Source organism: Verrucomicrobia bacterium CG1_02_43_26, assembly GCA_001872735.1.
Taxonomy (GTDB): domain Bacteria; phylum Verrucomicrobiota; class Verrucomicrobiia; order Opitutales; family CG1-02-43-26; genus CG1-02-43-26.
In genome coordinates, this window is the sequence record MNWT01000024.1 from 1 (window position 1) to 115,343 (window position 115,343).

At 42.6% G+C, this 115,343-nt stretch carries 108 protein-coding genes, 5 tRNA genes, 1 other RNA gene and 1 pseudogene; 64 read left to right on the forward strand and 51 right to left on the reverse strand.

The genetic code is table 11. The features are described from left to right. A pseudogene (locus AUJ82_07825) lies at positions 1-367 on the reverse strand (hypothetical protein). An 81-nt stretch (positions 368-448) separates the two neighbouring features. Then, positions 449-1,840: a hypothetical protein gene (locus AUJ82_07830; GenBank protein ID OIO58618.1), complete on the reverse strand. Its 1,392-nt coding sequence runs from the start codon at positions 1,838-1,840 to the stop codon at positions 449-451. 71 nt (positions 1,841-1,911) lie between these two features. Between AUJ82_07830 and AUJ82_07835 the strand changes: the two genes are divergently transcribed. From AUJ82_07835 to AUJ82_07865, 7 genes are all read left to right on the forward strand, one after another. Then, positions 1,912-3,309, forward strand: a complete 1,398-nt coding sequence (locus AUJ82_07835; protein OIO58619.1) for a hypothetical protein — start codon at positions 1,912-1,914, stop codon at positions 3,307-3,309. Between the two features lie 42 nt (positions 3,310-3,351). After that, positions 3,352-4,038 (forward strand): hypothetical protein, encoded by a 687-nt coding sequence (locus AUJ82_07840; protein ID OIO58620.1) that lies wholly within the window; start codon positions 3,352-3,354, stop codon positions 4,036-4,038. Between the two features lie 71 nt (positions 4,039-4,109). Beyond that, positions 4,110-4,430: a hypothetical protein gene (locus AUJ82_07845; protein ID OIO58621.1), complete on the forward strand. Its 321-nt coding sequence runs from the start codon at positions 4,110-4,112 to the stop codon at positions 4,428-4,430. 39 nt (positions 4,431-4,469) lie between these two features. Continuing rightward, positions 4,470-4,898, forward strand: a complete 429-nt coding sequence (locus AUJ82_07850; GenBank protein OIO58622.1) for a flagellar export chaperone FliS — start codon at positions 4,470-4,472, stop codon at positions 4,896-4,898. A 10-nt stretch (positions 4,899-4,908) separates the two neighbouring features. Continuing rightward, positions 4,909-5,298: a hypothetical protein gene (locus AUJ82_07855; GenBank protein OIO58623.1), complete on the forward strand. Its 390-nt coding sequence runs from the start codon at positions 4,909-4,911 to the stop codon at positions 5,296-5,298. 55 nt (positions 5,299-5,353) lie between these two features. Next, positions 5,354-6,229, forward strand: a complete 876-nt coding sequence (locus AUJ82_07860) for a hypothetical protein (protein ID OIO58624.1) — start codon at positions 5,354-5,356, stop codon at positions 6,227-6,229. 71 nt (positions 6,230-6,300) lie between these two features. Beyond that, positions 6,301-6,675 carry a hypothetical protein gene (locus AUJ82_07865; GenBank protein ID OIO58625.1) on the forward strand — a complete coding sequence of 125 codons (375 nt, stop codon included), beginning with the start codon at positions 6,301-6,303 and terminating at the stop codon, positions 6,673-6,675. A 1-nt stretch (position 6,676) separates the two neighbouring features. Here the strand turns inward: AUJ82_07865 and AUJ82_07870 are convergent, their stop codons facing one another. Both AUJ82_07870 and AUJ82_07875 read right to left on the reverse strand, forming a co-directional pair. Then, positions 6,677-7,189 (reverse strand): hypothetical protein, encoded by a 513-nt coding sequence (locus AUJ82_07870; protein ID OIO58626.1) that lies wholly within the window; start codon positions 7,187-7,189, stop codon positions 6,677-6,679. Positions 7,190-7,256: 67 nt separating this feature from the next. Then, positions 7,257-9,557 (reverse strand): hypothetical protein, encoded by a 2,301-nt coding sequence (locus AUJ82_07875; protein ID OIO58627.1) that lies wholly within the window; start codon positions 9,555-9,557, stop codon positions 7,257-7,259. Positions 9,558-9,725: 168 nt separating this feature from the next. On the opposite strand from AUJ82_07875, the gene AUJ82_07880 reads away from it, so the two are divergent. From AUJ82_07880 to AUJ82_07945, 14 genes are all read left to right on the forward strand, one after another. Further along, positions 9,726-11,735, forward strand: a complete 2,010-nt coding sequence (locus AUJ82_07880; protein ID OIO58628.1) for a transketolase — start codon at positions 9,726-9,728, stop codon at positions 11,733-11,735. A gap of 72 nt (positions 11,736-11,807) precedes the next feature. After that, positions 11,808-11,883 (forward strand) — tRNA-Thr (locus AUJ82_07885). 46 nt (positions 11,884-11,929) lie between these two features. Continuing rightward, positions 11,930-13,057: a hypothetical protein gene (locus tag AUJ82_07890; GenBank protein OIO58629.1), complete on the forward strand. Its 1,128-nt coding sequence runs from the start codon at positions 11,930-11,932 to the stop codon at positions 13,055-13,057. A gap of 100 nt (positions 13,058-13,157) precedes the next feature. Beyond that, positions 13,158-14,318 carry a UDP-4-amino-4,6-dideoxy-N-acetyl-beta-L-altrosamine transaminase gene (locus AUJ82_07895; protein OIO58630.1) on the forward strand — a complete coding sequence of 387 codons (1,161 nt, stop codon included), beginning with the start codon at positions 13,158-13,160 and terminating at the stop codon, positions 14,316-14,318. 620 nt (positions 14,319-14,938) lie between these two features. Beyond that, complete coding sequence (locus tag AUJ82_07900) at positions 14,939-15,844, forward strand: hypothetical protein (protein OIO58730.1); 906 nt, start codon at positions 14,939-14,941, stop codon at positions 15,842-15,844. 50 nt (positions 15,845-15,894) lie between these two features. Next, positions 15,895-16,257: a hypothetical protein gene (locus tag AUJ82_07905; protein OIO58631.1), complete on the forward strand. Its 363-nt coding sequence runs from the start codon at positions 15,895-15,897 to the stop codon at positions 16,255-16,257. A 115-nt stretch (positions 16,258-16,372) separates the two neighbouring features. Next, positions 16,373-17,359 carry a hypothetical protein gene (locus AUJ82_07910; protein OIO58632.1) on the forward strand — a complete coding sequence of 329 codons (987 nt, stop codon included), beginning with the start codon at positions 16,373-16,375 and terminating at the stop codon, positions 17,357-17,359. A gap of 324 nt (positions 17,360-17,683) precedes the next feature. Beyond that, positions 17,684-18,412 carry a hypothetical protein gene (locus AUJ82_07915; GenBank protein OIO58731.1) on the forward strand — a complete coding sequence of 243 codons (729 nt, stop codon included), beginning with the start codon at positions 17,684-17,686 and terminating at the stop codon, positions 18,410-18,412. A gap of 18 nt (positions 18,413-18,430) precedes the next feature. Beyond that, positions 18,431-19,894, forward strand: a complete 1,464-nt coding sequence (locus AUJ82_07920; protein ID OIO58633.1) for an RNA polymerase sigma-54 factor — start codon at positions 18,431-18,433, stop codon at positions 19,892-19,894. A 125-nt stretch (positions 19,895-20,019) separates the two neighbouring features. Next, complete coding sequence (locus tag AUJ82_07925) at positions 20,020-20,463, forward strand: hypothetical protein (GenBank protein OIO58634.1); 444 nt, start codon at positions 20,020-20,022, stop codon at positions 20,461-20,463. Beyond that, entirely contained in the window at positions 20,447-21,097 is a 651-nt protein-coding gene (locus AUJ82_07930) for a lipoyl(octanoyl) transferase (protein OIO58635.1), read from the forward strand. The genes AUJ82_07925 and AUJ82_07930 overlap by 17 nt, the downstream gene beginning before the upstream one ends. Positions 21,098-21,161: 64 nt before the next feature. Then, positions 21,162-22,049: a hypothetical protein gene (locus tag AUJ82_07935; protein ID OIO58636.1), complete on the forward strand. Its 888-nt coding sequence runs from the start codon at positions 21,162-21,164 to the stop codon at positions 22,047-22,049. A 9-nt stretch (positions 22,050-22,058) separates the two neighbouring features. Further along, a complete protein-coding gene (locus AUJ82_07940; protein ID OIO58637.1) occupies positions 22,059-23,003 on the forward strand; it encodes a hypothetical protein in 945 nt (314 codons plus the stop codon). Further along, a complete protein-coding gene (locus AUJ82_07945) occupies positions 23,000-23,437 on the forward strand; it encodes a tRNA (adenosine(37)-N6)-threonylcarbamoyltransferase complex ATPase subunit type 1 TsaE (GenBank protein OIO58638.1) in 438 nt (145 codons plus the stop codon). Before AUJ82_07940 ends, AUJ82_07945 begins: the two co-directional genes overlap by 4 nt. Before the next feature lie 4 nt (positions 23,438-23,441). Here AUJ82_07945 and AUJ82_07950 read toward each other — a convergent pair whose 3' ends face one another. From AUJ82_07950 to AUJ82_07960, 3 genes are all read right to left on the reverse strand, one after another. Continuing rightward, entirely contained in the window at positions 23,442-25,025 is a 1,584-nt protein-coding gene (locus tag AUJ82_07950) for a hypothetical protein (GenBank protein ID OIO58639.1), read from the reverse strand. Between the two features lie 704 nt (positions 25,026-25,729). Next, positions 25,730-25,822: transfer RNA gene (locus AUJ82_07955), tRNA-Ser, on the reverse strand. Between the two features lie 123 nt (positions 25,823-25,945). Next, complete coding sequence (locus AUJ82_07960; GenBank protein ID OIO58640.1) at positions 25,946-26,746, reverse strand: hypothetical protein; 801 nt, start codon at positions 26,744-26,746, stop codon at positions 25,946-25,948. 50 nt (positions 26,747-26,796) lie between these two features. On the opposite strand from AUJ82_07960, the gene AUJ82_07965 reads away from it, so the two are divergent. Next, positions 26,797-28,233, forward strand: coding sequence for a hypothetical protein (locus AUJ82_07965; protein ID OIO58641.1), 1,437 nt, complete (start codon positions 26,797-26,799; stop codon positions 28,231-28,233). 71 nt (positions 28,234-28,304) lie between these two features. Next, positions 28,305-28,763, forward strand: a complete 459-nt coding sequence (locus AUJ82_07970) for an acetolactate synthase (GenBank protein ID OIO58642.1) — start codon at positions 28,305-28,307, stop codon at positions 28,761-28,763. A gap of 23 nt (positions 28,764-28,786) precedes the next feature. Here AUJ82_07970 and AUJ82_07975 read toward each other — a convergent pair whose 3' ends face one another. After that, positions 28,787-30,898 carry a hypothetical protein gene (locus AUJ82_07975; GenBank protein ID OIO58643.1) on the reverse strand — a complete coding sequence of 704 codons (2,112 nt, stop codon included), beginning with the start codon at positions 30,896-30,898 and terminating at the stop codon, positions 28,787-28,789. 228 nt (positions 30,899-31,126) lie between these two features. Here AUJ82_07975 and AUJ82_07980 point away from each other — a divergent pair, with 228 nt between their 5' ends. From AUJ82_07980 to AUJ82_07990, 3 genes are all read left to right on the forward strand, one after another. Next, on the forward strand, positions 31,127-33,340 hold the full coding sequence (locus tag AUJ82_07980; protein OIO58644.1) for a hypothetical protein: 2,214 nt from the start codon (positions 31,127-31,129) through the stop codon (positions 33,338-33,340). Positions 33,341-33,411: 71 nt separating this feature from the next. Beyond that, a complete protein-coding gene (locus AUJ82_07985) occupies positions 33,412-33,987 on the forward strand; it encodes a hypothetical protein (GenBank protein OIO58645.1) in 576 nt (191 codons plus the stop codon). A gap of 7 nt (positions 33,988-33,994) precedes the next feature. Continuing rightward, positions 33,995-34,924 (forward strand): hypothetical protein, encoded by a 930-nt coding sequence (locus tag AUJ82_07990; GenBank protein ID OIO58646.1) that lies wholly within the window; start codon positions 33,995-33,997, stop codon positions 34,922-34,924. 15 nt (positions 34,925-34,939) lie between these two features. Here AUJ82_07990 and AUJ82_07995 read toward each other — a convergent pair whose 3' ends face one another. Next, a complete protein-coding gene (locus AUJ82_07995) occupies positions 34,940-35,314 on the reverse strand; it encodes a hypothetical protein (protein OIO58647.1) in 375 nt (124 codons plus the stop codon). A gap of 330 nt (positions 35,315-35,644) precedes the next feature. On the opposite strand from AUJ82_07995, the gene AUJ82_08000 reads away from it, so the two are divergent. The 3 genes from AUJ82_08000 (at position 35,645) to AUJ82_08010 (ending at position 39,625) form a co-directional block, all read left to right on the forward strand. Then, positions 35,645-37,540, forward strand: a complete 1,896-nt coding sequence (locus tag AUJ82_08000) for a molecular chaperone DnaK (GenBank protein OIO58732.1) — start codon at positions 35,645-35,647, stop codon at positions 37,538-37,540. Between the two features lie 85 nt (positions 37,541-37,625). After that, positions 37,626-37,937 carry a co-chaperone GroES gene (locus AUJ82_08005; protein OIO58648.1) on the forward strand — a complete coding sequence of 104 codons (312 nt, stop codon included), beginning with the start codon at positions 37,626-37,628 and terminating at the stop codon, positions 37,935-37,937. A 32-nt stretch (positions 37,938-37,969) separates the two neighbouring features. Continuing rightward, entirely contained in the window at positions 37,970-39,625 is a 1,656-nt protein-coding gene (locus tag AUJ82_08010; protein ID OIO58649.1) for a chaperonin GroL, read from the forward strand. 88 nt (positions 39,626-39,713) lie between these two features. Here the strand turns inward: AUJ82_08010 and AUJ82_08015 are convergent, their stop codons facing one another. The 4 genes from AUJ82_08015 to ssrS all read right to left on the reverse strand — a co-directional run bounded on the left by AUJ82_08015 (position 39,714) and on the right by ssrS (position 41,882). After that, on the reverse strand, positions 39,714-40,313 hold the full coding sequence (locus tag AUJ82_08015) for a hypothetical protein (protein OIO58650.1): 600 nt from the start codon (positions 40,311-40,313) through the stop codon (positions 39,714-39,716). A gap of 60 nt (positions 40,314-40,373) precedes the next feature. After that, on the reverse strand, positions 40,374-41,450 hold the full coding sequence (locus AUJ82_08020; GenBank protein OIO58651.1) for a tRNA 2-thiouridine(34) synthase MnmA: 1,077 nt from the start codon (positions 41,448-41,450) through the stop codon (positions 40,374-40,376). A gap of 18 nt (positions 41,451-41,468) precedes the next feature. Continuing rightward, positions 41,469-41,543 (reverse strand) — tRNA-Cys (locus AUJ82_08025). Between the two features lie 152 nt (positions 41,544-41,695). After that, positions 41,696-41,882, reverse strand: a non-coding RNA gene (ssrS, locus tag AUJ82_08030) — 6S RNA. Positions 41,883-42,551: 669 nt separating this feature from the next. On the opposite strand from ssrS, the gene AUJ82_08035 reads away from it, so the two are divergent. Then, the gene (locus AUJ82_08035) at positions 42,552-43,433 is read left to right on the forward strand and encodes a hypothetical protein (GenBank protein ID OIO58652.1); all 882 of its coding nucleotides are present in this window, start codon (positions 42,552-42,554) and stop codon (positions 43,431-43,433) included. A 61-nt stretch (positions 43,434-43,494) separates the two neighbouring features. Here the strand turns inward: AUJ82_08035 and AUJ82_08040 are convergent, their stop codons facing one another. Then, complete coding sequence (locus tag AUJ82_08040) at positions 43,495-44,421, reverse strand: hypothetical protein (protein OIO58653.1); 927 nt, start codon at positions 44,419-44,421, stop codon at positions 43,495-43,497. 116 nt (positions 44,422-44,537) lie between these two features. Between AUJ82_08040 and AUJ82_08045 the strand changes: the two genes are divergently transcribed. The 6 genes from AUJ82_08045 to AUJ82_08070 all read left to right on the forward strand — a co-directional run bounded on the left by AUJ82_08045 (position 44,538) and on the right by AUJ82_08070 (position 48,788). Further along, on the forward strand, positions 44,538-45,047 hold the full coding sequence (locus AUJ82_08045; GenBank protein OIO58654.1) for a hypothetical protein: 510 nt from the start codon (positions 44,538-44,540) through the stop codon (positions 45,045-45,047). Next, a complete protein-coding gene (locus AUJ82_08050; protein ID OIO58655.1) occupies positions 45,044-45,499 on the forward strand; it encodes a ribose 5-phosphate isomerase B in 456 nt (151 codons plus the stop codon). The genes AUJ82_08045 and AUJ82_08050 overlap by 4 nt, the downstream gene beginning before the upstream one ends. Before the next feature lie 13 nt (positions 45,500-45,512). After that, positions 45,513-46,763, forward strand: a complete 1,251-nt coding sequence (locus AUJ82_08055) for a serine hydroxymethyltransferase (protein ID OIO58656.1) — start codon at positions 45,513-45,515, stop codon at positions 46,761-46,763. Positions 46,764-46,827: 64 nt separating this feature from the next. Next, on the forward strand, positions 46,828-47,988 hold the full coding sequence (locus tag AUJ82_08060; GenBank protein OIO58657.1) for a hypothetical protein: 1,161 nt from the start codon (positions 46,828-46,830) through the stop codon (positions 47,986-47,988). Between the two features lie 24 nt (positions 47,989-48,012). After that, positions 48,013-48,660 (forward strand): hypothetical protein, encoded by a 648-nt coding sequence (locus tag AUJ82_08065; protein ID OIO58658.1) that lies wholly within the window; start codon positions 48,013-48,015, stop codon positions 48,658-48,660. Between the two features lie 45 nt (positions 48,661-48,705). After that, positions 48,706-48,788: transfer RNA gene (locus AUJ82_08070), tRNA-Leu, on the forward strand. Positions 48,789-48,790: 2 nt separating this feature from the next. Here the strand turns inward: AUJ82_08070 and AUJ82_08075 are convergent. Then, positions 48,791-50,998 (reverse strand): hypothetical protein, encoded by a 2,208-nt coding sequence (locus AUJ82_08075; protein OIO58659.1) that lies wholly within the window; start codon positions 50,996-50,998, stop codon positions 48,791-48,793. A gap of 213 nt (positions 50,999-51,211) precedes the next feature. Between AUJ82_08075 and AUJ82_08080 the strand changes: the two genes are divergently transcribed. From AUJ82_08080 to AUJ82_08110, 7 genes are all read left to right on the forward strand, one after another. Beyond that, positions 51,212-52,249 carry a hypothetical protein gene (locus AUJ82_08080; protein OIO58660.1) on the forward strand — a complete coding sequence of 346 codons (1,038 nt, stop codon included), beginning with the start codon at positions 51,212-51,214 and terminating at the stop codon, positions 52,247-52,249. A gap of 140 nt (positions 52,250-52,389) precedes the next feature. Beyond that, complete coding sequence (locus AUJ82_08085; protein OIO58661.1) at positions 52,390-54,159, forward strand: hypothetical protein; 1,770 nt, start codon at positions 52,390-52,392, stop codon at positions 54,157-54,159. Further along, a complete protein-coding gene (locus AUJ82_08090; protein OIO58662.1) occupies positions 54,152-55,123 on the forward strand; it encodes an ABC transporter substrate-binding protein in 972 nt (323 codons plus the stop codon). The genes AUJ82_08085 and AUJ82_08090 overlap by 8 nt, the downstream gene beginning before the upstream one ends. Before the next feature lie 100 nt (positions 55,124-55,223). Then, the gene (locus AUJ82_08095) at positions 55,224-55,706 is read left to right on the forward strand and encodes a glyoxalase (protein ID OIO58663.1); all 483 of its coding nucleotides are present in this window, start codon (positions 55,224-55,226) and stop codon (positions 55,704-55,706) included. Positions 55,707-55,775: 69 nt separating this feature from the next. After that, positions 55,776-56,828: an ABC transporter permease gene (locus tag AUJ82_08100; GenBank protein ID OIO58664.1), complete on the forward strand. Its 1,053-nt coding sequence runs from the start codon at positions 55,776-55,778 to the stop codon at positions 56,826-56,828. A gap of 103 nt (positions 56,829-56,931) precedes the next feature. Beyond that, positions 56,932-57,369 carry a hypothetical protein gene (locus AUJ82_08105; protein ID OIO58665.1) on the forward strand — a complete coding sequence of 146 codons (438 nt, stop codon included), beginning with the start codon at positions 56,932-56,934 and terminating at the stop codon, positions 57,367-57,369. Positions 57,370-57,577: 208 nt separating this feature from the next. Next, complete coding sequence (locus tag AUJ82_08110) at positions 57,578-58,462, forward strand: 4-hydroxy-3-methylbut-2-enyl diphosphate reductase (GenBank protein OIO58666.1); 885 nt, start codon at positions 57,578-57,580, stop codon at positions 58,460-58,462. A gap of 3 nt (positions 58,463-58,465) precedes the next feature. Here the strand turns inward: AUJ82_08110 and AUJ82_08115 are convergent, their stop codons facing one another. Both AUJ82_08115 and AUJ82_08120 read right to left on the reverse strand, forming a co-directional pair. Continuing rightward, the gene (locus AUJ82_08115; protein ID OIO58667.1) at positions 58,466-59,095 is read right to left on the reverse strand and encodes a non-canonical purine NTP pyrophosphatase, RdgB/HAM1 family; all 630 of its coding nucleotides are present in this window, start codon (positions 59,093-59,095) and stop codon (positions 58,466-58,468) included. 21 nt (positions 59,096-59,116) lie between these two features. After that, positions 59,117-59,749 carry a hypothetical protein gene (locus tag AUJ82_08120; protein OIO58668.1) on the reverse strand — a complete coding sequence of 211 codons (633 nt, stop codon included), beginning with the start codon at positions 59,747-59,749 and terminating at the stop codon, positions 59,117-59,119. A gap of 295 nt (positions 59,750-60,044) precedes the next feature. On the opposite strand from AUJ82_08120, the gene AUJ82_08125 reads away from it, so the two are divergent. Beyond that, positions 60,045-62,831 carry a hypothetical protein gene (locus AUJ82_08125; GenBank protein OIO58669.1) on the forward strand — a complete coding sequence of 929 codons (2,787 nt, stop codon included), beginning with the start codon at positions 60,045-60,047 and terminating at the stop codon, positions 62,829-62,831. Positions 62,832-62,845: 14 nt separating this feature from the next. Here AUJ82_08125 and AUJ82_08130 read toward each other — a convergent pair. Continuing rightward, a tRNA-Met gene (locus AUJ82_08130) sits at positions 62,846-62,920 on the reverse strand. Positions 62,921-63,043: 123 nt separating this feature from the next. Between AUJ82_08130 and AUJ82_08135 the strand changes: the two genes are divergently transcribed. Beyond that, positions 63,044-63,766 carry a hypothetical protein gene (locus tag AUJ82_08135; protein ID OIO58670.1) on the forward strand — a complete coding sequence of 241 codons (723 nt, stop codon included), beginning with the start codon at positions 63,044-63,046 and terminating at the stop codon, positions 63,764-63,766. A gap of 7 nt (positions 63,767-63,773) precedes the next feature. Here the strand turns inward: AUJ82_08135 and AUJ82_08140 are convergent, their stop codons facing one another. Next, positions 63,774-64,649 (reverse strand): hypothetical protein, encoded by an 876-nt coding sequence (locus tag AUJ82_08140; protein ID OIO58671.1) that lies wholly within the window; start codon positions 64,647-64,649, stop codon positions 63,774-63,776. A 63-nt stretch (positions 64,650-64,712) separates the two neighbouring features. Further along, a complete protein-coding gene (locus tag AUJ82_08145) occupies positions 64,713-65,846 on the reverse strand; it encodes a hypothetical protein (protein ID OIO58672.1) in 1,134 nt (377 codons plus the stop codon). Here AUJ82_08145 and AUJ82_08150 point away from each other — a divergent pair. Continuing rightward, positions 65,845-66,789: a hypothetical protein gene (locus AUJ82_08150; protein OIO58673.1), complete on the forward strand. Its 945-nt coding sequence runs from the start codon at positions 65,845-65,847 to the stop codon at positions 66,787-66,789. The two genes, AUJ82_08145 and AUJ82_08150, sit on opposite strands and share 2 nt — an antisense overlap. Positions 66,790-66,803: 14 nt before the next feature. On the opposite strand, the gene AUJ82_08155 is transcribed toward AUJ82_08150, so the two are convergent. Genes AUJ82_08155 through AUJ82_08170 form a run of 4 tightly spaced genes read right to left on the reverse strand, consistent with a single transcriptional unit; the run spans position 66,804 to position 71,403 of the window. Continuing rightward, on the reverse strand, positions 66,804-67,760 hold the full coding sequence (locus tag AUJ82_08155) for a hypothetical protein (protein OIO58674.1): 957 nt from the start codon (positions 67,758-67,760) through the stop codon (positions 66,804-66,806). Positions 67,761-67,815: 55 nt separating this feature from the next. Next, the gene (locus AUJ82_08160; GenBank protein OIO58675.1) at positions 67,816-70,197 is read right to left on the reverse strand and encodes a hypothetical protein; all 2,382 of its coding nucleotides are present in this window, start codon (positions 70,195-70,197) and stop codon (positions 67,816-67,818) included. After that, entirely contained in the window at positions 70,194-70,850 is a 657-nt protein-coding gene (locus tag AUJ82_08165) for a hypothetical protein (protein OIO58676.1), read from the reverse strand. The genes AUJ82_08160 and AUJ82_08165 overlap by 4 nt, the downstream gene beginning before the upstream one ends. 7 nt (positions 70,851-70,857) lie before the next feature. Then, positions 70,858-71,403 (reverse strand): hypothetical protein, encoded by a 546-nt coding sequence (locus AUJ82_08170; protein ID OIO58677.1) that lies wholly within the window; start codon positions 71,401-71,403, stop codon positions 70,858-70,860. Between the two features lie 113 nt (positions 71,404-71,516). On the opposite strand from AUJ82_08170, the gene AUJ82_08175 reads away from it, so the two are divergent. Together AUJ82_08175 and AUJ82_08180 are read left to right on the forward strand one after the other, a co-directional pair. Beyond that, positions 71,517-72,386 carry a hypothetical protein gene (locus AUJ82_08175; GenBank protein ID OIO58678.1) on the forward strand — a complete coding sequence of 290 codons (870 nt, stop codon included), beginning with the start codon at positions 71,517-71,519 and terminating at the stop codon, positions 72,384-72,386. Further along, a complete protein-coding gene (locus AUJ82_08180) occupies positions 72,386-73,186 on the forward strand; it encodes a peptide ABC transporter ATP-binding protein (GenBank protein ID OIO58679.1) in 801 nt (266 codons plus the stop codon). Before AUJ82_08175 ends, AUJ82_08180 begins: the two co-directional genes overlap by 1 nt. A 6-nt stretch (positions 73,187-73,192) precedes the next feature. On the opposite strand, the gene AUJ82_08185 is transcribed toward AUJ82_08180, so the two are convergent. From AUJ82_08185 to AUJ82_08200, 4 genes are all read right to left on the reverse strand, one after another. Further along, entirely contained in the window at positions 73,193-73,696 is a 504-nt protein-coding gene (locus AUJ82_08185; protein ID OIO58680.1) for a hypothetical protein, read from the reverse strand. A gap of 78 nt (positions 73,697-73,774) precedes the next feature. Then, positions 73,775-74,974, reverse strand: coding sequence for a hypothetical protein (locus AUJ82_08190; GenBank protein ID OIO58681.1), 1,200 nt, complete (start codon positions 74,972-74,974; stop codon positions 73,775-73,777). A 616-nt stretch (positions 74,975-75,590) separates the two neighbouring features. Beyond that, complete coding sequence (locus tag AUJ82_08195; protein ID OIO58682.1) at positions 75,591-76,304, reverse strand: hypothetical protein; 714 nt, start codon at positions 76,302-76,304, stop codon at positions 75,591-75,593. 59 nt (positions 76,305-76,363) lie between these two features. Further along, entirely contained in the window at positions 76,364-76,582 is a 219-nt protein-coding gene (locus tag AUJ82_08200; GenBank protein ID OIO58683.1) for a hypothetical protein, read from the reverse strand. A 30-nt stretch (positions 76,583-76,612) separates the two neighbouring features. Between AUJ82_08200 and AUJ82_08205 the strand changes: the two genes are divergently transcribed. After that, on the forward strand, positions 76,613-76,906 hold the full coding sequence (locus AUJ82_08205; protein OIO58684.1) for a translation initiation factor IF-1: 294 nt from the start codon (positions 76,613-76,615) through the stop codon (positions 76,904-76,906). Positions 76,907-76,921: 15 nt separating this feature from the next. Here the strand turns inward: AUJ82_08205 and AUJ82_08210 are convergent, their stop codons facing one another. Next, positions 76,922-79,888 (reverse strand): hypothetical protein, encoded by a 2,967-nt coding sequence (locus AUJ82_08210; protein ID OIO58685.1) that lies wholly within the window; start codon positions 79,886-79,888, stop codon positions 76,922-76,924. Positions 79,889-80,058: 170 nt separating this feature from the next. Between AUJ82_08210 and AUJ82_08215 the strand changes: the two genes are divergently transcribed. Then, positions 80,059-80,592 (forward strand): hypothetical protein, encoded by a 534-nt coding sequence (locus tag AUJ82_08215; GenBank protein OIO58686.1) that lies wholly within the window; start codon positions 80,059-80,061, stop codon positions 80,590-80,592. Positions 80,593-80,918: 326 nt separating this feature from the next. Here the strand turns inward: AUJ82_08215 and AUJ82_08220 are convergent, their stop codons facing one another. Next, on the reverse strand, positions 80,919-81,617 hold the full coding sequence (locus AUJ82_08220) for a hypothetical protein (protein ID OIO58687.1): 699 nt from the start codon (positions 81,615-81,617) through the stop codon (positions 80,919-80,921). 139 nt (positions 81,618-81,756) lie between these two features. On the opposite strand from AUJ82_08220, the gene AUJ82_08225 reads away from it, so the two are divergent. The 8 genes from AUJ82_08225 to AUJ82_08260 all read left to right on the forward strand — a co-directional run bounded on the left by AUJ82_08225 (position 81,757) and on the right by AUJ82_08260 (position 89,356). Beyond that, on the forward strand, positions 81,757-82,857 hold the full coding sequence (locus AUJ82_08225) for a type III secretion protein (GenBank protein OIO58688.1): 1,101 nt from the start codon (positions 81,757-81,759) through the stop codon (positions 82,855-82,857). Continuing rightward, positions 82,858-85,065 (forward strand): flagellar biosynthesis protein FlhA, encoded by a 2,208-nt coding sequence (locus tag AUJ82_08230; protein ID OIO58689.1) that lies wholly within the window; start codon positions 82,858-82,860, stop codon positions 85,063-85,065. It begins immediately after the preceding gene. 10 nt (positions 85,066-85,075) lie between these two features. After that, the gene (locus AUJ82_08235) at positions 85,076-86,275 is read left to right on the forward strand and encodes a hypothetical protein (GenBank protein OIO58690.1); all 1,200 of its coding nucleotides are present in this window, start codon (positions 85,076-85,078) and stop codon (positions 86,273-86,275) included. Between the two features lie 9 nt (positions 86,276-86,284). After that, on the forward strand, positions 86,285-86,617 hold the full coding sequence (locus AUJ82_08240; GenBank protein OIO58691.1) for a hypothetical protein: 333 nt from the start codon (positions 86,285-86,287) through the stop codon (positions 86,615-86,617). Between the two features lie 89 nt (positions 86,618-86,706). After that, positions 86,707-87,462, forward strand: coding sequence for a hypothetical protein (locus tag AUJ82_08245; protein ID OIO58733.1), 756 nt, complete (start codon positions 86,707-86,709; stop codon positions 87,460-87,462). A 6-nt stretch (positions 87,463-87,468) separates the two neighbouring features. After that, on the forward strand, positions 87,469-88,320 hold the full coding sequence (locus AUJ82_08250) for a flagellar motor protein MotA (GenBank protein ID OIO58692.1): 852 nt from the start codon (positions 87,469-87,471) through the stop codon (positions 88,318-88,320). A gap of 3 nt (positions 88,321-88,323) precedes the next feature. Next, on the forward strand, positions 88,324-89,028 hold the full coding sequence (locus tag AUJ82_08255; GenBank protein OIO58693.1) for a hypothetical protein: 705 nt from the start codon (positions 88,324-88,326) through the stop codon (positions 89,026-89,028). A 13-nt stretch (positions 89,029-89,041) separates the two neighbouring features. Beyond that, positions 89,042-89,356, forward strand: a complete 315-nt coding sequence (locus AUJ82_08260) for a hypothetical protein (GenBank protein OIO58694.1) — start codon at positions 89,042-89,044, stop codon at positions 89,354-89,356. A 10-nt stretch (positions 89,357-89,366) separates the two neighbouring features. On the opposite strand, the gene AUJ82_08265 is transcribed toward AUJ82_08260, so the two are convergent. The 6 genes from AUJ82_08265 to AUJ82_08290 all read right to left on the reverse strand — a co-directional run bounded on the left by AUJ82_08265 (position 89,367) and on the right by AUJ82_08290 (position 95,190). Then, complete coding sequence (locus tag AUJ82_08265) at positions 89,367-89,867, reverse strand: peptidylprolyl isomerase (protein ID OIO58695.1); 501 nt, start codon at positions 89,865-89,867, stop codon at positions 89,367-89,369. Between the two features lie 74 nt (positions 89,868-89,941). Next, positions 89,942-90,388: a hypothetical protein gene (locus AUJ82_08270; GenBank protein OIO58696.1), complete on the reverse strand. Its 447-nt coding sequence runs from the start codon at positions 90,386-90,388 to the stop codon at positions 89,942-89,944. A 138-nt stretch (positions 90,389-90,526) separates the two neighbouring features. Further along, entirely contained in the window at positions 90,527-91,555 is a 1,029-nt protein-coding gene (locus tag AUJ82_08275; GenBank protein OIO58697.1) for a hypothetical protein, read from the reverse strand. Between the two features lie 102 nt (positions 91,556-91,657). Continuing rightward, entirely contained in the window at positions 91,658-92,863 is a 1,206-nt protein-coding gene (locus AUJ82_08280; GenBank protein OIO58698.1) for a hypothetical protein, read from the reverse strand. Positions 92,864-92,886: 23 nt separating this feature from the next. After that, positions 92,887-94,083 carry a hypothetical protein gene (locus tag AUJ82_08285; GenBank protein ID OIO58699.1) on the reverse strand — a complete coding sequence of 399 codons (1,197 nt, stop codon included), beginning with the start codon at positions 94,081-94,083 and terminating at the stop codon, positions 92,887-92,889. Between the two features lie 15 nt (positions 94,084-94,098). Then, positions 94,099-95,190 carry a type IV pili twitching motility protein PilT gene (locus tag AUJ82_08290; protein OIO58700.1) on the reverse strand — a complete coding sequence of 364 codons (1,092 nt, stop codon included), beginning with the start codon at positions 95,188-95,190 and terminating at the stop codon, positions 94,099-94,101. 158 nt (positions 95,191-95,348) lie between these two features. Between AUJ82_08290 and AUJ82_08295 the strand changes: the two genes are divergently transcribed. Then, positions 95,349-95,870 carry a hypothetical protein gene (locus AUJ82_08295; protein ID OIO58734.1) on the forward strand — a complete coding sequence of 174 codons (522 nt, stop codon included), beginning with the start codon at positions 95,349-95,351 and terminating at the stop codon, positions 95,868-95,870. Between the two features lie 23 nt (positions 95,871-95,893). Then, positions 95,894-96,388 (forward strand): hypothetical protein, encoded by a 495-nt coding sequence (locus AUJ82_08300; GenBank protein OIO58701.1) that lies wholly within the window; start codon positions 95,894-95,896, stop codon positions 96,386-96,388. A 4-nt stretch (positions 96,389-96,392) separates the two neighbouring features. Here AUJ82_08300 and AUJ82_08305 read toward each other — a convergent pair whose 3' ends face one another. After that, a complete protein-coding gene (locus AUJ82_08305) occupies positions 96,393-97,547 on the reverse strand; it encodes a hypothetical protein (protein OIO58702.1) in 1,155 nt (384 codons plus the stop codon). Positions 97,548-97,711: 164 nt separating this feature from the next. Here AUJ82_08305 and AUJ82_08310 point away from each other — a divergent pair, with 164 nt between their 5' ends. Together AUJ82_08310 and AUJ82_08315 are read left to right on the forward strand one after the other, a co-directional pair. Then, the gene (locus AUJ82_08310; GenBank protein OIO58703.1) at positions 97,712-98,656 is read left to right on the forward strand and encodes a hypothetical protein; all 945 of its coding nucleotides are present in this window, start codon (positions 97,712-97,714) and stop codon (positions 98,654-98,656) included. A gap of 58 nt (positions 98,657-98,714) precedes the next feature. Further along, positions 98,715-99,551, forward strand: coding sequence for a hypothetical protein (locus AUJ82_08315; GenBank protein OIO58704.1), 837 nt, complete (start codon positions 98,715-98,717; stop codon positions 99,549-99,551). Here the strand turns inward: AUJ82_08315 and AUJ82_08320 are convergent. Next, positions 99,543-100,820 (reverse strand): phosphoribosylamine--glycine ligase, encoded by a 1,278-nt coding sequence (locus AUJ82_08320; GenBank protein ID OIO58705.1) that lies wholly within the window; start codon positions 100,818-100,820, stop codon positions 99,543-99,545. The genes AUJ82_08315 and AUJ82_08320 overlap by 9 nt on opposite strands. Positions 100,821-100,915: 95 nt before the next feature. On the opposite strand from AUJ82_08320, the gene AUJ82_08325 reads away from it, so the two are divergent. Then, positions 100,916-101,452, forward strand: coding sequence for a tRNA-specific adenosine deaminase (locus tag AUJ82_08325; protein OIO58706.1), 537 nt, complete (start codon positions 100,916-100,918; stop codon positions 101,450-101,452). 68 nt (positions 101,453-101,520) lie between these two features. After that, a complete protein-coding gene (locus tag AUJ82_08330; GenBank protein ID OIO58707.1) occupies positions 101,521-101,910 on the forward strand; it encodes a hypothetical protein in 390 nt (129 codons plus the stop codon). Positions 101,911-101,924: 14 nt separating this feature from the next. On the opposite strand, the gene AUJ82_08335 is transcribed toward AUJ82_08330, so the two are convergent. The 13 genes from AUJ82_08335 to AUJ82_08395 form a co-directional block, all read right to left on the reverse strand. Beyond that, positions 101,925-104,099 (reverse strand): hypothetical protein, encoded by a 2,175-nt coding sequence (locus tag AUJ82_08335; protein OIO58708.1) that lies wholly within the window; start codon positions 104,097-104,099, stop codon positions 101,925-101,927. Between the two features lie 80 nt (positions 104,100-104,179). Then, the gene (locus AUJ82_08340) at positions 104,180-104,935 is read right to left on the reverse strand and encodes a hypothetical protein (protein OIO58709.1); all 756 of its coding nucleotides are present in this window, start codon (positions 104,933-104,935) and stop codon (positions 104,180-104,182) included. A 9-nt stretch (positions 104,936-104,944) separates the two neighbouring features. Continuing rightward, positions 104,945-105,358 carry a hypothetical protein gene (locus tag AUJ82_08345; GenBank protein OIO58710.1) on the reverse strand — a complete coding sequence of 138 codons (414 nt, stop codon included), beginning with the start codon at positions 105,356-105,358 and terminating at the stop codon, positions 104,945-104,947. 7 nt (positions 105,359-105,365) lie between these two features. After that, the gene (locus tag AUJ82_08350; protein OIO58735.1) at positions 105,366-106,028 is read right to left on the reverse strand and encodes a hypothetical protein; all 663 of its coding nucleotides are present in this window, start codon (positions 106,026-106,028) and stop codon (positions 105,366-105,368) included. Positions 106,029-106,178: 150 nt separating this feature from the next. Continuing rightward, positions 106,179-106,733: a hypothetical protein gene (locus AUJ82_08355; GenBank protein ID OIO58711.1), complete on the reverse strand. Its 555-nt coding sequence runs from the start codon at positions 106,731-106,733 to the stop codon at positions 106,179-106,181. Continuing rightward, positions 106,730-107,593: a hypothetical protein gene (locus AUJ82_08360; protein ID OIO58712.1), complete on the reverse strand. Its 864-nt coding sequence runs from the start codon at positions 107,591-107,593 to the stop codon at positions 106,730-106,732. Before AUJ82_08360 ends, AUJ82_08355 begins: the two co-directional genes overlap by 4 nt. Before the next feature lie 12 nt (positions 107,594-107,605). Continuing rightward, a complete protein-coding gene (locus tag AUJ82_08365) occupies positions 107,606-108,610 on the reverse strand; it encodes a hypothetical protein (protein ID OIO58713.1) in 1,005 nt (334 codons plus the stop codon). Further along, positions 108,610-108,969: a ribosome-binding factor A gene (locus AUJ82_08370; protein OIO58714.1), complete on the reverse strand. Its 360-nt coding sequence runs from the start codon at positions 108,967-108,969 to the stop codon at positions 108,610-108,612. The genes AUJ82_08365 and AUJ82_08370 overlap by 1 nt, the downstream gene beginning before the upstream one ends. An 8-nt stretch (positions 108,970-108,977) precedes the next feature. Next, the gene (locus AUJ82_08375) at positions 108,978-111,356 is read right to left on the reverse strand and encodes a translation initiation factor IF-2 (protein OIO58715.1); all 2,379 of its coding nucleotides are present in this window, start codon (positions 111,354-111,356) and stop codon (positions 108,978-108,980) included. 49 nt (positions 111,357-111,405) lie between these two features. Then, complete coding sequence (locus AUJ82_08380; GenBank protein ID OIO58736.1) at positions 111,406-112,659, reverse strand: transcription termination factor NusA; 1,254 nt, start codon at positions 112,657-112,659, stop codon at positions 111,406-111,408. A 133-nt stretch (positions 112,660-112,792) separates the two neighbouring features. Continuing rightward, positions 112,793-114,025, reverse strand: coding sequence for a hypothetical protein (locus tag AUJ82_08385; protein ID OIO58716.1), 1,233 nt, complete (start codon positions 114,023-114,025; stop codon positions 112,793-112,795). Further along, positions 113,986-114,498, reverse strand: coding sequence for a hypothetical protein (locus tag AUJ82_08390; GenBank protein ID OIO58717.1), 513 nt, complete (start codon positions 114,496-114,498; stop codon positions 113,986-113,988). Before AUJ82_08390 ends, AUJ82_08385 begins: the two co-directional genes overlap by 40 nt. A 13-nt stretch (positions 114,499-114,511) precedes the next feature. Further along, entirely contained in the window at positions 114,512-115,288 is a 777-nt protein-coding gene (locus tag AUJ82_08395; GenBank protein ID OIO58718.1) for a hypothetical protein, read from the reverse strand. Positions 115,289-115,343 lie beyond the last annotated feature (55 nt).

The window sequence follows — 115,343 nt, forward strand, 5'->3', positions numbered from 1 at the left end:
GTAGTATGGGGTGGGCATCCATACCCGTATCAAAAATGAACGCTTCAGGAGAAGCGGGATCCCATACAACATAGGCGTTTACGAAAGCGCCATAGTAGGGGGAAGGGATTTGCTTTAAACCGTTAAGGCTTACCTGTTCCGGAAGCCAACCATCTGCTAGGGCGATGAGCCCGCTTTCATTAAGTTGTAGAGCCTGTGCAATCTTCTTTAAATCGTTGTGAGAGGTGTTTTTATGGAGTTTCTTGACGGCTGCGAGCTCACCGGAACTGATGTTGGCGAGTGATTCGAGCTCCAAGTCGCTTATATTAAGCCCCCTTTGGGCTTTAGCGATAACATCGGGGACGAGGTCTTCTGTTTCGGTGTACATCTAAGACTATCTTAGATTCTAGAAAAGAAGATTAGCAACAGGAAAAGAGAGAGCCAGCCGTGAGTTTTCAATCGTACTGGTCTAATAATAAACCACATCGCTGCAGTTATTTACAATTTCATAGTAGTATTCGTTTATTAGCGCTATGATTTCTTGTTCCGTATAGTGTAGGATACAACGAAGAATGGTGAAAGCCGCTTCGTTCGAAAATATTGTTAAGACGAGAGATTTGTGCGTTTCTTTACCAACCTTGCCGAGCAAGTCCTTTATACTGAAGGAGGGGCAAATTTTGTTTATACAGTCGATCCTATCTAGATCAGGTTCACTTAGAATATCTTCTAGAAGTTGCAAAAAGCGTTGTTGTTGCATAAGTGCTTCAAACGAATACTTTTCTTTTTCTAATCTATTTTGCTGATATCGCTGCCAGGCTTGGTATTCATTTTTTATGTAGTCGAGAAAGTGAGAAAGCATTTTATTAGCAACCCTATATTCAGGATTTCTGAGTATCTCGTTGACGTGTATCTTTAATTCACACCCTCCGGTAAAGCTATTGAGCTCTGTTAAGGTTGCCTCATGATAGTGCTCCAGTGCCAGTTTATAGTGATCACTTTGTTTAAAAGCAGTGGGGGTAATTTCTCCCTTTAGCCCTGCTCTTTTCCACCTTATATAGTACTCCTTGACGGATTCCTTTAATTCTTTTGTATTTCCATAATACACAGCATGGTCTTGCATAATGTGAAAAATGAATTTCAGATCGCTCTTATGTTCGTAGGATCTTTCATTAAATTCCGTCCTGAAATATTGAATTACTTCTGAGCCTTTTGGGTGTCCTGCCTCAAAGAGGAGTACGTTGCCTACGAATTCAGTATCCTGGCAGTGATAGAGTAAGGTTAACGGTGTTTCGCCAAAATGGTTAGTTTGCGTGAGTAGCGCATTGTTTTGAGGGTCATCAATAATCTCATTTATGGCCCTCCAGGCGTCAATGGATTTTAGCTTAATGATCCAATGAAAAAGATTGTTTTCTTGTGCGTCGTTGGTTGCGAGAGATACAAACGTACTAAAATGCTTGATGAAGCAATTGATTAAGACTTCATTATCTATAATACCTGTTTGATGTTCAAAGTGGATCAGTAATTTATATAAATCGAAGTCAGATATGCGCTTATTTGAAGTGATATCAGCGATAACGCTTTCTAAGTCCCAATTGTGATTCTTCCAGGTGTTTACGTTTCGGTTGATTAAAGCGATTTCATTGATGGGAAGATTTATATCTTTAGAAACAGAAACCCTGCCGGTGGGTGACTCGGATTTAGCGATAACCGGTTTATCGTTATTCGAATTATGATGATTCGTGTAAACGCTATTATTATTACTATTATTACTATTATTACTTAAGTTATTGTTGGTATTCATGATATTGTGTGATAATAATATACTTTCCTGTTTTAATGTCAAATTATTTATACGTTTCATTTTAGTTGATTCTGGTTGAATAATTTAAACAAAACCCTCAGGAGAGCTGATTTATAGCTATTGACAGCTCGTTGGGCGGCGGTAAACTGGAGGTTGATTCAGAACACCTCAACTATCCCGATTCCGAGCCAGTGGCCATTGTTAAAGTAAGAGAGCATTTTAGGGAGCTATATGGCAATCAAGTCGTCCGCGGGACTTTTTGGACGCTGTTTGGCTACGGTGTGAGCCAAGTATTGCGGTTGGGAGGGAATTTGATCTTAACGCGACTCCTCTTCCCTGAAGCCTTTGGCTTAATGGCACTGATTAGCATGTTTATGATTGCGGCCGAGATGTTTTCCGATGTAGGGATAGGGCCGAGTATTATCCAAAATAAGCGAGGGAACGATCCTGTTTTTTTGAATACGGCGTGGACGATACAAAGCATACGGGGATTTTTTTTGTGGATGGCATTGTGTATCCTGGCATGGCCCATGTCACAATTTTACGAGGAGAAGCTGATTGCGGTGATGCTGCCCGTTGTGGGCTTCAATATGCTATTAGGAGGATTGAATACGACAGCGTTTTTCACCCTCAACAGAAGGTTAGAATTGGCCAGGATAACGCTGGTAGATCTCGGTTGCCAGATAGGCGGGCTCGTTGCGATGGTTTTATGGGCATGGATATACCCAACAGTCTGGGCACTTGTTTTCGGAGGTGTATTTGCAACGACATTGAAGTTAATGGCGGGCCATATATTTTTACCGGCACTGACGAAACACCGTTTTCATTTTGATCGCGAGTGCATGCGCTCCCTCTTTCGTTTTGGCAGGTGGATATTTTTGAGCACTATATTTGGCTTTTTCGCGGGGCAAGGAGACAGAGTGATCCTGGGAAAAGTGTTAACACTGGCGCAATTGGGAGTATATTCTATTGCCAGTATGTTAGCCGATGGGGTGATCAGCGCATTAGAAAGCTTAGCCAGCAAGGTGCTTTTCCCCCTTTATTCGCGTTTGGCGGAAGGAGATCCTGCTGAAATGCGGCACAAAATAGGGAAGTTACGCTTGAAGTTACTGCTAGCTACGCTGCTACCGATTTGCCTGATTATTGCGGGGGGAGACCACTTGATTGCGTTTATGTATGACCACCGCTATCATAACGCCGGCTGGATGTTACAAATATTGAGTATTGGTGCCTTGGCAGCTTCTGTAAATATTATGATTGCCCCGATCGTGATTTCGCACGGGGATTCCTTCGGGTTTATGATAACGGTTTTCTTAAGTGCATTCACTCTATTACTATGTATGTTCATAGGGGGATTTCTATGGGGATCCTTTGGGCTTGTGTTGGGTATAACCGTATCCTCGTTTGCTTATTACCCGGTGATGGCTTATTTCGCTTATCGATACAGGATATGGACACCGGTGATGGACTTTACGTATATAGCGGGTGGGGGAATACTATCCTTAACCGGCTGGATCTTGCTGCATTAAAAGAATTTACATCTATTATTAACTATGTTACGAACGAGAAGTATGAAAGTCCCCTCCCTTGCCCCGTTTACGAGAAGAATTTTAGCGCTCCTGGGTCTATTGGGGTTAGCTGTTGCGCTGGTTGGTTGTGGTGCGCGACAACGAGCAGATATAAAAGAACGTTCTTACACACCCTTTGAGGCATCAAATATTTATTCCGCTAATACATTACCGGACGACTTAAAGCGAGTAGCCATGTTGCCCATGTATGATACACAAATATCTGATGAGCAATTGGAGATGATGGACCAAACCTTTTTAGGAGAACTCAATAAGCAGAACCTCTTTGAAGTAGTCTATATTAGCCGGGATGATTTAGAGTATTTGTTTAAACAGAGGCAGTTTAACTCTGCGGAAGCCCTGCCGGCTAATTTCTTCAAAGTGATTCAGCAAACGTATGCCACCAATGGGGTTATATTTCTTGATTTAACTCATTATCAACCCTACCGACCTATATCTATAGGGGTACGCAGCAAATTGGTAGATATATCTAATGGCAGTATTTTATGGGCATTTGATACGGTATTTGACTCTGGAAACCCGCATGTGGCATCAGCAGCGAGGCAATTTCAGATGAACTATAACAAGGCTTCGTATCCATTAGATACCGGAGGCGTGATTTTGAAGAGCCCACGTATTTTTTCTAAATATGTTGCCTATGAGATGTTTAGCACCATTCCGAGGCGTTAATATGAGAAAAAAATAAAAAATTGTAATTTTTACTAAAGAAATCGAATTTTTGACCGACTTGAAGGATAGCCATGGATATACACCCTACAAAATCAAATGAATCTACGCATAGCTTGGATAAAACACATCATTCCAGAAAATCATCGGGAAAGGGATCCATTCCCGCAAAAGGAGGAAGCCACTCTCATGGAGATGAAGCGAGCTCAACAGCTCCTGTGGATAAGTTAAGAGTTTTTGCTACAGAAGTAGAAAAAATTGACGATATAAGAATGGACAAAGTTGAGGATGCTAAGAAGAAGATAAATGATCCGAACTATTTTAGTGAGGAGAAGTATGGGCAACTGGCGGATTCAATATTGTCTCAACTAAAAACCATGAGAGAAGAATTGTAGTCAAGCACAGAAACTTGTTACCCAACCCCAGACGAGACCATGAGTTATAAAAAGTTCGCAAAAACATACAAAACAACGGCAATGGAAACGGCATCCCCTGGAAAGATTATCTTAATGTTGTTCGATGGTGCCTTGAAGTTCATAGCTACGGCAAAAGTTGGCTTTGGAGAGGCAGATGCCCGAATTCGTAACGAGACGATTAATAACAACGTTGTCAAGGCGAGGAATATAGTACTGGAGTTACAAGCGAGCTTGGATCGCTCTGTGGGCGGTGAATTTGCACAAAAGATGTTTGAGTTGTATGATTACATGTATGCCAAGTTAAATGAGGCAAATGTGAAGAAAGAGCTCAACCCGTTGGAAGATGTGGAATCGAAATTGATGGTGATAAGGGACGCGTGGAATGAAATGCTAACAAAGGGGGAAACGACAGAAGTTGAATCCAACAGCATTTCTTGCAGCGCGTAAGGGATAATTTATGGGAGAGAAATCAGAAGCTGCGTTGTGGAGGTTATTGGAAGACCTGGAAGACCTTATTGAGCAAGAAGCCTTTGTTATCAAACAGTATAGTTTTGATGAACTAGGCAAAGTGCTAGAGAAGAAAGAAACCGTTATTCAAGGCTTGGTTAAAGCAAGCCAAGAGAGCGGGATTAACCGCAAGACGAACGAGGAGTTTGGAAGGCGTATGGATAGGGTGTTGGGTTCGCAGCGAGATAATTCCGATGAATTGTTACACAATATGGAGTTGGTGAAGCAAGAGCTTCAGAACAACGCCCGTGCTAAAGGAAAGTTGCGGGGGATAAAAGGCACGTACGGCAGCATGTCTGCCGTAGTGAGTAGTGGCCAGCAAGCAAAGCATAGCGTTTAGCTACCAATATTTGATTAGCTTTGACAGTGTTGTGGTGTTTTGCCATTGTTTTGGCATGATAAATTTGACTCTGTTGAAACGTTCGAAAGTGTTATTTTTGGGGATATGTGCCCTTTCTGCTCCTCTTTTAGCAGTGGGCTGCGAGGGATGCAAGCCACTCGAATTAGAGCGGGAGCCAGCCGCAAGCGCAGGCTATATGGATAGCAGCGTAGAGGCCAATACGCTTTTTAATGAGACATGGGCTGCGCTGGCCAGTAAGCAAGGCGGCGAGGAGAATATACATTTTCCTAAAAAAATCTTGTGGTTAACCGGTGCACCAGGAGCGGGAAAGGGCTATCATTCTCCAGCAATCATGGAGTATTCAGGGATCACCTCAGAACCGATTGTGACAAGTGATCTGTTAAGAAAACCTGAGTTTATGGAGCGCATCAATTCCGGGTTGCTGATTAATGACAGAGTCGTTGTTGAAGAACTGTTTAATACACTTATGGAGCCCGGCTATCAAGCAGGCTGTATCATTGATGGTTTTCCACGGACAATGGTTCAAGCAGAGATAGTGACATTGATGTATGAAAAACTAAAAGACAGCGGCGTGGCCTTTTATGTGATTTTATTGGATGTGAACGAAGATTTGAGCGTGGAGAGGCAGTTATCACGAGGCCGAAAGGCAGTGGAGCATAATAAGCGCGTCCAGGAAACCGGAGTTGGGGAACTTATAACGGTTCGCGCCACGGATGTGGATGAAACTTATGCACGCAAGCGTTTTGAAATCTTTTTAGAACAAAGCTACTCTGCCTTTGAAGTCATGAGAAAGCAGTTTCCGTTTAATGACATTGATGCCAGTGCGCCTGAGGCTGAAATAAAAGAAGCAATTCGTAAGGAAGTTCTTTGGCAAGAAGGCTTAAACGCGGGTTACGCGGCGAGGAATTAGAGGTTAGTTTAGGGTTGTTCGATCACCCTTAATTTGTTTGAATCGGGGTAGTTCACTGGTGCTACCCCGATATGCTTAAAGAAGTTGAGAATGTTCATCAGTCGCAAGGCCCTGGTTTTAGACGTTGGTTTACGGATGATTTGCTGGAGCTAATTGTTTGGTATGATGATGACAATTATTTAGAAGGCTTTCAGCTTTGCTATTATGATGAGGAAGACCCTTGTGCGTTAACGTGGCGCAGTGACAGCAGTGTGATTTATAGCCATATAGACGTAGGTGATGAGAATCCGCTGGTGAATCAGACCCCCATTTTGCATCCAAGGCAGCATTATTCCGTTGCTATGCTGAAGCAGCTTTTTGCGGAAAGGTGCCCGGATATAGACAAAAGCTTAAGCATACATATTTTAAATGTATTGGAGAAGGAGCACTTGAAGGGATCCTTTTAGGTTAAGCGGAATCTTCTTGCAGGAGCTTTTTGTAGATACGGTTTTGTGTACGCGGGAGCTTTTTGACATCGTAGGCACATTGCTCAAGGCGTTTTAAGCCGAAACGGTAGGCCGCAGATAGTTTAGCATAGGAGAACTGGCCTTTATTTTCGAGTTCCTGTTTACAAAATGAGAGGTAGCGTATGCCGTTGTGGACATTGCTCTTCCAATCCCAGGCCTTAGTGTAGGGCTCGTCTGTAACTGTTTTCCAAGCCGGTAGACTCATTTGCATGATTCCGCGAGCGAATTTGCTTTGGGCAACAGGGTTGAGATTACTTTCCGCAAGCGCTATATTGTAGACGAACTCAGGGTCTAAGTCGTACTGAGGGGCAACCATGGCAATCTCGTCCACAATACTATCGTTTGAGAGACGTATGGCGGCCTGAGTCTTATATGTCCATATGAGACCCTGGATGGTAATGACCACAATGGTGAGGGCGACTAAGTGGTTTGGCCTTAAATTGATACGAGACATGATAACGTTTACGTAATTTTATTAAGCGATTGTTCTCGATAAATGGCAATAGGAAATTGAATAGCTGTTAACCCGCGATTTGCTCTCGGAACTTTTCTATACGAAGCGGGTTACCTACGACCATGAGGACATCGTCCGCCTTTACCGTTTCTTCCGGTAGAGGCGCGGTGATTTGATCTTCTCCTCGCTGGATACCGATGACGTTTATGCCATGTTCGCGACGTAAATTAGCATCAGCCAGAGTGCTGCCATCGAGTAGAGAATCCTTTTGGACAAAGATTTGTTCGATCTCGAAAGAGTGGCTACGAGCGACCTCATGTTCACGAGATTGCTCATTAAAGATATCCATTGCCTGGTTTTTTTGATCCTCATTACCGAGGAGAATGATGTGGTCTCCCGGGAACAGAGGTGCATCAGGTGAGGGATCGTAGATGGTATATTTACCGCGATTAAGCCCGATGATAGAGGCACCTGTTTTATGACGTAAATTAAGCTCGGCGATGCTCTTACCACTCACACTGGAACCTTCCGGAAGAATGATATCATACAACGTGACCGGCCAGGGATATTTTTCTTTAATTTCCTTTAACGTAGAATCCCGACGATCCTCTGATGTGGATTGAATTTCGGTATTGAAGCTTTCGATAAAGAGGTATTCCAGGCGACTGTTAATCTTTATGATATGCCTCCAGAAGAAGAGACTCATTGCAATAACAAGGCCTACGAAAACCGCTAAGGCAACGCCCGAAGGTAAATAAGCGGCGGCAACGGATAAATAGAGTCCGCCGAAGGTGATTAAGACAATGCATAGAATACCAGAGCTCAGGACGTTAACCAACCTGCCTTGAGTAAATTGCTTACGGGTGTTTATGCTAAATACTGCCTGAATGATGAGCATTAAGACGAAATCCAGGTTGCGTATAATCGCAATTAGAAACGGTAAGCATCCTAGTGCGGCGGCAAGCCAAATGAGATTTTTGATTAAAATTTCGTAGTTGGCTAAATTTTCGCTATTCTCAACGTACTGAGAACTTAAGAACGCGATAACAATAACGCCGTTGAAAAGAAGGAAGTAGCTGATGATTTGTGCCGCGGGTCGAGACAGGAGCCTAAGGAAAGAGTTTCGGCTAAGACGATTTTTAACGATCGTTAAGAACGTGTTGTAAAACTCCGCCGCACTGCGTAACGGCTTCGGCGTAACATCTGCTAATGTATTGTAAATAGGAATAGAATGCTTAACTAATATCGGAACGACAATGATACTGCCTAAGGAAACGCCCACGGCAAGCGTCATAAGAGCAGGCTCGGTAACGTTGTATTGTATCCCCAACGCGGCAATAACGAAGCTGAATTCCCCGATTTGGGCTTTGCAGAGGGCGGCTCGAAAACCGGTTTTTGGTTTTTCACCCGTGAGGAAGAGCCCCCACCAGATACTAATTGTTTTACCAACCACGACGCAGCCGGTAAGGAAAACGATTGTGCCCCAGTATTCCAGGAGAAGCTTAGGGTCTATAAGCATTCCAACGGTGACGAAGAAGACGGCAGTGAAGAGGTTTCGTAGCGGCTCAATTGCGTGCTCGATCTCAATCGCAAGCGGCTGTTGGGATATAATGGAACCTGCTAGAAAGGCACCCAAAGCGATTGAGAAGTTGTAGTGGTCTGCTAACTCTCCCACGCCTAATACGACCGCAATCGTGACGATGGTTAAGACCTCCGGGCTTTCAAATTTCTTTAGTAAGTTCAGGAGCTTAGGCGCGATCAGTTTACCGATAAAGTAAACCATGACAACGAATATGCCTACAAGGAAGATGACTTTACCAACGGCTCCCCAAGCGAAGTGGCCGCTGATACCCACACCGGTTAGGACAACGAGGACGATAATGGCCAAGATGTCTTCCAATACCAGAATACCGATGGCGACTTGGGCGAAATTTGCCTTCAGGGATTTTTGCTCACGAAGGATGGGTATAGTGATCATAGTCGAGCTGATTGCTAACAAACAGCCAAGAAAGAGACCGTTTATGCTAGACCAGCCAAGCAGAGGAGCCACCATGATCCCAATAAAGACCATAAGGGTTGTCTGAAAAGCCACGGCAATGACAGCTGGGCCCATGATCCGTTTGAGCTTTGCGAGATCGAACTCCAATCCTATATAAAACATCAAGAAAATGACACCAAGCTCACTTAAGCTACGGATTGCCTCGAGGTCATGTATCGGTGACTGCGGTAAGAAATTAGGACCCACGAGAAGGCCGCTAATGAGGTAGCCCAGAAGTAACGGGAGCTTGAGCAACCGAAAGATGAAAGTAACGATTCCCGCGCAAATAATTACGATGGCTAGATCATGTAAAATATTACCTTCTACCAATGGAGTGACCCTTTCTTAATGTTTTGTGTTGTTTTTTTGTGGATACAATGAAAGGCTAGTGTAGGATAGGAGGCTTTTCAATATTGTTTTTTGGGTTTCTTGTTTTTTACCCCCGAAATATGCTTTTTCCCTTTCTTACAATGTGCTAATGTCTTGCATTAATTTACTATGACTATTGATAAAACCATTCTTAAAAAAGCTGCAAACGAAGCCAGAGGGTTGGCGATGGATGCTGTTGCAAAATGTAAATCCGGTCACTTAGGGTTGCCATTAGGCGCGGCGGAAATCGGATCGGCATTGTTTAGCCATTTACTGGAATTTAATCCGAGCGACCCAAAATGGATCAATCGAGATCGCTTTGTGCTTTCCGCTGGCCATGGGAGTATGTTTCTTTACTCATGGCTGCATTTATCCGGCTTTCCTGTTTCAATTGAAGACATAGAAGCCTTTCGGGTTTTAAATAGCCACACCCCTGGCCACCCTGAGTATGGAGACACCCCGGGTGTAGAGTGTACTACAGGGCCGTTAGGGCAAGGTATTGGAAATTCCGTAGGTATGGCATTAGCGTCTAAGCGAGCTGAAGCTATGTTTAATACCGATAAGCATAAAGTTTTTAATAACCATATAGTAACGCTATGCGGGGATGGTTGCCTACAAGAAGGTGTTGCAAATGAAGCCATTGCTCTGGCTGGCCTTTGGGGTTTAGATAACTGGATTCTGATTTATGACTCAAATGATGTTACGCTTGATGCGGTTGCGCATAAGACTCAGTCCGGTGACGTCGTAAAACGCTTTGAATCTTACGGCTTTGAGACGCATGTGGTAGACGGCCATGATATTGATGCTTTTACCCGAGCCTTTCAAAAGGCGAAGTCTAACAAAGACAATCGTCCGAAGATCATTATCTGTAAAACCATTATTGGTAAAGGGATACCTGAAGTTGAGCGCACGCATAACGCGCACGGCGAGGCCGGTGTGCCTTATGTGGAAACTGCTCGTAAGAATTTGGGATTACCGGAAGAACGGTTTTTTGTTTCAGATGAAATAAAAACGTTTTTCAAACAAAGAAAAGAGGAACGTGTAGCCGCATACAATGAATGGAAAGTCCTTTTCGAAGATTGGCAGCGCGAAAACCCAGAGTTAGCTAAGCTCCTTAAGAACGGAGTTGCCCATAAAGCCTCTATTGATTTGATGAAAGATATCCCGGCGTTTGCTGAGGATAAGAAAATAGCTACTCGGGAAGCCGGTGGTGTTGCGTTAAACGCTTTAGCCAAAAAGGATCCGCTAATCATCAGTGGTAGTGCAGACCTTCATGGTTCTACCAAGAATTATATTAAAGAAGGCGGTGAGTTTAACAAAGATAACCATAATGCCCAGAATGTACTCTTTGGTATACGAGAGCATGCTATGGGTGCGATTGTAAACGGTATAGGTTATTACGGTTTGTTTAGGGCCTCAGGAGCAACATTCTTGGTTTTTTCAGACTATATGCGCCCGTCGATCCGGTTAGCTGCGTTGGCGAAGTTACCTATATTCCATATTTTTACGCACGATTCTGTAGCTGTCGGAGAAGACGGCCCGACACATGAGCCGGTAGAAACGGTAAGCTCCTTGAGGTTGATTCCAGGCCTGGATGTTATAAGACCAGCAGATCCTGAAGAAACTGCAGGTGCTTTTGCAGCAGCTTATACGCATACGGAAGGCCCAACAGCCCTTATTTTAACACGCCAAGCTGTCCCTATGCTCAATGAAGCAAGTGTACAAGATCGCAGAGAAGGCGTTCAAAAAGGTGGCTATATTATTCGTAAAGAAAAAGGCGAGCTTGGGCTCATCATTATGGCAACAGGTAGCGAGCTGCAACTTGCTTTAAAAGCAGCAGACGAGATTGGTGACCAGGTGAGAGTTGTTTCCATGCCCTGTTTTGAACGATTTGAGCGTCAGACAAGCGAATATAAAGCATCTATTTTGTCTAAAAGTTGCCGTAATCGCATTGCGATTGAAGCCGGTACGACAGGCCTTTGGTATAAGTATGTCGGACTGGATGGTAGAGTAGTCGGTATAGACCGATTTGGTTTGAGCGCTCCTGGAGCGATTGTCTTAAACGAATTAGGTATTAATACAGACAGTATCATGAAGGCGTACCAAGAAATTTCTAGCCAGGAAACGGTAAAAGCATAATCCGTGATAATTTCCTCTTGAAACTTATTGGTTTTAAAATAGACTAAAATTCCGATTCTTAATTGAATGGATGCCGAGATAGCTCAGATGGTAGAGCGACGCACTCGTAATGCGTAGGTCGTGGGTTCGATTCCCATTCTCGGCTCCACCTTTTATTATCCTACCTAAATTCAACTATAAAAAAAGAGAGTATTATGAAAAAGACACTCATGGGCCTATCGGTCTTAATATTATCCGGATGCGCGACTGTCGGGCCTTCTGCGGTAAAACAGGCTCATCGCCCCTATAACGAAGCTTTGGTTCAAAGCTGGAAAGAGCAAATGTTATTAAACATAGTTCGCTTAAAGTATCGTGATAATCCTTATTTTCTGGATGTTACGGGCATTAATACATCCTATGTGTTGAACGCAAATGTAAGAAGTGAGCTCAAGGTTTTGCCTAAGGCATCTGACGCAAACACGATTACCCCTTCCGCGGGCGTAAGTTATGAGGAAAAACCAACTATTACTTATAATCCGGTACAAGGTAAGGATTTTGTAAAGCAAATGCTTTCCCCAATGTCTAGTTCTTCAATGCTTAAGTTAGCTGAAGCTGGTTGGAGTATGGAACGTGTATTTAGTGTGTGTGTGGAGCGTGTAAATCAATTACAAAACGCACCTTCAGCTTCTGGCCCAACGCCTGATTATGTTCCGGAATATGAAAAGTTTGCTCAATGGGTAGCTTCCTTAAGAAAGCTTCAAATAGCAGGCTTGATTGATATCGGTAAGGAACCCGATGCAGGAGACTCAGAGAGGCGTGCAAAGTTAAAAGAACTTGGCTTTAGCCCTAGCGACCAAGACAGTATCGTAATGAAAATTCGTCGTGATCCCAATTATGCTACTACTATTGATGAGTTTTATAGCATCCTCGGTGCTTCCAAGAGCTCGGAAATGCTTAAATTTAACAGCAATTTCGTAAAACAATCTGAAAGCAAGGTAACGATGCGTACCCGTTCTCTTATGGGAATGCTTTTCTACATGTCCCAAGGAATCGAAGTGCCTGAAGAACATATTAATAAAGGTCTTGTTACGGTAACTCGTTACGAAGACGGCGAAGTCTTTAACTGGAATAAACTTTCCGGAAAAGTTATGCAAATTCGTAGCCAAAAGGATAAGCCAAAGGATTGTGCGTTAAGAGTCTACTATCGTGGATATTGGTTCTTCATTGCTGATAATGATTTGGCTTCAAAATCAACCTTCTTGTTGTTGACAAAATTGTTCAACCTGCAAGCAGCTTCTGGTGGCGGCGCTTCTCCCGTGCTCACCCTTCCAGTAGGCGGTTGATTTTATTAAGCCAATTTAGTCTATTTCAAGCCAACCGTAAAATTACGGTTGGCTTTTTTTTCTATTTGCGTGGTTAGATGGGAGTTGATTACCTAGAGATATGCCCCAAAGCGTGATCCCTTATTCTTGCCAGACAATTGATGACAGTGACATCGAGTCTGTTATCAATGTCTTAAAATCGAATTTTTTAACACAAGGGCCCGCGTGCGCGCAGTTTGAAGAAGCGCTTAAAACGGTTACCGGTGCCGAGCATGCGATTGCAGTGAGTAACGGCACAGCAGCCTTGCATCTTGCGTGTCTTGCCATGGGGGCAGACTCCAATTTCGTGGGCATAACATCCCCCATCACTTTTGCGGCCTCTGCAAATTGTTTATTGTATGCGGGATCAGAAGTAGTTTTTTGCGATGTTGACCCGATTAACGGGCTCATGGATTTAACATCATTAGCCGACACAGTTGCCAGAATAGATAGCAGAGGAGCCATAATACCCGTAAACATAAACGGTAAGTGTTGTGATTTACCCGAAATTAATAAGATTGCGCTCGAGAAAGGATGGCAGGTCCTGGAAGATGCAGCTCATAGTCTTGGCGGAAGTTATGCTGATACAACCGGCAAACGTTACCAAAGTGGGAGTTGTTCTCATTCAACAGCTTCGATCTTAAGTTTTCACCCAGTAAAACATATTTGCACGGGGGAGGGAGGTGCGGTTTTGACTAATGACAAATCTGTTGCAGAGCATATTCGCTTGCTGCGATCACATGGCATTCATCGCCCTGGGCTACCCGAGCAACCAGCATGGTTTTATGAGCAAATAGAGCTTGGCTGGAATTATCGTTTAACAGAAATGCAAGCTGCTTTGGGCGTTTCTCAGTTAAAGCGATTGCCTCAATTTATTACTCGTAGACGGCAAATCGCTCAGCGTTATTACGAAGAATTGAATAAAGCGCCGTTTGACCACGTTTTTAGCCTCCCTGTAGACGATCCTGGCCACGTTTACCATTTGTTTGCCATTCAGTGCAAAGCATCAACTGTGCGGGACGATCTGCATAGGTTTTTAAAAGAGAAAAATATAATGACGCAGATCCATTATATTCCTGTCTACAAGCACCCCTATTATGAAAGGCGCTTTGGTAAAATTCGTTTACCCGGTGCGGAGGCTTATTTTAAAGGCTGCCTGAGTATTCCCATTTACCCGAAGATGACAGAGGCGGATCAAGACAGAGTCATAGCGGCATTAACAACTTTTTGCACACAAGGATGAGTTACGTTTTACTAGAAGGCCATACGTTAAGAAATGAAACCTATGAGATCGTCTCGCTTCGGGAGCAGGATATCATGTCCATTAAAGAATGGAGAAATGCCCAGATTGATGTGCTACGCCAGAAAACACCTCTTACTGATGAAGATCAACGAAAGTATTTTTTACAGGTTATTCAGCCGACTTTTATTGAGAAGGAACCCCGGCAAATTTTAGTCAGTATTTTGTTAAACGGAGAATTGATCGGTTACGGCGGGCTTGTTCACATGGACTGGGAAGCCAGGCGCGCGGAAGTTTCATTTCTCGTGGCAACGGAAAGGGCAAACCATGAAGCCACGCAGCGAGCTGATTTTTCTCATTATTTACAACTCATTAAACAATTAGCCTTTGATGTCCTTCACTTGAACCGCCTGACTGCTGAGACGTTTAATATTCGCCCGATGCATATACAGGTGCTTGAAGAAAACGGGTTTTTGTTGGAAGGTATATTGAAACAGCATGCTGTTGTGAGAGGAGAGCTTGTGGATTCTATTTGCCACGGTCTCTTGCGAGATCGGTTTGAGGCCGAAAAAGGTAATCTGGGTAATGTTCTTGTTACAAGCTTGTCTGGAAAATTTTCTCTTATTGAAGCGGTTAAGAAGGCAGCTTATCAGCTAGGCATAAAAAAAATATTTGGAGGTGATGCGAGTGCGCACTGTCTGGCCAAGAGCAGAGTAGGGGAGTTCTGGCAGATGCCTCGATTGGAAGCGTTGCCCGTAAATGCCCTGGTTGAATATTGCCAACAGCACAACATCATGTTTATCATACCCACAAGAGATGGGGAGTTGGCGTACTTTGCGGAACACAAAAAAGAGCTCGCAAAGAAAAATATATTTGTGATGGTTTCGAATCCTACGGCAGTACAGCACTGCCTCGATAAAGTAGCGTTTTATGATGCGCTGAAGACGGACGGTTTGACTGTGGTAGAAACCGCTTTAAAGATGTATGAACTAAAGGACGTGAATAGCTATGTTATAAAAGAGCGTAATGGAGCGGGATCGCGAGGATTACTGTTAAACGCTAGTAAAGCCGAAGCGATGACGTTTGCGAAGGATCTTAATCAGCCTATTTTTCAACCGTTTATAGAGGGTAAAGAGTTTAGCGCGGATGTTTATGTGACTAAAAACAAGGAGGTCAAAGGCGTAGTACTTCGTTGGCGAGAAGTTGTCGTAAACGGAGAATCAAAAAAAACGACCACATTTCAAAACAAAGAAATTGAAAACACGATCTCCCAAGCCGCTCTATCATTAGGCCTCTACGGGCACGCTGTCTTACAAGGCATTGTAGATAAAAACAAAAGAGTTTATTTAATAGAAGCAAATTGCCGTTTTGGGGGAGCTTCAACACTAAGTTTAGCTGCGGGACTGAACAGTTTTGTATGGTTTATTGCAGAGTCCGTGGGCGGTGATATCAATCAATTTAAGTTCGTACACCCACAACGCCCATTGACGATGATCAAAGGCGAGATGGATATAGTGTTTGTTGACTGAAAGAACGTTACGCTCTTGACGGTTAAGATTACACGACATAATTTCATGTTATGAGGAAGCTAGCGCCAGAAATTTACCGCCAACGTTTGTTGATTGAGGGTTATTACACTGAAACCGTTACCCGTGAGTTTTTAGACCAATATTTAAGAGATCTTGCCGGCTTCCTGAACTTACGCCTCTACGCAGACCCTATTATCTTTTCCCCGGCAACGGGAATGGGCAAAGAAGATAACGAAGGCTTTGATGCGTTTGTACCCTTGATTGATTCCGGCATATCGGTTTATGTTTGGTCGAAAGCCAAATTTTTCTCTATCGTGATTTACACCTGCAAAGGATTTGATGAAGAAACAGCTACCGAATTTACAAAATCCTTCTTTAAGGCACAGCCAGGCGTTGAATCTATGTCCTTTTAATGTCGTAGCATAACGATTTCGAGAAAAGCGTAAATTATTGACAATTTGGGTGAAAAATGGGATGATTATCATAAGTCCCTAGACCTTTTTTACTCTTATAATTTGCCGCTATTCTATGAATATTTATTTTTGGGGCACACGAGGATCCCTACCTGCATCATTAACTGCGGAAGCGGTTCGCAGGAAAATAAGAAAGACACTCCAGACGGCAGTGTTAGAAGGGCTTCCGGGATCCGATGAAATTGAAGACTGGATAGATAAATATCTCCCCTTTTCTGTAGCAGGCACCTACGGTACAAATACTCCCTGTGTTCAGATTAAAGATGACTCTTTATCCAATGAATATATTTTATGTGATGCCGGCACCGGGCTACGAGATTTTGCCGTAAAATTCATGGCTTCCCCAGAAGCGTCCAAGCCCGCTACATTTCATATTTTTATGTCTCATCTTCATTGGGACCATGTACAAGGCTTCCCTTTTTTCCTGCCGATTTACTCCCCAAAAAATCGTATTATTTTTCACGGTTACCACAAAGAGACTAAACGGGTTTTGTGCGAGCAAATGCAATCACCTGTGTTCCCTTATGATTTTGAAGATCTGCCCTCAACGATTGAATTTGATATCAAAGAGCCCTGTGAGCCATTTGATGTGGGTGGTTTTCATGTGAAAACAATTACGCAAGTGCATCCGGGGATTTCCTACGGTTACCGGTTTGAAAAGGACGGCAGAACGGTCGTTTATTCCACAGATTCCGAGCATAAAGAAATTGCGAATATGGAGCATTACCCCTTTATTGACTTCTTTGCTGATGCGGATTTGCTGATCGCTGATGCCCAATATTCCCTTCTGGATGCGACTTACTTTAAAGAGGACTGGGGGCACTCTAGTAACATCATGGCGGTAGAGCTCGCTGCTCGGGCACGCGTGCAGCGTTTGGTGCTCTTCCATATGGAGCCCACAAGCTCAGATGAGCATTTGGATGATTTTATTTTTGATACAAAGGTGTATTGCAATATTTATGAAAATGAATTCAAGAATAAAGGGTTACCCTTCCCCTCAGATATTGCTATTGCTTACGACGGGTTAGAAATTGAGCTGTGAGTTGACAATTTTAAGAATGAATACGATGATTTTAACTATTACGCGAGGAACGACACTGTGAAAGATAAAAAAATATTCTCCGAGTGCACTTATGAGCTCACCCGAACGATTGCCGAAGGCGGCATGGGCGCGGTTCATGAAGCATTGCAGCACGGCACGGACGACTTCGCAAAGAAGGTTGCCATAAAGGTTATTCGGGAGGAATACTCCAATATTCCGGAGTTTCGCGCTAACTTTGTAGGAGAGGCGCGTTTGGTAGCTGACTTAATCCATACAAACATCGTCCAAACCTACCACTTAGGCCAGGTCAAAGGCCAATATTATATGGTGATGGAGTACGTTAATGGTATTAACCTGGAAGACTTCATCATCAGACATCTGGAGATTAACCAACTTATTCCGGTAGACTTGGCCGTATTTTTAATTTCCAGAGTGTGCCGTGGGCTAGCCTACGCGCATCAAAAGAGAGATGACCGCGGGCGCTTGTTGGGCATTGTTCACAGAGACGTTAATCCCAAAAATATCATGATTTCCTTTGAAGGCGATGTTAAGTTGACCGACTTCGGAATAGCTAAAGCGCTGGATCTCATGTATAATGTGGAGGGCGAAGTCATTGCCGGTAAGGATGAGTATCTATCTCCGGAACAAGCTAAGCGCGAAGTCACAGACCACAGGGCAGACCTTTTTTCATGCGGTGTTGTGATGGCCGAATTACTTTTAGGCTATAATATTTTTGAAGCGGATGATCCTGAGGAAACCCACCTTAATATTAAGGAAGGTGAGCTCCCTGATTTTACAACGTTAGATGAACGTATAGATCCAGCCCTCAGCAAGATCATCAAAAAAGCCTTAGAACGGCCTCGAGAGGATCGCTATCAGACCGCGTATGAGATGTTAACTGCCTTGGAGATTTATCTCTATAGCGATGGTTATGGTCCTACAAATGAAAAAATGGCGCTATATGTAAAAGATTTGTATGCCCAAAACGATTCTACGGCAATTAAGCGTTGGAAAGACAAAGACACAAGAGGTTTCACTAAAGCAGATTTTTAATAAAGGAAATAGAATTGAATGAATTCGGGGTATAATCAGTCACAAAGACAAACACAATCTCAGGTACAGTATATTGCCCCGCAGTTACGTCAATCCCTTAAAATACTACAATCGTCTGCCCTGGAGCTTCGTAAGGCTATCTTGGAGGAATTGCAGACTAATCCGACTCTTGAAGAGCTTCCGCTAGAAGATATCAGTCTTGAAGAAAAGGAGGATGCTTCAGCTTCTGATGAAGATCGCCTGGATAACGATCATTCTTCAAATGCCGAAGAACTGGATTTTGGGGAAGATTATGCTATCCTCAAAAAAATGGAGGAGGACTGGCGTGATAATTATTCTGAAAATGCCACGCTACAAAAGTATACTTCGGAGGATGAAAAGCGCAGACAGTATTTTTTTGATTCGCTAGTCAGCGAAACCTCCCTTCAAGAATACTTAATGGAGCAAGCGGTATTATCCGAATGTAATCCAGATGTGCTCAAGGCGCTTCGCTATCTCATTGGTAGTTTAGATGATCATGGTTTTCTGACTACTTCGATGGACGAGCTTGCCAATGCTTCCGGTTATCCGAAGGAAGACTTGGAAACGGGTGTGGCTTTGTTAAAAACTTTTGATCCTATGGGTATTGGCTGTTCTTCCGTACAGGATTGCCTCATCTACCAATTAGAATCACGCGAAGATGTTTGCCCTGTTGCCATTAAAATTCTAAAAGAGCACTATGCTTTGTTTTTAAGAAGGAGAGTGCAGGAACTGGCGCACAAGATTGGTGTGACCGTGCAGCAAATCGAGAAAGCACTCGAAGTGATCACCTCATTGGATCCGGATCCAGGTGGACGTTTTCGTGAAGATACAAACCGTTCCGTTGCTCCGGATGCCACGATCGATAAGCAAGGTGAGGACTGGGTTGTATCGCTTAACTCCGATTACATCCCTCGATTAAGGATTAATCAGACATACAAATCGCTCATTGCGAAGGGTACCTTGAAGGACAAGGAAAAGGAATATTTGCGAGATAAAATCAAATCCAGTAAGTTTCTCATCAGCGCCATAGAACAGCGCCAACAAACATTAGAGAAGATTTCTTGGGAAATATTTAACGCGCAGTTAGATTTTTTCGAAAGGGGTATTGCTCACCTCAAGCCGCTGACAATGCATGAGATTGCAGATAAAATGGGGGTTCATGAGACTACCATCAGCCGAGCAATCGCAAACAAATTTATCAAAACACCTTATGGTGTCTACGATATGAAGTATTTTTTCACCTCAGGTTTTACCGCGGAGGATGGTAGTACTATTTCAAACACAACTATTAAGGATAAGATCGCCCACATAATAACGATGGAAGATCCCGTAAAACCCTACAGTGATCAAAAAATTGTGGAAATGCTCAAACTTGAGAACATCAGCGTGGCTCGCAGAACCGTTGCTAAATACAGGGACGAATTGGGGATCGCGCCTACAAGCATGCGCAGACGTTTTTAGCCTTTTTGTTTAAAAACATCCTAGATGCCTCGTGTACTGCATAAATCCCCAATGTTGAAATTGTAGAAAATAATGATTGCATTTTTGGGGATTGTTTTTCATCATAGTGCTCATTTCAATCTATTATGAATCAAGCTAAGCATCTCATTAATTCATTTTTTTATATATTATTTTTACTATTTTTTACTATTTTAGTACAGGCATCGGTACCTAACATTAATTGTGGGGACGTAGAGGCAAACACTTCTCTCTGCGAAAAGGAGCTGGATATAGAATTTTATCGTATAGAAAGTGAATATACTCTTATTAAATATAAAGTAATCGAAAACATTTGGGATTACAATGAATGTAAGTCGTCTATTTTTTTGGCCAATAAAAGGCTTACTGAATTTAAAGCAATCATAAATACTGTTGATGGCCTGAATCCTGAAAAACTTAACGTTTGGAATGACACCATTGATAAGATGGGGCATAGCTTGCACGGCATCCTCAACTTTCTCGAAACTAATGTCATTGCCTTCTTAAACGGCACGCGACATTCTGGTGCTTCTAATGAGTACATTATGTAAGTTGGCTATTGTAGACTGGGGTAACACGTCTTACGCTGAGGCTTTTAATCGCCAAATTCAGCTTGTAGAGCAAAGGCTTGCAGGTGTAGTACCCGATACTCTCGTCTTCACAGAACACAATCCGGTCTATACGATTGGCAAACGAAAGGATGCCGCTCAGAATTTGTTATTAAATAACGAACAGCTTGCCAAACAAGGTATCGAGGTTTTCCAAACGAATAGAGGAGGGGATATCACTTACCACGGGCCTGGGCAATGCGTGGGTTACCCGATCATAGACCTGAATAGCAAACGCGACTTGCATAGGTATCTAAGGGACTTGGAAGAAGTCATTATACGAACATTGAAACGTTTTGGATTAAACGCGACTCGCCGAGAGGGAAAGACCGGTATCTGGATAGAGGATCGCAAAATAGCGGCTATCGGCGTTGCGGTGAAACGTTGGGTAACTTATCACGGGTTTGCATTGAATGTGAATAATGATTTAACCCCTTTCTCGGGCATTATTCCCTGTGGAATTCCTATTACAGAGGGGAAAGTCACTTCTTTGAAGCAAGAGACAAGCCAAGCGCACGATATGGAAGCGGTTAAGACGCTCTTGGAAAGTGAGTTTGCTAAAACGTTTGTAGATTAACTCCGGTAACGAGCAGGCCTGAGATTGACTTTAGTAGCGCTTTTATTGTACCTTGGAACACTCCATGTTTGATAAATCTCTAACTGTCAGTACAACCCTTATTGTCTACGCGACAATTGTTTGCCTAACCGCCTTGTTCTGCTTTTTTTATGATATCAAGAGATTATTTAGGGTAAAACCGAGACTGGCTCCTACATGGTACGGCGATTGGTATCATTTTGGGTTCTTTATATGGGGTATCATCCTTATCTTTCTCTTTGCCCAGCGGGGTACGATTGATCTTTTAATCCGGTATAATCTGGTTTCCGGCCCCTATTGGGCTCCGATTATAGCAGGTGCTGTCACACAAGTTTTAATGTTTGCTTTTATAGTATTGTGTTATAAAAAACTGCCGGATTTATATCCCAAGAATATTAACAGCGAAGATACCTGCCACGGGAAAGCTTTTTTGCAGGGAATATTTGATTGTTTTGCGGCGCTTCCCGTTATTTGGCTTGTGGGCCTTGCTTGGGGCAGTTTTCTTACCTTTTTGAAGAAGATGGGGCTGCCGATTGAAATTAAGCCTCAATTTATCGTTGAAATTTTTTCAAAAGCAGAGTCACCCGCATTGATCACAACGATCTTCATCATGGCTGCCTGTTTGGCTCCCATGGTTGAAGAGCTTATTTTTCGTGGGGGGATGTACCGTTTCTTAAAGTCAAAATACTCGATGCCTATGGCTTTTGGCGCGAGTGCGTTATTCTTCGCACTCCTGCATTTTAGTTTAATATCTAGCTTGCCGCTCTTTGTCATGGGCCTCTTCTTGGCAAAAGCTTACGAACGTACGGGAAACATACTCACGCCCATGGCACTTCATGCCACCTTTAATTTAAACACACTCGTGCTCTTATTAATTGAGCCGGATTTAACTCTCATGCAACAATCTGGCTTTTTGTTAAATAGTTTGTTTTAATAAAAAATTGTGTTCACAGACGATCTTAAACAATCCGTACAATTCTTGGGAGAAAGCGAACTTTTAGTAAAAATTCGCCAATGGATTCTTCCCGTCTCAAAACCTTTCCCAGAGGGCCCAGGGGATGATTGCGCGGTAATCGACACTTACCCTGAGAGAAAGATTTTGGTGACAACTGATGGCGTGGTTCTCAACCGTCACTTTACTGAAGCGACTGATCCAAAAGCAGTGGGGAGTAAATTGGTTAAACGCAATCTCAGTGATATTGCAGCGATGGGAGGTGTGCCAAAAAATATGGTCATGGCTACCATGCTTCCTGCGAATTTAAGCATCTCCTGGTTTGAAGCTTTCTTAAAAGGAGCAGTTGAGGAATGCCTTAAATATAGTGTTGTGCTAAACGGCGGCGATATCACTCAGTTCCCTAATAATTATTTTGCCGCCTATGTTACGCTTATGGGGTCAGCAGACAAAGTCATTACACGTAAAGGGGGAAAGGTAGGGGATCTTATTGTAACAACAGGTGCCTTGGGCGGAAGTATTCATGGCAAGCACTTAAGCTTTTCCCCCCGTTTACGTGAAGGACAATGGCTTGCTACGCGCAAGGAAGTCAAGGGAATGATCGATATCACTGATGGCCTCACTAAAGATTTGCCTGAACTCTTGCCCGAAAATACACAGGCTCGTATAGATCTTTCTGCTATCCCATTAAATGATACCGCAACTTCCCTGCTATCTGCTTTTAGTGATGGTGAGGATTACGAGCTTCTTTTTACCCTAGATGCTGATTGCGACTGGGACAATTTTTATTCTGATTGGAAAAAGCAATTTACGCTTCCGTTAACCTGTATTGGTAAAATAAATACAAAAGCAGCACAACACCCATCCGCGCTCTTTATTAACGATCTAACAAACGAGCCCATTGAAGCTGCTCCAGGCTACCAACACTTACTATGACCTTTTTAGAAAAATGGCAAACGGGCATCTTGAGCCACTCAGCGGAAGAAACAGAACAGCTGGCTGCCGAGCTCGCTAACGAGATTCCTGAAGATTGGGTGCTGGCGCTGCATGGCACACTAGGTGTCGGGAAAACCACTTTTGTGCGTGGGCTAGCGCGAGCTTGGGGGATTACTGGTACTATAACAAGCCCTACATACACGTTATTTAATATTTATAAAGGAAAGCGTAACCTTGTGCATCTAGACGCTTATAGAATTGAAAGCCAAGCCGAGATGGAAAACTTGCTTCTGGAAGAATTTTTAGTCCCCCCGTTTTGCCTTGCTGTAGAATGGCCTCGCAACGAGCTTCTTGTAGACTGGAATGAAAAATGCTGGCATCTTTACCTTTCTATAAAAGGCGAGAACCAGCATTTTATACAATTAAAATTCTAAAAGCTTACTGTTTTTCAGAGGAATCGGCTTCACTTTCAAGTGTAGCTTCATCAGCAGGTATTACAGTTTCTTTGGCTTCAGAATCTTCTAATGCTTTTTCCAAAGGCATTTTTTCTTCGGCAACATCTTTAGCTGAAATAGGTGGCTTTGTGCCCTTTTGAACAGGGGGAGCATATAAATGACCGTCCCCGTATTCTGTCACATATCCTTCTGTTACAAGCCAACGCAGATCCAACATCAAACGACGAACCTTTTCTTCATCCTCAGGAGACAGCTCTATCTTTTCAGAAGTAGGTTGCTCTGTACTTGCTTCCTCGCCCTCAACCGTGGCTGTAACCGGTTCCACTTGTTTAGTGGTCTCAACACCCAAGTAAGCCTTAGGGAGATCCATAGCGGTTAGATTCACATTCTTTTCAATGAAATCAATTAATTTTGCAAGATTTTCAGCAAGCACAGTATCTTCTGCTCGGAATCTCCGCTTAACCGCAGAGACATAAGAAACACCATGGCTGCCCTTCTTGTAGATAACGAAATTCATATGGCGCAATACACCACGTAGGGAGTTGGCTGTATCCAAAGGAAAACGTTTTTGATGCTCCAATGCTCCGAAAACCGCGCGTTTAATGTTACCTGAAGGAATTTCTTCAATAACCTTGCCGGGCAAGCGAATAGAATTCACTTCCTGAACGATCTGGTCTTTACAATTTTTTATGAAGTAATTACGTACCGCTTCGATAGAATTCAAAGTGAGTGGCTCTTGGCCTTCCTTGATATTCTTTAGGTTGTAGCTGTGTTGTTTGGACATTTTTTCCAACCAAGTCTTTACCTGCTCTTCATCCCGAATCGTTTCTATCTTGGAGATAAACTTTTCATACGGAAGATGAGAGAAATGCGAAATATAATGCTCTTTGAGAAGATCCGGGTAACGGTGATAATTTGGTGGCCCAAGCAGCTCCCCTGTAATGCCACATTTATTGATAACTTGGAAATTCCCTTTCGGTGCTTCAACAGTGACTTCTTCAACATCAAAGAACTTATCCAAATGGTTCTTCAAAACATGGCCGATGGCATCAGCTTCACTTTCGAAAGGCATGCCGTCTGGCACAGAAATATACAGCTTTTTTTCTTCGAGTACTTTACCTTCTTTGTCCTTTTTAGGAAGCGGTTTTATTGAAACCACAAAACGTTCCGGTTTTTGCAAAATGAGCTGGGAAATTTCAAACAGTTCATAGGTGCGGCAAGAACTACGAATAACCTTTCCTAATGACTGAAAGGGCGCTTCTTCCGGATAAAATTTTACATCTACCGTGGGGATGAAGATTGGCCGAGTACTCCCTCTCTGCTGGCGAACGGGATCAGTAAAAGCACTGTGTCTCGGCTTGTTGCTGCGGGGGAAATCTTTTTGTTCTCTTTCTCGTTTACGATGGGGTGGCTTTGATCGCTTCTGCCTATCTGAGTGATCCTGTTTTCTGGGCGGTGAAGCATGCCACTTTGGTTGCAGGCAAATATCTTTCAATTCGCTTAAATCAATACTATCTCTATTTTGATCAAAATTCTTTTCGTTTGGATCGTTCGGTATCGTAGACATCTATTTCTTATAAGTTATGTTGTTTTAGTAAAAAACCTATTTTAGGACATATTTTCAGAGAAAGCCAATGAAAATCTCAAGCAGAATACACGTTTCTGGGCGTTTTTTAGCAAAATAACTGCTTTATAAAGGGGTTATTTGTTATTTTTGCTCACCGCATCCGATTAATGACGCCCTTTCAATAGCCATAATGTGACACGTTGTAACGCCATCAAACGCTTCCCTAACGAATTTAAAACCCGCTTTTTCATAACACCGAATAGCTCGCTTGTTTGTTTTTGCAGGATCAATCAATAGGGTTTTTGCATTAAAATGCTCGAAAATATGGATTAGAAAGGTCTTAACCATTTGTGTTCCATACCCTTTATCTAAGAAGTTTTCCTCTCCTATAAACAAATCCATACAAAACGTTCCCGGTTCTTCATGGGTAAACAATCCTTTTGGTTCAGGGCAAAGCGTGCGGTAGGCATACAAATCACAGCACTGGATATAACCTATAGGCTTATTGTCTAAAAAGGTCATATAAGGGAAATCATACCCATTACCTTTGATTTTTTCATAAATATAATCGGCAGTCTCATACCCATCCATGAACCAAAGCGCCTTAATATAAGGTTTGGCAATCCAAGTCTGCCAAACGGGAACATCAGCGTCCTGCATGGGCTTAAAGATTATTTTATGGAGCGTTTGCATGCTTACCAAAATGGCGGAGAGAGAGGGATTTGAACCCTCGAGACCCGTTTTATAGGTCTACCTTCTTAGCAGGAAGGCGCTTTCGGCCACTCAGCCATCTCTCCAATTAAAAAATCGATGTCTAAAATCATCACAAATCCCATACAAGGTCAAGCTTCTACTTTAATTAAATTGTAACCTGCAGCACAAAACTGGGTTAGCGCAAGATCTTTTGCGTTTTGCTTCACTTATTCGACTTCAAACTCAAGCAATACCGGCAAATGGTCCGATAGATAGGTCTTTATTACCCGGCAATCAATTAATTTATAGCACTTGGGTAGGAATACAAAGTCTAGGCCTTTGTAAGGCAAAAAAGCGGGGTAGGTGTACTTCTTTACAGGAAAGAGATTATAATCCGCGTGGTTTTTCTGCATGTGATCAAACAGATGGTTAACGGCATCATTTGTCTTTTTAGATTTGCTGTTAAAGTCCCCGCAAATAATAGGGGCAATGGGCTCATTTAGGCTTTCTGGGTGCTTTTGCTGGCAAATAAAGTCTATAAAATGTTCTATCTGTGTGATGCGCTTGCGTCTTGAGCGAAAATCCAGGTGCATGTTGACAATCGGTATAATACGTTTTCCAATTGCGAGTTCTACATACATAAATCCCTTTTCCCCAAGCGTTGCTTCGCCAAAGGGATTGGATTCCCAATACTGAATTGGGTAATGAGAAAGAAGCGCATTCCCGTAAACAAGGCGCTTGGGAGCTTCTCGCACATTAGTGATGCCATGCGCGGCGTAAGGGTAATCCGCCCCTTTTTGCAGTATTTCCAGTAGATCTAAATATTTGTTCCAATGCGAGTCTTGGTCTACTTCTTGCATCGTCACAATGTTTGCGCCGGTACTTTTTAATAAGTCGCTAATTTTGTACAGCACCTTGCGTAGCCTTTTTTCCGAGCTGAATCCCTGGTATAGAGAGAGCCCTCGACCGTGCGCAATGTTGAAATTAAGTAATTTAAGCTTCAAAACCTTCTCGCTTTCACTTCCCATATATAATAAAATTACCTTATTCTGAAAAGCTTTTAGATACTATCTCCTAAATGGAAACAAATCCTCTATATCTCTGGGCTCACGAGCACGATTCTGTTTGGAACTTTTTGAGCACGGTCGTAGTGGCTCATTTGATCACCTTGGTTGGTTTTCTTTTTGCGTTGCTCATCGTAGGGCGCATGTTCAATGAGAAACGTAACCCAAGCAATATATTCGCTTGGACGCTTGCTATCTTCTTTGTTCCCTATGTCAGTGTTCCGCTCTATTTTCTGTTCGGCGGGTTCAAAAGCCAGCGATTAGTGAAAAATAAAAAGCATGTTATCGGTTTAGCTGCCGAGGTTGCAGGTGTCACTAATATTAGTGAGTGGATGGATCGCCAATGGTCCGGTAATTCTTTCGAGCTCTTGGGGGATGGTGAAGTTGCCTACGATGCGTTTTGCCGCGAAATAAAAAATGCTACTAAGAATATCGCGATCATGACCTACATCATTACAAATGATCCCATTGGCCAAAAGATTCTCGAGCTACTTATTCAAAAAACAAAGGAGGGTGTTGATGTTAAACTTTTAGTAGATGCTTTTGGTTCTCTGGGAAGCGCGGGTAAGTTCTTGCAGCCATTGAGGGATGCCGGTGGCCAGGCGGTTCGTTTCATGCCGATGATTCCTGTACACACAAAAACATCAGCAAACCTGCGTAACCACCGCAAAATGGCCATCTTCGATGAAAAGCGCGTTATCATTGGTGGACAAAACATTGATGAGCGTTTTCTGGGTAAGCTGGGTAACCCAAAGTTGTTTCATGATTTTAGTGTACTTATCGAAGGGCCGGCTGTTGATGCCATGCAGCGTATTTTTATTAGCGATTGGTGCTTCACAACGGGCGAAAATCCGGAAAAATTTAGAGACCTTATGGCTTGTACGGCTCAGCCTGCCGGCGATGTCCCTATAGGTGTCGTTGCAAGCGGTCCGGATAGCGATAATGGCGATACGCTTTGGGAGAAATTGATTAAACTTATTCAGGATTCTAAAGAGCATATTGACATAGTGACACCTTACTTTGCACCGGATGAGGTTCTGTTCCAGTCCTTACTCGTCAAGGCAAAGGCGGGGCACAGCATCCGCCTCATTATTCCGGAAAAGTCTAACCAGACGCTTGTAGATTTCGCCCGTCACTACTATTTACGCAAACTCTACAAAGCGGGTGTCAATATCTTGCTTTATAAACCGGGTATGCTCCACGCAAAGCTTTTTATTGTGGATAAAAAGGTGGGGATGCTTGGTTCTGCCAATATGGATATACGCAGTATGTTCGTGAACTTTGAGATCAGTATTTTTGTAAGTACCAAGGAACCGATCGACATTCTGCAGGCTTGGTTAGATAAGTTACTTCCGCTGTGTACCCCTTATGGAGAGTCTAAGCAGGCTTCCGCAGGCGAGAACCGCCGCATTATGGAGGATTTTGCTCACTTGCTCGTTCCGCTTCTCTAATAGTAAGTATACTAAATTCTGTCTTCTTTTTTGTTTCCCTTTATTAAAAAACCTTATTAAATTATTCTTATATGAACTATGAGACAAAAAGACGCCCAAGACATACCCCAATAATGCAATTATCTGTTTTCTCAGAAAACAAGGTCGGTCGTTTAAATGAGCTAATAGGTGTCTTAGCTTCCAATAACATCCACATCATGGGTGTCTGCAGTGTTGATACAACAGATAGTTCTGTTATCAGAATCCTTGTAGACTATATCGAACAAGCCCGCGCACTCCTCGAGGAAAACAATTTTACCTATGCGGAAAACGAAGTCATTGTTGTCGAAATTAATGATGAATCTAGTATCAAAAAAGTGACTTGTTCCCTCGTGGAAGCAGAGATCAATATTCACTATATCTACTCCTTGTTAATGCGCCCACATGGTCGCACTGGCTTAGTGATTCGTTTGGAGGATAACGAGCTCGCCAAAGATGTTCTGAATAGGCATAACGTCTACGTGTTATCCCAAGAGGATATCGCTCGGTAGAATAGAGACGGGGTGATTTCGGTTTACCTCACCAGTAATTCAAATTTCACCTGAAAGCGAAAGTCGTTTTCTCGTGTCGTCCTTATACGATAACCCACAACATACTCAACCGCCCAAGCATTCCCGATGCGTGTTCGGTAACCATATGATTGCTCTGTTAACTGTTTTAAGCGTGCATTATATCGCCATTGCGCTCTGAACTGAGATTTCGCGTTTAAGCGGTACTTCACTTTTAAGAAATACTGATCAGTCCTTCGAATCAAGTTATCAGACAGAAAGTCAACTTGCCACACATTACCATCGAGTAATCTGGTACGCGTGCGTAATTCCTGTAGTTCTCCTTTATTGAAGTCGACTCTGCTAAAGGTAGATAACTGAAGCCAATTCCAGGGGCTGAGCATCAACTCCGTAAAAAAGCTGGAAAATCGGTCTTGCCCGGAATAGCGCTTGAAACGAATATCTTGGTACACATTAAGACCCACCAAATCTCGTCCACCGTATTCTTGGGTTCTTGTTTGTAAAATATTTTCGACTCCCAGGCGCATTGTATTGATGGTTGTCGTCTCGTCAATATTGCGCTTATCTCCTAAATCGAGCGGTCTTAGGTTAGTGTTGAAACCATCAACATCAATGGGCGCGGGTCCGCCTGATCCGTAAGATGCTCTCGGAATATACCTATACTGCACAATCGGTCTCACTAAATGCCTCAGCCCATCAATTTTCCATCGTTTGTTTTGATAATCCCATTGGCCATAGGCATGCCCTTGCAGATCAAAGCCAAATTGCCCACGCAGCACGCGATAATTACTGCCCGAAGTGCTTGAATCAAAATATTCATTAACACGGGTGCCTGCCACAGGAACAATGGTTAACCAGTCAGTGGCATCAAGCGGGTAGGAGAGGTTGTAAAAGAGATCGGCGCGGGTGCTTGATAATTTCGGATTACCCTTCACACGTGGTTGCTCGAGTCGAGCAATGCTGGCAAAGCCGCGCTGGTAAAGATTAGATTCCCCAATGGGCGAAGTCAGGTAATCAAAGCGCACTTCGGGTAGTCGTTCCTGTACGACTTGAAAATCATTCGCTCTCACCCGCAAAAAGAGGGATATGTAATAGTTGTCACCAGGGTAAATGAGTTCCGCAAATGAATCTGGCTGTTGGTTTTTTCTAAACAATGAGGGCCTAAAATCACGCTCTACATCAGAGTCACTCCAATAACTAATCGAACTAGTCATCGTTAGCCCATTATCTAGCCACTGTTGGTTGCGCCACTCAATAAAACCTCTATCCCTTGAAATCTTGTTTCCATTAATATCGGGCTTACGCTTTCCGCGATCATATATATACCCGGATTTTAAATTCCCATGTAATTCGCTCATGGGGCTGAGCGTATTCTTGTACTCCAATGCGGGGCCAAACAAAGGTCCTCGTTTGCTATAACCATCAAGCAATGCGCCCACCTTTAGCTGTTCATTGAGGCGTATAAAAGAGGTCGTCTGAAGGTAAGAACCCAAAAAGTCAGTATGGCCTGCCTTTGCTTTGAAGCGAACGGGGGATTGATACAAGTTCTGCTTATAATGCGGCAAAGAGAAAAAGGAAATCTTCCCCAACCGAAACTTTGCCCGTTCACAGAGCATTGTATCGGGTCGTGTCGATTCTTTCTTATCCTTTTGTAGGGTAATTTCATCCGCGTCCACATGAATCGCAAACGGATCAGGTTCTCCGAAATAGACGGAACTGTTGCGCATGGTAACTTCTTTTTTCCCGCCTGTTAAAGAGTCCCCTTCGGCATATACTGGGTAACGGCCAAGGCGGAATTCTTTTGTGTCTACAATTTGAGTCTCAGTATTCAACGTTGCTTCGTTTGCTAAAAATCTCGTTTTTTTCCGAGTTGCTTGCACATCCCCAATGGCCTCAAGCTCATGCTCCTTTTGTGAATAGCTAATCTCATCTGCTCGCACAAAAAGGCCGTTCTGTTCTAGCGTTGCATTACCACGAGCAATCATCTTTTGCTGATCCTGGTCAAATACAATTGGTTCATCCGCGCTCAATTCAGGTAACTTGTCTTCAGCAAGTAACCCGAAGCTGGCAACAGCTAGCAACAGTCCTGTTAATAATAGATTTCTTGTCCCCGGCACGCTTCAAAATCATATATAGCTATCATCGAAGGACAAGACAATATTCACGCTATCAAGGATCGCTATGTTTCAATGGGCAAAAATGGTTAGATGCCCTACGTAAATCTTATTTTATCATTCATTTACCCTTGGAGTTTGAAATTAGGCAGTTTTGAATTGACAATTTAAGGTTTTGATCACATAATTATATTATTAAATAATGTCAATAATTAGATTGTTTATACCTATATGGGTAGTGTTTCTTTTAAATTAAATAACAATAATAGTAGTCAGAAGAATAATAGTAGGCTTTCAGTCAAATTATACGAATTGCCTTTCTATAAAAATAACGACTATTATCTCGGGAGTGTTAAATGGATGATAGGGAACTTGCCTTATCTCGGAAATTTAAAGGACGAGTTAGTAGAGGATTTTTATTCACGAGCGGAAAGTTATATTGACCAGAACTTTCCCGAAGTGAAGAACCTCGATCAGAAGCTGAAGAAGCGCCTGGTGGATTATTCGGTGAAGCAAGTGGGATCCGGTAAATGGGAAAATATTTCACCTAAAAATAAAGATCTTTGTAATCTGGTTGAATCCTATAAAGAGATAAAGAACTTATCTGATTTCAAGCTTGGGGAAAAGCATACCGATGGAACAGAAGAGTCGAGAGGCAGACCTATAAAAACTTTTGCCACTGACGAAAAAACAGGTGAGCAATGGATTATTACCGAAAAGCATTTTTCTGATAACGAAATACGTTCTTACCTTGGTAATCTCTACCAGCCTTTTTGCAATGTTAAGGAAGGGAACGAAGAGATCAAATGTGCTCCGGATATGAGGATTATCTACGATGCAAAAGAAGATAAATTTCTATTAGGGTCACGGTTTTTGGATAAAGGTTTCAAGACGATTCATGAGTATCGAGTGAATGAACTGAACGACACTGAGATTAAGTATAATCGTCAAGTAACATATAATCATTTGTTGGGAAAACAGAATAGTAAGGACGAGAATTCTTATGCCGTATTAGCGAGTTTGTTGTTTTTGACAGAAGCGGATCCCCACCTAGGGAATATAATGATTAAAAAGGATAAAAATAAACATTACTTAGGCAAGATTGACCACGATGGCAGTTTCATGGACATGTATAGTAAGCAATGGATAGACTTAGTAGATGTAGTATTTCGCGATTACGCATTTAAAAAAGACAGCCTTGACTTGAACAAGCTTGTAGCAGAGCTTGAAAAAATAGAAAACCTTTCAGACGAAAAGATCATTGAGCAAGTAGATAAGCACGTTCATTTTTTGAAGTCACTTGGGTTGGATCAATGGAACAATACGAATCTAAAGCTACCTGTAATACCCGATTTCGTTTGGTTTTCAGGGAGAATTGTTACATTTTTACCGAAGCAACCCAAGGAATTGGGGAAATTGTTGCTAGAGCGAAAGAAATTACTGAAGGAGATGACATCCCGGTTACATATTGAATCATGTCTTCAGAACGATGATATTGATCGTTTCAAACAATTGGAAAAGGAAAGCGGGATCTCTAAAACAGCAGATTTTTGGTTTTACAATACAACGGAGAAAAGTACTCTATTGTGCGCAGCCACTCATTACAATGCATCCAATGTAATCAAATATATTGGGGGCTCCAGACAAGAAGTTATTAACGCTGCCAGCATTGCGATTAAAGAGAAGAAAGTTGAATCTTTTTCGGCTTTACTATCGTTGGTGGACGAAGAAGCGGACAAAGTAACCCTGCTTCGGCAATGCATTTTAAAAGACTGGCGAGATGGTTACAAGGAATTGACACAGAATTCCGAGTTTCATAAACAAAAAAAATACCAGTTTGCGCTCTTAAATGCATATTGCGACTCCAGTTGCCCTGCTAAAGATAAATTATTTAAAAATGAATTGCGTCAACTGTTTGTCGGTTTTGCGAAAGATGAATTTTCGCAAGATAAAGACGAAACCAAGCTAGACTTAGACCGCGTTATTCAATTTCTTGAATCTCATAAGAATCCGCATAATAGTGGGTTAAAACGCCTAATTAATATTTTAGAAGAAGCTTTTCCTCAAGAACTCGATTCCAAAAAGAGCTATGAGTTTACTATAAAGTTGTTCGCCTTATGGTATGAAAAAGAGATTCATCCTCGTGAGCCTGAATGGACGAATTTATGGACGAACGATTTTTTCGGATTAACGTCTTTAGTTGCAAAAATTACGGATCAATCTGACTTACAAGAATTGGCCTTAGTCGTTGCTAAGTATATGAAGGCTCCAAGATCTGGATCAAGTCATGTTCGCGAAAGTTTCGGCTGGATGGAAGATATGGTTGATAGGATTGAAGACAAGGCATTTATTGAGGAAAAACTATTACCTGAACTTCAATACGATTACGACCAACGATCTTTTTATCAGTACGTTAAAGAGTTAGTTGAAAAGAACAAGAAATAGGCTTTCGCAACAGATCTCTTCTTGGCTTCAAGCATTATGGATAACGCTTTTTGTATTCCTGTGTACATGAAATGCCGTTAATCAGGGAGCGTGCGTTTTTTCCTTTCAGGTGGGCCGATGCCCCTGGGCCTTTCCGTTTCAGATCTATTAAGACCTTGACCTTTTCTTTCCCTTGGTTCAAAAATAGTCTAAACCTCTTTTACATCATGACAGAAGACGCATCAACCCCTACACATCACCCCTTAACAGAGTTAGAAAAAACACAGCGCAGCATACGCATCATAGCATGGACGCTTCTTTTATTGGGCGCGCTATCTGCTGCTAACGTTGTTGCGGAAACCTTTCGCGGTGTCTTCTTCTTGGATATTCGGGTAATATTCCTCCTCGCTGGTTGGGGCCTACTTCGTAGAAGCGAGTTCTGGAGGCGTTTCTCATTTGTCTGTTCCACTTTTGTTTTCATCTATAGCCTCATTATCCTCACCCTCCTCTTTTTATACTGGCTAAAAGTCTTAAATATGTTTACCGTTATTCCCAATATCTGGACTGTCCTGCTGGCTATTGTCTCATGTGTCATTAGCGGCTGGGTCTGTTGGGTTATTTCTAGAACAAAAGTTAAACAATATTTCTTATCCAAAACATTTGAATAATTAAGCCATGAACTATGCTATAGGTGTCGATTTGGGGGGGACAAATATTAAAATGCTCGCTATAGATGAGCAAGGAGCCATTCTCTGTGAGAAATCTCGCCCTACTCAGGATTATAATGATCCACAACGCCTTCTCTGGCGTGATAATATCGCTGAGATGATTAGCGAAATCGAGCAAGAACAGGGCTATTCTGCCAAATGGATCGGTCTTGCCGCACCAGGTATGGCTTCGAGAGACCACTCTTGTATCCTCTCTTTTTCTGGCCGTCTAGAAGGTATTGCTAAACTTAATTGGACAGATTTTCTCAAGCGTGACACCGAAGTAACTGTTCTCAATGATGCACATGCGGCACTATATGGAGAACACTGGCTTGGCACAGCTGCCGGTATCGATAATGTCGTTTTCTTGACCCTGGGTACAGGGGTAGGGGGTGCTTTTTTAATTGATGGTAAATTGATTGGCGGCGCAACGGGTCGAGCAGGTCACTTGGGTCACACATGCCTCAACCAGGACATGCCAAAGGATATCTGCAACTCACCTGGTAGCATCGAGCTTATGATAGGAGAGTGTACCGTTAAAGAACGTACCGAAGGTCGCTTTAATGAAACTAAGCATCTCGTAGCGGCCTATTTGGCCGGGGATAAATTTGCAACCGAAATTTGGCTCAAATCCGTCCATGCATTAGCGTGTGCGTTGTCCACTTTTATCAATATTTTAGATCCAGAAATTATTCTATTGGGCGGTGGTATCAGTAAAGCAGGGAATGCTTTATTTGAACCCCTTGCTAAGTTCATGGACGATGTAGAGTGGAGGCCTGAAGGTATCCAAGTGCCCATTCAAAGCGCACAATTAGAAAATACAGCGGGTTCTATTGGAGCCGCTCGCTTTGCGATGCTACATAGTAAGCCCGTGGCATCACAGGCCTCTTCAGTATAGTTTAATATTATAGGTCTACAAAAACCGTGTCCTGCTATCCCGCTTGGCGGGCGGATGCGTCCCGGGTGCACTCGGGCCTCTTGTAGGGCTTTGCGGTCTAGTGGTTCTTACAATCCCACGAGTACCTTCACTTACAACACCTCTCCTTCTGGGGCGAAACCTTGGCCCAGCGGCAAATGGGCTCCTGCTTCCTGGTTTTTTTGCATCCTGTGGTTTCCCTAAAAGTCTTCTACTATCCTCTCTTGAAGATTTAACAATCACTTGGTTGTTTTGTGTATCTAGATCAAAGGTAAGCTTTTGACCATTTTGCCCTCTTGTCAAAGATAACGCATTCAATACCTCATCGGGTAACTGAACAAAGCCGTCCGGGGTTATTGTGGCAACGATCATATATAGTAATGGTACATTCATTATGGTTAAAAATCAAGTCAATAAAGAGTTTGCGGATCGGGTGACTCGTTTTGCCCATTAGAGGGACATCGGTAGTGACATCTTGTCTCTGTTGTGACGCACCTTTCATGCCAAAGTACGATTTTATTTCTGAAATTAATTTTGTTTATAAATATAAAAATTTACAACCCTTTCAAAAGGAACGACTTGAGTAATACTTGCATGTGGTCTAAAAAACTTGGCACGTTCCTTGCGAACAATATAGGCGTGAACGATAACAACAAAAGCAACAAAGTATTGGGTATCGATTTAGGTACCACGAATTCATGTATGGCCATTATGGAAGGCGGAGAGCCCGTGGTCATCCCTAATGCCGAAGGCGCCAGGACGACACCGTCCATTGTCGCTTTTACTAAAGCGGGGGAACGCCTTGTTGGCGCAGCTGCCAAACGTCAAATGGTCACAAATCCTCATAACACAATCTTTTCAGCAAAACGCTTGATTGGTCATAAATTGTCCGAAGTTCAAGATCTTGCCGAAAATTTACCTTACAAATTAGTTGAGGGCAAAAATGGGGATGCGTGGATACAATGCCAAGTCGGTGATAAGACAGAAAAGTTCGCTCCGGAACAAATTTCGGCCATGATCCTTGCCAAACTAAAGGCAGACGCGGAAGCCTATTTAGGCCAAAAAATAACCCAGGCAGTCGTCACTGTTCCCGCCTACTTTAATGACGCTCAACGTCAAGCAACCAAAGATGCCGGTGCGATTGCAGGCCTCGAAGTGCTTCGTATTATTAACGAACCCACCGCAGCATCGCTCGCTTATGGTCTGGACAAAAAGAAAGACGAAAAAATTGCTGTTTATGACTTAGGCGGCGGTACGTTTGATATCTCTATTCTCGAAATCGGTGATGGTGTCTTTGAAGTTAAAGCAACTAACGGTGACACTAAGCTTGGTGGAGATAACTGGGATGACGCTATCATCCAATATCTAGTCGATGAATTTAAAAAAGAAAGCGGAATCAATCTGCGTCAGGATCCTATGGCGTTACAACGTCTTAAGGAAGAAGCGGAAAAAGCTAAAATTGCTTTGTCTTCAACGCAACAGACAGACATCAATTTGCCGTTTATTACAGCAGATGCCAGTGGGCCAAAGCACTTAAATATAACGCTCTCTCGCTCTAAATTAGAGCAATTGACTGATAGTTTGTGCCGTCGTACCATCGATCCGGTTAAGAAATGTATGGCAGATGCCGGCCTAGCAGCGGGAGAAATCGATGAGCTCGTGCTTGTTGGTGGTATGACGCGTATGCCTAAGATCGTTGAAACCGCACGTGAACTTGCAGGTAAAGAGCCACATAAGGGTGTCAACCCAGACGAAGTAGTAGCCGTTGGTGCTGCCATTCAAGGTGCTGTCCTTAAGGGTGATGTTCGTGATATTCTTTTACTGGATGTCACACCGCTTACCTTGGGTATTGAAACCGCAGGTGGCGTTTCTACACCAATGATTGACCGCAATACAACGATACCTACAAAGAAATCTCAGGTATTTACCACTTACGGTGACAGCCAAACTAGCGTGGATATTAAAATCCTTCAAGGCGAACGCCCATTAGCTAACCAAAATAAGCTTTTAGGTAATTTCCGTCTAGATGGTATTCCTTCAGCACCTCGCGGTGTCCCGCAAATCGAGGTTATCTTCGATATTGATGCCAATGGTATCCTACATGTTACCGCAAAGGACAAGGGTACAGGTAAGGATCAAAAGATTACTATCACAGGTGCTTCCGGTTTATCTAAGGAAGAAGTTGAGAATTTGAAGCGTGAAGCGGAATCTCATGCTGAAGAAGATTTGAAGCTCAAGGAGCGTATCGAAGCGCGCAACCAGTTGGATTCAGTTGTTTATCAAACTGAAAAACAATTGGAAGAGCACAAGGATAAGATACCTGCTGAACTCAAAGCTCAATTAGAGCCTATGCTCGCGGACGGTAAGAAGGTTCTTGATAACCAAGAAGCTTCTACGGAAGAGTTAAAAGCTATGTTTGAAAAGATTTCGCAGAAAATGCAGGAGATTGGCCAAAGTATCTATGCTCAGCAAGGTGCTCAACAAGGCCCAGAAGCTTCTGCAGAAGCGCAACAAGAACAACCTTCGGGCTCCAGTAAGCACGCGGGTGAACATGTTGTCGATGCTGAAATCATAGACGAGGGTAACGACAAAAAGTAAATTAACCTTGTCTGAACCTTTCTTCTGGCTTGCCTTTTGGCAAGCCAACCCATTGAATATTAACCTTAAAGAATAAAAAAGAATTATGGCAAATACAGAAAAAGCAGTAAAAATCACTCCTCTCGGTGATCGTGTGCTCGTTAAGCACATGGATGAAGATAAGGAGCAAGTTAAAGGCGGCATCATCATTCCTGACTCGGCTAAAGAAAAGCCACAGGAAGCTAAGGTGATAGCTCTCGGTACCGGTCCAAAGGACGAAAGTGGTAAGCGAGTCGCTTTTGATGTTAAAGTAGATGACATCGTTGTCATTAGCAAATACGGTGGTACCGAATTTGAAATTGACGGTGAGCAGTATAAGCTCGTTCGCCAGGATGATATCCTAGCTATCCTAAACTAATTAATATTAACCCAATTTAGAAAGAATAAATTATGTCAGCAAAAAGAATCATATTTGATGAAGAAGCAAGAAAAGAAATCCTAAAGGGTGTAGAAATGCTCGCAAGAGCAGTGAAGGTAACATTAGGGCCAGCAGGTCGTAATGCATTTATCGACAAAAAGTTCGGTTCTCCACTCGTTACTAAGGACGGCGTTACCGTTGCTAAGGAAATTGAGCTCAAGGATCCTTACCAAAACATGGGTGCCCAAATGGTTCGCGAAGTTGCTTCAAAAACTTCAGATAACGCCGGTGATGGTACAACAACAGCTACCATTTTGGCTGAAGAAATCTATCGCCAAGGCCTTAAGAACGTTGCTGCAGGCTCCAATCCAATCAGCCTAAAGCGTGGTATCGATAAGATCGTAGCCGCTGCAATCGCTCAATTGGCTAAGAACAGCAAGGAAGTTAGCAGCCGTGAAGAAATTCGCCAAGTTGCAACCGTTTCCGCTAACTGGGATCGCGAAATCGGCGAAATCATCGCTGAAGCAATGGACAAAGTGGGCAAAGATGGTACCATCACTGTCGAAGAAGCAAAAAGTATCGAAACAACATTGGATGTTGTTGAAGGTATGCAATTCGATAAAGGTTACCTCAGCCCATACTTCGTAACCAATGCGGAAACGATGGAGTGTCAACTAGAAGATGCTTATATCCTCATTCACGAAAAGAAGATCAGCAATCTAAGTGAACTGCTGCCTCTGCTCCAGAATGTTGCTAAAGCAGGCAAGCCACTCATGATCATTGCTGAAGACATCGAAGGTGAAGCACTTGCTGCTCTCGTTGTAAACAAGCTACGTGGTACATTAAATGTTTGTGCTGTTAAAGCTCCTGGTTTTGGTGATCGTCGTAAAGCAATGCTCGAAGATATCGCAGTTCTTACCGGTGGTAAGTGTATTACTGAAGACCTCGGCCTTAAGCTCGAGAACATTCAGATGGCAGACCTCGGTCGCACAAAGCGTATTACAATTGATAAAGAAAGTACTGTTCTTGTCGAAGGTGGTGGAAAAACATCCGAGATTCAAGCTCGTGTTAAACAAATCCGTCGCCAAATCGAAGAAACCTCTTCTGATTACGATCGTGAAAAATTACAAGAACGCTTGGCTAAACTAGCTGGCGGTGTTGCGGTTATTCATGTTGGTGCAGCTACAGAGCCTGAAATGAAAGAAAAGAAGGCTCGTGTAGAAGATGCGTTGCATGCTACCCGCGCTGCTGTTGAAGAAGGTATCTCTGCCGGTGGTAGTGTTGCTCTCTTGCGTACAGTTGAGGCAATTGAAACAGCTATCGCAAAACTTGAAAAAGAAGGCGCTATGGATGAAGCAGTCGGTGGACGTATTATTCGTCGTTCTATTGAAGCTCCTCTTCGCCAACTTTGCCAAAATGCGGGTGTTGATGGTTCTCTCATCGTACAAGAAGTCCTTCGCAAGAAGGGTAACGAAGGTTACAACGTTGCTACAGGCCAATACGAAGACCTAATTAAGTCTGGTGTGGTTGACCCAACAAAGGTAACGCGTTCTGCTCTGCAAAATGCGGCTTCTGTTGCCGGCCTCTTGTTGACTACTGAGTGCATGATTTCAGAAATTCCTGAAGACAGACCTGCTCCTGCAATGCCTGATATGGGCGGCATGGGCGGTATGGGTGGCATGATGTAAAAACATCATAAAGCTTTTATAAAACGTCTTTATATTTAAAAAATTCAAGGACTTCCCAAACCAGGGAAGTCCTTTTTTTCATCACATGCTACTGTACTCGTGTTAATACGAGCCCTAAAGTGCTAATATCGCGAATAGTGATGTTTACCATTCGTTCGGGATTTATATTCCGCTCAGGATTATAATCCTCTGTGCAAATTTTGCTGAGTTCTTGGTCTGTAAACTGAAAGAGTATTTTTACAGTATCTGTAGTAGCATCTATGCTTGCCAGCCCATTAGCAGCGCCTAAAGTAACGGGTTGATTGTATGCTATTCCATTAGTTAGCGGAATAGAATAAGCTATATTAGCAGTTCCTTTTTGGGTCTTTCCAAAAACTCTACCAACGTATGCTGTAATACTCCCTTCAATTCTGATTGAATTGACCGTTTTTACTGCAAGCGGTAGCGTATTCAACTGAGGTGGGGTTCCTTTGGGGAAAACAGTAATGGGTCCTTCGTTACCATCTGTCATTTGGCCATTAACCGTTACACTTAATTTTGTAAATTCAACATACCAAGAGTTGCCAACATACCAACCCTCAACAATAAAATTAGTATTAACAGACTTCACATCCGCATGACTCTGACTTGATAGGACACCCAAGGCACCTAAAACTAACACAATCATGATAACGGATGCTCTCCCCATGTACAAAATATAACACAGGTTTCTACTTTTTGCTCAAAATTTGCGAAATTTTATTGCGACTTATATGTAGTAACCACTGCCAATCAGCACATTTCCTTGATAGAGTGCAAGTACTTGCCCTGAGGCCAATGCCCGCTGTTCTTCTTTGAAAATGATTCTAGCTTGCCCATTTTGTAAGGGCACATAAACAACTTCTTGAGCCGGATCCCGATAACGGGGCCGAGCCAAGAGCTCTATTTTATCCGTAATAGGCTCGTTTATGAAATGTAGATCACGAAGCATTGCCTCTTTTGTGTAGAGACCCGGCGCATCGGGCTTGTCAAAGGCAACGCGTAATGTATTGCTTTCATAATCTTTGGCAACCACCACATACTTTTCAAAATCTCTGTTAGACGGTATACCTATCCCTTTGCGTTGGCCGATCGTATAACGATGTAGCCCCTTGTGCTCTCCAAGATATTTTCCGGCCGTATTAACAATTGGACCGGGAGACTCCGGTATATACTGCTTTAAAAACTCATTTATGGGTACTTTCCCCAAGAAGCAAATCCCTTGGCTGTCTTTCCTATCCGCATTGGGCAGATTATACTCTTTTGCGATGGCTCGTATTTCTGCTTTATTGTATTCCCCAATAGGGAATAGAACGCGCTTCAACGCTTCTTGCTTAACCATGGCCAGGAAATAGGATTGATCTTTATTAGGATCCATGCCTTCCAATAGTTCCACATTCCCATCACATCTTGTTTTTACTCGGCAATAATGCCCTGTGGCTAGTTTATCAAATCCCTTACTGATTGCGTAGTCCAGTAACACCCCAAACTTAATTTCTCGGTTACACATAATGTCCGGGTTCGGGGTAATACCACTTTTGTAGCCTTCAACCAGGTATTCGACCACTTTTTCTCGGTAGTCATCGATTAAATTAATCACCTCAAAGGGTAGGGATAGGTAGTCCGCAACCTCTCGGGCTGATTCCATATCCGCCTTCCAAGGGCAATCTGCAAAAACACCCTGGCTAGCTTCGTCCATCCAAGTACGCATAAAAACACAAGATACTTCATATCCTTCGTTTTTTAACAGGAGTGCCGCAACAGCGCTATCAACCCCGCCTGATAATGCTACTAATACTCTTTCCACTTCCCTTTTCGTTTTAATTGGAGGCGCGGGTCGGAATCGAACCGACGTATAGGAGTTTTGCAGACTCCGGCCTTACCACTTGGCTACCGCGCCCAACCATACATGTAAATTACACGGAATGCCTATAAAAGCACTTATAGAAGACATGTTCAAGCTGAAAATACGATCCATTCAGGTTTTTTTCTCAAAAAATGAATCAACTCATCTCTCCTCAAACGTTTGCTTGAGCACGAAGTAAAAAAAGGGGTTCCTCCACCTGTGCCGTCTCTAATAGGGATCCTATCTGCCTCTGTATGTACAGGTGGGTGCTTTCCAGGAAATCTTGGCTACCTTAATTAAAGGTTTGCCGACCATCCCCACTGGTGCAAGCTCCCATGTTTGTTTGAATAAGGAAAGAAGGACGTACAATTGCTTCGAACACTGTCGAGGAACCTATACTCATAATAAATCACAGCCCTCCCTGAACGCAAGTCTAAACCCTGTAATCCTCTTTGTGAAGGGCATTCAATCCGTCTAATGTCGAATCCCGAAAATATTGGCGGGTAGTTTACCCCTAAACTACCCGCCATTTATTGACTATTTGTCTTTTTGTTACCCCAAACTCCCATGGGAGAAAGTATTAAAGCATTTTATTCTTAGAAGTAACTCTTATTGTTTATAAAATAAATTGTGACCAAATATTGGCTTAATGTCAATAACTTTTTGCATAAAATTTATGAATTTTTAAGCAATTTTGTATAATTTCAGAAGAATGATCCGGAAACGCTGTTGCAAAGTGATCTTCATCTCCAAAAATATTGGCGGGTAGCTTACCCCTAAGCTACCCGCCATTCATTGACTATTTAGTCTTTGTTACCCCAAACTCCCATGGGAGAAATTCAAAATTCGTTTAGTGGTAACAGTGTATTGTAAAAGTTTAAGTAACCTTTATGGTCATAATTATCATATAAATCGATTCAACTGTCAACTTATTTTTTAATTTTTTTAATTATTTTTAGATGCACGTTATTGCTAATTCTGTGATCGTTATTCGTGTAGATATTCTAGGGTTGCTTTTTTGTAAAATTGCAGCAATTTTTGGGAAACCCCAGCAATCATTTTATGGAAAAGCCTTCTTTGATTAAATTAATTCTGCACAACAAACAGCAGCATTTTACATTATCTGAGCCTACTATTAAAAGAGCCGATTATGCTCCATTTAGTTCAGATGTTTGGGTACACATTTTTTCTTTTCTTAACCTCCCTGAATTGCTCAAATTGGAATCCGTTAATTTAGCTTCCTATTTTTCTTTATGGGGAAAGAACGGTACCGTTTTGTGCCACATTCAACAGCGCAAAACAGAGCTTGTTAAGGGGGATAAGAATAGTAATAATTTTCGATTTATACTCAGTAAGCTCATTTTTCTCAGGAACGATTTCGATAAGCTTGCAAAAACAATTGTGAATAAGCTATTCGGTGATCTCACGTTTTATTTCGACAAAAATATTTCCCAACGCATTCGTTTAGGCGAGTATGATGCCAAGGAGCTTATATCCGTGCTGGAGCTTTTAAGAAAAGACACAGCTAACGAAGGGTTTATAAACGAAATGATTAGCAGCAATAAAGGTAAATATATGATTCGTTTATGGGAAAAGCAAAAGTCTCCGGATCAATTAAAAGTCTTCATTGCCTATTTAAAAAATCAGAAGTTAAATATAAATTTTTCAGAACCAGAGGAATATCTTTTTTATAAAATAACAAAAGAATACGCAAAGCTTGGTAACAAACGTGAAGTTAGGTATTTTGCAAAGTTCACGGGATCACGTTTGCCAGAAACATACTTTAAGTGCGCTAAAATTTTTGCGAAAAGGGGTGATAGCCTAACCGCTTACGATTTTCTAGTGAAAATGGAACATTCTACAGATCCTTATGCAAAGGATGATATAATGGACATCAAGGGTTGTAGAATACAGATTGAAACGTTGCTGCAGCAGGCAAAATAAGTGACTTCTAAGATAAACAAAAATAATTATTTATAAATATTTTCAGCTAACGTATAAAGCGCTAAGCCGCAACTTTCATGCGCTTGGCGCTTCTTCTCATCGCGGCTTTCTGGATCATGTTTTTGCTCACTAAGGTGATTAAGGCACCACTTAATACCGTTACAATTCCGATGCTTTGCGCGAAGGTTATCTTTTCCCCCAATAGGAGTACTCCGCAAACCGCTACAAATACAGGCTCTAGAACGGATAGGATTGCCGCTTTTTCAGCAGTAATCGTCTTGAGGCCTTCAAACATGAAGATGACCGGTAGGGTAGTGCAAATAATTCCAAGCCCTAAAATATTGGCCCATACATCCCTGTATTGAGGAACCTCAAATGTACCGTCAATGTTGGCAAATATAAAACAGGTAACAGCGCAGCCCAGAAGAACCACGAATGTGGATATCATGGGGGGCAACTTGCTCTTCTTACTGGTCAAAATATAGCCGCAGTAAAAGATTGCTCCCAATATCGCAAAGCCGATTCCTATTAAGTCGAACGTCATTTCTCCCGTATCGACAAAAAATGTCAACCCAAGCATAATCAATCCAACGGCAAAGAAATACACCTTTGGAATAGGGGCTCTATGCATCAACCAACCAAATAATATCACAAAAATCGGGTGCGTGAAAAAGATCACCATTGCAAGCCCTGTTCCGATATATTGGCTACCTAAGAAGAAAAAGGTTGCAGAGGTTCCGTAAAAGGCTGCTCCGCTTAGAAAGGCTTTCAATAATTCCCTATAATGTCCGCGAAAGGCTTTTATTTTCGGCAAAATAAAGGGCAGCATAACAGCGCAGGCCACAACAAATCGCCAAAACTGCATGTTATAAACGGAAAAACCGCCACCATCAATAATGCTTACCCCAAAATATCCCAATAGCCCATAAAATAGACCCGATAGTATGGCGTAAGTTGTACCTCTTCTCTCCCCAGACAAAAATTGCATGCCCCAATTATATTCCCAATTTTTAAAACTTTCAAGTTATTTTGTGTAAATATAACACATTTTGGCTCCGAAATCATACTTTACTTTCCCTATCTTAAATGTCACTCTTTTTTCATATGAAACAAGGAACGGAATCTCCAGTAATCACCTTTGTTTGCACGGGCAATATTTGCCGCAGCCCAATTGCGGAAGGCCTTTTATTAGACGCGTTAGGGAAGGAGGAGGAGCCCTTGCGCTCTATAAGAGTTATTTCGGCGGGTACATCCGCTATGGATGGTCAACGGGCATCCCAACATTCTATTACCGCACTTAACGAGTTGGGGGTTAAATTGGATCATTTTCGTAGCCAGTACCTTACCCAGGAAATTATCGACCAATCTTGGGCGATATTTTGTATGACTGAGGCTCACCGTGATTATATTCGTAACTACTTTAATCTCAAAGATCAGCACCTTTTCCTGATGACAGACCTTATGGAGGGCAAGACGTCTCATGCGGGTATTCCCGATCCTATCGGCCAGGACCTGAGCGCCTATATCATTTGTCGTGATACTATGCTAGCTGCCATCCCTTCTATTATACAATTTTTAAAACAACAATTAATTCCTCAATTAGACCAAACATGAAAGTAAGTATCGGCGCTGATCATTGTGGAGTCGACCTCCGGCAACAACTCATTCAATATCTACAAAAGCAGGGCTTCGATATTATTGACCACGGTACATTAAGCCGCGATTCCGTTGATTACCCGGATTATGCCCAGCTCGTGGGGGAGGATGTCGTTAAGGGAAAAGCGGATTTCGGTATCCTTGTTTGTGATTCTGGTATGGGTATCTGTATGGCTGCAAACAAGATCAGGGGCATCCATGCCGCTATTTTGTATAATAACGATATCGCGCGCTTTTGCAAAGAGCACAATAACGCAAACGTAGTCTGCTTTGGCGGCAAATACCAAACTCCCTACATGGCAGAGCAGTTTTTGGAAACGTATTTGAATTCTAAATACGAAGGGGGCAGGCACGACCGCAGGCTAAATAAAATGGATGCCTTGTCTGATCTGAATTTGGCTAAACGTTAATTTTTTATTTTATATGCTTAATAATGAATCTCTCGAAAGCTTAGATGCGGATGTTTATCGTTCTATCGAGCGTGAAAAACAACGCCAGCAAGACCATATCGAGCTTATTGCTTCGGAAAACTTTACGCTTCCCGCTATCATGGAAGCTGCAGGTTCTGTTTTAACAAACAAGTACGCGGAGGGTCTCCCGGGAAAACGCTACTATGGCGGGTGTGATTATGTGGACGAGGTTGAGCAAATCGCTATTGACCGAGCAAGAAAGCTTTTTAACGCGGATCACGCTAATGTCCAACCCCATTCCGGCAGCCAGGCAAACACGGCGGTGTATATGGCAGCCCTCAAACCCGGGGATAAAATTTTGACGATGAGCTTAGAGCACGGGGGACACTTGACGCATGGGCATCCTAAAAACATCAGTGGCTATTTATTCGAAGTCGCTAACTACGGCGTTAGCTTAAACGATGGCCGTATTGATTATGATGACCTTCATGAAAAGGCTATGAAGGAACGTCCTAAAATGATCACGGTAGGCGCTTCTGCTTACCCAAGAGAGATTGACTTTAAACGAATGTCCGAAATCGCCAAAGAATGCGGTGCGCTTATGATGGCAGATATTGCACACATCGCAGGCCTTGTTGTTGCAGGCGAGCATTCCTCACCTTTCCCATATGCTGATTTTGTAACCACTACTACCCATAAGACCCTTCGTGGTCCTAGAGGTGGTCTTGTTCTCTGTAAAGAAGAGTTTGCAAAGGCATTGGATTCTGCAGTGTTCCCTGGTATTCAAGGGGGGCCGCTCATGCATATCATCGCAGCCAAGGCTGTTTGTTTTGGGCAAGCCCTTAAGCCGGAATTTAAAATTTACCAAAAGCAAGTGCGTGCAAATGCGGCAAAGCTAGCTGCAGAGCTTATGGCAAAAGGCTTTAAGCTTTCTAGCGATGGTACGGATAACCACCTGATGCTGATTGATTTGAGAACAAGTCACCCAGATCTAACGGGTAAACAAGCTCAGGTAGCCTTGGATAAAGCAAATATCACGACAAATCGAAATACGGTTCCGGGCGAAACGCGCAGTCCTTTTCAGACAAGTGGTTTAAGATTAGGTTCCCCAGCCGTCACTTCCCGCGATATGAAGGAGGAGGAAATGGTCATTATAGCAGATTTGATCGCCTCTGTGTTAAGTGATCCGGATTCGGAGTCGACTGTACAAGCAGCCAAAGCAAAAGTTTTAGCACTATGCCTTCAATTTAAATTGCCTTATTGAGGCTTTGTTTAGTATGAATTTACTTAAAGCAGTGAGTTGCTCTCTCTGCATATTTGTGTCCTCTATGAATGCCAATGTGGCAGAACAACTGATATCGCATGATCGTTATGTGCACGAGATCATACCCCATTTAAAAGAAAAGGCCGAATATGCTTTTCATGAAAAAGGTGTTCCCGGTGCAGCTATTGCAGTTGTGCATAAACAGCACGGCACATATGTCATCACTTATGGAGTGCGCGAACTCGGTAAATCCGACCTCGTAGATAAGGACAGCGTTTTTAGAATAGCATCATTGAGTAAAAGTTTTACGGGTGTGATGGTCGCTAAACTCGCTGAGGAGGGTAAGCTAGGTTTGGATGATCCTGTAAAAAAACATCTTCCTGAATTGGGGTTCAAAGATGCTTCATTCGATCAATCGCTTAAACTAAAACACCTATTGAGTCATACATCGGGCTTTTCGCCTTATACGTTGGATGATGATTTAGAGGCTGGTGTTCCTTATCCTGAGTTAATAGAACGCATAAAGCTTTGTGCTCCTGTGACTCAGCCAGGCCAAACTTATGCCTATCAAAATGTTGTTTTCTCACTTCTTGGTGAGGTGGTAAAAAAGAAAACAGGCCTGAGTTACGAGGATGCTCTTAAAAAATACCTTTTCAAACCCTTGGGCATGAAAAACAGTTCTGCTACTCATGAAGGCTATCTCGTAGCAGAAAAACAAACCACACCCCACGTAGAAAAAGGGGGCAAAATGGTTCCCAAAAATACAGATTCCCTTTATTACCGCGTAGCGCCGGCAGGAGGCATTAATGCGAGTATACAAGACATGTCTCTGTGGCTGAAGGCTTATCTGGGAATGATACCCTATGTCGCTTCAGATAAGTTGCTTGAAGAAGTACAGAAACCCCGTACTGTAACTGTTGAGCGTTTTCACAAACTTAAGATTAAGTGGGCAGACGGGCGTGTTAGTTCGACTCACTATGGCTATGGTATCAGAAACTTTGATTATGCGGGACACCCTTTATTGTTTCACGCAGGCCTTCTAAGTGGCTTTGGTAGTGTTATGGCACTATTGCCCGAACAGGAAATAGGTATTGTTATCCTAATGAATGCCAATACAAGCGCTCACATCGCCCTTATGGCGGATTTCCTGGATGATTGCTTAGCCCTAAATAACAAGGATTGGGTAGGGCAGTGGATTGCAGATAATAAAAGAAACCCGTCTTAATTTTTAACTTATCTTATTTTATAGATGTCGCGCCCCAAACTATCGAATCGCCTCCAAGCATTGCTTTCACACGAACACCCCAAGGGAATCACGATTGCGTCATTGGTTCATGCCATGGGAGAACAAGGCTTTGGTATTCTCTGTTTATTTTTATCCATGCCAAGTGCACTCCCTATTCCAGCGCCAGGCTATAGTACGCCCTTTGGGATCGTCATATGCCTATTGGGATTGCAAATGATACTCTGCAGGAATGAGCCTTGGCTGCCCGAAAAAGCTAGAAACATAGTCATCAACAAGAAACTCGCGGATAAAATGCTACGCTCAACGATTTGGTTTCTCAAAAAAATAGAGCATTGGATATATCCCAGATTAAGTTTTGTTTGTGGTAAACGAGGCAAAATATTTATGGGCATATTGCTCGTGGTCATGTCTTGTATCATGATCATTCCCATACCGCTTACAAATACACTGCCCGCCATGATTATTTTCTTAATGGCGGTAGGTTTGGTAGAAGATGACGGTCTTATTTGTTTGCTCGCTTGTTGTGCCGGTTTTATTGCATTTTGTATCTACTCGGCAGCCCTGTTTATCTTTATTGTTTATGGCTTGCAGGGGCTCATACACGTTAAAGAGTGGATTGTAGCTTTTGCTCAACAAATTTTTAATTTTTGATTTGCCAACGAACCGACTTTTATACTATTTTGATGTCACTTTATTGCCCAGGTGGCGGAATGGTAGACGCTGGGGACTTAAAATCCCTTGTCCGAAAGGACGTGCGGGTTCGAGTCCCGCCTTGGGCACTTTAATTCTTTAATTTAGAAGAATTTTTTATCCGCAACATAGAGTCAATTACTTCATTTTGAAGATCTTGCATTCTTTTGCTAATGAGGTTTCCAATTGTTTCGTTATCAATCGTTTTAAGTAACTTACTTTCTTTTATAAGTATACTTTTAACGCTCTTCAATTCCCTGGCTAGATCGTGCCTTAAAGCATTAAGATCCTTTTGGTTAAATTTGCCTTCTTTAACCTCCATAAAACCGTCATCATTTTCGTATTCAGTCGATTTGGTTAACTCTTCGACTACGCCTTTACTGATCTTCCTTACTCCGGCTTCAATTAACTCGATATTCTCTTTGGACAGATGTTTGTAGTATTGGAGGTTAGTGGATATAAACTCAGTTGCCACTTTTAGCATAACCTCCTTATTAAGTAAGTAGGCCTCGTCTATAAAACGATTGAATTCGCTGAGATTTTTGAAATCGTATGAATCGGGAAACGGGTTTATCAGATCCCTTAGATCTTCTGTCACACGATATATGCAATGATCATTTTCAAAATTAGCCAAATCCTCTTCCGTAAATTTCTCTTTAAGCTCAATGCGAATATCTAATTCGATATCTTTCATTCGTTTGTCAAGAAAGTCGTACTGCTCTTTTTCCTCTTTGCATGATTTGATAATAGTTTGTTTGGCTTGTTCGATTCGATTGTTGAGGAATATTTTCAATTTAATGTTACCTAACTGATTATCCTTTTGAAGTTTCAGGAGTTCTTTTAATATGGTTTTCTTTTCGGCAGCAATTAGCTTGGCCGCATTATATTGAGTACGCCCCATGTCTTTAGATGAAAATTTCTCTTTACTTAATAAACAGTGAATCACGTCATTTTCCAGACCCACTATTTGCGTATAAATGAGACTTCTACGCTCAGCGCCGTCTATCTGCAGATGATCAAGTAAAAGCATGATATCTTCCCAGCCATCATTGAAGTCTGATATATTACCAAGGGCATAGTCTTCAAGTCCCGATGAAAAGCTATAAGCGCCCTCATCCTCATCTTGTATGAGGATGAGCTCCTCTTTTACCATTTTATAATCCAGATATAGGTCACAGAGATCGCGCAATGCTTTATCATCGCAATTTATAACCCGTTTCTCTGCTAATTTTTTCAACGCCTTGAACTCCTTAGCACTTATCTTGTTTACCGAGATTTTTTCGTCTTCAAACGCAGGCTCGATGTAAAATTCTTCTTGGAACTCCAGGTCCTTCTCTTCGACAAAAATATTGTCTTTCTTTTTTAAATCCTCAAATTTCTTAAACAACTCCTTGAAATCATCGATTGATTCCTCATCCTCGCTATCGTCATCTTCTTCTATGAATACATTTTTAGGGGATTCAATCTCATTCTCGTAATTGCTAAACTCGTCTTTTATCTTCAGTGTTTCAAATTGTTTGTATATATCATTAAGCATCTCGAGCTCGCTTTCAGTCGTTAATTCTTTCAATTCATTGAAGTCCTCAATACTGATCTTATGGCCTGCACTGTTTGTCAGTGATTCCGAGTAAAAAATTTTATTTACTTCGCTTATGCAGTCTTTGAATTTATTTTTATTATCACTGTGCTGCTTCATTTCTTTTGAAAAGGATTCCAGACTTTCTTTTTCATTAGAGAGCTCACCTTTGATCTTTTCATAGTCTTGATACATATCTACCAGCTTTAGAAGCGTATCAGGCTTATCATCAAAACCCTTTTCTTTAGCTAGTTTTTTAAGCTCATTCCATTGTTCAAAAGTAATTATCTTGCCCGATGACTTTATATAACACCTGGCATAAAGAGCTTCATAACGATCAAAAACTTCTTCTACCTTGATCGTCATATCCTCAATTTTCTTAAGTTTGCCTTCCTTTATTCCTTTGGCTTTTTCTTCAGCTATCTGTAGGTAAGCGCTTTTAAGGAGGCGTTCTTTGTGCGTTTTAACTGCTTTTTCAGGGAAAATTTCTGTCAGTTTTTCGTTTAAATAGCGCTGATAGTCGTCAGCAAAGCTTTTATTGCTTGTTAATAAATTGAATTTACTGATGAAATTCCTTGCTAGATTGCCCTCGAAGAAATTATACCCGTTTAACTTTAAGCCCAGGTTTATCTTTTTTTCTTCACATACAAGCATTTTAGGTAAATTGTTTTCTTTTGAAATTTGCTTCGCTAAGCATATGTTTTTATTGATAATTGCATTCATCTTTTAATACTGCGTTAGTACTATTAACATATTTAATTATATATTTATTTTATTATATTGCAATTAAATAATAACTACATATATAGTCATAAATAATTAAAGATCTTATAGCTGAGCTTTTCCTGCAGTATCGATCTTGTTAATGGCGATCGATTGTATCAAATTTTATTGACATATTACTAGTTGTACGACACTTCTAGGATCCACTAGATTATGTTTGTCTACAATTATATACACTCTTGCTTTAGTAGTTCATTTACGGCTCGATTGCCTTCATCTGACCTAGGCAATACAGTTACCTCAGTAAGTGACAACAACAATTCAAGAAAAGTAGAAGATCTGACAAAAGAGCACCAGCTTACATGGAAGGAATGGGCCAACAAAAAAGCCATTGAAGCAAAAGACTTTATCGCAGATTTTGTTTGGGAGGCAGAGGTTTGTTGGCTTATTAATGAAACATTTGCACGTGTGGTTTGGCCCGTTTTAGAAACTTATATCTTAGCTTGGGTGACAGCGAATCCCTTTTACGTGGGAGCCTATCGGGCATTTTTTCAGGGTGCCTTTATGGCTATCTGTAAAAAGATGGATGGTCTAGGTTTGCTAAAACAATTTTTAGGATATGCTTACAAAACAGAGTCTTCCAAAAATATTAAAACCAAGATACCTTCTCAGCTTTCAGTTAAAAAGTTTTCTGGCAAGGTTGAGTGGATCTATAAGGGTGTAATTAAGGGTGTCAGCTATTTCCCGCAATACGCTCTCAGGGTCTATACAGGAATAGGTGTTACTAAGGCTTTCTTTGGCGCAGGCATTGATAATTTCATCCAAAATGAAAAGAAGGTTGCTTTAGGAGCGCGCATTATAAACGCCATTAAGAGTGGAATCGCTGGTGGCATCCGAAAGGAATCTTTGGACTATTTTACAAAAAGGCAGTTCCAAGTGGCTAAAACGGTTATCGTTTGGATAACTGCCAATTTTGCCAGTGATGGTATAAGCAGTTATGTGGAAAGCTTACTTGACACTTTTGGCGATCAGATAAATCGGGGTAAATACCCAGCTTGGGATCCTAGAATACTTTCAAATCATCGTGCTAAAAGCCATTGCTATTTTACAAATGAGCGTTCAATGAATTTTTGGGATAACTTTGGTAAGTGTGTTATGGGGAAAGATGATACAAAGGATTTTTCAATAGCCTGGGCCGATTCAGGGTTTACAGCCTTTTCCCGTAAAAGTTCTAGCAAATCAGTATTCTAACTCATTTAGTGCATTTGCCATCCTTTGCTGCATACTAGTAGGTAAGGATCCTATTTACGGCATACGCAACACACTATTTAGATAGCTTTCAGGGAAATCACATTGCTTTCTAGGTGTATTTTCCTTACATATATTCCTCAGTGAAGCATTTTGTTCCCCTAATATTTCTGCTCTGCCTCCTTTTTTCTGCCTGCAAGCCCGCGGAAAGGCCTCCAAGAGATGTTATACCACCGCCTAAAGATGCGGATGTTTTTATGGGTGAGCCTGGGCAATATGGCCATATTATGGTCATCGCAGATGCCATTGCGCCTTCAACGTTTAATCCGCTTGTGGCAGCAGACCTCTACTCTTCGGTTGCCATTGGCCATTTAATGGGGGCATTGATTCGGGTAAACCCAACTACACAAGAACTACTACCCGGATTAGCTAAATCTTGGGAGCTCGCAGAGGATAAAAAGCATTATACTTTCCATTTGCGTCAGGGGCTGCTTTGGAGTGATGGTGCTCCTTTTACTGCGGATGATGTCGTATTTACCTTTAATGCGCTTTTTGATGCACGTTATCCCAATCGTTATAAACAGCAGTTTATCGTTGATGGCAAGCCACTGAAGGTAAGTAAGATAGATGACTACACGGTGGCTTTTGAAACTGGTGGCCTATATGCCCCTTTTGTTTATGACCTCGCAGGTGTTGAGATCATCCCCAAGCATAAATTGGAAACGTTTTACACAGATGGCCGTTTGTTAGAGCAGTGGACGTTAAAGACAGCCTTAACCGAGCCCAAGGAAATTGTCGGCATGGGGGCTTTCCGCATTAACACCTTTAGAACCGGCGAGCGAATTGTATATGAGCCAAACCCCTACTATTGGCGCATTGATACCGATGGCAAACGTTTGCCTTATATGAACTACTTGATTTATAAGTTCGTTCCGGATGCAAATACCATGTTGATGCTCTTTTCCACGGGCGAGGTAGATGCGCCTGCTTCCGCGATCGGCCCGGCAAATATCAGTTGGTTAGAAGTAGCAGCAAAAAAATATAATTTCACGCTCCATGCCCGTGGCCCGGATAGTAGTATAGCTTTTATTTGGTTTAACATGAAGCCTGGAAAAGATGAAAAGGGTGACTACTATGTGAATCCGGAAAAATTAAAATGGTTCACTGATAAACGCTTTCGTCAGGCAATTCTTTATGGCACCGATCGCGAGGGCATGATTCGCGCGCAGTATTTAGGAAAAGGCCAGCAATTAGACTCTATCATCAGTCCTGCAAATGCAAAATGGTATAACCCTAATACGAAAAAATATCGTTACGACCCGCTGAAGGCAAAAATGCTATTTAAGGAGATGGGCTTTTGGTATAACACCGATGGCAAGTTGCGTGACCGAGATGGCAACCCTATCGAAATCGAATTTTTAATAACAGAGGGACGCGGGCAGGCGCCCTTTTTAACCATCTTTCAGGAAAATATGAAGGAATTGGGAATTGATTTAAAGATAACCTTTCTGGACTTTTCTACTTTGCTCGCGCGTACGGAAAGCTTTGAATACGAGGCGACCTCAATTGGTTTCACTGGTGGAGGGGATCCTTCCGGTGGAAAAGCAATTTATAAAAGCGATGGCGCTTTTCATTTATGGAATCCCGATCAGGTAAAGCCTGAGACTGAATGGGAGGCTCGAATAGACGAGCTGTTTCGCAAACAGGAGAGGGAATTTGATGAGCAGAAGCGGATTGCCATTTTTTACGAAATACAGGAAATTATTAGTGAAGAGCTACCCCTGATTTTCTTGAATATTCCCATAACCTTCATTGGCATACAAAACCGTTGGAAGAACGTGAGTATCTCTCCCATGTCCCCTCCGTTATGGAATCTCGATGAGGTGTGGACTGATGTAAAAGACGATGATTAAATATATTGCCCATAGATTGCTCAGTATCATTCCCATGATTTTAGGGGTGAGCTTGATTGTGTTTCTCTTGATATACCTCACCCCAGGCGATGTGCTCAGTGAAGCAAGAGCCCAACATGATATTCCTAGAGAGTATATCCGGGAAATGGAAAAACTGTATGGGCTAAATGAGCCTTGGTATACGCAGTATTTCTTGTGGCTAAAAAATGCCCTAACACTCAACTTCGGCGAGTCCTGGACGTTTAAGGTTTCTGTGCTCGAACTCCTAATCGAGCGTATTCCCGTTACTCTTTTATTAACAGGCACCGCGCTCGTGATTGCGTGGAGTATTGCCATCCCCCTCGGCGTTTTGGCTGCTATGTACAAAGATTCAATTTTTGATAAAATAAGCGCTCTTCTTGCTTACGCTGCCTTATCTATACCGGAGTTTTTTCTAGCCCTATTAGCCATCTTTTTCGCCGCTCAAACAGGTTGGTTCCCCATTGGCGGCCAGACAACGATTACGTACGAATTCATGTCCAGTTGGGAAAAATTTGTCGATGTTCTTTATCACCTGATCTTACCCAGCTTTGTCCTCGCAATCGGGGGGGTAGCCGGCATGATGCGGATTATGCGCGCCAATTTTTTGGATCACATCCGGGCCGATTATGTAACCACAGCTCGCGCAAAGGGCCTAAGCGAACCCGTTGTCATGTTTCGCCATGTACTGCGAAACGCCATAAACCCTTTAATCACCGCCCTGGGCTTTGCTTTTTCCGGTCTCTTGTCGGGCGCATTACTGGTGGAAAATATTATGGATTACCCCGGTTTGGGGCAGCTCTTATACCAAGCCTTTATGAAGCAAGATCAACACCTCGTGATGGCAGCTGTTTTGATGAGTTGTATGATGCTTATTTTTGGAAACCTTTTTGCTGACTTATTATTGGCCTGGAACGATCCACAGGTTAGGCTGGGGGAGGATTGATGCAAAACTTTGCTTTTTCCGTGCGTGTGAGTAAGGTGTGGACATCAAAATAGAAAGAAATCGTTGACGATCTAAAGCAAGGGAACCTATACTCCGCTTCATGAAAAAAGATGTACAACCAGTACCCAGTGGGTTTCATACGATTACCCCACATTTAATTGTTAAAGATGCCGCAAATGCGATCGAGTTTTATAAGAAAGCTTTTGGCGCGGAAGAACTTGGCCGTATGCCGGCACCGGGTTCTAATAAAATCATACACGCTCTTTTGCGTATTGGTGACTCTATGATTATGCTCGTAGACGAATTTCCGGAACTGAAATGCTTCGGCCCCAATCATTTTAACGGCACAAGTGTTAATATACATTTATTTGTTAATGATGCGGATGGCATGTTTAATCAGGCCGTTAACGCCGGCGCTAAGGCAGCTATGCCCATGCAAGACGCGTTTTGGGGTTCCCGCTACGGCAAAGTAGAAGATCCATTTGGCCATGTTTGGGAAATTGCGACACAGATCGAGGATGTAAGCCCCGCAGAAATGAAGAAGCGTAGCGATGAGTATTGTGCCTCAACATCAAAAGCCTAGTCTTGCTTTTATACTTTAGTTGATTATTAAATAAAAACAGCTCGTAATTTGCGGGCTGTTTTTTTTGTTATGCCTCAACCCCTATTTAAAGAACTATTAGGCAGGCCTTTTGGATTTGCAGCACTCATCCTATTGGCGATCCTTTATGTGGCAGCCTTGTTTGCCCCCTTCTTTGCCCCTTACGAGGAGACAAAACAGTGTTTAGATAAAATTTTTCATCAGCCAACGAAAATTTTCTGGAAAGATGGTGGGTTGCGTGTACAGGACTATTACAGTGATAGCGCCCTTTCTACCCATTATGAAGCTATAAATGGAGAATCCATACCGCTAAAGTTTTTTGTTAAGGGTTTTTCCTACAAGCTATTTGGCTTGATACCGATGGAGCGACACCTGTTTGGCCTGGTGAGCGAAAATCCGGATGCCCGCGTTTATTTGCTAGGGTCAGATGGAACCGGTAGAGATCTCTTTAGCAGGTTGCTCTACGGGGCTCAAATCTCCCTGAGTATAGGCTTTATTGGCATAACGATTACGATGGTGCTTGGTTTTCTTGTAGGCGGCCTTTCTGGCTACTTTGGCGGAAAGTTTGATTTTATAGGCATGCGACTAGTCGAGCTTCTAATGGTCATCCCCGGGCTATATTTGTTACTTGCGTTACGATCTACGCTCGCACCCTATTTCAGCTCAGACCACATGTACCTGGTCATTATTATTATACTCTCACTCATCGGTTGGGCAGGTACCGCAAGGGTGATCCGGGGGATGTCTTTGGCTTTGCGAAATCGAGCTTTTGTCCAGGCAGCCGAGTCTATGGGGCAGTCAACTAGGAAGATTTTGATTAAGCATATCCTTCCAAATCTAATGAGTTACTTGCTGGTGGCTGCCACGTTGAGCATTCCGGCTTATATATTAGGTGAAGCAGCGTTGAGCTTTTTAGGCCTGGGGATACAAGAACCCTCATCTTCTTGGGGGCTGATGTTGCGCCAAGCACAAGAGATGCGCGTCTTTATGCTTAATTTGTGGTGGATGTTTAGCCCGGGAGTTATGATCTTTATCTCGGTTGTGGCCTTTAATGTTCTTGGAGACGTCCTAAGAGACATTATAGACCCTAAAATGCGAGTCTAGCAGGCATGTGTACTAGCCCGCAATGAACGGTAGAAATTTTGTGCTTTACAGTGTTGTTTTTATACGGCTAAGATTTGCTTGTTAACTCAACTAACCCCAAATTATGGCTATACAAACAACTGCAAAGGAACAAACAGCGGTAGAGGCGCTTAAAAAATACCTCGATGCATACGGCAAGCAAGACATGAAAGCAGCATTAGATTGCTTCAGCAATAAACCCGATACAACGTTTATTGGAACAGGGATTGATGACAAGACAGTAGGTAAACAAAAGATAGAAGCCCTCTTAAAGCGTGATTTCGCAGAGTCACAGGGGACCACAACGGATACGCACCTCATCTCAGCCAATATTCAAAACGAAATGGCTTGGATAGCCGCTGAAGTCAATGCCAAGGTAAAACTCAACAATGGCCAGACGCAGAGCGTAAGTGGTCGTTGCACTACCGTGCTCGAGAAAGAAAACAATGACTGGAAGATCCGTCATTTTCACTTCTCGACTCCAGCACTTAATCAACCAAAGGGAAAATCATTCCCTGTGTGATCGATTGCAGAATTATTAGAAATTGATGAAATCTTAAAAACTGGAGCTTCTTATAAGCTCCAGTTTTTTGGTTTTTATCAAATACAGTAAGTGAACAAAAGAGCACAAGTCTGCGGTAAGTTTGTTTCAGGTGAAACAAACTCGCAGAATAAATCAAACATCGGGATTGCATCCAATAGGCAAAAATACTATATTTTACCTACATTTTATGGATACGACCCAAGAACGAGAGATTATAAGAGTTGATTCTGCAGGCTTTTGCTGGGGCGTAAAGCGAGCTGTTGACATGGCTGAAGAGCTGAGTGAGTCCGGCCAGAGACGCGTCTATACTGATGGACCCTTGATCCACAACAAGCAAATGATGGCCAAGCTAACTGCCTCCAACATTAAGGAAGTAGGCGATTACCAAAGCAAATCCGAAGTCGAACTTGATACAAATGATGCCTCAGCCGTGATGTTAGTACGAGCCCACGGAATAGCACCAGAGCGGCGTGAGTACCTAAAGTCACTCGGCTTAAAGTTTAAAGATGCTACCTGCCCGGATGTCGGGATCATTGCGGGCAAATTGAAATTACACGCTAAGAAAGGCTTTTCCGCAGTGATATTCGGCAACCCAGATCACCCGGAAGTAATCGGCTTGCTAGGCTATACTGCTGGCAGGGGCTACGCTGTACAGACCAAAGAGGATGTTGATCAGTTGCCCGATTTGGGCGATCAAATTTGCATGGTCTCTCAAACAACAATGTTTGTGGATGATTATAATGCATTAGCGGCTTATTTAAAGGAGCGTTTCCCCTCTGTTGTGGTGCTAGACACAATTTGTGGCGCAACCAAAGAGAGGCAGACTGATGTTTTAAAGCTTGTTGAGCAGGGGATTGAAGCAGTTGTCGTGATCGGGGGAAAACATTCCGCCAATACAGTGAAACTCGTGTCGTTAGTGGAGCGCTACGGTCGGCCGGCTTTCCATATAGAAACTACTGCAGATCTTGATTGTGCAGCCTTGAGAAAATATAATAAGATTGGCGTAACAGCAGGAGCTTCTACACCAAATTTCATTATTGATAGTGTTTACGAAGCGCTAAAAGCACTTTAGCTGCTATTCGAAATACTGAGCGAGCTTTTGGATGGCCTTTTTGCGATGGCAGATTTGGTTTTTTAACGTTTGCCCTAATTGTGCAAATGTTTGGTCATAACCATCAGGAATGAAAATAGGATCGTAGCCAAAACCCTCTGTGCCAGAAGGCTCCGTATGCAGCTTACCTTTACACACCCCGACAAAAATTTCTTCCTGCCTACTGGGGGTTAGTAAAACAAGTACACAAAGAAATTGAGCACCACGATGGCCTTCCGGAACATGCTTAGTTTCCTGAAGCATTTTATTGTAATTATCTTTGTAGGTAGCCTTAGGGCCTGCGTATCTTGCTGAAAACAATCCGGGGGCACCATTGAGCGCGGCGACTTCGATACCGGAATCATCCCCTAGAATATAACAATTTTCAGGTACTTTATCTAAGAGCGCAAGGGCTTTCAGGCGCGCATTGTCTGCGTATGTAGCCCCGTTTTCCTCAACTTCAGGCATGCCACCCGGAAGCGATTGCGCGGGCATGACATCAATTTCCAGGCCATGTTCATTTAAGAGTTGCTGAATTTCTTTAACTTTATCCAAATTATTAGAGGCGATAAAGAGCTTCAGTTTTTTTTCTATTGTAGTCCTAGCAACATTCATATGCTTCTTATGTTCTCGGGCTTAGCCACGCACAAAGTTATTAAATTTTTTTTCATGGCCGATTGTGGTTTTTGGGCCATGGCCAGGGTAAACGATTGTTTCATCGGGAAGTGTATAAAGTTTTTCCTTAATAGATTGAAATAATTGCTCCTTGCTGCCGCCTGGGAGGTCGAATCGGCCTATAGAGCCTGCGAACAAGGCATCGCCAGGAAAAACGCAGTTTAGTTTCGGAAAATAGAACGCAATATTACCGCGTGAGTGGCCGGGGACGTGGAGGATCCTTATCGTTTGGTTAAGGAGGTAAATTTCATCTCCATCGGTAAGCGTGTGATCAATTTTAGAAGGTGCTACACCTAAATCCCGCATCGCCACTGCGGACATGATTGCCGGATTTTCGATGAGCGATTGATCTCCTGTATGTGCGTAAGAAGGCACTCCTAGCTTACGAATATTCTCCATTTCAAATGTGTGATCCCAATGGCCATGCGTTATGAGTATATGCTTAAGGGTACAATGGGATGTCTCGAGATGAGACTTTATTACTTTAGTGGTGCCTTCTGGGGCATCTATAAGAATAGCCTCTCCAAGCTGTTTATCCAAAAGAAGATAAGCGTTGGTGGCAAATTCACCGAGTTCGAAAACCTTAATTTCCATAAGCAGACATATAGTAGATTAGGCCAGGAGGCTTTGCGATCAAAAAATGCTCGATACAGGTGACGAGACGGACATCTTCTCCGAGCGGGGTTTTTTTATACAACATAGACAAATGCATGCCCGTTTAATTCTCATTTTGAAAAGTACCGTACCAAAAATAGCGTTGTCAATTGAAGATATTTTAATTAACGTTAGAGTATAGTCATCATATGACAGGAATGCCCCCTTTCACCCTAGTGGTTGCCCCCCGTTTATCCAGATCGCTTGAAGTAATGAAGATCGAACCTACCCAGAAATGAATTTTTTCAAAAATCTTTCGATCAAGAAGAAGTTGGTTGTCATCATTGCGATGTCGAGCTCAATTTCCTTGTTATTGGCAACAACAGTTCTGGCGCTTGCGTATTTGATCAAAGTTAGGGACGAATTGGTTAGGGAGTTGAGCATGGTCTCAAATATTATCGCAAAAAACAGTTCCAAAGCCATTGTATATGATGACGAAGAAGGGATAAGAGACATACTGAGCTCCTTGCAAGCCAATACAAATATTGATTACTCGATATTATACGATAAAGAAGGGAAAGTATTGTCCATGTATAAGCAACCCAGTGTAGAGTCTGCGCTTGAGAGTATTCCCAATGTAACTTCTGTAGACCGCATTCGATACCATTTCACGGGAGAGTTTTTGTCATGGTTTCAGCCGATATATTATAATGCGGAAAAAATAGGGGTTTTGTATGTTAGGTACGATTTATCAGATATACGCTTTCAGATACGTAATTATGGATTGGCACTTGTTGGAACGTTATTAGCGTCCATTTTCATTGGGCTTGTTATTTCTCGAGGACTGAGAAATATAATTCTCAAGCCGATTCTAGACCTCTTTTTAACGACTAGAAAGATTTCCAAGAGTAAAGACTATTCATTAAGGCTACGGAATTATTCGGAGGACGAAATAGGGGTACTGATTCAGTCGTTTAATGAAATGCTTTCCGAGATTCAAAAGCGTGATATAAAACTGGAGAAATACAGTGAAGAACTCGAGAACCAAGTTAATGCTCGAACATCAGAACTGATTGAGTCCAACCGTCAACTAATGATTTTTCGCAAATTTGCTGAAAATGCGGGACAGGGGTTATGTATAGCATTATTAAACTACGAAAGTGTCTATTTGAATCCTGCTTACCGAAGGCTTGTCTATGAAAAGAGTATTTCAGAGGCGATTGGAAAACCCATTTTGCGCTATTATAATGAAGAAGTAGCCCGTAGGATAAAAAATGAAATTTTGCCGGTAGTATTAGAAATTGGCCAATGGACCGGTGAGTTAAACATGGTAACCTTGCAAGGGAAAGTAATTCCAACAATTGTCAATTTTTTTGCTATAAATGATGAAGCTTCTCGCCCCCTGTATTTAGCGTGTCTGATTACCGATATTACCGAGACAAAGAATACGGAGCAGATTTTAAGAAGAGCCAAAGAAGAAGCGGAGAATCTCAATAAACAGCTAGCATTGGCAATTGGGGAGGCCGAGCGGCAAACGATTGCGAGCCAAGCGAAAAGTGAGTTTTTAGCGAATATGAGCCATGAAATTCGTACGCCTATGAATGCGGTTATGGGAATGGCTGCTTTGCTGATGGATACAGATTTAAATGCGGTACAGCGTGACTTTGTGGAAACCATTCGCCAAAGCAGCGAGGCGTTATTAGGCATTATTAATGATATTTTGGATTTATCCAAAATAGAATCTGGTATGATGGAGCTTAGTAACCGTTCTTTAGATCTGTACGCTACGGTAGACGAAGTAATGGATTTGTTTGCTGTTCAAGCAAATCAGAAAGGGCTTGAGTTATTATATTTTATACAAAAGGATGTGCCTCAATACATTGTGGGTGATGCGACTCGTTTGAGGCAGATTATTGTTAATTTAGTAGGTAATGCGATTAAATTTACTGAAAATGGGGTGATTTACTTAGGGGTGAGTATTGCTACTACCTCCAAGGATAATTGCCATTTGCAATTTGTTGTGCAAGATACTGGCATTGGGATTCATCGCGATAAAATAAATAAGCTCTTTAAGCCATTCTCTCAAGTTGACTCTTCTAGAACACGCCGATTTGGCGGAACCGGTTTGGGGTTAAGTATTAGTAAGCGTTTGGCGGAAATGATGAATGGTACGATGTGGGTGGAAAGCATTCCTGGAGAAGGATCCGCATTTTATTTCACCGTTACCGCAAAGGTGAATTACGATGCTAATCCAGTGCCCTTGCAAGATAAGAAAATCATTGGCAAAAATATTTTATTGGTTCTTCCTCGTGAGCGTACTGCCGAGGTAATGACATCCATATTGGATAAGCATAAGATTCATTCGATGTGTTGCCATTCCGGCCAGGAAGCGATGGAAGTCTTATCAACCAAGGAAGATTTTGATGCGGTATTAATGAGCTCTATTTTACCGGATATGGAGGGCATATCTTTGGCTCACAAAATTAGAGGATTGGAGTTATTTAGTGGGCTTCCCTTGATTTTATATTCATCAATTGGGGACTCTAAAATAAGAAACGATATGCATCATTTAAAAAATGCGTATTTAATGTCACAACCATTAAAAGAAGTTATTTTGATCAAAACCGTTTCAGATGCCTTTGCTAACACTAAAGCCACGTATATAAAAGAAGCGATTTTCTTGAGTGATGAAGATACTGCTGAAAACAAAGCACGTAAAATCCTGCTTGTTGAGGATAATAAGGTAAACCAAAAGGTTGGCTTACTCTTGTTGACGAAAATGGGATATAGCGCTGATGTTGCCAGTAATGGATTAGAAGCGTTTGAAATCATTAAAAATAATGATTACGATGTTATTTACATGGACATGCAAATGCCGGTGATGGATGGTGTCGAGGCCACCAAGAAAATCCGAAAATATTGTTATGAGAACGATAAAAACCAGCCTTACATTATCGCCCTAACCGCAGGTGCTACGATAAAAGATAGGGAAGCGTGTTTGGAATGTGGTATGAACGACTTTATTACGAAGCCAATAAAGGTTGAGGAACTAAAAGAGTCACTCAATAAAAAGTACAGATAACTTTTACGAAGTAATGGTGCCAGGGAGGTGATTTGAACACCCGACCAAAGGCTTATGAGTCCTCTGCTCTACCGCTGAGCTACCCTGGCTTATTGTGGTTATTCAAATAAAGAAATTAACCTCAAGAGTGTCAACGAAAAACTGTAAAAAAATGCAGTTTAGGTTATTAAGCAATTGCATTTTACTCAGAGAGTTGCAGAATGTAGACAAGAGTGAATCCATTTATCGAGAAATTACTAAAGATCCAAGAGCTTGATAAGCGCCTCATGGAAGCAACGCATCGATTGCATGAGATCCCTAAAGAGATCAATGCGATTGAGCAAAATGCGAGGGATCTTGAGGCAAAGGTAGCGCAAGAAAGAAAAAACTTGCAAGATTTGGAAGTAAAAAGGCGCGATTTGGATCAAGTCCTGAAGTCCACAGAAGACCTTATCGTGAAGCATAAATCCCAACAATTGCAGGTCAAGAAAACAGAAGAATTTGAAGCGCTTAATAATGAAATTGAAAAGGCACAGGCTACGATAGGGGATCAGGAAGATGAAGAGATGGCTTTGTTGTTAAAAATAGACGAAGAAAATGAGGCTCTTCAATTGCATGAAGTGGAGCTTCGGGAGATGTCCTCTGAACTTAAAAGTCAAATTGAGACTTTGCGTGATCAGGAAAAGAGCTTAAAGGAATCCCTAACAGAGCTTGAAAATAACCTGAGTCAAGCTGAGGGGGAAATTGACGCTCCTACCTTATCTTTATATAAAAGAGTGCGCCAAACCCGGAAAAAACCTCCCTTTATTGTACCCCTTGATTTAGAAGAAAGGCGCTGCCAGGGATGCTATCTAAAAGTCTCCAATGACATTTATAGTAGCATGGTGAAAGGTGCCCAACTACAGCAGTGTGATCAGTGTACGCGTATCCTGTTTCTCAAAGATACAGAAGAGTAAAACGGGATTACAGGAAATGGTGTAGGTCTAGCATTTTAAGCATATTAAAAAGCTCTTCTTTTTTTGTGATTTGTTTTGGCTGATACCCATTAATTTTATCACGCAAAACGGTAACAGCATCGCATTTATACAACAGAACCTTGAAGCGATTATATAGCCCACTGTCCAGTTGCTCAAAGAACGTTATTAAATCTACATGATATCGTTCAGCCAGCAGTAGAAGGGTAGTATAGTCATTGCAGCCATTTGTAGCTAAAGACTCTATTAGGGTACTTTGATGCTTTTTTGAGATCCCGTTGGCGAAATCAGTAAAATGCCCGAAGCACACAAGCCTATATAAAGGGGTAAAGTTGCCGAATTTTTTGGACATAAATTTTAGCAGGTGAGGCTTTTGTGTACTTGGCAAGACAGCGTATAGATTGCTTAAATAACCATCATCCGCTAAAAGCATGATCGGTGCGTTACCTGATTTCTTTTCTGCTAGGGTCAAGTATTGAAAAAAACCTAGCCAATATTTTTCAGGGCTAATAAAGTTGTCCGGATTTAAATAATACAGGCGAACTTCTTTATCCGGAAAAATAGCAGCAGCAATAGACTCATTTTGTGCTAAAAATTTTATTAATTGATTAAACTCTTGGTTGGGTTTTGAATCAGTTTGCAAAATTCTTTTGTCTAGTGGCTTAAATATAACTTTTTCCTTTTCCCCGATATTCAAATTTTCAATGCCCTTCAAGACATTCTTGAACAAACGTGTAGACTTGTTTTTGGATTTTTTTTCTATCTTTGATTGCACATTCTTGCGAGTTTCTTTTAGCTTAAACGTCAGCGGTTCAAAGATGTCATTTCTTTTTTTCAGTGAGGGTTCGTTATTGTCTGTTTTCATTTTTTGAGATGACTAGGTTTTACAGGGGAACTTTAGAGGCAATTGAGGAGGAAGCGAGAATGCCTAAATGTGAGTCGGCATTTCGCTATGTAATTCATGGAACGCAGAAAGAAGCATTTCGTCTGAAATACCAACGAGCCCCGCAGGAGAGGCCTCACCTATAATAGAGCGATGACGGTCTCCTTTAGGCATCCATTCAAATTTGTTACTATATTCGCGGAACCACGAAAGTGTGGGAGTTCCCGCCATTAGGGCGACATGGATTGCTCCAGAATCACCGCCAATATGTATTTGTGCTAACTGTATTAAGGCAGCAAGTTCTATCAGGGATAAATTTCCCGGAAATGCCAGTGCAGGTTCAAATGAAAGGGAAGATAGCAGTTCCTTAAATTTTGTTTTTTCTCGCTCATTTGGGGCGCAAGAAAGGATAATATCCACTTCATGATAATTCTTGTTTATCGCATTTAATAAAGCAGCAATTTGCGGAATGGGAAGCTCTTTGTAGTCTAGCGTGGTAAAGGGGCTGATATGGATGAATGGATTGCTTTTACGGGTACGTTTACCCAGTAACGATTTGACCTTTTGCACAATCTGTTCAGGTATTTTTATAACAAATTCTGCTTTACTAGTAGGAAACCCCGCCTGGCGTAGGCATCTGCAATTTTGCTCATAAACAGGAGATTGGCCGCGGGGAACATATGTCGCATGGGTGAAGCAGAAAGGCCAATACCAGCGTTTTTTGTTTGGTATTCGTCCAAGTCTGTATTTAGCACCCGTACTCAATGTTAAAAAACTAGAACGATCAGAACCATTGATGTTGATGACCACATCATACCTTTGCGCACGTAATTGCTTTACATAGCTAAAATTCTTGTACCAAGCGGGACCTTTTGGGAATCGCGGGTATCCCAGTATATTATCGATAAAAGGCACGACCTCCATGACTGATTTTATATGCTCTGAGACCATTACGTCCAACTGAGCATTAGGCAAAGCATCTCGTATACACTTGAGTGCGGGTATTAAATGAATACTGTCTCCTAAAAAACCTAGATCGAGTAGCAGGACTTTTCGAGCGTCCTTAATTTTTTCAAAAAAGCTGGATTCTGGCAGGTTCATTGTTATGCTTAGTAGCATCATGGCGATACGCAAGATATTGGCAATAAAATTTAAGTTTCTAGGGGACGTCGCCATCATGGTTCCTGCCCTAAGACTTCTTCGCCAAAACTATCCTGATGCCGAAATACATGTGCTTGTGGCTAATGAGGCCGTTGATATACTTCAGGATATTCCGTGGATTGATAAGGCATGGGGTTTCCCTCGAAAAAGAGGAAAAGCACAGATAAAAGCAGCTTTCCCTATAATAAGACAGCTTCGTAGGGAAAAATTTGATCTATCCGTTGACTTTGTTGGAAATGACCGAGGGGCATTTCTGTCGTTGGCCGTGGGCGCTAAGATGCGGATTGGATCTATCTCTCCATTAGGTTTCTGGGGCAGGAAATATTGTTATAACAAACGTGTTCTGGAGGCGAATGAAGGTTTGCATGAAATAGAGCGAAATGTTCACGTTTTAAGCCCTCTTGGTCTCGATCTCAGGGACTCGATAAATTTAGCCCCAGAGCTGCATATTTACCGTCATCATGATTATGCAGAAGCAATTTTACCCCCAAAAGCAGTTTTATGTCATCTGTCTACGAGTATGCCCAAAAAGGAATGGCCTGTAGATAAGTGGTTAGCGCTTTATGAGAATAATCCACAGCTTCAATCTCGAATGGTATTTTCTACCGGCCCAAGCCAACGCGAAAAAGCATTGCTGGCAGATTTGAAACAAAAGAATCCTTCTGTGCTAACGATTAAGGACATACCTGATGTGGCCCACTTTATGGCTTTGATAAAAACAGCGGATACTATTATTTGCGGCGATTCTTTACCTTCACACTTAGCTGCTGGGCTAGGAACAAAGCAAATTGTTCTTTTTGGGCCAACTCCTTTACACCAGTGGCACCCTAAAGGGAGGAATACGATTGTACTGCATGCAGGAAATTGTGATTGCTTTGGACATCCTCATGTTTGCCATAAAAGCCCTCCCTGTATGGCGAGTATTAGTCCTGAAGAAGTGGCATCTTACATCGAAGCGTAACAGTAATAACATTCTTAATGAACGTCTTCCTCTAAAGCGGCATCATGTACGCCCTCAGCTTTGATATGCCTTTCTGTGGCTGGCTCTATGTGTACTAGTACGTTATAAGCTTCACTGTGGTATTTGAGTATATTTTGTTTTACGCGACTCGCAATTTTATGCCCTTCAACTACGGTAATTTTAGGGTCAACCTGCAGATGAAAGTCTATCTCAAACAGGTCACCAATTCGGCGAACCCTGAAATGGTGATAAGCAAGCGCTCCTGGAGTAGATAAAATATGCTCTCGAAGGTCATTAATCACTTTTTGATCAGGCGCCTCATCGAGTAGATCTCTCGATGCACTTACAATTATTTTGATGCCCTCAAATGCTATGTAGGCACCCATGCCCAAGCCTACAATTTTATCCAGAAAGCCCCATTCCTGACCACCAAAAAAAATGGCACTCAACGCTATTAATGCTAAAATAGAAGTGAAAGAGTCTAAGCGATGGTGGATGGCATTTGCCATCAAGATCTTTGAATTGTGTTTTTTGGCATAGAAACGTGTCCACCAGTATAAAGCTTCCTTAAAAATGACTGAGGCCAATGCGACAAAGAGGGCTAGCCAAGTAGGGGACACCAGATAGGGATGAGATAGAAAGAGATCTCGATAAGAAGTATAGACTAATAAGAGACTAAAAAAGATAATGATTAGCCCAATTAAAAAATTACTTAAGCTTACGAATTTATGATGCCCATAAGGATGGTTTTCATCCTCAGGTTTGGAAGCCATTTTAAAGCCAAATAGAACAGCAATATCCGTTGATAAATCCACTAAGCTATGTAGGCCGTCTGCAAACAGTGCCCCGGATTGTATCAAGCTCCCTAGAAAAATTTTTGCAGAAGACAACAAAATGTTGACGACCACGCTTAAAATAGTAACGCCAACCCCTTCCTTAATATATTGGTTTAACTTGCTTGTATTTGACATCGATAGGTATATTAGAGCAATTGAGGAGGCTTGCAATCTAGAAATTATCTCTTCACTAGATGTCTTGATTAAAGACGGCTTTCAATTGCTTCATTTCAGCCCTATATTCTTGTTCCGTTAGAAAACGCAATTTAGTCGGGTAAAACGTTCTAGAGATAATCATGCCCGGGGGAGTTTTCCCCTTAGTGAACTCTTCAAATTGACCAAAGGAATCGCTTTTGGGAGGAGTACAATAGTTAGCATTAAAGGGTTCCGGAGCAATTTCACTCGCAAATGCGGTGATGAGTGAACCACGATGGCGACAGCTATTTCCTGTCCATTTTTCCAGTGACCTGGGTAGTCGATGCACGCCCCCCTTTTCGACAGACTTACCAGATTGTCCAGAATCAGCGTCTCCAGCTATGACGGCCACGTTATACTCGGTGAAATCTGCAACACGGTCATTTTTAGACCCCTTACTCTTACTATCTTCCCAATTATTGGAAAGAATTGTCAACGAATCACAGGCAACAGCTGCTAAAGAATCGGGAAACCTTCGGTCGTCCGACTGTTTATTGGAGCCAGTACGGCTGTCTCCGTCCGCATTATAGTTTCCCTTTATGTATAAGGCATTATTGGTAGCCAAGGTAAATCCCTTTTTTCGACCTTTAGTGTCATTGTAATCCGGATCCGGCAGCTTCGAACCATTTGTCAAAAGAACGCCCATATTGTCTTTGCTTTTTACTATTTTATCCTCTCGATCATCATCGTCATTATCTTCTCTAGGAAGTTCCACGTAAACAATGCCATTATAGTCGTTTCTTGGTGAATAGCCCTTTTTCCAACATTTTGGATTATAGTCTTTATCCCGATCATCTACAGCCTTTCGGAATTCAGCTATATCAACCTCGAGAACATCTAAGCCCTTTTCCCTGCGGGCATCATAAAAACTGGATTTAGGTTCTTTTGACCTTTCATCTTCCTGATACACATGCATTTTGAACAACTTATTTGCGAATTCTTGATCTAACTCAACAGCTTCTTCTTCAACGTCTCCATCTCTATCTAAGGAGCATTTACTGGTGGGGTTATGAGCATCAGTCCGTTTCAATTTGTTACAGGTAACGTAATAGTTATCCTTCAAATGAATAGCATGTTCAGGTAGTTTTTCTTTATCAGATTTCCTCTCATGTAAGCGAACTATCAAACCAGCCTTACGGGCTAATTTATGTTCTTCAGAATCCCCTTTGTTGCATTTGTCGGATTTCTTTAAGTTTGGTTCGATAAGAGCATACGGATAATTTAATCCATTTTCATTTTTTGTATTAGCTGAAGTCTTTTCATTCTCTTTGTGGGGGTCAGTGCTATTTCTATTTTTTGAGTAGTGTTTGTCATCTCTCTCATTATCGTACTCTCGGTCATCCGAATCCGTTTCATCATGCCCTTTACGAGCGCTATCATGCTTTGATGAGGATTTCTTCCCCCTGTAGCCCTTAAAGCCCGAACATTTTAGTTTAGGCAATTCGTAATCACTTGTTTTGAAATTACCGGACCACTTTTTAGATGCTACTTCACGCCAGTCTGATTCTTCCTTGTTGTTTTTGCTTTTTCGTGAATTTGAATCAAAAAAACTTTCCTCCGTGGATCGTAGGCCTTTACCATCATAATTACTTACCCATTCGCCTTTGCCGTTTTTGCAATATACTTTACCTAAAGAGCCATCCTTCTTTGAGTGCTTACTGGCAGTTTCCTTTTTGAAAAAGGAGGAACAGGACACAGTTGACTTGAAATATATATCGGCTTTATCGGATCCTATTAAATTTCCTTCAGTATACACGGGCCCTTCGATAATAATTTCCTCAGAATCTTCATCAGGCTCAAATTCCAGATCCATTACGGAATAGAGCTCATAGTTAGTAAGCGGAATTTCCCTTATCTCTAATGTCCGAGCCGCATAGAGGGGAATGTTATCATTGTTTTTTACAATAACGGATAATTTGGTGTAGATATTAACATCCCGTATAGTTATTAAATTACCCTTTTGCGGATCAAAAGCGTTTGCAGGATCATTTGGGTCTATATAGGCCAAGTAAGGTTCGGAGACAGGTCCACCAGAAAGCGATTCACTGCCAATGAGCACGGTTGAACCCTTATAGAATGCATAAAATTCATCAGGAATCATTAGTGGACTGTTATTGGGTGCTAATTCATCCTTAGCTATTTGGTCAGCATCCTCCCATCGGGTCATTAAATCGGCGATACCGAATCCGACCAAGCTTTCCGTAGCATTTTTACCCTCCAATAGGGTAAAGTAGCGCCTGTTGATGCGACCTTCTTCCATACCCCAATCGAGCAAAGTTGCTAATATTACACTTACAGAAGCGATAACGACTAATACCATCAGTATCGCTGCACCTTCATTCTTTTGCTTGAAAACGTTGGTAAATATACGCTTCATCCTCTAGGGGTAATGGTAAAGTTATAGGTATTTGTTGTTACCTGAACCGAATCGCCTTGGGTTACTTGGACGTTCATCATAACCCCTCTATTTCTAAAGTTGAAAAAAGAACGCCCATCAGCTAGGCCAATCGCATTGGATAACACAAGCGTGTGACTCATAATTGTATCGTAATCAGGTAGTAAGCTTTCCAGGCTATCTGTATTTGGTTTATCATATTGTTGCTCAAACTTGTAAATTGGCCCGGAAGTAGAGGGATCTTCATCATTTGAGGGGGCCCTATAATAACCGATAATTTTAGTGTAGCCACGCTTTTCATCTTTAGCAGAAGGCCTAGGACCCTCGTATAAAAAAACAATTAAATCGCCAGATCCACCCTCGGTCAGCCGATCCTCGATGCTGTTACGATCGATACTTTCAAAGCTCTTGTATAGGACAAAAGCCTGAGCACCTCGACCACTATTCAAGAGCTCAGCCGTAACCTTTCTTATATTGCTATTTACTTTATTCTTTTGTTCGCTGCCAATGCTGGCCTTTATGTTTTCAATGAAAAATCCCGTTATTAATGCGATTAAGACCCCCATCACGGCTAGAGAGACCATCATTTCTGATAATCCAAATCCGCTCTGCTTAGAACTGTTGTTACCCCTCATGAGCAGATTAATTAATTATCTTTAACGTTCGCACAGTGCCCTTCAGTCCAGGCAGATTATCAAGATCAGGAGCTGAATACGTGAAATCCAGTTGTAACTCGATTGCTGGCAGGCCAATTTTTTCCTGCCTTAAATCTTTTAGTGAAGGGCTAACGTATACCGTCACGTACATGTATTGGGTTCCCCCCTTTGCATTTGTAACAATGTCTGCTAGCACTTGGCGTTTATTTTTTTGCTCCAAATATAAAGGGTCATCTGCCTCTGTTTTCTCGCCATCAATTGCTGTAATACTCTTCAATGGAAGTGGAGTGTTCTCTGGATCCTCCAAACTCGCCAATAATTCCTCTGCAGTTATGTTTTTCATTTGCTCTAAATAACCTTCAGCAACGGTATAAGCAGTGTTTCTAACTAAATTGATTTTTGAGATTTTTTGGGTTTGCACGACCGTCGCAGTTATGCCGACTGCAGCTAATGCGAAGATTCCCATGGCCATCATTATCTCGACTAATGAGTGTCCTGTATTTCGTTTCCTTTGCAAGGTAAGGTGATTCATCCTGGGGTAGGGGCGTTTGAAAGGTCAATTACAAATAATCTAAATAAGTAAACACCTGGATAGCAATACCAAATTGCTCTTAATGTATTTGACATCCCCTGTCTTTTTTTTGAATGTTTAAATCTGACATGTCACAGCCAACCCAAGAGTTGCTTTCGGTTAAAAACCTAGCCATCTCATTTAATAGCAAAGATACCTGCACAAAGGCGGTGCAGGGTATATCATTTTCGCTATGCAAAGGGAAAACGCTTGCGGTTGTGGGCGAAAGCGGAAGCGGAAAATCAGTTACAGCCTTGTCGCTTACAAGATTATTGCCAAAGCCCCCTACCTGTGCCGTTTCAGGAGAAATTTTGTATAATGGGCAAAACGTGCTCCAATACAACGCAAAGCAGCTTCAGGGAATAAGAGGAAAAGAGATCGCCTATATCTTTCAAGAACCTTCTACCTCACTTAACCCAGTTTATACTATTGGTAACCAAATTGCAGAAGCCGTACGGTTGCATTTGCCGCAAATCTCTGATGTGAAGCAGTATGTCGTTGATGCCTTAGGGAAAGTGGGTATTCGGGAGCCCCACGAGCGTTACGATGCCTATCCGCATGAGCTAAGTGGCGGTATGCAGCAGCGGGTGATGATAGCCATGGCATTGGCTTGTCAGCCGAATATCCTGGTTGCAGACGAGCCCACTACTGCGTTAGACGTTACCATACAAAAGCAAATCATGGATCTTTTAAAAGAGATCCGCTCCCAACGCACGATGTCTATCCTCCTGATTACTCATAACTTTGGAATCGTCTCGGATTTTGCAGACGAGGTTATCGTTATGTTTAGAGGCAAAATCGTTGAGCAGGGGCCTACCCATGAAATACTTACAAATCCAAAGCATTTATATACACAGGCTCTTTTAGACTGTATTCCCAGGCTTGGCCAGAAGCAGAAGCGCCTTAGAACGATTGATTATAGTAAATTGGAGGTAAATAGTTAATGGAATCCAATTCAGATAGATTGCTCGAGGTAAAAGATCTTGCCGTTCACTTCCCTATTCGAAAGGGTATTTTTAAGCGCATCCGCGGTTATTATAAGGCGGTTGATGGTGTTAGCTTTGTTGTTAAGAGGGGAACTACCGTTGGCCTTGTAGGCGAGAGTGGTAGTGGTAAAACGAGTATCGGTAGAGCACTTGTTAAGCTAACTTCGGTTTCAGCTGGGACAATTGCTTATAAGGGAGATGATGTCACCGAATTGAGCCCGAAGCAGTTCTTTCCTTACAGAAAGCAGATACAAATGATATTTCAGGATCCGTTTAATTCATTAAACCCGAGAATGACGCTGTATGCTATTATTGCAGAGCCTTTAGAGATCCATTTCCCGCATTGGGATAAGCAGAAGAAACGAGATCGTGTAGCTGAATTGCTACAGAAGGTAGGATTAAGTGCAGATCAAATGGGGCGCTATCCGCACCAGTTTAGTGGAGGGCAGAGGCAGCGTATCGGGATAGCCAGGGCTTTGGCAGTGGAGCCGGAGTTTATTATTTGCGATGAGCCAGTCAGCGCACTGGATGTATCGATTCAAGCTCAGATAGTTAACCTGTTGCAAGACCTGCAGGAAGAGTTGGGGCTAACCTATCTCTTTATCGCGCATGACCTTGCTGTTGTGGAACATATAAGCGATTATGTGCTTGTTATGAATAAAGGGAAAATAGTAGAGCAAGCATCGGCTGAGGAGATCTATTCGAATCCGCAAGACCCTTATACTCAAAAACTTCTGGAGGCCGTTCCGTTTGTCTAGTTGAAGCTATTCTTCGTAGAATTTGTTATTAGAATTTGTAACGGCTTGTCGAATGAGGGAGCAAAGGGCCATTTCTGAGCCTTTATCTGTCAGCAATAATATGTTTTGAACAGTGACGATAGCGTTATCTGATTTATCAACGATAAGCTCTAGAAAGTAGTCTATATTGATAGAATCCTCTTCGTTGAGGGCTTCTAGGGCTGAAAATAGTAGGTCGTATAGGTTATCAGGGTTATCGTTTTCGGCTTTAGTGAGAGCATCTGTTACCTCTTCTAGTTTGGATTGTTTTTTGAGGGAAGATAGGGTGCCTTCAATTGACAACTCCTTGACTGTCTTGATGTTGCGGTTCTTTAGGCTGACCTCTTCGATGACGATTGAAGGGGGTTTGTTATCGCTTTTGCGGGTGGTGAGGTAGCCTACTGTATCTACGCTAGACCAGATCTGGTGCGGGATGTCGTCTTTATATTTGATTGAGGGCGATAGGGGGTGTGTTTGGGTGATTTTGTCCATAATGATTTTAGTAGACTAAAATTTCTTGTAGAGCAATGCTAATATGTGTTTAACTGATTCGGTTTAGCAGAGGCCTTTTTATTCGCAGGTTTTTTTTGACTTTTCTCTGGAAATCCATTTGTAGAAGCGTATGTAGAGGACGGCAAATGCGCCGTTACCAAGGACATTGGCCGTGGTGAAGAACATGTCAAAGAGGATGTATAGGGCCGTGATTAGAGAGAGCATGTCTGGGGTGAAATTGAGGTACTTCTCTAGGACAGGTAACATGACGAGGATGCCGCCGCCCGGTACTGCAGCGACCGCGAACTTGGCGATCACGAAGAAGGTGGCAAATATAAGGTATGTGGACATGTCAGGTGCTGGAAGGCCGAAGGAGTGTATGATTCCTAGTGCTATGATGGGAATGCCAATGCTGTCGCCGATTAGGTGGATGTTTACGGTTATAGGGATGATGGCGTCTGCTTTGTCGGGATCGCCCGTATTTTTCTCTGCTCCGCGGAGTGTGAGTGGCATGGCGGCCGCGCTGGACATGGTGCTGAAGCCGGCGATGGCCGAGGGAAGCACGTTTCTAAGGGATATGAGCCATTTTTTTGGACTGAAACCACTGTTTATAAGGAATAGAATAGCGATGTAGGATAATTGTGTTGATACAATGCAGGCTAGAAGGGTTCCGTATTGGCTGAACATGCTTTGCAAAAGGCCTTGCGACTGGAGGTTTAAGACGAAACCGAAGATGAATAGGGGGACTACCGGTACCAAACCCTTGTGTAATAGGAGGTTGGATAGGTTTTTAAGGTTTATGGAAATTTTCTCTACTGTTTTGTTGCGAAAGATGGAGAAAAGGGCACCGAGGATGAGGCCACTGAAGAGGGCGACATCGTTAGGAATGAGACGGGGGAGAGAGAGCTTCCAGAGCGGGGCAAGTGCGTTTTCGGCGCCTAGTTGCATGGCTTCAATGGGGCCCATTATGTTAAAAAATGACTTACTGACGGTGTAGGCGATCAGCGTGGAGAAGAAGTTGGAGGCGGTTAGCGCCACGAGGATAAGGCCTACAAAGACCCAGGAGCGTTGCTTGAGTGAAAGAATGCAGGAAAAGATGTAGGAGAAGACGATTAGGGGGAGGACGAATATGAGTAAGTCCTTAATTGTCAAACTGATAGAATAGAAGAAGCTTTTTATGGTTGGGGTAATAAAATCCCCGAAAAGAAAGCAGGCGATGACGATGATCGCTAATTTTAGTGGTAAACCAAGTTTGAATGATTTTTTATTTTCTTTCATAGATTTGTTAAAAAAGGCTACAGTTCTAAAAACCCCCAGGTAGTATTGGGAGAAGCTTGTAAGCTATTTTGACTCTATTCCACAACAACTACCGCAGGTGCATGTTTACGCAAGCGTGGTCGTTCGAGTTGTGGCGGTTTTATTCATTAAGAAAGGATGATAGGGAATGTAGGCAGATGTGTCAATACCCAATAAAAATAACGATTATGTAGAAAAAATACTCATTTTAGGCCTTTTAGTAACTAGTGTTAAAAGAATTATTATTTGGTAATATTTCGCTACGGAATAGCATTCAACTATGTACGAAATGGTATTTATTTGCTGATTATTGCGCCATTTATTAGGCATAAAAAGGCCTGTTTGTTTCACCTGAAACAAACTCTTTGAAAACGCGTGCTCCTTATTAAAGTTTAGGAGCTAAAACTTTAATAAGGAGGTGATTTTGGTTTTAGGGGACTGAGGGGGTCTGTTTGTGTATTATTTCTATCATAGAATTATGTTTGGAAATTGCTGTGTATTTGGGAAAAGGATACAAAAAGAAAGGGCAATTTCTTGCCCCTTCCATTTTGTGACCTATTCGCGAGTATAGGAACCTTTATATGTCTGATATTTCTCGCTAGTTGTTTGGGAGTTTGGGGTTTGCGGGTACGGTATTATAACCGACGGCAAATTTTAGAAGGTCTGCAAGGTCGTCCGCTCGTTGGCCTAGGTGGTCGAACATGAGCTTATCCAGCTCCTCGAGCTTATAGCGAGCGGCCCGCAGGGCGAGACGACCCCGAGGTGTGACTTTAAGATCTGATTGTTTAGCATCTGACGGCAACGGCATACTTGAGAAGAAGCCTTTATGGATGAGGGTTTGGCAGGCACGGGTGACGGAAGACTTGCTGATATTGAGGTAGTTTGCGATATCGAGGTGGGTGACATACAGCGGAGACGTGCCCGCTTGGTGGGAGAAGAGACGAAGCGACTCCTTGAGCGTGGGGGATTTTTTTCGAGTGAAAAGGCTTTGGAAACCCGGCTCTGCATCTCGCTTGAGGCTGGTGATCCGCGTGATAGAATCCAGCACGATGTATTCGAGACGATTGATGCCCTCATTATATAAGATATACGTGGCTGACTTTTGCCAACGGGTAGCGATCTTCAAGCAGAGCTCTCCCACGGTGAAACGAGGAGCTGTGAGCTTGAACGGCTTTCGAGGACGGTTTTTTTCGCGCTCCGCGATGCGAGCCCTGGTACGCTCGCGAGCAGCCTGGCCCCTTTGTTTAAGGTCCGTAGGGCGAGCGTAGGGAGACGGGTTATTATTGGTATCTGTGGTAACAGTAGGTTTCATAATACGAGGTTAGGTGATTTGGGGAGTTGTGGGAACTCGATTAAGGATAATACGAAATATCACGGAAGTGTCAACACCTTTTTTCTTGTGTGCCGGAACCACTCGGCGGAAAAGCCCCCCCCAGCACGCTTATCGAGAGATTCGAGGAAGAAGGCCCGGCGAGCGCGATAGATATGCTTGTGACGATTTTGATTAGCCCTATGCGGTTGAGGCGAGCGGTGTAAAGTGATCTCTATCATTATAATAGCATTGACTTCATGCGGGAATTCAGAGACCATCTAATCTTTCAAGAGGTTTAAAATTCAAGAATGACAGCAGAGAAGACGATAGAAGTTACAGGTAAAGTGATCGCGGTGTTGCCGGGAACGATGTTCCGGGTAGAGTTGGAGAATGGGCACCTTGTGTTAGCCCACATATCCGGGAAGCTGCGGAAGAACTTCATCAAAATCGGTGTTGGCGACCTTGTGAAAATGGAAATGAGCAGTTACGACCTCAATAAAGCGAGAATCGTATACCGCATGAAGAACCCGAATCAAGTGAAGCGTAACCCTGTGCGTAGCTTCGGCCCTGGTGGTAGAAGACCTGGTGGTCCGCGGAAGTAGGTGTTTTGTGGGGGATTAGAACTCTGAAGCTTGAGAAGGTTCTTGGGGCTTCTTTGGATTAAGTGTTTCGATATCAATCTTATATCGCTGAAAGTCCTCGGGATCGGCAGGTTCATATTTGAATCGCTCAAATATTTGGATACTGACGCATTGCTTTAAGTACTTTCTTTGATGATCTACATCCTTACTGCTTTCAGCAAGCCATTTTTGATTGTCAGGATTTTTTAGTACCTCTTCTCGGTATTCGTCATGCTTGGGATCTAGCAGGTCACGGATATTCATATAGAAAATATCATTCAGAAAATCCAATTCACTTTTCTCATTTAGCGGAGAAAGTTGCAATAATTTACCTACTTTCCTTTTATTTAAAATCAGGACAAAATCATCACCTCTTTTATCAGCTTTTATCAGAGGGATAGCGCGCCCTTTATGATGGTAAACATGTTCTGTTATGTCATCACTCGATTCATCTGAAGGGTTTATTGTACAATGATCGTAAGCGTTTATGAAGTAGTATAAGGTAGGGCCAGAACCGGCCAATATTATGATTATGTCATCTATGTTGAAGTTATCCAGAATATTTGGAAAATCACCCTTGTCGATTGGAGTACATTTATCGCATATCTGTTGGAAAATAGAACTATCTTCATCTCTTGCAATAGTCCGGCCATGGCTGACACCTAATTTATCGCTGCTACCAAAGGTAATATATCCTGGTTCCTCAAAGAAGATATCTCGGTTATATATGCTACTGATACCAAATCTAGGTGGATCATCACGCTTATCACTATCGATGGGAGTGCGTAGTTTACTCTTATCATAAGAATCAGCTCCGAAATACTTCTGGAAAATTTTAATAGATTGTTTCTTTTTATAGAAGCTCGCTTTCACATCATCCTTATATTCCTTAATGAGCTTATTGCTTATAGGGGTTGTTGTTAATTTCGTTGCTTTTCTAGCTTCCAGTTCATTATTGGACTGATCTTTGATGTTTTTCAAAAGAGGTTCTACTCTATTATCTAAAATTTCATTCACGCGGTTAGCCTCAAAGTCAAAAGTGTCAAAAAGATCCGTATTCTTTTTTAAATCTGGAATTTCCTTAATCAAATGTTCAGAAAAATATTTTATATTGCTGAGTTCGTTATTTTCATAACGTTCAACCGGTAATTTATAGTTTTTTACAAATTCGCATTCGCCACTTTTTTTTTCAATGCGGAGGGGTTTTAAATAATAAGCGAGACTAAACAAGAAATATTGTTGGCAGTATTTTTTACTCCCGTGTCGATCTTTCCAGAAAAAATCATTGAAGTCTAATACCTCAGGTCTCAAATAATGTTCTATTAGATCACTGACACTTTCTGGAATGATATTTGAACCGCAGTAAGTTGCACCAGCGTCCGGCGGTTGTTTGTATTGCCAGATTGTTTTTATGAAATCGTAGCGCTTTTCAAATAAGCAATATGCACCTATAATGAAAATTCTGTGAAGCAGGCTAACATGTTTGTATTTTGGTATAATGCCTGCTCTGATTTTGTTTTCTAGTTCATCAGCCTCTTTCTGCTTATCTTCTGGTATCTTACTTTTTAGTAATTGAAACTGCTTCCACCAATCATCCCATTTAGTTTTTGAGAAAATGCTATTAGTTGATTTGTATAGAGCATTAAACTCATGATGTAATATTTTTCCATGGATAAGCCCATAAAGATCCCAAACACTTGTCTTCGGATGAATGTCGAGCAAACTCAATCCATTTACAATTTTTTCTATAAACTTTTTGAATACTGAAAAAGCATTCTCTGCAATTATGTATTTAGAAGTTGTATACAAAAAAAGATTGAATTGAGAGAGGTATTCCGGATCGAATTTTTCTTCTCTAAATTGACTTTCCAAAACAACATCTGGATACCACTTGGAGAAAGCTACACAAACGGACTCATTTTGATGTTTCAGGGCAAATTGAATTAGTGAAACTGGTCTTTCCAGAATTGCTTCAATGTACCTTTCATTGTTTGGTCTTGAAGTTAAAGAGATAAGTATATCTTGCATATGGCGCAAAGTGTAAATTGCAAGTTCTTCATTTTGTGATTTAATTGCTGCTTCATAAATCTTAGCAAATTGATTGATGGGAGTTTCAAAAAACAACCTAGTTTCATTGCATTGAATGTCGTCTTCGGTTTTTAGTGAATTTGCTGCCACCAAAAGTTTCTTCCCAGAGTCTGATAATTTTTGAAGATTTTGCAGAACAAGGTTATTGTTTGAGCAATTAACCTCATAAACCAGAATTGCCCCAATTCCTTCGAAGGAATTCATAACATCATTTCGCGCCTTGTCTTCTAGTTCCCCAAGTTCAAACCAAAGCCTCTTAACTGAATATAATGTTTTTTTTAGGTTTTGAAACTTTGAGCAAGTAACCGCATAAACCAGAATTGCCCCAATTCTTTCGGAGGAATTCATAATGGCAGTTCTTGCTTCATGCGTTAGTTCTGTTTTCACCTCTAGGAACCGTATGTTTTCTTCACATTTTAGCTCTTGAATGATGTAATTTGGATCTTTAAGGAATTTGATTATCCTCTGAATGTTTTGATAAATTGCGTAACACAGGATGATGAAAAATAATAAAAGAATCAATGCAAGTATTTGCCATGCTTTTGTTGGAAGTTCATGCATAAAAGCGATGAGCAAAATGGTAGCAGCAATATTTGCCAGAAGAAATATTGGTAGCAGCCGAACCCAGTTCTTTTCAAATGTGTCCGTTATAATTGAAGAACCGTAACGTTTGGATAGTTTTGCAATAATAGAAATAGTTAATGGAATTAAAAAAGCAATAATTACACCTTCAAAGGCAGCAGCTGCTGCTAAAAAATTTGGATCCGGTGCTATTTTGTATAAAAACCAACCTAAAACGCCTCCAAGAATAATTACAGATAGAGCTATAGTTATACCAATAGCTATTACAGATTGCGGGAGTAATTTACGGATCATTGACTGGGGTCGGGTATCACTTAATGATACATCCTTTAACGAACAGAGGACAAGGAGATTATAAAAACCAGGTCAGCTGGAAATGATACTGCTCAATGTTCGCTATGGATCCATGCGATTGTTTTGAGGTAAGGTTTTATGATATTGTGCATTTTGCATAGTTTGGCAAAGTGGGAAATTTCATCCAGGGTGGCTTTGTTTTTACGGAGAGCATCGATGAGGGCTTCGAGGGCTATGCTGATGCCGATTTTGTTGCGGTATTTGAAGCAGTCTACTACGGTGCGGGCGGGAGTGGTGACTTTGATGGGGATGCCTTCGATGATGTGGGTTTCGATGCCGTTTTGGAGGGCGGGTTCGGAGAAGCGGAAGACGCGGAGGCTGAGGGTGTCTATTTTTGGAGGGCGGGTGCGTTGAGGGATGCCGATGTAAATGTGATTGGGGAGTTGTGTTGTGAGGTCGTGGAAGGAGAGGGCGGAGAGGAGACAGATGACGGCGTGGGGGGCGAGGGCTGTGACCTCGACCAGGGAGTGGTGGATCGTGAAGTCGTAGTCTGTGGCCATGTAGAGGCCGCGGGAGAGTTTCATGATTTCACCGGAGGCGCAGAGACGGCGGATTTGCTCGGGGTGAAGGCCCATGTCTGTGAGTTCTGTGAGGCGAAGGGCGCCTTTGGTGTGGAGGCGTTTGGTGAGTTTGTCATGGGATGACTTTTCGATCGTGGCTTCACGGTTTTGGTATTCGGTATCTTCTTTAGTAGTAAACAGGTTAATGGGGCTTTTACTGGCGGGATGCATCAGCACGGCATGCTCGGGGTGGGCGAGCATCTTTTTGGGCTTATCCTTGATTTGATTTACTAGATGAGGATGCGTTGTGTGCATTTGTGTTAAATTGTTTAATTATATTGTTTATTATATACAATATCTCACATTATGGGTGAAGAATCAAGTTTTTAGGGAAGTTTTTGTGAAATTTCGTTTATTTTCGATTTTATTTGTATACGTTTTTTACACAAAAGGGATTATTTTAGCTATTTTTATTTCAGTTGGTTATGTTCACTGAAGGAGAAGAAAGGTTTGTGGAGTGGTGCTGTGTTTGGGGAGCCCAGGATGATGTGATCCAGGACGGGGATGTTTAGGATTTGGCCGGCTTGGAGGAGTTGGCGGGTGACTGCGGTGTCGGCGTTGCTGGGGGAGGGATCCCCGCTGGGGTGGTTGTGGACTGCGATTATGGCGGAGGCGGAGAGACGTATGGCCTCCTTAAATACCTCTCTGGGGTGGACGAGACTGGCGGTGAGGGTGCCGGACGTGACCTCTATGTGGCGGATGACGTGGTTTTTGCGGTTGAGGCAAAGGACCCAGAATTTTTCAACGGTTAGGCCGGAAGCTATGGGAAGGAAGTAGTTGTAGACCTTGGCTGGGGAGTCCATGGGCTTGGGTTTGGATTCCTCTTGGGAGAGGATGCGGCGTGCGATTTCGATGACGGTGATGAGCTGTAGGGACTTTACTTTGCCGATGCCCTTGACGCGTTGAAAGTCTGCCGCAGACCAGGTGAGAAGACCTGATAGGGAGCCGGCCTCTGTGACGAGCTTTCTGGCGATGGCAAGGACATCGAATTCTTTGTTGCCGCTGCGTAGGAGCATGGCCATGAGCTCGGCATCAGAGAGGGCGGATGGGCCGAGGGCTTGTAGGCGTTCTTGGGGACGTTCGTTTAGGGTGATTTGGGAGAGTTTCATGGGGAGGGGAGAGGTTTTGTTTATTTTGGGGAAAGTGGAGGGGGGTTCAATGAAAAAATAGTGAAAATATGTTCAGATGTTTTAAAATAGTTGCAGCTCTGGCACTATTCTTTCTGTATAGAGGTTGTAGAACCCCGATATGTCTGACGCGGACGAGAGCTCAAAAACAGAAGAACCAACAGCGAAGAAGCGCAATGAGGCTATGGAGAAAGGCCAGTTTGCGAAGTCGCCGGATGTGGGTGTGGTGATGGTGATGGTGGCGGCCTTTTCGGTGTTTGTGTTTAATGGGTATGATGGGGCGTCTAGAGTCGGTTTGGCAGCACATGCTATATTTAGCCAGTTGGCGCACTTTGACGCGAACCCGGCAAATGTCGTGAACTTTTTTGTGTATCGATTTCGGGAAGCCTTTGAGATCGTTTTCCCTCTTTTAATAGCTTGTTTTTCAGCATCTATATTGGCAGGAGGCCTTCAGAGCGGGTTTAAGTTGACGCCGAAAGTGGTGGAGCTTAAGACCTCTAATTTGAATCCTGCCAACGGGTTGAAGAAAATATTTTCGATACAGAGTTTGTTTCAGTTTGTGATTGATTTGGCTAAATTTATAGCGGTTGGCTGGATTATCTACGGGGCGTTAAAAGAAATTCAAAATGAGCCTATTTTTCACACAACGGTAGACATCGCTTATGTAGGGAAGTTTTTGATGGATACCTTTTTGCTGCTGTTGGCGAGGTTGATTACGGCGCTTGGGGTGATTGCGGCGTTACATTATATTTTACAGCGTTATAAGACAACTAAAGATTTGCGGATGACGAAGCAGGAAGTGCGAGATGAGATGAAAGATCAGGAAGGTAACCCGCATGTTAAAGGGGCACAACGGGCGATGGCGAGGCGGTTGTTGATGAACCAGATGATGGACGATATACCAATGGCAGATGTCGTGGTTACAAACCCTACGCACTATGCGGTGGCTTTAAAATACGAAACTGGCAAAGATCTTGCTCCTGTAGTTATAGCGAAAGGGGAAAACTTGTTTGCCCAGCGCATTAAAAAGATAGCAAAAGAGAATGGCGTACCCATGGTAGAGAACAAACCTGTAGCGAGGATACTATTTAGAGTAGGGAAAGTGGGAAAACCAATCCCTGCGGAGATGTACCAGGCTGTTGCTGAAATTTTGTCTTATGTATACAAAGCTCACAAATATTATTTCCATAGATTAAAGACCAGGAGGATGTTGAAAAAGTAAATGGCTGAAGCCCCTAAAGTTGCCAATAAAAATGATTCGACTCTGTTTAAGAAGTTTACAGCGAACTCTGACATTGGGTTAACGTTTGGTTTTTTTGGTATCGTGATATTGCTTGTTATTCCGGTTGCCACCGGGATGCTCGATTTGCTCTTGGCGTTGAGTATTGGTATATCGCTGCTGGTGCTGTTAATGGTTATTTATATAAAAGAGCCGGCGGAGTTTACGGTTTTCCCGGTGGTGTTGTTGACGATAACTTTATTTAGACTTGGCCTGAATGTTGCTTCTACTCGTTTGATTTTACTTGATGGTTACGCCGGACGAGTGATAGAGTCCTTTGGCAACTTTGTTGTTCAAGGAAACTACCTCGTCGGCGCCGTTGTTTTCCTGATACTGGTGGTCATCAACTTTGTGGTGATCACGAAAGGTGCGGGCCGTATTGCGGAAGTTGCCGCGCGATTTACGTTGGATAGTTTGCCAGGTAAACAGATGTCGATTGACGCGGAGTTGAACGCTGGGATAATTGATGAACGTACCGCAACCCTAAGACGCCAAAAGATACAGAAAGAAGCAGATTTTTATGGTGCGATGGACGGTGCGAGCAAGTTCGTGCGAGGAGATGCCATTGCCGGTATATTAATTACCCTGATTAACGTTATTGGAGGTATTAGTATAGGTATTTTTCAAAAAGGTTTACCCCTGATGGATGCGTTACAGAAGTATACGCTGTTATCGATCGGGGACGGATTGGTTTCTCAAGTACCCGCGCTGATTGTATCGGTAGCAGCCGGTATATTGATTACTCGTACCTCTGAGGGCGTTAATTTGGGAGACCACTTAGGCAAGCAATTTAGAGTGTACCCAAGGGCTGTAGGTGTTGCCGCAGCGATGTTATTTACCTTTGCGATTTTGCCTGGGATGCCTGGAATTCCCTTTTTCATATTAGGACTGGTTTGCGCTTATATTGCTTACTTACTTAAGAAACATGCTGGAGATTGGGCTACGAGTGATACTGTTCAGAAGCCAAAGCCAGGCGAGAAAGGGTACATGGGCGAAGAAGATGGGGCAACCGGAGAGCTAGCATCCGCATTTGTGAAACCAGGCTCTATGGAAGATCTACAAAAGATGATTCAAATAGAAGCCTTTACGGTGGAACTCGGGTATGGTTTGTTACCTATGGCAGACAAGAAGCAGAGTGGTGATATGTTAGATAGAATTACCGGTGTGAGGCAAAAGGCTGCTCGTGAATTGGGGATACTCCTTCCACCTATTTCAGTTAAAGATAATCTAGAATTAGATGCCAATGAGTACCGCTTCCTATTACGCAATAAAGAAATAGCACGCGGAGGAATTATGCCTAACCGTTGGCTTGCGATGAATGTTGGCGGCAGCGAGGTACAGTTGAAAGGCGTTACCACAGTAGAGCCTGTATTTGGATTGGATGCCGTTTGGATAAATGATGAAGAGCGAAAGAATGCTGAGATTAACGGCTATACGGTAGTGGATTGTGCGTCTGTTATGATTACTCATTTAACGGAAGTGATACGCGAGCATGCGTATTTGCTACTAGAACGCGAAGATACGCAGAAGTTGATCGATGTTGTGAAAGAAAAGAACCCAACACTTATCAGCGAGTTATTGCCTGAGAAGGTTTCCGTAGGTTTGATACAACGAGTTTTGCAAAATTTACTTCAAGAGCGTATATCGATAAAAAATCTTTCCCTGATATTGGAAACGATTGGAGATTTTGCAGATGTTACGAAGAATCCCGATGATCTTTCGGAGCAAGTGCGCCGAAAAATGGGGCATTTCTTTATTTCTGAATATGAGACGGAAGCGAACCTGATTAATGCAATTACGCTGCACCCTCAGTTGGAACAGTTACTTGTTTCCAGAGTAAAGCGCACGCAGTTCGAAGTGTCTTTGATGATGGATCCCGCGCTTACGCGACAGATGTTAAATGAGATGGCACCTCGTTTAAATGAGATGGTGGAGCAAGGATTTGACCCTGTTATTATCACAACGATGGAGTTACGCTTACCCTTTAAGCGCTTTTTTGATCCAAGTTTTCCTCGACTTATTGTCCTTTCTTATCAAGAGTTACCCAATAAGACCCAAGTACAAAACTTTGGTGTTGTATCACTCCCTATAAGCAACGAACAACAGCCACAAGTCACTGGGCTGGAAGAACCCCAAGTAGCAACTGCTTAATTTCCCCCTTATGCCAAAAACAGATGAAATAGACCCCAAGACCCTGGAAGGCCGCAAGTTTAGATTTTTAGTAGGCTCTGCGGAAGAAGCCGCGCGCATTATTCGCGAACGCTTAGGGAAGACCGCGCGGGTATTATCTGTAAAACAAGTACAAGGAAAAGGGTTAAGCAGATTTTTATCCTCCCCGCAGTTAGAAGTGATTGTTGAAGTACCTAAAACTGAAGGTAATAACGCGACCCCCGAGAAGAGCAGCCAGCAAAAGCAGACTGCGCAGCAACCTAGAAAAGATGTTGCGAGAGAAGAGAATAGCGGTAAAGAAAAGACATCAGCACAGACAAATTTTCAAGAGCATATTGGGAATACAACGGAGGAGTTTTCTGGAAAACAAGAAACTGGTTATGACGATATGCCTAAAAGCGATCCGCTAGTGTATTCCAGGAGGCCTTATACGAAGTCATCCGGTAACACAATCGATTCAATTCTTGTAAAATCCGGGTTTAGCAAAGAAGTATTGTCGAAGTTAAAACTATCACCCAATTTTCCTGTACTGGAACAAGAATCACTCGTTGCGGGATTAGCAGAAGTATCGCATTGGCTACAAAGTTCATTTAAAAGCGTTCCCCAAAATCCCGTTACGGGAAAAATTGTATTTTTAGGCGCGTCCGGAACAGGGAAGACAACGGCCCTGTGCAAATATTTAGCGAACCAAGTATTTATACGGCAGAAGAGAGCGCAAGTACTTAAAATTGATAACGAGACACCTAATTCTGATGATGCGCTTAGGGTTTTCTGTGATTTTTTGAGCGTGCCCTTTTATAGAGATCCGATAGAGTCTGATAGGATCAGTGCGGAAGATTTGCTAATCGTGGATAGCCCAGGAGCCCCCTATAACGATGAAAAAGAGTGGTTGGCCGTTCGAGAGCGGCTAGATGACTTAGGGATCGATACACGCGTATTGGTTATCAACGCTTCCTATGATACCGATTTAATAAAAGATGGATACCAATTGGGAAAACAAATGGGTATTACGCATGTTGTTTTCACACATTTAGATGAATTGCGCAATTATTCGAAGTTGTGGGAATTTATCTTAAATGGTCATATTTCGCCCTTATTTTTGACATATGGACAAAATATTACCAGCGAATATACAGAAAGCGTACTGGATTTCTTGATTAATAAAACTTTTCCCTCTATAATCAACACATAGTCTAACCCCATGGCTCATACCCCCCAAAGCAAACAAGTTGAACTCAACAGCAAATATTTCCTGACTGTAGGAGCCTTTGTGGTGTTTGTTCTGGTATTTTTTATAGGTTTGTTAGCGGGGAACGAACTGACGATCGTTCTCAGAAATGCTGCTATTTCCGCGGTGATCGGGGCAATTCTGACCAAAATTTGCCTGCATATTATCGAATCTAATATTGAAAAAACACGCAATGAACGAGAAAGAATTTTTTTAAAAGACCACAAACCCGATGCCTCCGAAGAGATTCTAAAGCTAGCTAGGGAAACCTCGAATAGATCAACTGAACCGGAGAAGACCGCGTGATTCAATTTACCGATATTCCATTATAAATGACTCAAGCAATCACAAAAACAGAAGATAAGAAGCCCCAACCCCAGGGGACCCGCTTTCCGATCGACAAGGTTGCCAAGGAATACAAATCTGCTATTACACCCGTAGACGCGAGCCAGTGGGATATGGTACAAAATTACCTACCGCTGGTGAAATCGATTGTATCCAGGATGCGAGTGTATTTCCCCGAGCATATAGAAATGCGCGAGATGTATAGCATAGGCATTATAGGGCTAATCTCCGCCGTGCAAAATTACGATGCCAAGAAAGCAAACTCGTTTGGCGCGTATGCAAAAATACGCGTTCGTGGGTCTTTATTGGATGAGTTAAGACGTATGGATTGGTTGCCACGTGCTGACAGAGTGAATTTAAAAAAGTATCGCAAAGCTGTTGAAGAACTGGAGCAAAAAATACAGCGAGAAGCCTCGGAAGACGAAATTTGCGAAGCGCTAGGCATTACCAAAAAAGAACATGCGCACTTAAAAAACCTGCAAATGCCCCTCACCCACGTATCACTGGACAGTGCGCCGGCAGCCGCAAGCACGGATTCTACGAGTTTACATGAGGTGATCTGTGATCTAACGGAGCTTAATAGTAGAGATGTTGCTGAGAACCATGAGTTAATCGATCTCTTAAAAGATTCCCTTAAGGAGTTACCGGAAATGCAGCGTAAGGTGCTTGCTTTATACTATATAGAAGAACTGAGGCTAGCGGAGATTGCGGCAGTCTTTGACCTTACTGAGTCTCGTATATGCCAGATACACGCACAAGCATTGGGAGATTTAAGAACTTCTTTAAAACAAAAAATGATTCAATAGAAAAGTATGCTAATAATAATAGGATCGTTAGTTGTTGTCATATCCATGATCGGTGGGTTCATGCTTGCAGGCGGTAACCCCCTTGTATTGCTTCATATATCGGAATTCGTAGTGATTTTGGGTATAGCGAGCGGCGTGTTGATAACCGCGAGCCCGAAATCTGTATTGCTGCGCATCCTTGCGGATACTAAGGCGTGTTTGACAAGTAAAGGCGCAACGGAAGCTGATTTTCTTGATTTGATGAAACTGCTTTATGAGATATTTATGCTCGGTCGAAAAAGCGGATTGATTGCACTAGACGAGCATATGACGGATCCGCACGCGAGCAGCATCCTTACGAAGTACCCGGAGTTTCTTAAAGATGATGAGAAGGTGACGTTTTTGGTAAACTCCCTACGACCGATTATTGACGGCAAAATAAAGCCCGAACAGTTGGAAGGAATTTTGGTCGCTGAAGTACACAGTAAAGAAGAAGAAGCGGAGAAAAGTATTTCCATGCTTCATTTGGTGGGAGATTCGCTGCCAGGGATAGGGATTGTGGCGGCCGTTCTTGGTATTATTAATACGATGAGCGCGATTGCCGATGGCCCGGAACGCGTGGGACAAAGTGTTGCGGCTGCTTTAACAGGAACATTTCTTGGTATTTTTACGGCGTATGGATTTGTAAACCCGTTGGCACAGCGAATACAGTTTTTACATAAAACAGAATTTCTTTATTACAATACGATCAGCCGTGCGGTTTCCGCTTTTGCAAAGGGATTGGCACCCCTCATGGCGATTGAGATTGCGAGGCGTTCTTTAGAAAAGAGCGTTCAACCGAGAGCGGACGAATTAGAAGCTATCCTTAAAAATATATAAATTATGGCCGGTGGCGCATGGAAAGTAGCATACGCGGATTTTGTGACGGCCATGATGGCTCTTTTCATGGTATTATGGATTATCTCTCAAGACGAAAAGATTGTAGAAGTGACCTCACTCTATTTTAAAAACCCGATCGGGGAGACCTTCTCTAAAGATAGCGGCGTTGTGAGTATCAACAATAGTAAAGACGGTCAGCAAAAATCAAGTTCAGGACAGGACAATGCTGCAACGAGTGTTGTAGACCTTGCGTTTTTAAATAAGTTAGCAGCTGAATTTTATAAGCTATTAAATATTGATCAGTCTGCACAGGACTCACCGGTTGATGTAAAAGTTGCAAGCGATGGTTTGCACATCACGATATTTGATCGCTCTAAGCTGCCTCTTTTTGTTTCTGATAGTGCTATTTTTACGGAGTGGGGGAAGTATGTGATGCAAAATTTGGCGTGGGTGATGGATCGTTATCCTTTAAAATTGCGCATTGATTCTCATACGGCATCGGGGTACAAGCCAATAGACCCTGAATATGGGCCATGGGAGCTGAGTGTGGATCGAGCTAATGCTACACGCAAATTGCTGGAACATTTTGCTTTGGAGACAAATAAAGTATATGAAGTGAGCGGGTTCGCGGATAGTGACCCGTTGCCGGATTTACCTCCTGATGCAGAAGCGAACCAAAGAGTCGTGCTTAAACTAATGTTACATTAATAGAAAAGTTATCATGGAAAGTTTTTTAAAAGGAAGAGTACATATTAAAAAAAGTTCATACCAGGACGATGAGCTAGTCGACAACGGGAAGCCATCTGATAAAGACGCGCTGAAACCCCTTTTAACGGACAAACTGGAGACGACAGAAGAGGTTGTTATAGAATCGGCAGCGGATGAAGAGATCCCTAAAGTGCAGGTAATTTCGGAAGACGGCTCTGTTAAGAAAATCATCATTCAATGCACGTGCGGAAAGTGCCTCGAACTCGAATGCGAGTATGACGAGGAACTGATCAATAATCTACGAAGACTAAAGAACGCAAAAAAGTAATGTGAGCAGACTAGTCCTTCTTTTCTGCCATACGATCACTTTTCATCTGAGCGCGCAGGATCTTTTTCTCTTGGCGAGGACGGTCTTGGATATCTCTGGCACAAGATTCGATCTTTTGGACGATATCATAGCCCTGAGTGACCTTCCCGAAAATGGTGTGCTTCATATGGAGCCAAGGCGTTTCGGCTGTGGTGATGAAAAACTGGCTGCCATTTGTGCTTGGGCCACGGTTTGCCATAGCGAGCATGCCGGGTTCATTAAATTTAACGTCACCTTTGCATTCATCTTCAAATTCTTTGCCCCAGATGGACTCGCCACCCGTGCCGTTACCTGAAGGATCTCCTCCCTGGATCATGAACCCCGGGATAACGCGGTGAAAGATGATGCCATCATAGTAGCCATTTTTTACGTGGGTGATGAAATTTTCACAGGCTTTGGGAGCGACTTCCGGCATGAGAGTCAACTCGATTTCGCCAACGCTTGTTTCTAGAACGACTACATTATCTGACATAAGCTTTTATGGGTTTAATTCGATTGGTAGCATTGGGGAGTTTTGGCGGGAAGGCAAATATATTTGTAAAAAAATCAGGCCTCTTCCAAACCCATTTTTTGCCGCAGGTCTGCTAGTTTTTGGAGCGCTAATTGGGCGCTCGAGTTTTCGAGAGAATTGGAATCACTGGCGACCTCGTTTGTAGGTGCGTTTACAGACCTCAGGACTTTGCCGAGATCTGTGAAGTCATCCTTCCAGAGGCGCACGGCTTGGGGAAAGTGATTTAACTCCTTGCCGAGGTGTTCGTAAGCCACAGTAAGGATTGCAGCTTGATGTTTGAGTTTTATTTTATCGATTTTACCCGTACTGATTTGCTGTGAAAAGGTGGTTATTTTTTTGTCTAAATTTAAACAAGCGATTTCGAGGCGAGTGGGATCCTGGTTATAGAAGGCAGCTTGATCTTCGTTGGCGAGGGAAGTTGAGCAGAAGCCAATGAACATGACGGCTGAAAGAATGAAAGCAGAAGGAGATTTGCAACGCATTGAAGGAAGGGGTGGGGGTTAGTGGTATTAGTATACTTGTATATTTACACTAAGTGGGGGTATATGACAAACGAAAATTAAAGGCGCTTGTATAAACTAAGCGCCTTGGTGATAAAACTTTAGGTGTGATTGTATCGGTTAGATGTAGTAGCGAATATGAGCTTTTTCTCTGAGGCGCTGTATCCACTTTTTGTGGGCCTGTTGTGCGAGATTGTTTGCCAATTTACGCTCTATTTCGTCACGAACCTCTTCTAGCGGCATGATGCCATCTTCACGTTTATCCTCAACATAAAGAATGAAGACGTAGTTATCTAGGCTAACGGGCTCACTGTAGGTATTCTTTTCTAAAGCAAAGGCGACATCCGCTAATTCCGTGCGAATATCTGTACGATTGATCCAGCCCCAGTCTCCACCGGTTTCCTTCATGTGATCTTGGCTGTATTTTTTAGCAGCGGCTTGAAATGACATTCCAGCGCGGAGATCCTGCAAGATTTTGTCGGCTTGTTGGAGCAATACCTCTTGAGATTCGTTTGTGTAAGGAACAAGTGTGATTTGACGCAACTTGACACCCTCTTTTTGTACAAACTCCTGAGGATGCTCTTGATAATAAGTTAAGATTTTTTCCGGGCTGACTTCGGATTGGGATTTCATTTTTTGATCCCGCATGACGGAAACGATAACGTTCTTGCGCATTTCATCCTTGAATTCGCGAAGCGTTTTTCCGTGGGCTGAAAGGTACTCGAGAAGCTGAGTACGGTCACCATTAAAATTTTTGCTGAGAAAGTCCGCAAATTGGTTATCCAAGTAGGCTTGTGGAATCTTCATTTTCTTGCGATTGAAGTCCTCTACGATTAATTCGCGATCGATCAAGTTTTCTAAAATTTCACGGCCAATGGCATCAACCCGCTGGTTGAATTCGGCTTCAGTAAGAGATTCACGCTGGATTTGAGGGAGAATGCCTTCTAACTCCAAGCGTACGTCTTGGAGAGTAATAATCTGATCATCTACGATAGCAGCGATACCACTCGGGTAGGTACCAGGCTCTGTGAGCTCCTTTTCTAGATCTGATTCATTGACTGGTTCTGCTTGATCGGAAAGTTGCTCGGTGGCAAATGCAATTGTAATTGCGGATATGAAAAATAAAAAAAATCTGAAAGTTAGACGCATGACGATGTATGTTTTATGTAAAAAAAGTTAACTATCTAATAGTAAAAGTGTATATGAAATTTCTAATAGGTCAATCCGTAAAGGCCTAAAAGTTTAGAGAACTCATATGTAGGATAATTTATCCAAGATACCTAAGAGCGGGAGAAACATGGCGATGATGATGCCACCGATAAAAACAGTTAAACCGATAATGAGCATAGGCTCCAGCAGAGAAACGATTGAACCGATGTGTTTTTCGAGATCCTCCTCACCATCTGCGGCAATTTTCAAAAAAGCCTCCGGGAGATTGCCTGATGCCTCACCCACGGAAATGAGACTGATATCTGTTTCCGGTATGAGCGGGATTACTTGAAGGGCGTTTCCTATGGCAGCCCCCTCACGAACCCGTTGGATCACGAAAAGCATTCGTTTTTCGAAATAAGTTATATCGAACAGATTGTGTGTGATCTCCAATGCCTTTACGACCGGGACATTGTTTGCTAAAAGCGTTCCCATTGCGTTATAAAATCTGATCAAGGCAATTCCGATAAGAACCCCTCTTACCCTGGGAACGCGCAGGAGCCAGGACTTTAAGGCTTTAGGATTTAAGAGCCGTTTAGCAATAACGGTTAACACTATGCCGATAAAAAGAAGGGATAAAAAGTGGTTCTTTATGAAGATAGCTGTTTCGAATACAAATTGTGTCAACACTGGCATAGGGGCATTGCCTAACATGTTTTCAAATACGAATTGAAATTTGGGAATAACAAATATGACTAATAAAGCCACAACGATGATGGATACCCCCAATACGATGGCGGGGTAGGTTAGGGCATTTTTAATTTTTCGCTTCGTTTGTTGAGCTTTGTTTAACTGGTGGGAGAGTTTGGATAAACTGATGTCTAATTTTCCGCTAGCCTCCCCGGCTTGAACCATACTGATGAAAAAACTATCGAAGACAGACGGCATTGATTCTAAAGCATCTGAAAAAGATCTACCATCGTATAAAGCTGTTTTAATGTTTACCAGAATACGCTTCATTTTAGGGGAGTATTCTTGGCGCTCAAGCAGTTCGATGCATTGGAGAAGCGGCATTTTTGCTTTTAGTAATGCTGCTAATTGCTTTGCAAAGTGAGCGATTTTATAACTTTTGAGAGAACGAATACGCTGAGCTTGTTTACGAGAATGCTCCGGAAGTACTGCGATATGAGTTACATTCAATTTCTTTTGCGCTAATAGCTGTTGGAGCTCAAGTTCAGAATTTGCCTGTAACGTACCGGTCCGTAATGAACGATTTTTGTCTAGGGCTGAATACTCGTATTTGGGCATATGATTACGTGACAAGAAATGAATTAAATGACGCGGAGAGTTTCCTCGAGAGTTGTTTCGCCTTGTTGTGCCCAAAAAAGACCGGAGTCCTTAAGCGTTATCATACCCTGTTCGATTGCGTTATCAAAGAGAGCGAGATTTGAGTTTTCACGCGCGATCAGATTCTTAATATTATTCGTGAGCTTTAAGTATTCGAAAATGCCCCTGCGCCCGAAAAAACCCGTTTGATGGCAATGGGGGCACCCAAGACCCCTACTAAAAGAGATTTCAGGCGTTACAGAAAATTGCTCACGGATTTCGTCATCCGGAGTGTACTGGGTACGACAGCGCGAACAATTTATTCTTACCAGCCGCTGTGCCAAGACCCCCTCTAACGCTGCTGTGATCAAAAATAACTCAAGCCCGAGATCCCGTAAACGCGTGATGGCAGACGTGGAATCGGGTGTGTGTAGGGTTGATAATACCAAGTGGCCGGTGAGAGCTGCTCTGGCCGAGATTTGGGCGGTTTCCCGATCTCGAATTTCTCCGACCAGGATAACATCCGGATCTTGACGTAAAAAGGAGCGGACGCATCTCCCAAACGTGACATTGATGCTCGCGTTAACAGGAACCTGAGTAATTCTGGGAATAGAGTACTCGACCGGATCCTCAACTGTGATGAGCTTCTTTTTAGGAGAATTTAGTTGATTAAGGATACTATAAAGCGTTGTTGTTTTACCACTCCCCGTGGGACCAGCCACTAAAAGCATTCCCTGGGTGAGTTGGTAGGCTTGCGTAACATCACGTGTGATTTGAGGCAGCATGCCCAGGGATTCCATTGAAGAAAAAAGCCTGTTTTTATTTAACAATCGTATAACGAGACTCTCTCCCTGAATCGTGGGTAAAGCAGAGACACGGCAATCAATTTCCTGGCCCTGATAAGTGTACAAGAAACGGCCATCCTGAGGGATGTTGTATTCAGAAATATCCAGACTTGCTAAGATTTTAACACGAGAAAGAACGGATTGGGCGGACTGGAAATCCACGGTATGCATATCATAGAGCAAACCATCGAGCCGAAAACGCACAATGACATTGTCTTCGGTTGTTTCGAAATGGATATCGGCGACATTTCGATAAACGGCATCGTTTAGCAAATTATCTAAAAAAGCCTTTGCCGCGGATTCGTTAGCAAGGTTTGGCGGAAGTTTTTGGGGAAGTTGTTGAGATACAGCAGGCATTAATCCATAAAGCGCTTATTGGCTTATGGGATTTTTAGTAACATTGCCCTGACCTTCAAGCTTTTTCCGCATTTGATCCGGATATTGAGATTTATCTATGACCTCATCTCGGTACACAAGACCACGGTTGTAGAGACTGAGTAAGCAGGCATCTAATGTGATCATACCATAGGACGCACCGGTTTGAATATCGGAAGTGATACGATAAGTCTTATCATCTCGAATGAGAGTAGCGATAGAATCGGTATTGATCATGATTTCAAACGCGGCAACCCGACCTCCGCCAACCCGCCTTAAAAGCGTTTGAGAAACGACTGCCAAAATTGAAGAAGCTAATTGAGTACGAATGTACTCCTTTGCGGAAGCAGGGAAAGCGTCTATAATACGGTCAACCGTTCTTGCCGCGCCCGTTGTGTGTAACGTAGCCATCACTAAGTGACCCGTTTCTGCAGCGCTGATAGCGGCCTCCATCGTTTCCAGATCACGCATTTCCCCAACGAGAATAACATCCGGATCCTGTCTTAAAGCACTTCGTAAAGCGTATCCAAAGCTAGGGGTATCGATACCGACTTCGCGTTGACTGACGATAGATTTTTTGTGACGATGATAATATTCAATAGGATCCTCGATAGTAATGATGTGACCCTCTATGTTCTCATTAATCCAATTGATCATGGATGCCAACGTAGTTGATTTACCACAGCCGGTTGGCCCTGTTACCAGTATGAGCCCCCTAGGGCGCCTTAAAAGTTCTTTAATTTTTTCCGGCAAACCGATGACATCCAGCGGAAGAATCTCATTAGGAATTAAACGCAGTACGACCCCATAATTCCCCTTTGAACGCATAACACTCACACGAAACCTTGCTTTATCGAGGAAAGCGAAACCAAAATCGACGCCCCCCTTTTGCTTTATCTCTTGCTTGTGAAGATCAGACGTAATGGAATTGATTAAACTTTCGGTATCCTCTGGGGTTAACGCGGAACCCTCTACGGGAATCATGGAACCATTGATTCTGAGTATAGGAGCTTGGTCAACCTGGATGTGGAGGTCGGAAGCACCTTCATCAACCATCAGGTTTAAGAGATCATTCATCTCGTAGCTCATAGGGGTAAGGGGGCTTAAGGATTGAGACTGTGTTAGCTAATTATAATACATTTCATGTATAAATTACAAGTATTAGATTTCTTTTCACGCACGACTAAAAATTAACTTTCTTGTCATTGCGTGAAATAAATGTGTTAGTAGAGACAGGAAAGAACATCATGAGAAATTTTAAGTTCCTAGAAGATCTTGCCCGCTACAACCCACATGCAAAAACGCTTTTGCATATCAATATTGGGGAGCAGAAGCTGTACGTGATAGATGTACCCTCTCAGAAAAGCGAGCAGGAATATACTATCTCAACAAGCGAGAACGAGCCCTCTTATGAAGAAGGATCTAACGGAACGCCGATGGGTTGGTTTGAAATATCTGAAAAGATCGGTGCGGAAGCGCCTAGCGGCATGGTCTTTAAAGGAAGGAAAGCAACGGGAAAGTGTTTTTGGGAATACCCTAAAGAAGAGCAATCAAGTGATTTTGTAACCACAAGAATCTTGAGATTAAACGGGCTTGAAGCCGGTGTTAATGATAATACGCTTAGCCGGTACGTATATATACACGGCACAAATCATGAAAACGATATTGGCATACCTAAGAGCCACGGCTGCATTCGGATGCTCAATAAAGATGTTATTGAACTTTTCGATTTTACACCTGTAAAAACTATGCTTTATATTGAGCGATAGAAATTTAACCCCCAAAAAAACCTATGAAACTTTCAACAAAACTAGAAAAACTGATCAACGATCAAACGAATCTTGAATTGACGGCAGCCTATATTTATTTAGGAATGGCAGCTTGGTTTGAAACGACCCCGTATGATGGATTTTCGATCTGGATGCGTAAACAGTTTAACGAAGAGATAGGACATGCGATGCGATTTTTTGATTTTTTAAAAAATCGAAATAATGTGATTGAGCTGGAAGCCCTGGCAAAACCAACCTGTTCCTTTGCGAGCCCCATTGAAGTGTTTAAAGCATCATTGACACACGAACAGAAAGTAACGCGCTCGATACAGCACATCTATAAAGTGGCTGAAGAAGAGGATGATTTTACGACAATGGAATTTCTTAACTGGTTTTTAAAAGAACAAGTTGAAGAAGAGAAGAACGTACAGGATATGCTGGACAAGCTACTTCTTGCCGGAGAGAACCCTGATGCCTTATTAAGAATAGATGCCCTTGCCGGGAAAAGAAGTTCTTAAAAATTTAATTTACGGCAGAGGCTTCGAGTGAGGCCTTGGATTTAGCTTGTTTAAAAAAGCTTTGAATAACCTCAACAACGGCATCGCGCTCTTCCTTCGTTAATTCGGGGAATATAGGAAGACTAAGCACCTCTTTGCTCAATTGATGGGCACGATTGAGGCTCTCTTTACCAAAGGTATATTGGCTGAAGCAAGGTTGTACATCTAGTGTTTCGGGATAGTAAATTTCGGTGCCTATCCAGTTTTCAGATAAAAAGGCCCTTAAATCATCACGAAAACCGCCACGAACACGGATTGTGTATTGGTTCCAGGTGTGGAAGTTGTCTCTAAGCTCGGTAGGAAGCGTCAAATAGCCATTAAGGTTTGCTAAACTTTGGTCATAGAAACGAGCATTTTCGCGCCTACGCTCGATATAACTATTTAAGTAAGGCAACTTAGCTTCCAAAAAGGCAGCTTGAATGGCATCTAAACGGAAATTACCCCCTACGACCGGATGGTAATACTTAGATTCCATACCATGAACGCGCAGCATTTTGAGTTTAGCAGCGAACTCATCATCATTTGTGGTGACCATACCGGCATCACCTAGAGCGCCAAGATTTTTGGTGGGGTAGAAACTGAAGCAGCCGATGTGGCCAATTGTGCCCAGTTGTTGTTGTTTATAAGTAGCCCCTAAAGATTGTGCTACGTCCTCGATAACAATTAAATTGTGCTCTTTTGCCAAATGCATAACGGCATCCATATTAGCGGATTGGCCGAAAAGATGGACGGGGATGATTGCCTTAGTGCGCGCGGTTATTTTGCGCGCGGCATCCTCGGGATCTAGGTTAAAGTCATCATTATTGGAATCCACCCAAACCGGAGTAGCACCTACTCTGGCGACGACCCCTGCTGTGGCAAAAAAAGTAAAAGCGGGGCAAAGAACCTCATCACCCGGGCCAATTGAAGCGGCCATCAAAGCGATGAGAAGCGCGTCCGTACCAGAACTTACGCCAATAGCGTGCTTTGTGCCGAGGTAGCCCACCATAGCGTTTTCGAAGGACAAAACACTTTCGCCCAAAATGTAATTACAAGGGAGGAGCACGTTGCTAAAGACCCGTGTTAATTCACGTTCGATGGCTTTGTGTTGTTTCTTGAGATCGAATAGTGGTACCTTCATCAGTTTACAATAATACAACGTTATATATAAAATGAAAGGATTAAACTTTTACATAAGTCAAAAAGAGTAAGCACGCCCCTTTTCAGCTGGACAAATAAACAACAGGAGCATTAGAATTAGTCATATACCCTTATTAAACCCCGAACCCTGTAGGAGTATTGACTATGAGTACGTTAAAAGGCCCCGAAATATGGCAAACAATCTTTGTCCCTAAATTGCATGAATTGTATAGAAAGGAAGTTCCTTCCACAAAACGGTTTGAAAAACTGATTGATAAGCTTGGCGGAAAAATCACATTGGACCACGGAGCAACGCGTACAGCAGACCGCGAGTTATACGAATTATTAACCAGAATTGGCGCTGCGTTTGGGTTGGAGCCGAAGGCGAGTTACGAATTTCCGGAAAAGCATTTAACGGCGATTGCGATGGATCTCCCGGACGGTAGCGGATTTAAATGGTTTTCTACGCTAATTCTTTACAGAGAGCTTTCTGATAAACTCGTTCAAGCTGTTGAAGAAGACATGGAGCGGTCAAAACATCATTTATCCAGCAAAGGAAAGGAATTGCTTGAAAAACTAGAGCAAGACAAGTCTCTTAATAGAAAAGAAGCCGATGCCCTATGCGAGATATTGGTTAACGAATTCTTCCATCGACAAGGAAAGCCCCTAAAAAAAGCTACTTTGGAAATGGTGATAAAAGAGTCCAATGAGCTAGCAAATGCTCTCCTTATGGGGCCTCAATTTAACCATGTTGCGTATTTGCTAAACGAACTTGATATAAAGGATTGGTATGGCGCGGAAGTCATACAAGTACTCAACGATACCATGGAGCGAGCCGGGTTTACGATGTTACCGGCAGTACAAGGAAAGCCCGGCGGCATTCTACGTCAAACCTCAACGATGGCCGATCGCTTAAGCTTTAAGCTCGATGATAATGGTAAAACTGTAACGATTGACCACCCGGCGATGTTCCTTGAGTTTATCCAACGAGGAGCGGAGCAGGACAAAGACGGTAAGACGTTGTTTGATAAACATGGTAAAATAAAGCGATTCCAGGGATTCCTGGCCACCAATACGGTTAAGCTTTATGATTCCACTAAAGTGAGTTAATAAAAAAATAGTTTTTAAGAACTTGAAAAGACTGCCCGGTTGGGCAGTCTTTTTGTGAATGGGACACGCAGTTAAAGTTGTAGCTTATAATTCAGACTGGCCGAAGATTTTCGAGCAAGAAGCAGAGCTTGTTAGGCAAGCGCTAGGGGATAATTGCATTGCGGTGTATCATATAGGGTCTACTGCAGTACCAGGGTTGGTAGCTAAACCGATTATTGATATGATTCCTGTTGTGAAAGATATTACGCAAGTGAAACAAGTTAACAATGAACAGATGGAAGAACTTGGCTATTTTGCAAGAGGGGAGCATGGTATGCCCTTTAGACGATTTTTTCAAAAATGGGGTAAAAATAATTTATCTAGCAATGTACATGTGTATGAACAAGGGAATCCTGAAATAGAGCGGCACATATACTTTCGTGATTGGATGCGAGTACATGAAGATGATAGAAATCTGTATGCGGAGCTGAAGAATGAACTCGCAAAAGAGTTTGCGGATGATGTTATTGCTTATTGTTTAGGGAAAGAAGGATTTGTTGTGGATATCGATCGCAAGACCGGATTTGATGGGTTCAGGATGGTTGTGCCGTTAACAGACAGGGAGTGGGAAGCCTACCTTGGGATTATCGAAGAGCGACATGCCGCAGGCCATACAATGGGTACCCTGAATGATTCTCTAAATGAAGCAATAGAAGATGATTGTTCTTTTGTCCTTTATAAAGGAACAGAAATTGTTTGTGCCGCGAAGCTATTATTCTTTTCAAAGAACCAAGCCGCCATCAGCTTTTTGGGAGGCTTAAAAGCATTTAGCAACAATAACTATGAAGCCGAAATGAAAGGACTTATTGAAAAATGGCTTCGACAGCAACGGCTTCGGCTAGTGTCATTATTTTGAAATAAGATTAACCCTAGCAAGCTGTTTAAACCCGATATCATAGCGGTATTTGAGAGGGTTGTTTGGGATTTGGCTGATGAGACCGTAGGCTTTTTCTGCTGCTGCTTGCAAGGTAGCGGCTGTGGCTGTGATGCAGAGGACTCGTCCTCCCGACGATTTTAGAGAACCATTTTTATTTTGATATGTGCCCGCATGAATGATACTTGTCCCTGAAGGAATGTTATCCGGTAAGGTGAGCGCGAGGCCCTTTTCATACTTGCCTGGATAACCCGGAGCTGTGAGTACAACCGTGATTGCGTAGCCAGGATTAAACGATACGGGGTTTTTATTAAGCGTGCCTTGAGCGCAGTTGTAGAGGAGCTCGATAGGATCTGATTTTATAAGTGGGAGGAGGACCTGGCATTCAGGGTCTCCAAAACGGACATTAAATTCCAGAACCTTAGGGCCGCTCTTTGTCAGCATAATACCAATATAAAGAACACCACGGTAATCGATATACTCCGCCTGGAAGCCAGCTATCGTGGGTTTGACAATGGTTTCTGCAATCATATTTAAAACAGACTCCGTGACAATATCTGCCGGGGCGTATGCACCCATGCCACCTGTATTTAGGCCAGTATCGCCCTCGCCAAGCCTCTTGTGATCTTGGCTCGTGGGCAGGAGGATATAGTCCTTCCCCGAGACAACGAGCATGATAGAAGCCTCTTCCCCCTCGAGGTAGTCCTCTATTAAAACGGTATGACCACTCTCGCCAAAAATATTACCTTCAAGCATATCAGTAAGTGCAGCTTTACCCTCAAGATAATCCTGGGCTATCACTACTCCCTTACCCGCGGCGAGACCACTGGCCTTGATGACAGTGGGAAACGTTTGGGCTTTGAGGTAATTGAGTGCAGGAGTGAGTTGTTTAAAGGATGCTGAACGAGCTGTCGGAATATTATATTTTACCAAGAAATTTTTAGTAAATTCCTTACTCGCTTCGAATTGAGCTGCTTGCTTATTTGGACCAAACGCGAGAATACCCTTCGCCACGAGCGCGTCTACTAAACCAAGGCTTAAAGGCACCTCCGGGCCGACGATTACGAAATCGACATTTTCTTGCTCTGCCAGCTTAACCATATCCGAAACACTTTCGATGTTCACCGGAATGGAGTTTGGGATACCCCCATTACCCGGTGCTGCTATCACTGAAGTGACGAGAGGACTTTTTTGACAGGCAAGCGTGATTGCATGCTCACGACCTCCAGAACCGATAACAAGAACTTTCATATTGGATACTGTGTGGTTAACAACGGGTTAGCTGAAATTTAATAAACTCATTAAAAACGCTTTTTTAGCGAAAGGGAAGTGTATATACTGACAGCATGCAAGACAATGTTCCGGAGAATGTAAAGAAAGCTCCATTACCATGCCCGTTTGAAAAGCTGTATCCATCCCAACTCAACAAAGACGATGAGTTTTACATGAAGCTGGCGTATAACCAAGCGATTGAGGCCTGGCGGGCGGACGAAGTGCCGATAGGAGCTGTTGTTGTTTATGAAGACAGGGTGATTGGATCTGCGCACAACCAAGTAGAGTTCTCTAAAGACCCAACGGCTCACGCGGAGATGCTAGCCATTACCCAAGCTGCTAATTTTTTAGGAGATTGGCGATTGAATAAAACCCGCTTGTACGTGACAAAAGAACCCTGCCCGATGTGCTCCGGCGCTGTCATTATGTCCCGAGTGGGGCAAGTGATCTATGGGGTGCCCGACACTAAAATGGGGTGTTTAGGGGGGGCTTATAGCGTGCATTTATTAGAAGGGGTAAATCATCGCGTTGATGTGAAGTCGGGAGTATTGGCGAATGAATGTTATGCCTTACTGCAAAGCTTTTTTAAGCTGAAGCGGGTTCGAGAATAGTTTTTTTTAGGAAATCGAAGTGACTTTATAATTGGTGTTTTTTAATCATATCAGCTATTGTTATTTTTATGTTCAGCGCATTAACGAAAATTATTTTTTGCTGTAACTTTACGCAAGAAGAACCCGATAATAATTGTGATTGGAGCGACAATTCTGAATCCACACTAAAACAAAGATTGATTCAGCAGGGAGAGAAAGCCGATGTACGTAAACCTGAAATAGCACGGAATGCATATGATGGGCTGAGCGTACGAGAGTGGATAGTGTGTTTGGTGAAACGAAAAATTCGTGAAACAAAGAAGTGTGATGACGAAGCAGTAGAAATTTTAGCAGAGGAAGTTGTTATTAGATTTCACTCAGACTATATTCGAGACTTTATTCATGGCGATATAAGTATTGAATCTGTGATAGAGCGAGTAGTGAATGATGAAAGAGATAAATCTCGTTGGGCGCCATGAAGTTCAACGTGTTACTATAATTTATTTTTTTTAAAGAAAGAGAAATTCTTTGAGAAATAGAGCAGCTTTTGCTTTTCGGGAAGATGCTTATTTAGTTCTGATATAAATTCGTTTTTCATTTTTACACTTAAGATAAAGCTGAGCGTCTCTTCATTATCAACCCTTGTGGACATCAGTATATGTAGTATATTCTTCGGGATGATGGTGATGATTTTTTTGACCCTCTCCTTGGTTTTCGCCCGAGTGAGCATTACGAGTAAGGTTTTGGCAATCGTGTTGATTTTATCGTTATAAATTATAGGGTACGTTTTCTTGAGGGCTATGAGGTCAATTTCAGTCATGAAATCTATCATGACTGAAAAGATTGCATCAACCAACCAGGCTTCAAAACCGTTATAGTTTTCTGAAAATTGAATCTCCTTAGCGAGAGTTTCATAATAGTCGTCTGTATTTTTAAAAGAGATGCCCTTTGATGCCAGACTCAGGATACCCCACAGTGTTTTGAGAGTCAGCTTAGTGTTAAAGTAAGCACAATTACCCACTTTTTGCTTTTCACTGGAAAGCTTTCCCTTAAAGAGCATATGCACCTTTTCTTCTATGGGGGTATCATCCTGTAGCGCTTTTTGAATTTTTTGCTTAAAACTGTTGGATGTTTCATCTTTGATTTTATAGACTGAAATTCCGGAAGGCGTTGTTCCAATAATTTTTTTCTCCCAATGGAATGCACCGGTAGATAAATTCATCTCCTTGATGTTTTTAATGACGAGAGGGCTAAAACCTCCATTACAGTCGATCAGCAGTTGTTTGTGAGGAGTAATAATACTGATACACCCTCTAACGTGCTTAGGATAGTCACTAAAAAAAAGCCGTAATTCAGCCAGATTTTTGTGATTCTTTTTGAAAGAACTGTTTATGTTTTCCCATTTCTGGGTTTTCAGTATTTGAGCGAGTTCTAGTGCGACAGGTTTTTGTTTTTCATTTGCGTATTTATCGAGATAAAATTCGAGGATAGAGCAAACATAAGAACCGAATTCGGATGATGACGTATTTAAGATATGTGATAAGAAATGAGCAGAAGCCATCCACCGTATGACCTTGTTTTGCTCGCTACTAAAGTTGGCTTCTAAAAATTCATCGAGATACGCTGCATCAGAGCAAGCGTTCAAGAAACCAAACAGACCTGATCCAGACTCTCCTATGGGACTTGATAATGGATCCAACAATCCTGTTTCGATAATTTTCCTAAAGCAGGGTATCGTTTCTTCATTTGATAAAAGAATCATTAGCCAGCACCTTTCATTATTGTTGGACACCATGGTATTAGCACCGGCCTTGACGCAAGATTGAATGATCTCAAAATTACCACATTCACAGGCATGAAGAAAAGGGGTATTGCCTACCTTGTTTTTAGGCTCATCAATAGATTTTCCGTATTTTTTCCAAATATATAGGGTAGTTTCGAAGCATTTCAGGCATTCGGTACCAGCAGCAATATGGAGAATGCTGTTTTTCGCCTCTTTGCTTTGGAAGTTAATGTCAAACAACCCAAGTTCGGAAAAGAGCTTTATTAATTTGTGGCATTGAAACTTTACGGCGAATACGAGCAAGATGGTTCCCGTAACATCATTTTTATCGAATAAACCAGGAAAATCTAAATAGGCCTTTTCTAAGACCGTTTGAAAAGAAAAAAGAACAGATAATTTTTGATTATTATCGAACTTTGCTTGAGGCAGAATTACTTCCAGTTCCTTAAAAAAGTCAGGATACCGTTTGTCAGAAATTTCCTTGCTCGATTGAAACTTTTCGACAGCTTCATAGAATGTTGCAAAGCTGGTATGATCAGAATCACCTGAAGGCTCGATTTCCTGAAGTGAGACGACTGAGTTTTCTTGATTGAGAAAATTTATCTTTTTATCCGAAAACTTTGTGGAAGAACAACCAGGAAGATGCGTTAGTAGAGAAAATTCAGGAAAGAATTCGCTCAAATAAAGGTTTATTTCCGAACTCGTGTGAGGAATTCCTAAGTAGTGCTCTTTGATTTTATTAAAGCAGTGAAGAGGAGATAGTTTTCCCGAGAGTGTCTTTATGATAAACTTATTTACAAATTTGTCTTTGGAAATAAAATGGCGATTGTTAATTGTTATTAAAAGCTTTTTGGGATCCTGCCTATTACTAATCGATTTTTCCATAAGAAAAGCATACTAAAATATTATAACCGATCAAAGTTATTTTGCGCTTTCAAATAATGGCGAAAAGGCCAGGAGCCTTTCTATGCCTGGTTCAGCCTAAACGTGAGTTGGAAAGTGTAGGCTTCTCTTTCCGGAGGAGGAGACACTTTCGAGAGCCGTTCGAACGCGGAGAGTATCGAGTTATCAAATTCTTTGTTACCCGAGGATGTCAGGAGGTGGATATGTGAAAGATTGCCCGCTGGGTTTACCCTAAAGGAAACAGTTGCCTGGATGTGGCTGCCAGATATACCTCCTGGAGCTTGCCAGACGGAGTCTACCCGTTGACGGATATGCCCGATATAAGAAGTGAGCTGCGAAGGGTCATGAGAAGGGGAAGAAGGGCCTGCGAGCACCAAGTTTTCCAATTCTGAAGTAATATCATCTACATTCAGCTTTGGAGTGACAATTTTTTCAGGAGCTGCCTTAGCGACTTTGTTCTCCTGTTTATTATGCTTCTTTTGAAAATCGGTGTAGCTGATGCGCTTGAGCTCCGGTTCTTCTTTAGGTTCTTTCTTTTGAACTACTTTGGGCTTGGCAGGCTGTTTAGCTGCTTCCTTTTTCGCAACGGTTTTAGGCTTAGCTAATTTTGTTTGCGGTTTGGGTTTTGGGGATTCTGTGGTAGCTGTGTTAGCAGTATTTTTATTTACCACTTCTGAAGAGGGGGAGACTACCGTAAAGACGTAAGGTTTGGGCTCCTTTTTGCAGCTACGAAAAAGCGTAAAAATAATAAGAAGAGAGAAGACGCTAAGGTGCAGAAACAGTGATATGCGGAACGACTTTTTTGTGATAGACGTCATTATTATGGGCTAGATGGCAACGGTATCGAGACTGATCTTGGTGAGATGATGTTGTTTGACGAGATCAAGAACATTCATAACCTGTTGATAGCTCAGGGAAGCGTCTGCACGGATGCGAATGACAGGCTCCTCTGGCATAGTAGATGCCTGCAGAAGAAGGGCATTAAGCTCCTTTGGCGTTGTCAACTGGCTACCCCAGTAGTAATCACCCCTTGCATCAATGGATATGGAGCGAAACTGCTCCTCTTTTGGAGACTGCTCCTTGACTGATTCAATGGGGAGCTGAAGGTTGATAGATTGCTCCAAAAGGGGTGCGGCGATCATGAAAATGATGAGCAAAGAGAAAGCCAAGTCGATGAGCGGTGTGACATCGATTGCTGAGATTGCGGAAAACTGCTTTTTGCGGTGAAATGTACGTGCCATGGCTGGATTAAGCTTTCCACTCCAGTTCAATACGATCCATTAGGGAACTGGCAAAGTTTTCCAATTCAAGGATAGACTGCTTGATACTTGAAAGTAAATAGTTGTAGCCAAAGACGGACGGAATGGCGACAAGGAGAGCAGCAACTGTTGTTAAAAGAGCTCCAGAGACACCGGGAGCCAGGTTTTGAAGAGAAGCAGATGTTTGGAATGCCATTTGGCCAAAAGCATCCATGACACCCCAGACCGTACCTAAGAGCCCGAGAAAAGGCGCACCCGAAACGATTGAGCCCAACATAACCATTTTGTTTTCGTAGGAAGCACTTTGCTTCGCAACCTCTCGTTGAAGGGCATTTTCGATATGGCCGATCGTGATGGCATCATTCTTCGTTTGGGCGAAACGAGCTTGAGCTTCCACGGCACGGGAACAGAGAGATGCGTAGGGGCCAGAGTATTTAGAAAGATCAATATAACCGAGGGCATTTTTAGCACCAAAAGCCTTTTCGATTCGGCCGTTAAGCTCTTTACTACGCTTGATTTCGAAATATTTACCAAGCATAAGGGTCCACGCAATAAAGCTAAAGAATATGAGCAAGAGGACAATTGCCTGGCCAGCGAGATTGGATTGGTGGAAGTATGCGAAGAGCCCCGTGGAACCCTCGGCAAGTGAAATAGAAAAATGTAGCATGGTTAAATAATTAGTTTACTCAGAATAGATTAATCGCATGAGGCATGGGGAAACAAGCGCATAGTGACAAGAAATTTATTTTTGAAGCATATAGTTTTTTTATTAAATAATTAATACATTTTCGAGTTTAAGGGATTAATTTTCCCCTATTATCAAACCTCTTAATGTTTTAATTTTCTCTTTAAAACCCTCGTAGAAAGATCGGTTCATGCATTCGTTGCCATGCTCCAAGTGATAATTAATAATATTGCAGTAATAATGGATTATTTCCGAGTAAAGATTTTTTGTGTTTTTTGCGATTTCGCAAATGGGGGTGTCCAGTAAAGTATCTGTCATGGATATAAACTCATCAACATAGTTGTATTTGCAGCGGTTGGGATCTTTGATGATTCGTGTGATGAGTTTCTGCGTTTTCTTTAATGCAAGGTACTGAGAGAGTTCCCTAACATAAGGTACGAGTTTTTCCTTTTCTGAGGACTTTTCGGTTTCTTGCGATACCATTCGATTCAAGAGAGACGAATCGTATCGCCATCTATCCAGAAACTGTTTTTTAGGAGGAAGCTTAGTGAGAACGGTTGCTCTTTTAATATTACGATTGTTGCTCGTCTTTTTGGGTTTTTCGATTTTTTCAACTCTTGAAGAATTTTTTATAAGAACTCGTTTTCTTCTAGCAGTAGATTTCGTATTCATGGAGATTTAAGGGCTTGAGGTGTCGTTTGGGGTAGAAAAGACAAAAGTGAGTGAGCAAATGACGAGAGGTTTTCTAAATGTGGGGCGTGGCCTGCACTGGCAATTATCGATATCTCGGCATTCGGGAAGCGGGGCCTAGCTTGGGTGAGGAGATTCGCGTACTTGATGTCCTGTTCACCGGTAACGAGGAGGGTAGGGATTGTGATTTCAGGCAATCGATGCCAGAGCGAAGGCAGAATGGCAGGGCTGAGGTTGAGGAGAGCATTTGCAAGAGAGATCTTATTTAACTGATAACGCCGCTCAAGGAGCTCCGAATAGCTATTGTTAGGAATGTATTTTTGCTGCGTTGCGATCAATGGGGTAGATTGCCAGAAATCTATAAAGGATTTCGTGCCCTGGGTGAGGGCAATTTGAGCAAGGGATTGATCCTGTTTTAAACGAGAGGTGCGTTCAGCTGCATTGAGTATTCCCGGTGAAGTGCTGATAAGGGTTAGGCTCAAGAGCTTTTTCAGATGAGCAAGCGCAAAATGAAGAACGATGCGGCCGCCCATAGAGTAGCCTAAGAGATGAGCCTCGGAAATATTGAAATGTGCGAAGACGGCTTCAATATTGGAAAGGCAGTTTTGCAGCGAGATCGATTCAGGGGATTCCCCGAGGTAGTTAATAGCAATCCAACGGAATGGTTGCTTAGTGGATTCAGCAAGAGGCGCAAAATCTTGGGCATCACCAGTAAAGCCATGGAGCGTGATTATTGTTTCGAGACACGCGCCACTAGATTCAGACGGATACCATTCATGGGCTACAACCGTTTGATTGGGCCTTACAGATATCGCATGCTCAAGGTGAACAAGGGAGGACATTGAAAGCTCGGGTTAGTCTTTTTGAGCTGGAGGTAGGGATGCTAAATGTTCTTTTATAACTTTAAGGAACATGGGGTAAAAATGCTCAAGGGTTTCCGGGTAACTGAAGCCAGCGGCGCAGGCGTGACCGCCTCCATTAAAATTTTTAGCCAAGAGGTCTACGCGATATTGAGAATCCTTCGAGCGTAAACTGCACTTGATATGGCTATTGCGTTCTTCAAGTAAAATGCCGATCTTTACGCCCTCTATGATGCGCGTATAGTCAACCAAACCTTCAGTATCTTCTTTAGTGCAACCGGTTTCTTCAAACGCTTCTTTGTCTAGCAAGCCGATGCAGACTTGGCCGGAGAGCTCCATATGGAAAGTGCTTAGGAAACGAAGGAGAAGTTGAATCTTTTGAAAAGATTCCTGTTCGTAGATCAGATGGGTGGTTTGGCCTGGATTTGCACCGAGATCGACCAGTTTTGCGGCGATGCGAAAGAGATCTGCGTTTGTAGACGGGAAAGCAAATTGGCCAGAATCCGTTACAATACCAACGTAGAGTGCTTGTGCGGTTGTGGGGTCTATCTGGAAATTAGCATCTAAAAAGAGGCCAGAGAGGATAGCTGTTGTGGAAGCGGCGGTTGGGACTACGATGTTGTGTTTAGCGTAATTTGTATCCGAAAGATGGTGGTCTACGCTGAGAAATGTTTCAGGAAAAAGTGTATGAATTTTTTCACCCACGCGGTTAGCATCCGCACAGTCTACATTTACCGTTAGCGCACCATCTACGGGTGCCAAGTCGGAAATGTTGACACATGGGGTATCCTGAACAAACGACTGTAACACACGAGGGACGGGATCATCCGTAACCGCGGTAGCATTGACGCCTTGATTGATTAAAAAACGCGTTAGCGCGATTTGGGAGCCGATGGAATCTCCATCCGGCCTGAGGTGGGCAATCACATAGACTGTCTTACCTTGTAATTCTTGTAGGGCTGCTTGAAAACGTGGGAGAAGTTCCGGATAATAGGCCATTAAGAGCTCGCGTCATGATTATCTTCATCTGATAATTTATCGATTTCGTTCATAAGAGTTACCTCTTTTTCGATAGAATCATCGTAAACAAATTCAAATTTTGGAGAATACTTTAGCGTGACATATCTATAGACCTCTTTGCGGAGAAGGCCGGACATTTTGATGAGGAATTGGGTACATTCCTTTTTATTTTTAGCGTCACCAAGTACTGAAAAGAAGACACGAGCTGCCCGCAAATCGGGCGAAGTCTCTACTTTAGTGATCGTAATATAAGTAGCTTCTTGGCGAAAGAGCGTGTGGAGCTGTTGGCTGATTTCGCGTTTGAGCAATTCGTTTACCCGTACAATTCTTTGTCCCATAACTTATTTTACAAAGATGTTTTAATTTTTTGGATCTCGAAGCACTCGATAGAATCGCCTTCTTGATAATCATTGAAGTTATCAACCTGGATACCGCATTCGTAGCCAGCGCGGACTTCATTAGTGTCATCCTTAAAGCGCTTGAGCGTAGAAACCTTACCTTGGTGAATAGCCTCTTTGTTAGTACCACGGAATATACGGCAGAATTGATCCTTAATAATCTTACCCTCTGTGACCATGCAACCAGCGACAACACCCTTAGCAACACTAAAGACTTGTCGAACCTGAGCGGCACCGAGCTTGTTTTCCTTAAGTTCGGGCTCAAGCATGTCTGCCATAGCATCCTTTACTTGGTTGATGAGCTCGTAAATGATATTGTGTTGGATTATCTGGACATCGTGGTGCTTTGCCTGGCTTTGGACACCCGTATCGAATTTAGTATTAAATGCGACAATTGTAGCTCCTGCAGTGTTTGCTGAAATAACATCGTTTTTAGTAACAAGGCCAACTTCAGCGTAAAGAATTTCGAGCTTAATTTTAGTGCTTTTAATGGCCTCTAAACAACCGGCAAGTGCTTCAACGGAACCCTGAACATCACCTTTGATAATAACTTTGTAAGTTTTTTGCTTTGTTTCGGCAATAGCAGCAAAGAGATCATCTATCGAACCGGCATGAGCTTCAATGTTAGCGAGTTGGTTGACTTCGCGCTTGAGATTGATGCTATTTTCTTCTGCAATACTCTTGGCTTCCTTTTCGTTTTTAGCGGAAATAAATGCAGAGCCTGCGGAAGGAGCACCCGACCAGCCGATGATACGAACAGGTGTTGCAGGTAAAGCGGAATCGATGCGCTTGCCATGATCATCCACTAATGCTTTTACTTTACAGTAATGAGGACCAGCGACGAGCGCATCGCCTACTTTTAAAGTCCCCTTAGTGATGATAGCGGTTGCGGTTGAACCGCGACCCACCTCGATTTGAGATTCAAGGACAATACCCTCTGCCGGGCATTTTGGATTTGCCTTGAGTTCTAAAACTTCTGATTGGAGTAAAATGAGCTCGAGAAGCTGATCAATATTCTCACCCTTGATCGCTGAAATAGGTGTACACAAAGTTTCTCCGCCCCATTCTTCCGGAGCAATGCCCTTTTGCTGCATTTGCTGATAGACGTTGTTAAGGTTGGCACCCTTGGCATCCATTTTATTGACTGCTACAACAACCGGGACATTTGCCTTTTGGGCGAACTTGAGAGCTTCTTCCGTTTGCGGTTTGAAACCGTCATCTGCCGCAATTACGAGAATAGCGATATCAGTGAGGTTGGCACCACGTTCACGCATTTTAGAAAATGCCGCGTGCCCAGGAGTGTCTATAAAAGTAATTTTATGGTCTTTGTGCTCGACTTGGTAAGCACCAATATGTTGCGTGATGCCACCGGCTTCGCCAGAGACAACATTTGCCTTACGGATGACGTCAAGAAGGGTGGTTTTGCCGTGGTCTACATGACCCAAAACACAAACGATCGGAGGACGCGGTTCCAAGAATTGAGATTCATCTACCTCGATCTTCTTTTTCTCAATCTTTTTAGGGGTGAGAGGCGGTGTTTCGCCACGGTGGTGGATTTCAAGGATAAAGCCGTGTGCTTCCGCGATTTTTGAGGCTACATCTTCTTCGATGACCTGGTTCATGGAAGCAAAAATGCCGATCTCCATGAGTTCGGAAATGAGACGAAACGGCTTAATATCGAGTAAAATAGCAAAGTCTCTTACCACAATAGGTGGTTTGCAGATGACTGTTTTATAATCATCAAACTCAGGTTTGCCCTTTTTAGGCTCTGTTGATTTAGGCAGATTAGGCAACTGAGGCTTGTTTGAAGCTAGCTCCTTTACCTCTGGCTCTGATTTTTCCGGTAAGCGAACATCCCCCGGCTTACTAAGCTCTCTGTCCTGTTGGGCTCTAGGAGGCATAGGTGGTAGCTTGGGCGCTTGCTGCTGTGATTTTGAAACAATATTAGAAGACGCTGGCGGAGCCATAGGTTTTTTGACACCTGGAAATTCAGGTGATTGAACGACAGGAGATTTTTTTTCTTTTTCCTTAGCTACATCCGCTGCTGACTTCACTCTGACACCAGAAGGAAGGTTCGGGGAAGCTGGTTTTTTTGGTTCCGGAGCAGGTTTCTCTTTTTGCTCAGGCTCGGTTTCTTGCTTAAGCTCCTGGGGAATTGACCCGTTCTTTTTTTTATTTACATACTCATCAATAAGCGCATCCGCATAGATGTTGGGGATAGTATTGGAAGGACTATCCACTTTGAGACCACGCTCCTGGAGAAGGGCGATAACGGCCTTATTTTCCATGTTTAATTCCTTGGATAGTTGGTAGATGCGTACGCTCATTTAAATGCGGTATGGTTTATTAGCTGTAATTATAAGTTTTTGGTAAAAATCAGACTTCCTGACCTTCTTTGTATGCCTTGAATTTGGCGATCAGTTCAACAGCCTCTTCTTCTGAGAAAGAGAGTTCCTTAAGGTCATTAATAGTGACCCCATCAAATGCTTCCGGAGAGGTGATACCCCCATTAACCAAGGCTGTCGCTTGATCCTCGGTGAGACCAGGGATTTGGTTAAGCCCTTGAACCGCACGATTGAGGTGTTGTTGGAAATTCATGACCTGCTTCTCTTCTTTAGCGATATCAAGCGGCCAGCCAAGAATCTTTGACGTTAGCTTAGCGTTTTGACCCTTACGGCCGATCGCTACGGAGAGGTCTTCTGGAGCAACCTCAAAGTAAATGCGGTGATTTTGCTCATCTATTCTGATATTCTTAGGAACAGCAGGTTTGATGGCCTCCTCGAGCATGCGCTTAGGATCGGCATAGAAACGAACGATGTCTATTTTTTCGCCACCAAGCTCACGTACAATTGCCTTAACACGAGCGCCACGAGCACCCACACAGGCGCCTACTGGATCTACTTTAGTATCAATACTTTGAACGCAAATCTTGCTACGATAACCAGGATCACGGGCGAGGGCTTCGATAGTAACCGTACCATCTGCGATTTCATTCACTTCGAGCTCAAAGAGACGACGAACAAATTTAGGATGGGAGCGGCTTAATATAAGTTCTGGGCCACGAGGCGTGGAATCTATCCTTAAGAGAAGGCAGCGGATACGCTCACCCGGGGCATAATCTTCGCCCGGGATTCTTTCCTTACCCATTAAAACGGCTTCTGTTTTACCGAGGTCTATAATAAGATCATTGCGCTCACGGCGGCGGACAATACCGGAAACGATATCACCGACTTGATCTTTATAATCCTCATAAATTTTTTCTTTTTCCAACTGGCGCACACGCTGCATGATAGCTTGCCGAGCGGTTTGGGCGGCGATACGGCCTAGTTCAGACGGATCTATTTCTTTTTCATAGACATCACCTAGCCTCAGACTAGGATTTGCTTGTTGTGCTTTATCTATGTGTATTTCTGTTAAAGAATCGCTGATGGAGTCAACCACATTAAGGAGAAGCCAGGCCTTTAGGGCACCTGTTTTTGGGTCAATTTCGACTTTGATTTCCTGGCCGGCATTAATTCCCTTTTGAGCTGCATTTTTAATGGCCGTGGTGATAGCGGAGATCATGTCGTCACGATTGATCCCTTTCTCTTTTTCCATGTACTCTAAGACCGATAAAATTTGATTGCTCATTGTTAATGCTATAAATTGAAATAAAAGGTTACCGCCCAAAAACATCGTTTGCAACGCTGATTTTGGCTTTCACGAAGATTATTGCAATGATTTGGTTATTTGTCAAGTGGTTACTATCGTTAGCTAAAGGGATTTAGTAGTTGGCCTCGAAGAAACACTGCATGACACCCTGATGGGTACCATTGCAAGAAGGAGAATCCTTAACGGAGGCAAGCTCTGTTTGATTGATGAAATTTTTCAAGGAGTCAGGAACATCACCCGTAAACCAGTGAAACCAGAGACCGAAAAGATCCTTTTTATGGTAAATGGAAGCTAATGGGAGAAGCGTGTCTATAATAAGCGTATCTAACTTAGAGGCAGTAAAAGTGTTGTGGAGGATGTCCTCTGCGATAGATTTTCGTAAATTCGCAAGGGATAGATTTTTTCTAAAAACAGCTGTATTATCTCCAAGAGATGCCAGTTGGGGAAGCGTATTTGAAAACTCTAGCCAACGGGCAGGCCATTCTGGATTTTTTTCAAGAAGTTGCGCATACTGCTCTAAACGCTTTTTAGGGTGATTGTTCGGACGGATCCCTTGAACCTTCCATTGGTTGAGTTGGGAATTATAGAGATCATGAGTGCTGGGTTTTTCTGAAAGCATGTGCCGGTAGGGGAATTGCAGGCTGATCAGACTCATCGTTGCCCGATTGCGCCGGTAGCCCAGTACCTCCATAAACATCTGGTGACAAGCTTCCTCCCAATGAGTGGCGTTTAAACGACGCTGCGCAAATGCTCGCTTTTGATTCCAGCGCAGCCGTGCTTTATCTGCTACAAAGCTATATCGAACATCTAGTGGTTTCAGTAACAACATTTCTAATAGAGACAGAGAATCCCTATTTTCCAGACTGAGCAACGCTTCCTCTGAAGCGTATTCCTCGAGATCCCGAGACAGGTAACCCAGTAGAGAAAGCTGTTCAGGGAAGTTGCCTGATTTAGTAATAGGCGAGCGCTGATGATCCTTGTTTGGAAAAAGAACCACATGGAGGACGACATTATTGTAGTTGGCATCTACGTGGTGGTTATGGTTCCACCAATCGCGCGAGTGGAAGTGGATTTCGACATCGCCGATAACTTTTTGGTTATCAATTTCCAGGATAGCATTTTTAAAATCAGGCCCTTCGAGACAATTCCATTGCCCGGGGGAGATGATTTTGAGGGACTTGTCGGAATGGGTATTGAGGTGGTGGGTAAGGAAATTTTGTTTGAGCCAAATTTTCTGAATAAGAGATTCTGCGATGGTGAGGGGACCATAGAGCCCTTGAATTTCTTCAACAGAGGCAGCGGGGGTTAGTTGATCTTGTCCCAGGGGTTGATAATATGTTTCCATGTTGTGAGGGCTTTCTTTTTTGTTTTGTTGAGGAGTTCGATTTGGGTATTCTGGCAACGAATAATCCAATCTAAAAGGGCTTGTGGGGTCAATACGTAACAGCCAGATTTTGAGATCAAGGTTTCCAGGGCCCTATCACCTGTAGCAACGGTTACATCTGCCGGTTTTTTGGAATTGGCAACGAGTTGTTCTATAATGCCATCAGCGGAAGTACGCGCGGGGGAAAACACCAATGAGAATGAAAGCTCCTTTGTCGGCCGAGTGATTTGGATTTCCTTACCCTGGCCATCAAATACAAGAGTTGTGCGAAGAGACTCAATATCGTGAATGACACGTATTCGTTGGGCAAGTTGATCACGTGCGCGATCTGGGCCGTCTTCTCGAAGGATTTTTGCCAAATCTGGCCAAGCGTAGATAATGTTATAACCATCTATAATAAGGTGCTTGGATGAACTGGAAGGAGTCGAGGCCAACTAATATAAGGGTTTATTTAACGATCCATTCCTGATTGCCGGAAATCCAGATATCGCACGAGAATGGTTTTTTGGCACTCACGTTTGTGATGGCATAGTGCCCGCCGGCAGCTTTTATGAGAGCTGCCCCTGCGGCAACATCCCAGAGATTGGTAGATTGTTCGTAGTAGACATCCGCACGGCCGTTAGCGACATAGGCCATTGCCATAGCTGCGCTACCGACCATACGGACTTTTTTAAATTTTTGAATATTGGCAAAAAATTCAGTGAGAGCCCCGGTTGATAAGTCACTATTTGAGGGGAAACCGGTGAGGAGGCTCGCCTCTGAAAATTTTTCCGCCCAGTGAGGTGTTACCTGTTTATTATTAAAGAAGTAACCCTCGTCCACAATGCCCGCATAGATGTCATCATTATTAAAATCATAGATGACCCCGAGTATAGGATCCTTGCCCCTCATGAGGCCAATACTAACGCAGCAAATGGGTAAATTGCGTAAATAGTTATAAGTACCATCGAGCGGATCGATTACCCAATAAGGCTCATTGCGATCCACCAGGGTTGGATCTCCTCCCTGTTCTTCGCCTACGATTGGGAAATTAGTTTTTTTAGATAAGACCTGACGAATGAGCGTTTCAGAATCCTCATCTGCCTGAAGCTTTACATCTCGATCACTTTGAAAATTGATTTGTTTTGCCTTTTCTATACCTAGCCGAAGAAATTCACCGGCCTGTTTGGCAACTTGTGTAGCAATGTTGAGAAGAGATTGAGTGTCTAGCTCGAGAGATTTCATAGTATTATATATGCAAGGGAATATGGCCGTTTAGGCAAGGTGAAAATGCGGTTTA

Bases quoted from the DNA above. Each gene is read 5' to 3' on its own strand.
- AUJ82_07830 (OIO58618.1), bottom strand. From the start codon at position 1,840: ATGAAACGTATAAATAATTTGACATTAAAACAGGAAAGTATATTATTA.
- AUJ82_07840 (OIO58620.1), top strand. From the start codon at position 3,352: ATGAAAGTCCCCTCCCTTGCCCCGTTTACGAGAAGAATTTTAGCGCTC.
- AUJ82_07845 (OIO58621.1), top strand. From the start codon at position 4,110: ATGGATATACACCCTACAAAATCAAATGAATCTACGCATAGCTTGGAT.
- AUJ82_07850 (OIO58622.1), top strand. From the start codon at position 4,470: ATGAGTTATAAAAAGTTCGCAAAAACATACAAAACAACGGCAATGGAA.
- AUJ82_07855 (OIO58623.1), top strand. From the start codon at position 4,909: ATGGGAGAGAAATCAGAAGCTGCGTTGTGGAGGTTATTGGAAGACCTG.
- AUJ82_07860 (OIO58624.1), top strand. From the start codon at position 5,354: ATGATAAATTTGACTCTGTTGAAACGTTCGAAAGTGTTATTTTTGGGG.
- AUJ82_07865 (OIO58625.1), top strand. From the start codon at position 6,301: ATGCTTAAAGAAGTTGAGAATGTTCATCAGTCGCAAGGCCCTGGTTTT.
- AUJ82_07870 (OIO58626.1), bottom strand. From the start codon at position 7,189: ATGTCTCGTATCAATTTAAGGCCAAACCACTTAGTCGCCCTCACCATT.
- AUJ82_07880 (OIO58628.1), top strand. From the start codon at position 9,726: ATGACTATTGATAAAACCATTCTTAAAAAAGCTGCAAACGAAGCCAGA.
- AUJ82_07890 (OIO58629.1), top strand. From the start codon at position 11,930: ATGAAAAAGACACTCATGGGCCTATCGGTCTTAATATTATCCGGATGC.
- AUJ82_07895 (OIO58630.1), top strand. From the start codon at position 13,158: ATGCCCCAAAGCGTGATCCCTTATTCTTGCCAGACAATTGATGACAGT.
- AUJ82_07905 (OIO58631.1), top strand. From the start codon at position 15,895: ATGAGGAAGCTAGCGCCAGAAATTTACCGCCAACGTTTGTTGATTGAG.
- AUJ82_07910 (OIO58632.1), top strand. From the start codon at position 16,373: ATGAATATTTATTTTTGGGGCACACGAGGATCCCTACCTGCATCATTA.
- AUJ82_07915 (OIO58731.1), top strand. From the start codon at position 17,684: ATGGTGATGGAGTACGTTAATGGTATTAACCTGGAAGACTTCATCATC.
- AUJ82_07920 (OIO58633.1), top strand. From the start codon at position 18,431: ATGAATTCGGGGTATAATCAGTCACAAAGACAAACACAATCTCAGGTA.
- AUJ82_07925 (OIO58634.1), top strand. From the start codon at position 20,020: ATGAATCAAGCTAAGCATCTCATTAATTCATTTTTTTATATATTATTT.
- AUJ82_07930 (OIO58635.1), top strand. From the start codon at position 20,447: ATGAGTACATTATGTAAGTTGGCTATTGTAGACTGGGGTAACACGTCT.
- AUJ82_07935 (OIO58636.1), top strand. From the start codon at position 21,162: ATGTTTGATAAATCTCTAACTGTCAGTACAACCCTTATTGTCTACGCG.
- AUJ82_07945 (OIO58638.1), top strand. From the start codon at position 23,000: ATGACCTTTTTAGAAAAATGGCAAACGGGCATCTTGAGCCACTCAGCG.
- AUJ82_07950 (OIO58639.1), bottom strand. From the start codon at position 25,025: ATGTCTACGATACCGAACGATCCAAACGAAAAGAATTTTGATCAAAAT.
- AUJ82_07960 (OIO58640.1), bottom strand. From the start codon at position 26,746: ATGGGAAGTGAAAGCGAGAAGGTTTTGAAGCTTAAATTACTTAATTTC.
- AUJ82_07965 (OIO58641.1), top strand. From the start codon at position 26,797: ATGGAAACAAATCCTCTATATCTCTGGGCTCACGAGCACGATTCTGTT.
- AUJ82_07970 (OIO58642.1), top strand. From the start codon at position 28,305: ATGAACTATGAGACAAAAAGACGCCCAAGACATACCCCAATAATGCAA.
- AUJ82_07980 (OIO58644.1), top strand. From the start codon at position 31,127: ATGGGTAGTGTTTCTTTTAAATTAAATAACAATAATAGTAGTCAGAAG.
- AUJ82_07985 (OIO58645.1), top strand. From the start codon at position 33,412: ATGCCGTTAATCAGGGAGCGTGCGTTTTTTCCTTTCAGGTGGGCCGAT.
- AUJ82_07990 (OIO58646.1), top strand. From the start codon at position 33,995: ATGAACTATGCTATAGGTGTCGATTTGGGGGGGACAAATATTAAAATG.
- AUJ82_07995 (OIO58647.1), bottom strand. From the start codon at position 35,314: ATGATCGTTGCCACAATAACCCCGGACGGCTTTGTTCAGTTACCCGAT.
- AUJ82_08000 (OIO58732.1), top strand. From the start codon at position 35,645: ATGGCCATTATGGAAGGCGGAGAGCCCGTGGTCATCCCTAATGCCGAA.
- AUJ82_08005 (OIO58648.1), top strand. From the start codon at position 37,626: ATGGCAAATACAGAAAAAGCAGTAAAAATCACTCCTCTCGGTGATCGT.
- AUJ82_08010 (OIO58649.1), top strand. From the start codon at position 37,970: ATGTCAGCAAAAAGAATCATATTTGATGAAGAAGCAAGAAAAGAAATC.
- AUJ82_08015 (OIO58650.1), bottom strand. From the start codon at position 40,313: ATGGGGAGAGCATCCGTTATCATGATTGTGTTAGTTTTAGGTGCCTTG.
- AUJ82_08035 (OIO58652.1), top strand. From the start codon at position 42,552: ATGGAAAAGCCTTCTTTGATTAAATTAATTCTGCACAACAAACAGCAG.
- AUJ82_08040 (OIO58653.1), bottom strand. From the start codon at position 44,421: ATGCAATTTTTGTCTGGGGAGAGAAGAGGTACAACTTACGCCATACTA.
- AUJ82_08045 (OIO58654.1), top strand. From the start codon at position 44,538: ATGAAACAAGGAACGGAATCTCCAGTAATCACCTTTGTTTGCACGGGC.
- AUJ82_08050 (OIO58655.1), top strand. From the start codon at position 45,044: ATGAAAGTAAGTATCGGCGCTGATCATTGTGGAGTCGACCTCCGGCAA.
- AUJ82_08055 (OIO58656.1), top strand. From the start codon at position 45,513: ATGCTTAATAATGAATCTCTCGAAAGCTTAGATGCGGATGTTTATCGT.
- AUJ82_08060 (OIO58657.1), top strand. From the start codon at position 46,828: ATGAATGCCAATGTGGCAGAACAACTGATATCGCATGATCGTTATGTG.
- AUJ82_08065 (OIO58658.1), top strand. From the start codon at position 48,013: ATGTCGCGCCCCAAACTATCGAATCGCCTCCAAGCATTGCTTTCACAC.
- AUJ82_08075 (OIO58659.1), bottom strand. From the start codon at position 50,998: ATGAATGCAATTATCAATAAAAACATATGCTTAGCGAAGCAAATTTCA.
- AUJ82_08080 (OIO58660.1), top strand. From the start codon at position 51,212: ATGTTTGTCTACAATTATATACACTCTTGCTTTAGTAGTTCATTTACG.
- AUJ82_08090 (OIO58662.1), top strand. From the start codon at position 54,152: ATGATTAAATATATTGCCCATAGATTGCTCAGTATCATTCCCATGATT.
- AUJ82_08095 (OIO58663.1), top strand. From the start codon at position 55,224: ATGAAAAAAGATGTACAACCAGTACCCAGTGGGTTTCATACGATTACC.
- AUJ82_08100 (OIO58664.1), top strand. From the start codon at position 55,776: ATGCCTCAACCCCTATTTAAAGAACTATTAGGCAGGCCTTTTGGATTT.
- AUJ82_08105 (OIO58665.1), top strand. From the start codon at position 56,932: ATGGCTATACAAACAACTGCAAAGGAACAAACAGCGGTAGAGGCGCTT.
- AUJ82_08110 (OIO58666.1), top strand. From the start codon at position 57,578: ATGGATACGACCCAAGAACGAGAGATTATAAGAGTTGATTCTGCAGGC.
- AUJ82_08115 (OIO58667.1), bottom strand. From the start codon at position 59,095: ATGAATGTTGCTAGGACTACAATAGAAAAAAAACTGAAGCTCTTTATC.
- AUJ82_08120 (OIO58668.1), bottom strand. From the start codon at position 59,749: ATGGAAATTAAGGTTTTCGAACTCGGTGAATTTGCCACCAACGCTTAT.
- AUJ82_08125 (OIO58669.1), top strand. From the start codon at position 60,045: ATGAATTTTTTCAAAAATCTTTCGATCAAGAAGAAGTTGGTTGTCATC.
- AUJ82_08140 (OIO58671.1), bottom strand. From the start codon at position 64,649: ATGAAAACAGACAATAACGAACCCTCACTGAAAAAAAGAAATGACATC.
- AUJ82_08150 (OIO58673.1), top strand. From the start codon at position 65,845: ATGGTTCCTGCCCTAAGACTTCTTCGCCAAAACTATCCTGATGCCGAA.
- AUJ82_08145 (OIO58672.1), bottom strand. From the start codon at position 65,846: ATGATGGCGACGTCCCCTAGAAACTTAAATTTTATTGCCAATATCTTG.
- AUJ82_08155 (OIO58674.1), bottom strand. From the start codon at position 67,760: ATGTCAAATACAAGCAAGTTAAACCAATATATTAAGGAAGGGGTTGGC.
- AUJ82_08160 (OIO58675.1), bottom strand. From the start codon at position 70,197: ATGAAGCGTATATTTACCAACGTTTTCAAGCAAAAGAATGAAGGTGCA.
- AUJ82_08165 (OIO58676.1), bottom strand. From the start codon at position 70,850: ATGAGGGGTAACAACAGTTCTAAGCAGAGCGGATTTGGATTATCAGAA.
- AUJ82_08170 (OIO58677.1), bottom strand. From the start codon at position 71,403: ATGAATCACCTTACCTTGCAAAGGAAACGAAATACAGGACACTCATTA.
- AUJ82_08175 (OIO58678.1), top strand. From the start codon at position 71,517: ATGTTTAAATCTGACATGTCACAGCCAACCCAAGAGTTGCTTTCGGTT.
- AUJ82_08180 (OIO58679.1), top strand. From the start codon at position 72,386: ATGGAATCCAATTCAGATAGATTGCTCGAGGTAAAAGATCTTGCCGTT.
- AUJ82_08185 (OIO58680.1), bottom strand. From the start codon at position 73,696: ATGGACAAAATCACCCAAACACACCCCCTATCGCCCTCAATCAAATAT.
- AUJ82_08190 (OIO58681.1), bottom strand. From the start codon at position 74,974: ATGAAAGAAAATAAAAAATCATTCAAACTTGGTTTACCACTAAAATTA.
- AUJ82_08195 (OIO58682.1), bottom strand. From the start codon at position 76,304: ATGAAACCTACTGTTACCACAGATACCAATAATAACCCGTCTCCCTAC.
- AUJ82_08200 (OIO58683.1), bottom strand. From the start codon at position 76,582: ATGGTCTCTGAATTCCCGCATGAAGTCAATGCTATTATAATGATAGAG.
- AUJ82_08205 (OIO58684.1), top strand. From the start codon at position 76,613: ATGACAGCAGAGAAGACGATAGAAGTTACAGGTAAAGTGATCGCGGTG.
- AUJ82_08210 (OIO58685.1), bottom strand. From the start codon at position 79,888: ATGATCCGTAAATTACTCCCGCAATCTGTAATAGCTATTGGTATAACT.
- AUJ82_08220 (OIO58687.1), bottom strand. From the start codon at position 81,617: ATGAAACTCTCCCAAATCACCCTAAACGAACGTCCCCAAGAACGCCTA.
- AUJ82_08225 (OIO58688.1), top strand. From the start codon at position 81,757: ATGTCTGACGCGGACGAGAGCTCAAAAACAGAAGAACCAACAGCGAAG.
- AUJ82_08230 (OIO58689.1), top strand. From the start codon at position 82,858: ATGGCTGAAGCCCCTAAAGTTGCCAATAAAAATGATTCGACTCTGTTT.
- AUJ82_08235 (OIO58690.1), top strand. From the start codon at position 85,076: ATGCCAAAAACAGATGAAATAGACCCCAAGACCCTGGAAGGCCGCAAG.
- AUJ82_08240 (OIO58691.1), top strand. From the start codon at position 86,285: ATGGCTCATACCCCCCAAAGCAAACAAGTTGAACTCAACAGCAAATAT.
- AUJ82_08250 (OIO58692.1), top strand. From the start codon at position 87,469: ATGCTAATAATAATAGGATCGTTAGTTGTTGTCATATCCATGATCGGT.
- AUJ82_08255 (OIO58693.1), top strand. From the start codon at position 88,324: ATGGCCGGTGGCGCATGGAAAGTAGCATACGCGGATTTTGTGACGGCC.
- AUJ82_08260 (OIO58694.1), top strand. From the start codon at position 89,042: ATGGAAAGTTTTTTAAAAGGAAGAGTACATATTAAAAAAAGTTCATAC.
- AUJ82_08265 (OIO58695.1), bottom strand. From the start codon at position 89,867: ATGTCAGATAATGTAGTCGTTCTAGAAACAAGCGTTGGCGAAATCGAG.
- AUJ82_08270 (OIO58696.1), bottom strand. From the start codon at position 90,388: ATGCGTTGCAAATCTCCTTCTGCTTTCATTCTTTCAGCCGTCATGTTC.
- AUJ82_08275 (OIO58697.1), bottom strand. From the start codon at position 91,555: ATGCGTCTAACTTTCAGATTTTTTTTATTTTTCATATCCGCAATTACA.
- AUJ82_08280 (OIO58698.1), bottom strand. From the start codon at position 92,863: ATGCCCAAATACGAGTATTCAGCCCTAGACAAAAATCGTTCATTACGG.
- AUJ82_08285 (OIO58699.1), bottom strand. From the start codon at position 94,083: ATGCCTGCTGTATCTCAACAACTTCCCCAAAAACTTCCGCCAAACCTT.
- AUJ82_08290 (OIO58700.1), bottom strand. From the start codon at position 95,190: ATGAGCTACGAGATGAATGATCTCTTAAACCTGATGGTTGATGAAGGT.
- AUJ82_08295 (OIO58734.1), top strand. From the start codon at position 95,349: ATGAGAAATTTTAAGTTCCTAGAAGATCTTGCCCGCTACAACCCACAT.
- AUJ82_08300 (OIO58701.1), top strand. From the start codon at position 95,894: ATGAAACTTTCAACAAAACTAGAAAAACTGATCAACGATCAAACGAAT.
- AUJ82_08305 (OIO58702.1), bottom strand. From the start codon at position 97,547: ATGAAGGTACCACTATTCGATCTCAAGAAACAACACAAAGCCATCGAA.
- AUJ82_08310 (OIO58703.1), top strand. From the start codon at position 97,712: ATGAGTACGTTAAAAGGCCCCGAAATATGGCAAACAATCTTTGTCCCT.
- AUJ82_08315 (OIO58704.1), top strand. From the start codon at position 98,715: ATGGGACACGCAGTTAAAGTTGTAGCTTATAATTCAGACTGGCCGAAG.
- AUJ82_08320 (OIO58705.1), bottom strand. From the start codon at position 100,820: ATGAAAGTTCTTGTTATCGGTTCTGGAGGTCGTGAGCATGCAATCACG.
- AUJ82_08325 (OIO58706.1), top strand. From the start codon at position 100,916: ATGCAAGACAATGTTCCGGAGAATGTAAAGAAAGCTCCATTACCATGC.
- AUJ82_08330 (OIO58707.1), top strand. From the start codon at position 101,521: ATGTTCAGCGCATTAACGAAAATTATTTTTTGCTGTAACTTTACGCAA.
- AUJ82_08335 (OIO58708.1), bottom strand. From the start codon at position 104,099: ATGGAAAAATCGATTAGTAATAGGCAGGATCCCAAAAAGCTTTTAATA.
- AUJ82_08340 (OIO58709.1), bottom strand. From the start codon at position 104,935: ATGACGTCTATCACAAAAAAGTCGTTCCGCATATCACTGTTTCTGCAC.
- AUJ82_08345 (OIO58710.1), bottom strand. From the start codon at position 105,358: ATGGCACGTACATTTCACCGCAAAAAGCAGTTTTCCGCAATCTCAGCA.
- AUJ82_08355 (OIO58711.1), bottom strand. From the start codon at position 106,733: ATGAATACGAAATCTACTGCTAGAAGAAAACGAGTTCTTATAAAAAAT.
- AUJ82_08360 (OIO58712.1), bottom strand. From the start codon at position 107,593: ATGTCCTCCCTTGTTCACCTTGAGCATGCGATATCTGTAAGGCCCAAT.
- AUJ82_08365 (OIO58713.1), bottom strand. From the start codon at position 108,610: ATGGCCTATTATCCGGAACTTCTCCCACGTTTTCAAGCAGCCCTACAA.
- AUJ82_08370 (OIO58714.1), bottom strand. From the start codon at position 108,969: ATGGGACAAAGAATTGTACGGGTAAACGAATTGCTCAAACGCGAAATC.
- AUJ82_08375 (OIO58715.1), bottom strand. From the start codon at position 111,356: ATGAGCGTACGCATCTACCAACTATCCAAGGAATTAAACATGGAAAAT.
- AUJ82_08380 (OIO58736.1), bottom strand. From the start codon at position 112,659: ATGAGCAATCAAATTTTATCGGTCTTAGAGTACATGGAAAAAGAGAAA.
- AUJ82_08385 (OIO58716.1), bottom strand. From the start codon at position 114,025: ATGGAAACATATTATCAACCCCTGGGACAAGATCAACTAACCCCCGCT.
- AUJ82_08395 (OIO58718.1), bottom strand. From the start codon at position 115,288: ATGAAATCTCTCGAGCTAGACACTCAATCTCTTCTCAACATTGCTACA.